107 protein-coding genes and 1 tRNA gene (2 of these 108 cut by a window edge) are annotated in these 112,858 nt (G+C 66.9%); 46 read left to right on the top strand and 62 right to left on the bottom strand.

Translation table 11 applies throughout. From position 1 onward, the window contains the following. The 3 genes from ACSC1S_RS02895 to ACSC1S_RS02885 form a co-directional block, all read left to right on the top strand. Window positions 1-360: the 3' portion of a DUF7261 family protein gene (locus ACSC1S_RS02895; protein WP_435363083.1), read on the top strand. Its footprint begins 183 nt before the window's first position; the window shows 360 of its 543 coding nt (coding positions 184-543); the start codon falls outside the window, past its left edge; it ends in the stop codon at window positions 358-360. A gap of 123 nt (window positions 361-483) precedes the next feature. Continuing rightward, the gene (locus tag ACSC1S_RS02890) at window positions 484-705 is read left to right on the top strand and encodes a hypothetical protein (RefSeq protein ID WP_435363082.1); all 222 of its coding nucleotides are present in this window, start codon (window positions 484-486) and stop codon (window positions 703-705) included. A 193-nt stretch (window positions 706-898) separates the two neighbouring features. Then, complete coding sequence (locus ACSC1S_RS02885; protein ID WP_435363081.1) at window positions 899-1,879, top strand: AAA family ATPase; 981 nt, start codon at window positions 899-901, stop codon at window positions 1,877-1,879. Window positions 1,880-1,920: 41 nt separating this feature from the next. On the opposite strand, the gene ACSC1S_RS02880 is transcribed toward ACSC1S_RS02885, so the two are convergent. From ACSC1S_RS02880 to ACSC1S_RS02865, 4 genes are read right to left on the bottom strand one after another with little or no spacing between them, the layout of a single operon-like run. Continuing rightward, window positions 1,921-2,637: a DUF7519 family protein gene (locus ACSC1S_RS02880; protein ID WP_435363080.1), complete on the bottom strand. Its 717-nt coding sequence runs from the start codon at window positions 2,635-2,637 to the stop codon at window positions 1,921-1,923. Continuing rightward, the gene (locus tag ACSC1S_RS02875) at window positions 2,634-3,908 is read right to left on the bottom strand and encodes a DUF58 domain-containing protein (protein WP_435363079.1); all 1,275 of its coding nucleotides are present in this window, start codon (window positions 3,906-3,908) and stop codon (window positions 2,634-2,636) included. The genes ACSC1S_RS02880 and ACSC1S_RS02875 overlap by 4 nt, the downstream gene beginning before the upstream one ends. Beyond that, window positions 3,905-4,513 (bottom strand): DUF7269 family protein, encoded by a 609-nt coding sequence (locus ACSC1S_RS02870; RefSeq protein WP_435363078.1) that lies wholly within the window; start codon window positions 4,511-4,513, stop codon window positions 3,905-3,907. Before ACSC1S_RS02870 ends, ACSC1S_RS02875 begins: the two co-directional genes overlap by 4 nt. Further along, window positions 4,510-5,370: a DUF4129 domain-containing protein gene (locus ACSC1S_RS02865; protein WP_435363077.1), complete on the bottom strand. Its 861-nt coding sequence runs from the start codon at window positions 5,368-5,370 to the stop codon at window positions 4,510-4,512. The genes ACSC1S_RS02870 and ACSC1S_RS02865 overlap by 4 nt, the downstream gene beginning before the upstream one ends. A 141-nt stretch (window positions 5,371-5,511) precedes the next feature. Here ACSC1S_RS02865 and ACSC1S_RS02860 point away from each other — a divergent pair, with 141 nt between their 5' ends. The 6 genes from ACSC1S_RS02860 (at window position 5,512) to ACSC1S_RS02835 (ending at window position 13,208) form a co-directional block, all read left to right on the top strand. After that, the gene (locus ACSC1S_RS02860; protein ID WP_435363076.1) at window positions 5,512-6,471 is read left to right on the top strand and encodes a polysaccharide deacetylase family protein; all 960 of its coding nucleotides are present in this window, start codon (window positions 5,512-5,514) and stop codon (window positions 6,469-6,471) included. Next, window positions 6,458-7,243 carry a formyltransferase family protein gene (locus ACSC1S_RS02855; protein WP_435317332.1) on the top strand — a complete coding sequence of 262 codons (786 nt, stop codon included), beginning with the start codon at window positions 6,458-6,460 and terminating at the stop codon, window positions 7,241-7,243. The genes ACSC1S_RS02860 and ACSC1S_RS02855 overlap by 14 nt, the downstream gene beginning before the upstream one ends. A 198-nt stretch (window positions 7,244-7,441) precedes the next feature. Continuing rightward, the gene (locus tag ACSC1S_RS02850) at window positions 7,442-9,547 is read left to right on the top strand and encodes a GAF domain-containing protein (protein WP_435363075.1); all 2,106 of its coding nucleotides are present in this window, start codon (window positions 7,442-7,444) and stop codon (window positions 9,545-9,547) included. A gap of 37 nt (window positions 9,548-9,584) precedes the next feature. Continuing rightward, complete coding sequence (locus ACSC1S_RS02845) at window positions 9,585-10,367, top strand: helix-turn-helix domain-containing protein (protein ID WP_435363074.1); 783 nt, start codon at window positions 9,585-9,587, stop codon at window positions 10,365-10,367. Window positions 10,368-10,456: 89 nt separating this feature from the next. Then, entirely contained in the window at window positions 10,457-11,443 is a 987-nt protein-coding gene (locus ACSC1S_RS02840; protein WP_435363073.1) for a glycosyltransferase family 2 protein, read from the top strand. 43 nt (window positions 11,444-11,486) lie between these two features. Then, entirely contained in the window at window positions 11,487-13,208 is a 1,722-nt protein-coding gene (locus ACSC1S_RS02835; protein WP_435363072.1) for an asparagine synthetase B family protein, read from the top strand. Between the two features lie 27 nt (window positions 13,209-13,235). Here ACSC1S_RS02835 and ACSC1S_RS02830 read toward each other — a convergent pair whose 3' ends face one another. From ACSC1S_RS02830 to ACSC1S_RS02810, 5 genes are all read right to left on the bottom strand, one after another. Further along, on the bottom strand, window positions 13,236-14,369 hold the full coding sequence (locus ACSC1S_RS02830) for a sugar-transfer associated ATP-grasp domain-containing protein (protein WP_435363071.1): 1,134 nt from the start codon (window positions 14,367-14,369) through the stop codon (window positions 13,236-13,238). Between the two features lie 281 nt (window positions 14,370-14,650). After that, on the bottom strand, window positions 14,651-15,565 hold the full coding sequence (locus tag ACSC1S_RS02825; protein WP_435363070.1) for a glycosyltransferase family 4 protein: 915 nt from the start codon (window positions 15,563-15,565) through the stop codon (window positions 14,651-14,653). After that, on the bottom strand, window positions 15,562-16,605 hold the full coding sequence (locus tag ACSC1S_RS02820; protein WP_435363069.1) for a DUF354 domain-containing protein: 1,044 nt from the start codon (window positions 16,603-16,605) through the stop codon (window positions 15,562-15,564). The genes ACSC1S_RS02825 and ACSC1S_RS02820 overlap by 4 nt, the downstream gene beginning before the upstream one ends. 2 nt (window positions 16,606-16,607) lie before the next feature. Then, complete coding sequence (locus ACSC1S_RS02815; RefSeq protein ID WP_435363068.1) at window positions 16,608-17,642, bottom strand: glycosyltransferase family 2 protein; 1,035 nt, start codon at window positions 17,640-17,642, stop codon at window positions 16,608-16,610. After that, complete coding sequence (locus tag ACSC1S_RS02810; protein ID WP_435363067.1) at window positions 17,642-18,091, bottom strand: hypothetical protein; 450 nt, start codon at window positions 18,089-18,091, stop codon at window positions 17,642-17,644. Before ACSC1S_RS02810 ends, ACSC1S_RS02815 begins: the two co-directional genes overlap by 1 nt. A gap of 304 nt (window positions 18,092-18,395) precedes the next feature. Between ACSC1S_RS02810 and ACSC1S_RS02805 the strand changes: the two genes are divergently transcribed. The 8 genes from ACSC1S_RS02805 to ACSC1S_RS02770 all read left to right on the top strand — a co-directional run bounded on the left by ACSC1S_RS02805 (window position 18,396) and on the right by ACSC1S_RS02770 (window position 29,339). Then, window positions 18,396-19,712, top strand: a complete 1,317-nt coding sequence (locus tag ACSC1S_RS02805; protein WP_435363066.1) for a nucleotide sugar dehydrogenase — start codon at window positions 18,396-18,398, stop codon at window positions 19,710-19,712. A gap of 233 nt (window positions 19,713-19,945) precedes the next feature. After that, window positions 19,946-20,545, top strand: coding sequence for a DUF7344 domain-containing protein (locus ACSC1S_RS02800; RefSeq protein ID WP_435363065.1), 600 nt, complete (start codon window positions 19,946-19,948; stop codon window positions 20,543-20,545). 66 nt (window positions 20,546-20,611) lie between these two features. Continuing rightward, window positions 20,612-22,087 (top strand): helix-turn-helix transcriptional regulator, encoded by a 1,476-nt coding sequence (locus ACSC1S_RS02795; protein WP_435363064.1) that lies wholly within the window; start codon window positions 20,612-20,614, stop codon window positions 22,085-22,087. A gap of 514 nt (window positions 22,088-22,601) precedes the next feature. After that, on the top strand, window positions 22,602-22,736 hold the full coding sequence (locus ACSC1S_RS02790) for a hypothetical protein (RefSeq protein ID WP_435317306.1): 135 nt from the start codon (window positions 22,602-22,604) through the stop codon (window positions 22,734-22,736). Next, complete coding sequence (gene glmS, locus ACSC1S_RS02785) at window positions 22,736-24,556, top strand: glutamine--fructose-6-phosphate transaminase (isomerizing) (RefSeq protein ID WP_435363063.1); 1,821 nt, start codon at window positions 22,736-22,738, stop codon at window positions 24,554-24,556. Before ACSC1S_RS02790 ends, glmS begins: the two co-directional genes overlap by 1 nt. Window positions 24,557-24,837: 281 nt before the next feature. Next, window positions 24,838-26,466, top strand: coding sequence for an alkaline phosphatase family protein (locus ACSC1S_RS02780; protein ID WP_435363062.1), 1,629 nt, complete (start codon window positions 24,838-24,840; stop codon window positions 26,464-26,466). 614 nt (window positions 26,467-27,080) lie between these two features. Next, window positions 27,081-27,938 (top strand): hypothetical protein, encoded by an 858-nt coding sequence (locus ACSC1S_RS02775; RefSeq protein WP_435363061.1) that lies wholly within the window; start codon window positions 27,081-27,083, stop codon window positions 27,936-27,938. Window positions 27,939-27,989: 51 nt separating this feature from the next. Beyond that, entirely contained in the window at window positions 27,990-29,339 is a 1,350-nt protein-coding gene (locus ACSC1S_RS02770) for a CapA family protein (protein WP_435363060.1), read from the top strand. A gap of 17 nt (window positions 29,340-29,356) precedes the next feature. Here the strand turns inward: ACSC1S_RS02770 and ACSC1S_RS02765 are convergent, their stop codons facing one another. The 5 genes from ACSC1S_RS02765 to glmM all read right to left on the bottom strand — a co-directional run bounded on the left by ACSC1S_RS02765 (window position 29,357) and on the right by glmM (window position 34,842). Further along, window positions 29,357-30,991, bottom strand: coding sequence for a lipopolysaccharide biosynthesis protein (locus ACSC1S_RS02765; RefSeq protein ID WP_435363059.1), 1,635 nt, complete (start codon window positions 30,989-30,991; stop codon window positions 29,357-29,359). A 91-nt stretch (window positions 30,992-31,082) separates the two neighbouring features. Beyond that, entirely contained in the window at window positions 31,083-32,264 is a 1,182-nt protein-coding gene (gene glmU, locus ACSC1S_RS02760) for a bifunctional sugar-1-phosphate nucleotidylyltransferase/acetyltransferase (RefSeq protein ID WP_435363058.1), read from the bottom strand. Between the two features lie 365 nt (window positions 32,265-32,629). After that, window positions 32,630-32,953, bottom strand: a complete 324-nt coding sequence (locus ACSC1S_RS02755) for an alpha/beta hydrolase family protein (protein ID WP_435363057.1) — start codon at window positions 32,951-32,953, stop codon at window positions 32,630-32,632. A gap of 9 nt (window positions 32,954-32,962) precedes the next feature. Next, complete coding sequence (locus tag ACSC1S_RS02750; protein WP_435363056.1) at window positions 32,963-33,424, bottom strand: hypothetical protein; 462 nt, start codon at window positions 33,422-33,424, stop codon at window positions 32,963-32,965. 74 nt (window positions 33,425-33,498) lie between these two features. Then, on the bottom strand, window positions 33,499-34,842 hold the full coding sequence (gene glmM, locus ACSC1S_RS02745; RefSeq protein ID WP_435363055.1) for a phosphoglucosamine mutase: 1,344 nt from the start codon (window positions 34,840-34,842) through the stop codon (window positions 33,499-33,501). Between the two features lie 217 nt (window positions 34,843-35,059). Between glmM and ACSC1S_RS02740 the strand changes: the two genes are divergently transcribed. Next, on the top strand, window positions 35,060-35,350 hold the full coding sequence (locus ACSC1S_RS02740) for a PadR family transcriptional regulator (RefSeq protein WP_435363054.1): 291 nt from the start codon (window positions 35,060-35,062) through the stop codon (window positions 35,348-35,350). 164 nt (window positions 35,351-35,514) lie between these two features. Here ACSC1S_RS02740 and ACSC1S_RS02735 read toward each other — a convergent pair whose 3' ends face one another. Further along, window positions 35,515-35,724 carry a hypothetical protein gene (locus ACSC1S_RS02735; RefSeq protein WP_435363053.1) on the bottom strand — a complete coding sequence of 70 codons (210 nt, stop codon included), beginning with the start codon at window positions 35,722-35,724 and terminating at the stop codon, window positions 35,515-35,517. A gap of 180 nt (window positions 35,725-35,904) precedes the next feature. On the opposite strand from ACSC1S_RS02735, the gene ACSC1S_RS02730 reads away from it, so the two are divergent. Beyond that, window positions 35,905-36,828, top strand: a complete 924-nt coding sequence (locus ACSC1S_RS02730; protein ID WP_435363052.1) for a DUF8471 domain-containing protein — start codon at window positions 35,905-35,907, stop codon at window positions 36,826-36,828. Between the two features lie 93 nt (window positions 36,829-36,921). Then, a complete protein-coding gene (locus tag ACSC1S_RS02725) occupies window positions 36,922-37,500 on the top strand; it encodes a metal-dependent hydrolase (RefSeq protein ID WP_435363051.1) in 579 nt (192 codons plus the stop codon). 163 nt (window positions 37,501-37,663) lie between these two features. Here the strand turns inward: ACSC1S_RS02725 and ACSC1S_RS02720 are convergent, their stop codons facing one another. Next, window positions 37,664-38,890, bottom strand: a complete 1,227-nt coding sequence (locus ACSC1S_RS02720; protein WP_435363050.1) for a polysaccharide deacetylase family protein — start codon at window positions 38,888-38,890, stop codon at window positions 37,664-37,666. Between the two features lie 318 nt (window positions 38,891-39,208). Beyond that, window positions 39,209-41,086 (bottom strand): right-handed parallel beta-helix repeat-containing protein, encoded by a 1,878-nt coding sequence (locus ACSC1S_RS02715; protein WP_435363049.1) that lies wholly within the window; start codon window positions 41,084-41,086, stop codon window positions 39,209-39,211. Window positions 41,087-41,292: 206 nt separating this feature from the next. On the opposite strand from ACSC1S_RS02715, the gene ACSC1S_RS02710 reads away from it, so the two are divergent. After that, the gene (locus ACSC1S_RS02710) at window positions 41,293-43,347 is read left to right on the top strand and encodes a hypothetical protein (protein ID WP_435363048.1); all 2,055 of its coding nucleotides are present in this window, start codon (window positions 41,293-41,295) and stop codon (window positions 43,345-43,347) included. Here ACSC1S_RS02710 and ACSC1S_RS02705 read toward each other — a convergent pair. The 6 genes from ACSC1S_RS02705 to ACSC1S_RS02680 all read right to left on the bottom strand — a co-directional run bounded on the left by ACSC1S_RS02705 (window position 43,334) and on the right by ACSC1S_RS02680 (window position 51,898). Next, the gene (locus ACSC1S_RS02705) at window positions 43,334-44,938 is read right to left on the bottom strand and encodes a hypothetical protein (RefSeq protein WP_435363047.1); all 1,605 of its coding nucleotides are present in this window, start codon (window positions 44,936-44,938) and stop codon (window positions 43,334-43,336) included. The two genes, ACSC1S_RS02710 and ACSC1S_RS02705, sit on opposite strands and share 14 nt — an antisense overlap. A 201-nt stretch (window positions 44,939-45,139) precedes the next feature. Then, window positions 45,140-47,104: a hypothetical protein gene (locus tag ACSC1S_RS02700; RefSeq protein WP_435363046.1), complete on the bottom strand. Its 1,965-nt coding sequence runs from the start codon at window positions 47,102-47,104 to the stop codon at window positions 45,140-45,142. A gap of 183 nt (window positions 47,105-47,287) precedes the next feature. Next, window positions 47,288-49,198 (bottom strand): right-handed parallel beta-helix repeat-containing protein, encoded by a 1,911-nt coding sequence (locus ACSC1S_RS02695; protein WP_435363045.1) that lies wholly within the window; start codon window positions 49,196-49,198, stop codon window positions 47,288-47,290. A 340-nt stretch (window positions 49,199-49,538) separates the two neighbouring features. After that, a complete protein-coding gene (locus tag ACSC1S_RS02690) occupies window positions 49,539-50,015 on the bottom strand; it encodes a helix-turn-helix transcriptional regulator (RefSeq protein ID WP_435363044.1) in 477 nt (158 codons plus the stop codon). 65 nt (window positions 50,016-50,080) lie between these two features. Then, on the bottom strand, window positions 50,081-50,677 hold the full coding sequence (locus ACSC1S_RS02685) for a DUF7344 domain-containing protein (protein WP_435363043.1): 597 nt from the start codon (window positions 50,675-50,677) through the stop codon (window positions 50,081-50,083). Between the two features lie 327 nt (window positions 50,678-51,004). After that, window positions 51,005-51,898 (bottom strand): mechanosensitive ion channel family protein, encoded by an 894-nt coding sequence (locus ACSC1S_RS02680; RefSeq protein WP_435363042.1) that lies wholly within the window; start codon window positions 51,896-51,898, stop codon window positions 51,005-51,007. Window positions 51,899-52,089: 191 nt separating this feature from the next. Here ACSC1S_RS02680 and ACSC1S_RS02675 point away from each other — a divergent pair, with 191 nt between their 5' ends. Continuing rightward, window positions 52,090-52,923 carry a universal stress protein gene (locus ACSC1S_RS02675; protein WP_435363041.1) on the top strand — a complete coding sequence of 278 codons (834 nt, stop codon included), beginning with the start codon at window positions 52,090-52,092 and terminating at the stop codon, window positions 52,921-52,923. Between the two features lie 9 nt (window positions 52,924-52,932). On the opposite strand, the gene ACSC1S_RS02670 is transcribed toward ACSC1S_RS02675, so the two are convergent. Together ACSC1S_RS02670 and ACSC1S_RS02665 are read right to left on the bottom strand one after the other, a co-directional pair. Next, the gene (locus tag ACSC1S_RS02670) at window positions 52,933-53,595 is read right to left on the bottom strand and encodes an AIM24 family protein (RefSeq protein WP_435317275.1); all 663 of its coding nucleotides are present in this window, start codon (window positions 53,593-53,595) and stop codon (window positions 52,933-52,935) included. 113 nt (window positions 53,596-53,708) lie between these two features. Further along, a complete protein-coding gene (locus tag ACSC1S_RS02665; RefSeq protein ID WP_435363040.1) occupies window positions 53,709-54,413 on the bottom strand; it encodes a helix-turn-helix domain-containing protein in 705 nt (234 codons plus the stop codon). Between the two features lie 403 nt (window positions 54,414-54,816). Between ACSC1S_RS02665 and ACSC1S_RS02660 the strand changes: the two genes are divergently transcribed. Next, a complete protein-coding gene (locus ACSC1S_RS02660) occupies window positions 54,817-55,395 on the top strand; it encodes a cupin domain-containing protein (protein ID WP_435363039.1) in 579 nt (192 codons plus the stop codon). A gap of 93 nt (window positions 55,396-55,488) precedes the next feature. Then, complete coding sequence (locus ACSC1S_RS02655; protein ID WP_261650254.1) at window positions 55,489-55,671, top strand: hypothetical protein; 183 nt, start codon at window positions 55,489-55,491, stop codon at window positions 55,669-55,671. 25 nt (window positions 55,672-55,696) lie between these two features. Here the strand turns inward: ACSC1S_RS02655 and ACSC1S_RS02650 are convergent, their stop codons facing one another. After that, window positions 55,697-57,337, bottom strand: coding sequence for a bacterio-opsin activator domain-containing protein (locus tag ACSC1S_RS02650; protein ID WP_435363038.1), 1,641 nt, complete (start codon window positions 57,335-57,337; stop codon window positions 55,697-55,699). Between the two features lie 215 nt (window positions 57,338-57,552). Here ACSC1S_RS02650 and ACSC1S_RS02645 point away from each other — a divergent pair, with 215 nt between their 5' ends. Beyond that, window positions 57,553-58,944 carry an Hvo_1808 family surface protein gene (locus ACSC1S_RS02645; protein WP_435363037.1) on the top strand — a complete coding sequence of 464 codons (1,392 nt, stop codon included), beginning with the start codon at window positions 57,553-57,555 and terminating at the stop codon, window positions 58,942-58,944. 171 nt (window positions 58,945-59,115) lie between these two features. Further along, window positions 59,116-60,495 carry a PQQ-dependent sugar dehydrogenase gene (locus ACSC1S_RS02640; protein ID WP_435363036.1) on the top strand — a complete coding sequence of 460 codons (1,380 nt, stop codon included), beginning with the start codon at window positions 59,116-59,118 and terminating at the stop codon, window positions 60,493-60,495. A gap of 42 nt (window positions 60,496-60,537) precedes the next feature. Here the strand turns inward: ACSC1S_RS02640 and ACSC1S_RS02635 are convergent, their stop codons facing one another. The 11 genes from ACSC1S_RS02635 to ACSC1S_RS02585 form a co-directional block, all read right to left on the bottom strand. After that, window positions 60,538-61,080 (bottom strand): DUF8054 family protein, encoded by a 543-nt coding sequence (locus tag ACSC1S_RS02635; RefSeq protein ID WP_435317268.1) that lies wholly within the window; start codon window positions 61,078-61,080, stop codon window positions 60,538-60,540. Next, complete coding sequence (locus ACSC1S_RS02630) at window positions 61,077-61,850, bottom strand: nucleotide-binding protein (RefSeq protein WP_435364577.1); 774 nt, start codon at window positions 61,848-61,850, stop codon at window positions 61,077-61,079. Before ACSC1S_RS02630 ends, ACSC1S_RS02635 begins: the two co-directional genes overlap by 4 nt. Before the next feature lie 498 nt (window positions 61,851-62,348). Next, the gene (locus tag ACSC1S_RS02625) at window positions 62,349-63,878 is read right to left on the bottom strand and encodes a cobyric acid synthase (protein WP_435363035.1); all 1,530 of its coding nucleotides are present in this window, start codon (window positions 63,876-63,878) and stop codon (window positions 62,349-62,351) included. Then, the gene (locus ACSC1S_RS02620) at window positions 63,875-64,579 is read right to left on the bottom strand and encodes an adenosylcobinamide amidohydrolase (protein ID WP_435363034.1); all 705 of its coding nucleotides are present in this window, start codon (window positions 64,577-64,579) and stop codon (window positions 63,875-63,877) included. Before ACSC1S_RS02620 ends, ACSC1S_RS02625 begins: the two co-directional genes overlap by 4 nt. Then, on the bottom strand, window positions 64,579-65,592 hold the full coding sequence (locus ACSC1S_RS02615) for a threonine-phosphate decarboxylase (protein ID WP_435363033.1): 1,014 nt from the start codon (window positions 65,590-65,592) through the stop codon (window positions 64,579-64,581). The genes ACSC1S_RS02620 and ACSC1S_RS02615 overlap by 1 nt, the downstream gene beginning before the upstream one ends. Further along, window positions 65,582-66,589, bottom strand: coding sequence for a nicotinate-nucleotide--dimethylbenzimidazole phosphoribosyltransferase (locus ACSC1S_RS02610; protein ID WP_435363032.1), 1,008 nt, complete (start codon window positions 66,587-66,589; stop codon window positions 65,582-65,584). The genes ACSC1S_RS02615 and ACSC1S_RS02610 overlap by 11 nt, the downstream gene beginning before the upstream one ends. Next, window positions 66,580-67,131, bottom strand: a complete 552-nt coding sequence (locus ACSC1S_RS02605; RefSeq protein ID WP_435364576.1) for an NTP transferase domain-containing protein — start codon at window positions 67,129-67,131, stop codon at window positions 66,580-66,582. The genes ACSC1S_RS02610 and ACSC1S_RS02605 overlap by 10 nt, the downstream gene beginning before the upstream one ends. After that, complete coding sequence (cobS, locus tag ACSC1S_RS02600) at window positions 67,131-67,916, bottom strand: adenosylcobinamide-GDP ribazoletransferase (RefSeq protein ID WP_435363031.1); 786 nt, start codon at window positions 67,914-67,916, stop codon at window positions 67,131-67,133. The genes ACSC1S_RS02605 and cobS overlap by 1 nt, the downstream gene beginning before the upstream one ends. Continuing rightward, window positions 67,907-68,809, bottom strand: a complete 903-nt coding sequence (gene cbiB, locus ACSC1S_RS02595) for an adenosylcobinamide-phosphate synthase CbiB (protein ID WP_435364575.1) — start codon at window positions 68,807-68,809, stop codon at window positions 67,907-67,909. Before cbiB ends, cobS begins: the two co-directional genes overlap by 10 nt. Then, on the bottom strand, window positions 68,806-69,429 hold the full coding sequence (locus ACSC1S_RS02590) for an HAD family hydrolase (protein WP_435363030.1): 624 nt from the start codon (window positions 69,427-69,429) through the stop codon (window positions 68,806-68,808). Before ACSC1S_RS02590 ends, cbiB begins: the two co-directional genes overlap by 4 nt. A gap of 186 nt (window positions 69,430-69,615) precedes the next feature. After that, window positions 69,616-69,689: transfer RNA gene (locus ACSC1S_RS02585), tRNA-Tyr, on the bottom strand. Between the two features lie 167 nt (window positions 69,690-69,856). On the opposite strand from ACSC1S_RS02585, the gene ACSC1S_RS02580 reads away from it, so the two are divergent. From ACSC1S_RS02580 to ftsZ, 3 genes are all read left to right on the top strand, one after another. Further along, the gene (locus tag ACSC1S_RS02580; RefSeq protein ID WP_435363029.1) at window positions 69,857-70,456 is read left to right on the top strand and encodes a double zinc ribbon domain-containing protein; all 600 of its coding nucleotides are present in this window, start codon (window positions 69,857-69,859) and stop codon (window positions 70,454-70,456) included. A gap of 197 nt (window positions 70,457-70,653) precedes the next feature. Further along, window positions 70,654-70,836, top strand: coding sequence for a transcriptional regulator CdrS (gene cdrS, locus ACSC1S_RS02575; protein ID WP_261650227.1), 183 nt, complete (start codon window positions 70,654-70,656; stop codon window positions 70,834-70,836). Window positions 70,837-70,838: 2 nt separating this feature from the next. Next, window positions 70,839-72,047 (top strand): cell division protein FtsZ, encoded by a 1,209-nt coding sequence (gene ftsZ, locus ACSC1S_RS02570; protein ID WP_435363028.1) that lies wholly within the window; start codon window positions 70,839-70,841, stop codon window positions 72,045-72,047. A 143-nt stretch (window positions 72,048-72,190) separates the two neighbouring features. On the opposite strand, the gene ACSC1S_RS02565 is transcribed toward ftsZ, so the two are convergent. The 4 genes from ACSC1S_RS02565 to ACSC1S_RS02550 form a co-directional block, all read right to left on the bottom strand. Then, on the bottom strand, window positions 72,191-72,784 hold the full coding sequence (locus tag ACSC1S_RS02565; RefSeq protein ID WP_435363027.1) for a hypothetical protein: 594 nt from the start codon (window positions 72,782-72,784) through the stop codon (window positions 72,191-72,193). 81 nt (window positions 72,785-72,865) lie between these two features. Next, window positions 72,866-73,141, bottom strand: a complete 276-nt coding sequence (locus ACSC1S_RS02560; protein ID WP_435363026.1) for an NUDIX domain-containing protein — start codon at window positions 73,139-73,141, stop codon at window positions 72,866-72,868. A 55-nt stretch (window positions 73,142-73,196) separates the two neighbouring features. Next, the gene (gene ncsA / locus ACSC1S_RS02555; protein ID WP_435317252.1) at window positions 73,197-74,174 is read right to left on the bottom strand and encodes a tRNA 2-thiolation protein NcsA; all 978 of its coding nucleotides are present in this window, start codon (window positions 74,172-74,174) and stop codon (window positions 73,197-73,199) included. A 59-nt stretch (window positions 74,175-74,233) separates the two neighbouring features. Continuing rightward, on the bottom strand, window positions 74,234-74,938 hold the full coding sequence (locus tag ACSC1S_RS02550; protein ID WP_435363025.1) for an alpha/beta fold hydrolase: 705 nt from the start codon (window positions 74,936-74,938) through the stop codon (window positions 74,234-74,236). A 116-nt stretch (window positions 74,939-75,054) separates the two neighbouring features. Between ACSC1S_RS02550 and ACSC1S_RS02545 the strand changes: the two genes are divergently transcribed. The 6 genes from ACSC1S_RS02545 (at window position 75,055) to ACSC1S_RS02520 (ending at window position 79,788) form a co-directional block, all read left to right on the top strand. Further along, window positions 75,055-75,519 (top strand): lamin tail domain-containing protein, encoded by a 465-nt coding sequence (locus tag ACSC1S_RS02545; RefSeq protein WP_435363024.1) that lies wholly within the window; start codon window positions 75,055-75,057, stop codon window positions 75,517-75,519. A 178-nt stretch (window positions 75,520-75,697) separates the two neighbouring features. Beyond that, window positions 75,698-77,740, top strand: a complete 2,043-nt coding sequence (locus ACSC1S_RS02540) for a histidine kinase N-terminal 7TM domain-containing protein (protein ID WP_435363023.1) — start codon at window positions 75,698-75,700, stop codon at window positions 77,738-77,740. A 95-nt stretch (window positions 77,741-77,835) separates the two neighbouring features. Beyond that, complete coding sequence (locus tag ACSC1S_RS02535; protein ID WP_435363022.1) at window positions 77,836-78,303, top strand: DUF4442 domain-containing protein; 468 nt, start codon at window positions 77,836-77,838, stop codon at window positions 78,301-78,303. Window positions 78,304-78,369: 66 nt separating this feature from the next. After that, window positions 78,370-79,020, top strand: coding sequence for a DUF7095 family protein (locus tag ACSC1S_RS02530; protein WP_435317247.1), 651 nt, complete (start codon window positions 78,370-78,372; stop codon window positions 79,018-79,020). A 77-nt stretch (window positions 79,021-79,097) separates the two neighbouring features. Then, complete coding sequence (locus ACSC1S_RS02525) at window positions 79,098-79,301, top strand: hypothetical protein (protein ID WP_435363021.1); 204 nt, start codon at window positions 79,098-79,100, stop codon at window positions 79,299-79,301. Between the two features lie 79 nt (window positions 79,302-79,380). Beyond that, window positions 79,381-79,788 carry a thioredoxin family protein gene (locus ACSC1S_RS02520; RefSeq protein ID WP_435363020.1) on the top strand — a complete coding sequence of 136 codons (408 nt, stop codon included), beginning with the start codon at window positions 79,381-79,383 and terminating at the stop codon, window positions 79,786-79,788. A 152-nt stretch (window positions 79,789-79,940) separates the two neighbouring features. On the opposite strand, the gene ACSC1S_RS02515 is transcribed toward ACSC1S_RS02520, so the two are convergent. The 9 genes from ACSC1S_RS02515 to ACSC1S_RS02475 all read right to left on the bottom strand — a co-directional run bounded on the left by ACSC1S_RS02515 (window position 79,941) and on the right by ACSC1S_RS02475 (window position 87,663). Then, the gene (locus ACSC1S_RS02515) at window positions 79,941-81,020 is read right to left on the bottom strand and encodes an aminopeptidase (RefSeq protein ID WP_435363019.1); all 1,080 of its coding nucleotides are present in this window, start codon (window positions 81,018-81,020) and stop codon (window positions 79,941-79,943) included. Between the two features lie 120 nt (window positions 81,021-81,140). Next, a complete protein-coding gene (locus tag ACSC1S_RS02510; protein ID WP_435363018.1) occupies window positions 81,141-82,220 on the bottom strand; it encodes an aminopeptidase in 1,080 nt (359 codons plus the stop codon). Window positions 82,221-82,408: 188 nt separating this feature from the next. Continuing rightward, window positions 82,409-83,500, bottom strand: coding sequence for an aminopeptidase (locus tag ACSC1S_RS02505; protein ID WP_435363017.1), 1,092 nt, complete (start codon window positions 83,498-83,500; stop codon window positions 82,409-82,411). Window positions 83,501-83,554: 54 nt separating this feature from the next. After that, window positions 83,555-84,421 carry a DUF7351 domain-containing protein gene (locus ACSC1S_RS02500; protein WP_435363016.1) on the bottom strand — a complete coding sequence of 289 codons (867 nt, stop codon included), beginning with the start codon at window positions 84,419-84,421 and terminating at the stop codon, window positions 83,555-83,557. Window positions 84,422-84,469: 48 nt separating this feature from the next. Continuing rightward, window positions 84,470-84,643 carry a hypothetical protein gene (locus tag ACSC1S_RS02495; RefSeq protein ID WP_435363015.1) on the bottom strand — a complete coding sequence of 58 codons (174 nt, stop codon included), beginning with the start codon at window positions 84,641-84,643 and terminating at the stop codon, window positions 84,470-84,472. Window positions 84,644-84,694: 51 nt separating this feature from the next. Continuing rightward, on the bottom strand, window positions 84,695-85,486 hold the full coding sequence (locus tag ACSC1S_RS02490; protein ID WP_435363014.1) for a class I SAM-dependent methyltransferase: 792 nt from the start codon (window positions 85,484-85,486) through the stop codon (window positions 84,695-84,697). 225 nt (window positions 85,487-85,711) lie between these two features. After that, entirely contained in the window at window positions 85,712-86,551 is an 840-nt protein-coding gene (locus ACSC1S_RS02485) for a deoxyribonuclease IV (RefSeq protein ID WP_435317238.1), read from the bottom strand. A 71-nt stretch (window positions 86,552-86,622) separates the two neighbouring features. Then, a complete protein-coding gene (locus ACSC1S_RS02480; RefSeq protein ID WP_435363013.1) occupies window positions 86,623-86,814 on the bottom strand; it encodes a hypothetical protein in 192 nt (63 codons plus the stop codon). A 42-nt stretch (window positions 86,815-86,856) separates the two neighbouring features. After that, window positions 86,857-87,663 (bottom strand): lipoate--protein ligase family protein, encoded by an 807-nt coding sequence (locus tag ACSC1S_RS02475; RefSeq protein WP_435363012.1) that lies wholly within the window; start codon window positions 87,661-87,663, stop codon window positions 86,857-86,859. 94 nt (window positions 87,664-87,757) lie between these two features. On the opposite strand from ACSC1S_RS02475, the gene ACSC1S_RS02470 reads away from it, so the two are divergent. The 3 genes from ACSC1S_RS02470 to ACSC1S_RS02460 all read left to right on the top strand — a co-directional run bounded on the left by ACSC1S_RS02470 (window position 87,758) and on the right by ACSC1S_RS02460 (window position 90,144). Then, a complete protein-coding gene (locus ACSC1S_RS02470; protein WP_435363011.1) occupies window positions 87,758-88,186 on the top strand; it encodes a methylated-DNA--[protein]-cysteine S-methyltransferase in 429 nt (142 codons plus the stop codon). A 65-nt stretch (window positions 88,187-88,251) separates the two neighbouring features. After that, window positions 88,252-88,980, top strand: a complete 729-nt coding sequence (locus ACSC1S_RS02465; protein ID WP_435363010.1) for a helix-turn-helix domain-containing protein — start codon at window positions 88,252-88,254, stop codon at window positions 88,978-88,980. Between the two features lie 408 nt (window positions 88,981-89,388). Continuing rightward, complete coding sequence (locus tag ACSC1S_RS02460) at window positions 89,389-90,144, top strand: aspartate/glutamate racemase family protein (protein ID WP_435363009.1); 756 nt, start codon at window positions 89,389-89,391, stop codon at window positions 90,142-90,144. Between the two features lie 45 nt (window positions 90,145-90,189). On the opposite strand, the gene ACSC1S_RS02455 is transcribed toward ACSC1S_RS02460, so the two are convergent. From ACSC1S_RS02455 to ACSC1S_RS02420, 8 genes are read right to left on the bottom strand one after another with little or no spacing between them, the layout of a single operon-like run. Further along, a complete protein-coding gene (locus ACSC1S_RS02455) occupies window positions 90,190-92,190 on the bottom strand; it encodes a beta-galactosidase (protein WP_435363008.1) in 2,001 nt (666 codons plus the stop codon). Next, window positions 92,187-94,388: an alpha-galactosidase gene (locus ACSC1S_RS02450; protein WP_435363007.1), complete on the bottom strand. Its 2,202-nt coding sequence runs from the start codon at window positions 94,386-94,388 to the stop codon at window positions 92,187-92,189. The genes ACSC1S_RS02455 and ACSC1S_RS02450 overlap by 4 nt, the downstream gene beginning before the upstream one ends. Continuing rightward, window positions 94,385-95,206 (bottom strand): SDR family NAD(P)-dependent oxidoreductase, encoded by an 822-nt coding sequence (locus ACSC1S_RS02445; protein WP_435363006.1) that lies wholly within the window; start codon window positions 95,204-95,206, stop codon window positions 94,385-94,387. Before ACSC1S_RS02445 ends, ACSC1S_RS02450 begins: the two co-directional genes overlap by 4 nt. Window position 95,207: 1 nt before the next feature. Beyond that, complete coding sequence (dgoD, locus tag ACSC1S_RS02440; protein ID WP_435317230.1) at window positions 95,208-96,356, bottom strand: galactonate dehydratase; 1,149 nt, start codon at window positions 96,354-96,356, stop codon at window positions 95,208-95,210. Next, complete coding sequence (locus ACSC1S_RS02435; protein ID WP_435363005.1) at window positions 96,357-97,490, bottom strand: ABC transporter ATP-binding protein; 1,134 nt, start codon at window positions 97,488-97,490, stop codon at window positions 96,357-96,359. A 2-nt stretch (window positions 97,491-97,492) separates the two neighbouring features. After that, a complete protein-coding gene (locus ACSC1S_RS02430; protein ID WP_435317228.1) occupies window positions 97,493-98,440 on the bottom strand; it encodes a carbohydrate ABC transporter permease in 948 nt (315 codons plus the stop codon). Further along, window positions 98,433-99,452, bottom strand: a complete 1,020-nt coding sequence (locus ACSC1S_RS02425; protein WP_261650194.1) for a carbohydrate ABC transporter permease — start codon at window positions 99,450-99,452, stop codon at window positions 98,433-98,435. The genes ACSC1S_RS02430 and ACSC1S_RS02425 overlap by 8 nt, the downstream gene beginning before the upstream one ends. A gap of 16 nt (window positions 99,453-99,468) precedes the next feature. Beyond that, window positions 99,469-100,848, bottom strand: a complete 1,380-nt coding sequence (locus tag ACSC1S_RS02420; RefSeq protein WP_435363004.1) for an ABC transporter substrate-binding protein — start codon at window positions 100,846-100,848, stop codon at window positions 99,469-99,471. Window positions 100,849-101,180: 332 nt separating this feature from the next. Between ACSC1S_RS02420 and ACSC1S_RS02415 the strand changes: the two genes are divergently transcribed. Further along, the gene (locus ACSC1S_RS02415) at window positions 101,181-101,927 is read left to right on the top strand and encodes an IclR family transcriptional regulator (protein ID WP_435363003.1); all 747 of its coding nucleotides are present in this window, start codon (window positions 101,181-101,183) and stop codon (window positions 101,925-101,927) included. 116 nt (window positions 101,928-102,043) lie between these two features. Here ACSC1S_RS02415 and ACSC1S_RS02410 read toward each other — a convergent pair whose 3' ends face one another. Further along, entirely contained in the window at window positions 102,044-102,256 is a 213-nt protein-coding gene (locus ACSC1S_RS02410; protein ID WP_435363002.1) for a hypothetical protein, read from the bottom strand. 271 nt (window positions 102,257-102,527) lie between these two features. Here ACSC1S_RS02410 and ACSC1S_RS02405 point away from each other — a divergent pair, with 271 nt between their 5' ends. Then, a complete protein-coding gene (locus ACSC1S_RS02405) occupies window positions 102,528-103,733 on the top strand; it encodes a CBS domain-containing protein (RefSeq protein ID WP_435363001.1) in 1,206 nt (401 codons plus the stop codon). Between the two features lie 421 nt (window positions 103,734-104,154). On the opposite strand, the gene ACSC1S_RS02400 is transcribed toward ACSC1S_RS02405, so the two are convergent. Continuing rightward, complete coding sequence (locus tag ACSC1S_RS02400; protein WP_435363000.1) at window positions 104,155-104,583, bottom strand: DUF7539 family protein; 429 nt, start codon at window positions 104,581-104,583, stop codon at window positions 104,155-104,157. A 241-nt stretch (window positions 104,584-104,824) separates the two neighbouring features. Here ACSC1S_RS02400 and ACSC1S_RS02395 point away from each other — a divergent pair, with 241 nt between their 5' ends. From ACSC1S_RS02395 to ACSC1S_RS02375, 5 genes are all read left to right on the top strand, one after another. Further along, the gene (locus ACSC1S_RS02395) at window positions 104,825-105,013 is read left to right on the top strand and encodes a hypothetical protein (protein WP_435362999.1); all 189 of its coding nucleotides are present in this window, start codon (window positions 104,825-104,827) and stop codon (window positions 105,011-105,013) included. Between the two features lie 89 nt (window positions 105,014-105,102). Beyond that, the gene (locus ACSC1S_RS02390) at window positions 105,103-106,011 is read left to right on the top strand and encodes an RIO1 family regulatory kinase/ATPase domain-containing protein (RefSeq protein ID WP_261650184.1); all 909 of its coding nucleotides are present in this window, start codon (window positions 105,103-105,105) and stop codon (window positions 106,009-106,011) included. A gap of 348 nt (window positions 106,012-106,359) precedes the next feature. Continuing rightward, window positions 106,360-107,595, top strand: coding sequence for a trans-sulfuration enzyme family protein (locus tag ACSC1S_RS02385; protein ID WP_435362998.1), 1,236 nt, complete (start codon window positions 106,360-106,362; stop codon window positions 107,593-107,595). Between the two features lie 47 nt (window positions 107,596-107,642). Continuing rightward, window positions 107,643-108,902: an MFS transporter gene (locus tag ACSC1S_RS02380; protein ID WP_435362997.1), complete on the top strand. Its 1,260-nt coding sequence runs from the start codon at window positions 107,643-107,645 to the stop codon at window positions 108,900-108,902. Between the two features lie 50 nt (window positions 108,903-108,952). Next, the gene (locus tag ACSC1S_RS02375; RefSeq protein ID WP_435362996.1) at window positions 108,953-110,365 is read left to right on the top strand and encodes an aryl-sulfate sulfotransferase; all 1,413 of its coding nucleotides are present in this window, start codon (window positions 108,953-108,955) and stop codon (window positions 110,363-110,365) included. Here ACSC1S_RS02375 and ACSC1S_RS02370 read toward each other — a convergent pair. Beyond that, window positions 110,362-110,943: a DJ-1/PfpI family protein gene (locus ACSC1S_RS02370; RefSeq protein WP_435362995.1), complete on the bottom strand. Its 582-nt coding sequence runs from the start codon at window positions 110,941-110,943 to the stop codon at window positions 110,362-110,364. The genes ACSC1S_RS02375 and ACSC1S_RS02370 overlap by 4 nt on opposite strands. A gap of 52 nt (window positions 110,944-110,995) precedes the next feature. Here ACSC1S_RS02370 and ACSC1S_RS02365 point away from each other — a divergent pair, with 52 nt between their 5' ends. Then, window positions 110,996-112,018 (top strand): deoxyhypusine synthase, encoded by a 1,023-nt coding sequence (locus tag ACSC1S_RS02365; RefSeq protein WP_435362994.1) that lies wholly within the window; start codon window positions 110,996-110,998, stop codon window positions 112,016-112,018. A 7-nt stretch (window positions 112,019-112,025) separates the two neighbouring features. Here ACSC1S_RS02365 and pdhA read toward each other — a convergent pair whose 3' ends face one another. Next, window positions 112,026-112,858: the 3' portion of a pyruvate dehydrogenase (acetyl-transferring) E1 component subunit alpha gene (pdhA, locus tag ACSC1S_RS02360; RefSeq protein ID WP_435362993.1), read on the bottom strand. Its footprint extends 271 nt past the window's final position; 833 of the gene's 1,104 nt are visible here — the last part of the coding sequence; the start codon falls outside the window, past its right edge; its stop codon occupies window positions 112,026-112,028.

The following is a 112,858-nucleotide window of genomic DNA, read 5'->3' as shown; positions in this document are numbered from 1 at the left end:
GTCCACGAGGCTGGCAGCGACGCGACCGGGCGACCGTGGGCAGCGCGCGACGCCGCGGTGGCGCAGGTCCGGAGCGGTCTGGACCCCAGCTTCGCGACGCTCGAGTCCTCGCAGGTCGCCCAGGGCATCGCCTACGAGGTCGCGTACAACCGGACGACCGCGCAGGCGTGGGCCGCCTCCGAGTGCCCGCGCGGGCCACGGCGACAGTTCGGGGACTGCGAGGCATCGGACGGGGTCGTCGTCCAGGAGCGGGCTGGCGAGACCACGGTGCTCGCGGTCGCAGTGGACCTGACCGTCACGACACGCGAGGGGGTTTCGGCGGTGACGGTCGTGGTTCCGGTGGTCAGTGGTGAACGATGACCTGTCGACCACTCTCCCATCGACGTGCTACCCTCGACGTCCAGTCGAATACCCGGACAGGCGCTGCATCCAGCAGTACCTCTATGTGGGTTCGACCTGAATACGCGACCAAGAACTGCGCCCATGGAAGGTGAGGAGACGCCGATACCCCCGTATGCCGAGGACTCACTCGACGTCCTCGCCGATGTCATCCCGGACGACCAGCCCGGAATCCACGAGTCCGACGCCCGCGAGGCGCTCGTCGACGAGGGGTTCACACGGGCGGACGCCGTCGACGCGCTCGAACTGCTGGAGATGCGTGGCTACGTCTACCGGGTCGACAGCGAGGTACGGATTACCGACTGAGTCTCGCCCGTTCTCGCACTCGCGCCGCCCACTGCCGAGGCGTTCCTGTCACGGCCGGCCCTCACCGCCCCCACCGGGACGGGGCTTATCTCGGTGCTAACCGCTCGGCCCGGCCGTGGGACGGTTCACCGACGACCCCCGCGACCGTCATAGGCGTCGCATAATAAGAAGGGGCCGCGGGCAACCGGCGGGTATGAACGTCGACGAAACCGGCCGTCTCGCGGAGGACGTGCTCGCGGAGGTGTCGCGTGCCGTCATCGCCGACCGGACCGTTCTCGAAACGATTCTCACCGGCATCGTCTCGCGCGGCCACGTCCTTCTCGAGGACGTGCCGGGGACCGGAAAGACACTGACTGCGCGGAGTTTCACCGCCGCGCTCGGGCTCTCGTTCTCTCGCGTCCAGTTCACGCCCGACCTCCTGCCGGCGGACGTGACCGGGACCTACGTGTACAACGAGCGGACGGGCGATTTCGATTTCAACAAGGGGCCGCTGTTCGCGAACATCGTCCTCGCCGACGAGATCAACCGCGCGTCGCCGAAGACGCAGGCGGCGCTGCTGGAGGCGATGGAGGAGAAACAGGTGACCGTCGACGGGGAGACGTGGCAGCTGCCGGACCCGTTCTTCGTCATCGCGACGCAGAACCCCGTCGAACAGGGCGAGGGGACGTTCCCGCTCCCGGAGGCACAGCAGGACCGCTTCCTCGTGAAGACGAGTCTGGGCTACCCCGAGACCGAGGGCGGCGTCGAGATGCTCATGCGCCGGGGGGAACGCGACGAACAGCAGCCACAGGCCCAGCAGGCCGTCGCGACCGAGGACCTCCAGGCGATGCAGGCGGTGCCGGAGCGCGTCGACGTCACCGAGGACCTCGCCCACTACATCACGGAGGTCGTCGAGGCGACGCGAGAGGACCGCCGGGTGACCGTCGGCGTCTCCCCGCGCGGGGCGGTCCGGCTGTACGAGATGGCCCGGTCGTGGGCGGCGCTCTCGGGTCGGTCCTACGTGATACCGGACGACGTGAAGGACGTCGCCCATCCGGTGCTCGACCACCGGCTCGTGCTCACGCCGGACGCGCGGGTGAACGACGTGACGAAACGTGCGGTTGTCGAGGATGTGCTCGACGAGGTGCCGGTGCCGCGGGTGAACCGTGAGCCAGCACCGTCTGCGCGGCCCTGAGTCTGCGTCTCCGTTTCTGCAAAGCGATCTTCGCCGGGTCCTCACTCGTGCAGCGCCGCGGTCAGCACCACGACCGCGACCAGCAGGAACGCGAACTGCGTGAGTGGGAGTCCGGGGGTGCCGAGGCCCTGCGCGACGCGGCCGAGACCGACCGTGATGGCCCCGACGACGAGCGTTCCGAATAGGTGGACGGACTCGACCGGCCACGTCGTCGGTTCCTGACCGAGCTGCTCGCCGACGTTGACCGCGGTCTCGCCCGCGTCCCAGGCGACGACCGCGGCGACCCCGGCGAGCAACAGTGAATCGAACGACGCCTGCTTGGTGACGCCCGCGACCAGCACGGCGAGGAAGACGAACCCGCTCCCGGCCTTGAGGAGCGTCCGGGTGCGCTTGCCCCGACCGGGTGCCAGCCCGATGGCGACGAGGAGTGCCCCGAGGAGTGCGGGTGCGACGGTGGCGAACACGGTCGCCCTGCCGACGCCCGTCCACGCGAACACGATTGCAGCCCCGACGAGGGGGACACCGAGGCTGGAGACGACGAAGCCGAGGAGTCGCGTCCAGCGCCAGGCGACCCAGAGGCCGAGGGTGAACAGCCCCACGCCCGCAGCGCCGAGGAGCATCGTCGAGTCGCGAGCCACGCCGAGCAGCGAGAGGCTGGCGAGCGCGGCGACCACCGCGACGACCGTACTCAGCATCGTCGGGCGGTAGGTCACCGAGACGGGTGTCGACGGCGCGGTCGTCGTCGTGTCCGTCGTCACGCTGGAACACCCCGGGAGTGCACACGTGCGCCCTGTGTCGCCAACGCAGCCTCGAGTGGTTCGTCGCTCCGCCACTCGCTGGTCGGGATGCCCGCACCGCGGAGGGTTCGAATCCGTGCCGCCCGCTGGACGCTCGCGAATCGCTGCCCGACCGTCTCGTCGTCCGTCACGTCGGGCGTGACGACGGTGACCGCGTGGCCGTACTCCTCGAGTCGCCGTGCCGTCTCGACGATGTCGTCGTCACACAGCGGCGAGAGCAACACGACCTGGGTGCGCTCGGTGAGCCGGTGGCGCAGGTCTGCGAGGAGTTCGGTCGTATCGGGGGTCTCGTCGGGTTCCTTCGAGGAGAACGCCTCGTGCGTCGTCAGCAGCCGCTGGATGCTGGCGCGGTGGGTCGGACCCATCCCGACCGGGTGCCAGACGAGGTCGTCGTAGAAGGCGGCGACACCGACCTGGTTGCGGTCGGCGGCGAACGCCCCCACGAGCTGTTCGGCCGCGGACGTACACAGGGCGACCGCGTGTGGCTGGTCGGGGCGCGCCCGGTACGCGGCGGGGCGAGCGTCGACCAGACAGACGACGCTCGCGGCCTGCTCGGTCCGGAACTCGGTCGTCGAGAGGTCGCCCGTCCGGGCGTACCGGTGCCAGTCGATGCGGTTCAGGGGGTCGCCGCGCTGGTACTCCCGGGTGCGATGGAACTCGACGCCGCTGCCACCGGTGTCGGAGACGACCTGCCCGCTCCGTGCGAGCGTCTGCGACCGGGCGGTCACGCCCTCGATTCCCTGCGTACAGTCGATCTCGGTCGAGGCGGCGACCGTCGTCTCGACCTCGTGTTCGCCGCTGAGGTCGCGCGAGACGACCGTCGCGGGGTCGAAGTGGTGTGTCCCGCGCTTGGCTTCGACGGTGTAGGAGAACGTCGTCGACCCGCCCGCGCGTAGGCTCGCACCGTGGCGGGCCATCCCGTCGGTCACGGTCAGCATCTCCGGGACGCCGTCGACCAGCCGGAGGTCCGGCAGTGGCCGGTCCCCGGTGTTGGTGACCGTGACGGACACCTCGACCGGGTCGCCGTGGTCCGGGTCCTCGTCGCTCAGGGCCCGCTCGATGGCGAGGGACGGCTCGGGTGGGGCCGTGAGTCGCGGGTACGCCGCGTAGACGACGCCGAGGAGCGACACCAGGAGCACGTCGGGCCGGTTCGCGACGACGCCGATCGTCATCGCCACGAGCGAGATGGCGACGACGCCGCGCCACCGACGGGTGGTCCGGGTCTGGCTCATCGCGACCGCCCCTCGGTGTCCGCGTGGTCGACGATGGTCCGGGCGGTCCGTCTGGCCCGGGACTGGAAGAGCGAGTTACCGCGCGCGAGGGCTCGCAGCCGGGCCGTGAGCGAGCTGTCGGGTGACCCGTCGCGCTCCATCGCGAGGAAGTCGGCGACCGTTTCGTCGTCGGTCCACGACCCGTCGTCGACCCGTTCGGCCGCCTCGTGGCGGCTCGCCCCCGACGTGTGTGCGACCACGTCGACGGCGGTTCCGCGGAGTTCCTCGCGAACCGCCTCGCGCCGGTCCGCTGTGACGTAGGGGACCACGAGGAACCGGTCTTCGAGTGTCTCGTCGAACCGCGTCCCCGGCGCTGGCATCGCGAGCGAGCGCTCCGGGGTCGGCATCGACGCCTGGTCGAGCGTGCTCGCCCGTGCAGAGAGCAACACCGGGATGGCGAGGAGGAACCCGAGCGCGGCGACCGCGGTCGCGACGAGGTAGTCGTTGCCGAGCAGTTCGAGCAGGGCGTCCGCGACGGGTGCGCCGAGGTCGGTCCCGACTGCGGTGATTCCGGCGACCAGTGCCAGCACGCCCAGCACGCCCGCGAGCAGCCGACGCCGGTTCATCGGTCGCCCCCGGTGTGCTGGCCGCCGTGGCGCGCACGGAAGCGTTCCAGCCCGTCCCTGGCCCGGCGGCGGCGGTCGTCGGTCACCGGCTCCTCGCCGTAGCGGACCTCCTCGAACGGTTCGGTGAGCGCCGCGATGGTCTCCTCGTCGACCCCCTCGTCCCGGGCGGCGTCGGCGCATTCTCGCGGTGCACAGGCCCGGGCGTCGCCCAGCCCGAGCGCCTCGACGAACTCGTACCAGGCCGCAGAGACCTGGTTCGTCGGGTCGGGACGGGTCGGTGGCTCGCTCGGCTCCTCGTCGACCACCGGGTCGATGAGGCCCCAGCGTTCCAGCCGCTCGCGAAGCATGTCACCGAGCCGGTCGCGGTGTCGAATCCCGAGGGCGACCAGTCCGAGCGCGAGTATCGCCGGGACGAGCACCCGGAGCAGGTCGAGCAGTGTCGCCAGCAACGCGAGGAGTTTGTCGAGCAAACTCTGGGGTGGCGTGCCGGGGCCACCCGCCTGCTCCTCACCGGCTCCCAGACCGGTGTCCTGGCCCTGGTCCGCCGAGTCGGACCCACCGGACCGGTCGCCAGCCCCGCTGTCCGCCCCGGTGCGCTCGCCGTCGCCACTGCCGGCGGTCGTCTGGTCCCCGTCGCCGGGTTCCGCGGACGACGGCGTGTCCGGTGTCCCTTCAGACTGTACCTGCGACTTGAGGCTCACTGCGTTGTCGGTGCCGATGGGAATCCCGGTCTCGTCGAGGTCGATGACCTCGTCCGGGTCCGTCGTCACCGACGACTCCAGCGACGTCGCCGCCGTGCTGATGGCGAAGACACAGCACAGCGCGACGCCGATGGTCAGGAGTGACTCCCAGTTCATGTGGTTCGTTGCAATCCGAAGCCACGTGCGGGGATTATTATGGGCAGAGTAAGCCAGGCTACGCGGCTGATAACGAAACCACTGGGACGCCAAGGAACGAGTGATGACCAACACGAATCGACACGGCCGGGTGAGCTCGCGATGAGCATCGTCACCCTGAGCCTCGAAATCGAACTCGGCTGGGGCGTCCACGACATCGACGAGTACGAGCGCATCAGCGAGGACCGCCAGTGCGAGTCCCGCTACCTCCGTCGCCTGCTCTCACACTGCGACGACGTCGACATCCCCTTCAGCTTCGACGTCGTCGGGCACCTGTTCCACGCCGCCTGCAGTGGCGAACACCGCAGCCCCCACGAGGACGGCTGGTTCGACGAGGACCCCGGGACGGACTGGCAGACGGACCCGCTGTTCTACGCTCCGGACCTGGTCGCGGACATCCGCGACGCCGACACCGACCACGAGATCTGTACCCACTCGTACTCCCACGTCTCCTGTGACGAGGCGAGCGACGAGGCGATTCGCTGGGACCTCGAACAGGCACAGCAGGTTCAGGAGCACGTCCTGGGTGAGCGAACCGTCTCGTTCGTCCCGCCGAAGCACGAGCAGCCGCCGACACATGCGCTCCGCGACGCCGGTATCGAGATCATCCGGATGCACCGCAACGATGGCGTCTCGAAGCCACGGAAGTACAAGCGGCTCGTCGCGGGACCGCACCCGGAGTTCTCGCCCCCCGTCACCATCGAGGACGACGTCGTCGTCACCTACTGCACGGAGTACCCGTCGCTGACCTCGGCGCTGTTGCCCTCGGGTCGCCGGGACACCCATCCCGCCTTCAAGTACCTCCCCTTCGACACCGCCAAGCGCCAGCAGCTCCACCGCCGCTACCTCCGACAGACCGCCGAGCAGGCGCTGGAGACCGACACGCCGGTCCACCTGTGGGCGCACCTGTACGACCTCTCGAACGAGGCGCAGTTCCTCGCGTTGCGGGACTTCCTCACCGACCTCGCGGCACTGGAGGCACAGACGGACCTGGAGGTCCTGACGATGGCCGAACTGAACGACCGCGTCAGAGCGGAACGACAGGCCCATGTCGTCGTCTGAGCAGCCCCGCGCCGGCGTGTTGCTGAGTGGCGAGACGGTCCCGCGCTGGATGGCTCGCGCGCTCCAGCTCGTGGAGGTGGAGACGAACGCGACCATCAGCCGACTCGTCATCGACGACAGCACGACCGAGCGCGGTCCCGTCGACACGGTCCAGCGCCTCGTCGACCTCCGCGAGTGGGCACCGTTCGCCGCCGCCATCTCGCTCCGGTCGGACCCGTACTTCGCGGAGTCCATCCCCATCGACGAGATTCCGGCGCTGACCGACGCGAAGCGGACGTACTGCGAACCGGTGGACACGCCCGGGTTCGGCCAGGAACTCCCCGACAGTGCCGTCGCCGACCTCGAACCGCTCGACGTCGCCATCCGGTTCGGGTTCGGCATCCTCGTCGGCGACGCGCTGACCGCGCCCACGAAGGGTGTCCTCAGCTACCACCACGGCGACCTCACCGAGTACCGCGGGCAGCCCGCCGGCTTCTGGGAGTTCATCCACGACGAATCCTCCGCGGGAATCACGGTCCAGCGCATCACCGACGAGCTGGACGCGGGCGAGATATTCGCGTACGAGGAGGTCGACATCGACGACGCGGACACCTGGCGCGACGTGAGACGCCGACTCTACACCACCTCCGAGCCGATGCTCGCGCGGGCGACGCGCAAACTCCTCTGGGGCGACGACCCCCGCGAACCGGACGAACTCGGCGACCTCTACACGCTCCCGAAGGGCAAACCGGTGCTCTCCTACGCGGTCAAGACCGCGAAGGGGTACCTCTGAGTTCTCGCACCGACGCTCTCGACTCGACGCTCGGTTCAACCGCCGCGTCGCCCAAGAACGACCGTTTATCCGACGGGTAAACCGCCATATCTGGCGGATAATAAGGACAGTTTCTCTCGAACCATCGACCGATATGGCCACTACAAGCTTCACCTGTGCCGACTCCGACACCCGGTCCGTAACCGGGGTGACCCGACCGTGAGCCGGGACGCCGCCGTCAGGTCCCGGTCGAGCACGCCGTGTTTCCTGCTCGTCGGGAGCGAGGGTCGTCTCGAACCAGCGCTGCAGACGCTCACCGAGAACTTCGACGACCCGACCCTGCTGACCCACCCGTCGGTCGACCCGGGGTCGGACTGGTCGGACGTCGCCTTCGACGTCGACTGCATCGTCGTCGACGCCGAGAGCAGCGGGACGCGGCCGGGCGCGGCCATCGAGACGCTCTCTTCGGAGTTCGACGACACGCTACTGTACGCCGTGCTCGACGAGGAGGGGCCGTTGACCGTCGAGGAGGCGCTGTCGTACGGCGCGACCGACGTGGCCTGGCACGACGTGACCGGGTACGAGGTGTTCGCCTCCCGGCTCCGCGGGGCCATCGAGGAGGACGCGACCCACCGCTTCAGCTCCGCCACCAGGCAGGCAGCCGAGCACGTCGCCGCGGGCAGCCTCGGCGACGTGTTGAACGGCGGGACGCCGCTCGAGGTGAGTCGCCGACTCGTCGAGACCGCGACCGACCTGCTGGGAGACGCGACCGTCGAACTGTACCTCCACGACCAGCGGACGGAGACGCTCCAGTTGACCGCCTTCTCCAGTGGGCCACGGACCGGGAAGCCGCCGTCCTCGTACGCGCTCGGCGAGGGGTCCGCCGTCGCCAGGGCCTACCTGACGGAGGAGACGCTCATCCGTGACCCCGACGACGGGTTCATCGACGAGGGAGACGACGGTCGGAGCGTGGTCGTCCCGGCCTGCGGAATCGGTGTCCTCGTCGCGACCGAGCAGGGGTTCGACGTGCGAACCATCGAGACGGCGAGACTGGTGGCTTCGCTGGGGGAGCTCGCGTTCGGCTGGCACACCAACCCGCCGTCGGCCGAGTCGACCCAACCCGCTGAGCGTTTCGGTCACGCCGACGGCCTGACGGACCTCGCCGACAGGGTACGGTCCATCGAGCACGAACTCGTCCGGACCGAGTCCCGGGAGGCCGTCGAGCAGAACCTCTGTGAACGGCTGAACGGGTTCGAGGACGTGACCCTCGCGTGGGTCGGCGAGACCGAGACGCGGACCGACACCATCGCGCCCCGGTCGTGGGCCGGCGACAGCGAGTACATCGAGACGGTCTCCATCGACGGGGTCGACGAGGACACCGCGACCGGCACACCGGCTGCCCGGACCGCCGCCTCCGGGACCGTCACCGAGATCGCCGGGCTCGACGAGGGTGCCGCCGACGCGGACGCCGCGTGGCGGACCGCCGCCCGGGAGTGCGGCCACGGTTCCGTCCTCAGCGTTCCCCTGACGTTCGACGGCATGACGTACGGCGTGGTGACCGTCTTCGGGACCGATGCCGACACGTTCGACGGCGTCGTGGGCACGCTGGTCCGCGAACTCGCGACGACCGCGGCGTACGCCATCGACACGATGGTGTGCCGCGAGCGCCCGCTGACCGACCACCGCCTGCGACTCGACTGCCTGGCCCGGTCCGCGACAACCCTCCTCCCGCGCCTGATTCGGGAGCTTCCACCCGCCCTCGAGCTCGAGTCCCTCTTCGACACGCAGCAGGGGACTCGCGCGTTCTTCGACGTCCCCGAGGAGCACGTCGACGCCTTCGAGCGCATCCTCGTTGACGACCCCGACGTGGCGTCGTTCAGCTGGATCGGCGGACAGGCCGGGGTGTGTCACCTCGTGGTGGACGACCCGATACTGGCGACCGTCGCTGCCGCGGACGGGAACGTCCACAGGCTGGAGGACCGGGACGATGCCGTCCAGTTCACGGTCGAGGTGCCGGCCGGGACCGACGTCGACGACCTCCTGTCCTCGCTCGACGTGGGCGGCGACGACGTCGAACTGCTGACCCGTCGCCGGACCGCGGACTCGGTTCGAACCGCCGAGGGGGCCCGCTCCGACGTCGAACGTCGGCTCTCGGACCGCGAACTCGGCCTCCTCCGGCTCGCCCACGAGGCCGGCTACTTCGACTGGCCACGCGAGACGAGCAGTGCAGACCTCGTCGACCTCGCGGGTGGCTCCCAGTCCGCGGTCAGCAAACAGATTCGCGCCGGACAGGCGACGGTCATGGACGTGTTGTTCGACGGATGACGGGGACGAACCGACGTGAGCGCCACGGGGGTGACCCATGAGCTCAGAGGACACCACCGAAGAGCCGGCGTGTGAGTGGCGCGAGAGGCCGTTCATCGTCGACCTGGCCGAGGAGGACGCCGAGCCGGTGCCACGACTGGTCGACACCGACTCCTCGGCCCTCATCGCCGAGGTGCACCTGGTCAATCCGGACCTCCTGTTGAGCCACTGCATCGCCACCGTCCCCGGCGTGACCATCAGGCCGGAGTACCAGACGGTCCTCGACTGCGAGGTCAAGATCTTCTTCTTCACCGTGACCGGCGACGAGTACGACGAATTCGAGGCGGCGCTGGTCGAGGACCCCACCGTCGCGGACCCGACGCTCGTCTCCGAGAAGGACACCTACCGGGTGTACCGGGTGCGGCTCCTCCCGAACACCCAGCCGATCACCCCCGCGACAGCCAAGCTCGACATCCGGGTCGTCGACGCCAAGAGCAGCGACGGCGGCTGGCTCGTCCGGCTCGAGGTTCCGAACCGCGAGGCGCTCTTGCGCTTCCGGGACTTCTGTGACGACGAGGACGTCAACTTCTCCATCCGGCGGCTCTACACCGATACGTTCGCCGAAGACGCGTTCCTCGGGCTGACCGAGACCCAGCTGACCACGCTCCGGACCGCGTTCGACACCGGGTACTTCGACGTGCCCCGGCGCATCTCCCAGCAGCAACTCGCCGACCTGCTCGGCATCTCCACCTCCGGCGTCTCACAGCGCCTTCGGAGTGCCCTAAGCCAGCTCATCGAGCACACCGTCGCGGAGGAGCACACCGTCCCGGAGGAGGACTGAACACCCGCGGGGGCGGGACGGAGCGGAGAGAACGTCCCGCTGGCTTAACCGGTCGATAACAAACAGCCCCCGTACCGAAGGGCGAGTGAATGCCGAAAGTCAGCGTCATCATCCCCACGTACAACCGAGCCGACACCGTCCGGCGGGCCATCGATAGCGTCCTCGCACAGACGATGTCCGACCTGGAGTGTCTGGTCGTCGACGACGCGTCGACCGACGACACACAGGCTGTGCTGGACGAGTACGACGACTCCCGGCTCCGAACGTTCCGCCACGACACGAACCGGGGTGGGAACGCCGCCCGGAACACCGGGCTGGCGAACGCCGACGGGGAGTACGTCGCCCTCCTCGACTCCGACGACGAGTGGAAACCCGAGAAGCTCGAGCACCAGCTCGACAGGCTCGACGCCGAGTCCGACGACTGGGTCGCCGCGTACTGCGACTGGGAGTACGACCTCGACGAGTCAGGCGAGAGCTGGAAGCGAACGGTCGCGGCCCTCCTCGACCGGTTCGACCGGGACTATCCCACCGAAGGCGGGGCCGGCGACATGGTCCGCGAGATCCTCTCCGACAACCTCCACACGGGGGCGGGTTCGACGCTGCTCGTCGAGACGGCCGTCGCCCGCGACGTCGGCGGCTTCGACGAGGACCTCGACCGGTTCCAGGACACCGAGTTCGCCCTCCGGGTCGTGAAGGCGGGCAAGCTCGCACACGTCGCCGAACCCCTGATGGTCCGCCACGACACCGGGAGTCCCTCCGCCGAGACCTACCGGGACGCGAACGAGGAACTCCTCTCGAAGTACGACGAGGAGGTCGCCGCTATCGAGGCCGACGGGCGCGACATCCGCGGCCAGCGCAACCTCTTCGTCGCGAAGCACTTCCTCGCGGAGGGTCGCCCGGTCGGCAGCCTGCGCCACCTCCGGCGGGCGTCCGTCGACGGCCACGAGGTTCCCGGAGTGCTCGCATCGGCGGCCCGTGGCCTGAACCGCCGCAAGCGGAGTGTCGCCATCGCCCTGACGCTGGTGCTGGCCGTGACGCTCGGCTACACACTGACGAGAGGCACCGACAGTGCGTGAACCCAATCCCACCATGTTCGGCCACGGAGAACCGGGCCGTGCGATGGACCAGCCCACGGGGCGCACCGTCTCGCACTCGAACGACAAGGAGCTGTTCGGCGTCTTCGGTGACCGCGACCAGTTCGACGCGAACACCGGCGACCGGCGCTTCGACGCGATACTCGACGGTGAGGGCGTGACCGTCGGGGTCAGAAGCCCCGGCCTCGGTATCCCGAACCGCACCTCGGTCGCCGACACGGCGGACGGAATCTGCGCCGTCTGGGGCGAGGCCTTCACCCCCGGTGGACAGTCACAGCCGTCCGCGTCGTGGCTCCTCGAGGCGTACGCCGACCGCGGCGTCGACGCCCTCGGCGACCTCAACGGGTCGTACCTCGCGGTCGTCGAGCACGACGACGAGGCCATCGTCGCGACCGACCCCGTCCGGTCGTGGGCCTGTTACTACACCGACGACCCCGGGACGCGGGTGTTCGGGACCGACGCGACGGCGGTCGCCCAGACCATGGTCGACCCGACCCGGAACCGACAGGCCGTCGGTGAGTTCCTCCACCTCGGGGTGACCCTCGGCGAGAAGACCGCCCTCGAAGGTCTCCAGCGAGCCCCCGTGGACTCGTACGTCACCGCGACGGGCGTCGAAGCGCTCGACCGGTTCGTCCACGACCCACAGGAGTTCGACTACGTGGACGAACTCGCCGACCGGCTCGAACGAGCGATGGAACGCCGGTCGCACTACCCCGGAACCAAGGGCATGATGCTCTCTGCCGGCTACGACTCCCGGCTCCTGCTCTCCCAGATTCCCGACATCGAGGTCGCCTACACCGTCGGCCACCCACAGGCACAGGAGACCCAGGGTGCGCGTGCCCTCGCGGCCCAGTACGACACGGAGCACGTCGCCTTCGAGCCGTCCCGACGCTACCTCGAACCGACCGACGAGAAGATCCAGTACACCCAGGGGGTCAAGGAGTCGCTCCACATCCATCACGCCGGGTACGACGACGACATCGAGGTGGATACGATGTACCACGGCCTGCTGTGTGACACCTTCCTCACCGGGCACTTCCTGAAACAGGACTACGTCCACGGGTTCGGGAAACGGCTCCCGCTGCCGCGTCTCGACCCGGACCCCGACCCGGTCGAGGCCCTGCTCGACAAGTTCGGCTACGTGGAGGCTGGCTCCGACGCCCTGGCCGAACACGTCGGCATCGTCGACGACCCGCATCGCTTCGTCCGCGACGCCGTCCAGCGCGAGGTCGAGAAGGTCGCCGACCGCGCCGACGACATCCAGAACGTCATCGACGTCGCCGGCATCGGCAACCAGCCGTCCATCCCGTTCCGCCGCCACCTGTTCGACAACTACCTCGAGTCCTTCTTCGTCCTCGACACCGAGCTCATCGACTGGCACCTCTCGACCCCGCCGGAACACCGCAACACGCAGACGTTCCTCGACGCGTGTCGCCAGCTCGACTCGAACATCCTCGACACCCGCCCCCCGGACCGGCCCCACGACTCCGTCGTGTTCAACGAGGTCGAGGGGTTCCTGCGGCGACAGCTGCCGCTGGTCACCTCCTTCGAGTCGGCGTGGCCGGACCGCCACGACATCTTCGAGAAACACGACATGGACCAGCACCTGTTCCCGAACGCGTCACACCTCCACGAACTGCCGGTGCGCCACAAGCTCCGGGTCTCCGACGTCGTCGACTGGACGGCGATGGCGACCGGGACCGAACACGCCGGGCCGCACTGGCTTTCCCGGCCAGAGACCGTCTGAGCGCCGCCATTCTCCCGTCTGTCGCGGTCAGCAGACGCCGTGTGTCTCGTAGAACCGCCTGACCCGTTCGTCGGTCAGCAGCGGCTCGTGAACCTGCAACAGGTCCACGTCAGTGTAGTTGTTCGCCTCGATGACGGCGAACTCGCCCGGCGCGCTGACGACGATGTCCCACGCGATGTAGGGGATGTAGGAGAGTTCGTCCGCCATCGTCAGCAACTCGTCGTGGATGTCCGCCCAGCCGGGGACGGTGACGCCGGCGATCTGTGTCTCGGTGTCGGGGTGGACCTCCCGACGGCCATCCCAGCCGAACTTCGGGGCCCGGGCCGCGGGACTCAACTGGCCGGTGTCGGGGTCGAGCTGTGCAGAGAGCCCGCCCGCCGACCAGTTGTCGACGGGCGCGGACTCGTCGGTCCCGATGCGATGGACGGCGGTCGCGAGGAACGGCTCGCCGGCCTGCTGGTCGTACATCGTCAGCGCCCGGATGGTGTTCGGCGAGTCGGGATAGAGCGTGTAGGCGTAGTCGTCCATCCCGACGAGTTCGGTGACGAGGTAATCCGAGAGCGAGTCGACGCGTCGCTCGAACGACTGTCGACTGACGGGGTCACCGTCGACGCGGACGCCTTCTTCCATCGCCTGACAGAGGAGGACGTTGTTCCCCCCGCCACCCGAGGTCCACTTCAGGACGAGGTTCCCCTCGCGCTGGAGTCGTTCGAGGACGACCGACCCGGCGTTCCGGCCGTCGACGCCGCGGGTCGCCACCTGGTCGGTGCCGCCGTCGCTGCGGCCGAACCGGGCAGTCGCCGGTTCGGGGGCCGCCCCCGTGAGGTGATGGAACTGCCCGTCACGAACCAGCCCGTACAGCTCCGGGCGATGCTCGTCGAACGGTTCCAGCAGTCGGTGGAACAGGAGCTTGTTGTCGAGCGCGAGGCTCCAGCGCCCGTTGATCCGTTTGGTCTGGACGTAGCGGCTGTAGTCGTCGAGGTAGGCATCCCGACCGTGGGTCTCGAAGTCGTAGAGGGTCGCCGCCTGGCTCTGGAACCCGTCGCGCCAGAGGTCGAGCTTCTCGCCGGGCGAGAGCCCGTGGTCGCCGTCGTCGCGGAGTTCGTCCATGGCAAGCGACATGACCTGGTTCGTCGTGATGTAGGCGTCTCTGACGTTCACTGCAGCTCACCTCCGGACGAGGCGCTCCGTGCGCGTCGCGAGCGGCCGGCGTGTCGGCTGGGGGTCGATTCCTGGCGGGTCGCAGTCACCAACGGTCGGTCGTGGGTCGACGAAAGAGGGGACGACATGGTCGTGCCGTACCGGTGCGTGACAGATGAAACGCGGTGACGCTCCCGGCCGATGTCTGTCGGTTGTTGGTCGTTTACGCCGCTTAACTGTACGCTAACCGATGTGGGACGGTCCCCTGGTCGACCGACCGACACCTGCGATAGAAAATGTCCTCAGGCGAGCGCCGACTCGTACACCGAGACGAGTCGGTCGGCCATCTCCTCGTGACTCACGAGTTCCTCGGACTGCCGCCCGTCCGAGCGCGCACCGGTGGCCGCGACCTGCTCGACGGCCGCGGTCAGGTCCGGGTCGGCGTCCGAGACGGTGCAGTGCTCGACGTCGCCGACCACGTCACGGACGAAGCCGACGTCGGTCGAGACGACCGGCAGGTTACACGCCGCGGCCTCCTTCACCGTCATCGGCCCGCTCTCGCGGGTCGACGTGAGCAACAGCAGGTCGCTGGCGTTCATGTAGTACGGCATCTCGGCGTAGTTCACGCCGGAGAGCGACCGCAGGGTCACGTCGGCGTCCGCCCGCTCGACCACGCGGCGGGCCCGGTCGAAGTCCTTCTCCGCCCGGCTGGTCTCGTACGGGAACAGTGCGACCGTCTCGTCCTGCGACCAGCCCACGTGCTTGCGCGCCTCGGCCCGTGGGATGGGCCGGAACTGGTCGGTGTCGACCCCGAACGGGACGTGGGTGTAGTCGGTGGAAAGCTGGGGTGCCATGGCCTGGCTCGGCAGCACGACCTCGTCGGCGAGGCGTGCGCTGTACTGGCTCAGGGCCCGGAGCCACGTCATGTCACTCATGAGGTCCGTGCCCCAGAGCGTGAGCACGACCGGATGGCGGAACTGGGCGACCGCGTACGGCCCGACCAGCCCGTAGTTCGCGTGGACGAGGTCGTAGTCGTCGATGGCCTCCCGGGCCACCTTCGGCGCGAACTTCAGGTAGTCCGAGACCGACCGCGGCTCGTCCGGCGAGTACGTCCCCGGCACCGCCAGGGTCGTACACTCGATACCACGGTCTTCCAGCGTCTCGACCTGCGTCTCGAAGAACGTCCGCGTCGAGGTGATGAGCTGGAGGACCCTCATGCCGTGACCGGGGCAGGTTCGCGCGAGGTCACCTGGTTCACGATCACGTCGGTCGCGTCCACCTTGTCCGCGAGCAGGTTCTGGCGACGACGCTGCCAGCGCGCGGGCTGGTACTCTTCGAGGATGTACTCCGCCTTGCGAAGTGCCTCGCTGTGGCGGTTCTTGGTGTCGAAGTTGTAGAGCAGGCCGTACTCCTGTTCGAGCTCCTGCGTGTAGCCCATGGTGAGCGTGTTCACGTACACGGCAGGGGTTCCGAGGACCGCGCTCTCGGCCGCGGTCGTCGCCCCCTCGCCGACGAAGAGGTCGGCGTAGTACAGCAGGTCGTGCATGCGCTCGGGCGCGACCGTCATGCGGCGGTCCTCCAGGTGGGCGGGGAGCGGTTTCTCGGAGGTGAACAGCACCGTCGCGCCGGTCGCCTCCAGGCGGTCGAACACCTCGGTGACGTTGTCGAACCCGCCCTCGCCGAGGTCGTGTGAGGCCCCCCAGCCGTTGAACCGGCCGACGACGAACGTGTCGTCCGGGTCGAGACCCACCTCGTCGAGGACCGACGGGTCGGGCTCGAACCGGTCCGGGTGGAGGTACGCCAGTTCGTGGTATCCGGGATAGCGTCGCTGTGTCCCGCCCGGGTCGCCGTCGTAGCAGTCCGGCAGACAGAGCTGGTCCGCGAACGGGTACGCAAGCGACGTGATGAGCTTTGCGTGCTCGGTGTCGTAGAAGATTACGCTGCGCGCGCCGACGAGCTTCGCGACGTGCGAGGCCGCGACGCCGCCGATGGCGGTGATGACGTCCGGGTCTATCTTCCAGGCGCGGGCGAGCAGCTTCGCCTCGTACGTCGCCTGCACGAACGCGAGCGACGCGAGCCCCTCCGACTCGTCGGCGAGGACCTCGTAGTCGATACCGTAGGCGTCGAGCAGTTCCAGGTTCACGCCCATCCGGCGGGCGAAGACGTGGACCTCGTGGCCCTGGGCCTCCAGCTCCTGGATGGCGTGCTTGAAGAAGTGGACGTGTCCAGGGTGCTGGATGGTGACGATGACTCGCATCGTCACTCACCTCCCTCGCGCTGGTTCTCGCGACGGTCGAGCACCATCCCCATCAGCACGAGGAAGGCCCCCTGCATCGTCAACAGCAGCGACCCGTCGTCGTCGCCCCGGAACAGCTGCCGGGCGATTCCGGCCAGCACCGCCACCACGCCGAGGCCGTAGAACAGCGACAGCGGGTGGAAGTTCCGGGCCAGGTAGCGCTCCTTCAGTCGCCACAGGAACCCGTGCAAGAGCGCGAACGAGGTCTGTGGGACGAAGCCGGTCAGCGAGATGGAGCTCTCCTCGTCGCCGTACTCTGCTTCCATCGGCACGTCCACGACGTGGAGTTGCTCGACGTTGAGGTGGACGAGGATGTCGTTGGTGTACTGGTGGTCGTCGCCGAGCGCCTCCAGGTCCAGCGCGCACAGCGCCTCGTGGGAGATTGCCGTGTACCCGTTCTGTGAGTCCATGATGCCCCAGTAGCCGCTCGCGATCTTCGTGAGGACCGAGAGCAGCCAGTTGCCGACCAGCCGGAACGTCGGCATCGACTCGCGGTACTCGCTGTCGGCCAGCCGGTTCCCCTTCGCGTAGGCCGCCTCGCCGGTCGCGACCGGTTCGACGAGGTCGTCCATCTGGTCGGGGTCCATCTGGCCGTCGGCATCCAGAGTCACGGTCACGTCCATCTGCTCCTCGCGTGCGCGCCTGAAGCCGGTCTTGAGCGCGCCGCCGGCCCCCTGGTTCTCCTCGTGCCGGATGGGGACGATGTCGGGCGGCACGGTCCCGCCGTCGGTGACCGACTGCACGGCGTTCTCGACACGGGTGTCGCTCGCGCCGTCCGGGGTGTCCGTCGCGTCCTCCGAGGTGTTCTCGTCCCCGGAAGCCGCGTCGACAGTCTCGGAGACGGCGCGGCAGATCTCGTCCCAGGTGCCGTCGGTCGACCGGTCGTCGATGGCGTAGACCCGGTCGACGAACCGCGGGATGGACGTGAGGACGTCGGCGACGTGGTCCTCCTCGTTGTACGCCGGAACGACGACCGCGACGGTTGCGTTCCGGTACATCAGAGCCCCCGGTAGGTGACGGTGATCGCCCCCTGTTCGATGACCAGTGCCGGGTCGACGGTGCCCGTGACGTCGATGAGGAGCTGGTCCGAGACCTCGTCGGAGAGCAGGTCCTTAAGCGAGAGCCCGTCGATGGTGTTCAACGGTCTGAACACGACGATGGCGTCGTAACAGTCGGTCGGGGGGCCGGGTTGTTCGCCCAGCGAGTCCACGGCGGTGTCTGCCGAGAGCCCCATGACCGCTACGCCGTGGGACTGGAGCTTCACTATGGTCTCCTGGGCGACGTCGCTCTGGATGCCGACGGCCAGGACGTGTGGGTCGTCCACCCGCCGACGGTCCTTGAGCGCGTCGAGGAGCATCGACACGATATGGTCACTCGCCGATTCGTCGAACCGCGTCGGGACGTTCGGGACCTCCGACACGGGGTCGTCGCGTACAGTTGGAGTCATGGTTGGGTACCTCCGCGAGGGTGTGGTGGGGTCACCAGTTCTGGACTGGTCTCGTTCGTACACCCGGGGACTACCCGCATTATTATAGCCTGGATAAGGCCGAATGAGGCCGCTTCACGCCGAATTACAACCGATGGGACGGTTCGCGACTCGATTACCGCGCGGCTAAGCCGAGCTATTGCGGTCTATAACGAAGGAGACCCCGTACGGTTGGTTTTGTACAGATGCGAGTCGCATACGATCATAGAACCGGCGAGTCGACGGACGCAGCGAGACGGACACAGCCACCACGGGGTGACCAGCGGTGAGCCAGACAGTCGCGCCACAGGACGCACGGACCGAGTCGGTCTGTATCGTCGGCCTGGGCTACGTCGGGCTGCCACTGGCCCTGACGTTCGCCGAGGAAGGCCGGCCCGTCGTGGGCTACGACGTCCAGACGGAGAAGGTCGAGTCGCTCGCGAGCGGGACCGACCCGACCGGCGAACTCGGCGACGAGCGTATCGCCGACAGCGAGGCCACGTTCACCGACGACCCCGGGTCCATCGCCCGCGCGGACGTGGTCGTCCTGACCGTCCCGACCCCGGTCGACGAGGTCGGAACGCCGGACCTCTCGTACATCGAGAGTGCCGGCGAGACCGTCGGCGAGCACATGTCCGAAGACACGATCGTCGTGCTCGAATCCACGGTGTATCCCGGTGCGACCGAGAGCGTCCTCGTGCCCGCACTCGAGTCGACCTCCGGGTTCACCGTGGGCGAGGAGTTCGAGGTCGGCTACTCCCCCGAGCGCGTCTCGCCGGGCAACAGCAAGCGCGGCCTGCGAGACGTCACGAAGATCGTGAGCGGCCGGACCGACGCCGTCTGCGAGCGGGTCGCGGACGTGTACGAGTCCATCGTGGACGCCGGCGTCTATCGCGCGCCGGACATCGAGACCGCGGAGGCCGCGAAGGCCATCGAGAACGTCCAGCGCGACGTCAACATCGCCCTGGTGAACGAGCTCGCCATCGCGTGTGACCACCTCGACCTCGACACGCAGGCGGTGCTCGACGCCGCGGGGACGAAGTGGAACTTCCACGACGAGTACCGCCCCGGCCTCGTCGGCGGTCACTGCATCCCGGTGGACCCCCACCTGTTCTCCTACCAGTCCGAACGCGAGGGGTTCGTCCCGGAACTCATCATGCAGGCCCGCGAGATCAACGAGTACGTCCCGTCCCACGTCGCGGAGCTGGTCCGCCGGGCGATGAACGACACCGGGACGGTCCCGCGCGAGAGCCGCGTGCTGGTCCTCGGCGTGGCCTACAAGCCCAACGTCGGCGACATCCGGACCTCCGAGGTGGGCGCCATCATCGCCGACCTCGAGGAGTACGGCGTCGACATGGTCGCCTACGACCCGCACGCCGATTCGGACGCTATCAGGGAGAACTTCGACGTGCCCGTCACGACCGACCTGTCGTTCGAGGCGTTCGACGGCGTCCTCGTCGGGACGGGCCACGACGAGTTCGCGGACATCGACGTCGACGAGATGGCAGAGGCGCTCACCGGAGATGGGTTCGTGGTCGACGTACCTGGTGTGTTAGCACGCGCCAAAGACCCTACGGTCGATGTAACATACCGGAACCTGTAGAACGGTCCAGATTGGTTCCGTCTTAAGCCGAATCGGGACGCCGTTTGTTCAGAACGATTACCATTAGCCGCCCGAAGACTCCACACACCTGTTAGCGCCCCTCTGTACAGATTTCGGACAGTTGCATTCAGTTTCACCCCTTGGAAACAGTCCGGAACAGACTAATCCTAAGAAAACTGTCGGGACGGAAGTCTACGTTTATTATCGGTGTGCCGAATGTATCGGTCGAGACAATGAGTGCCGCAGCAAACGACAGCGAACACGAAAACGAGGTCCCCGACGAGCTCCTGAGTGACGAGGACGACGAGTTCACCAAGGACGATATGTTCCATCTGCTCCAGAACCGCCGGCGGCGGAGCGTCCTTCGCTACCTGCAGGATACCGACGGGCCCGTCCGCATGCGTGACATCGCAGAGCAGGTCGCCGCGTGGGAGCACGACACGACGGTACAGCGCCTCACATCGAAAGAGCGTCAGCGCGTCTACATCGCCCTCTATCAGTCCCATCTCCCCGCGCTCGACAACGAAGGCGTGATCGACTACAACCAGGACCGCGGCATCGTCGAACGTCGCCCGCTCGCCGAGGAACTGATGCCGTACCTCGACAACCCCACCGGGACGGAGGAGGCCCCGGCGGAGACGGACACCGACCGCGACTGGGCGTCCTACTACCTGGCCGCGACCGGGGTCGCCGCGATGCTGTTCCTCGGAACCCAGCTCGAACTCGTCGGCCTGTCGAGCGAGCTGCTGGCGGTCGGGATGCTGGCGCTGTTCGGCTCCCTCTCGGGTGCGAACGCGTTCTCTGCACGCCAGTCAACCGCGGGAAGTGACTGAGTCGCCCCCTGTCGACGGAGACGCATACGACCATGGCCCTGACATATTCACGCGACGACTGGAGCGATGAGTAGACGAACGACACTCTATCGGCTGGTAGCATGCTTGCTGGTCGTCGGGGCCGTCGCCGTCTCCCCCGTACAGGCTGGCACAGCACCCGCGGCCGACACGAGCATCCAGAACGTCGGTCTCTCCGGCCCCGCCGTCGTCGATTACAACGGTAGCGGCGACCGGGTCTTCCTCTGGCAGGACGCCGAACAGACCGTCACGGTCAAGCTGCAGTCCGACACCACGGACGATGCCGGCCAGCCACTGGAGGTGTGTCTCAGACAGGCCCGGTCGAACACCTCCGATTCGACGTCCGATGACACCGCCGCTGGCGAGCCCATCACGGGGCCGTGTGTGGAGACGACGGTCACCGAGAACGGCTCGACGGTGACGCTCACTGCCGACCAGTGGCCGTTCAACGGCACCGGGAAACAGCGCGTCACGGTCACCGTCGCGAACGAGACGACCGTGCTCGACGAGAGTTCGGTACAGGTGTTCGTTCTCTCGAAAAGCGGCGACGTCGACGGTGATGGGCTGACCAACATCGCCGAACTGGAACACGGGACGAACCTCACCGCGGTCGACACGGACGGCGACACCCTGGAGGACGGTCCCGAGGTCAACGAGTACGGGACCGACCCCCTGAACCCCGACTCCGACGACGACGGCGCGCGTGACGCACAGGAGATATCGGCCGGCACCGACCCCACGACGGCCGACACCGACGGTGACAACCTCACCGACGGCTTCGAACTCGAGCACGGACTCGACCCGACCGCAGCCGACACCGACGGTGACAACCTCACGGACGCCGCCGAGCGGAACCTCGGGACCAACCCCCGGAAGAAGGACACCGACGGTGACGGCATCTCCGACTACGACGAACTCAAGTGGGGGAGCGACCCCACCGCCGCCGACACCGACGGCGACGGCCTCGGTGACGCCCGCGAATACGAACTCGGCACCGATCCGACGGCCGCCGACACCGACGGCGACCTCCTGAGCGACGAGACCGAAGCCGACATCGGGTCGAACCCGACCAGCATCATCTCACCCCTCGCGTACATCGGTCTCCTGGTGCTGGTGGTCGTGTTCGTCCGGCTCGTCTACACCGGGCGCATCGACCCCGCAGCTGTCCCCGGGAGGCTGGAACGCTACGTCGGTCGTGACGACGACTCGCCCGACCCCGGCGTCGAGCCTCCGGCGGTCGGGCGGGGGCCGCCCGGCCCGCCCGACGCTGACACCATCGGCCCGAACCCCACCTCGGCCCCCGTCCTCACGGACGAGGAGAAGGTCTGCCAGATCCTCCGCGAGAACGGCGGGCGGCTCCAGCAGAAGGAGATCATCGAACAGACCGACTGGTCGAAGTCGAAGGTGAGTCGGCTCCTCTCCAGGATGGAGAGCGAGGACGAGATTCGCAAGATAAGCGTCGGTCGGGAGAACCTCATCACCCTCCCGGAAGACCAGCCCGAGAGCTCCAAACCCTTCTTCTGACGTCTCCGGCACCCTCTGGTTGGCAGTCCGGCCGAAGCCGCTAGTAGTCTCTTCGACCGCGGTCACGGCGTCGTATCTGCTGCGCACCGACAGTGGCGGCAACAGCCAGCCAGACCGCTCCCCCGTCACTCGGGGACGAACAGCCAGGACACTCTCGCTGTCTGGATTGTCCCGGTCGACGCCCTCCCCGTATCTCCCGTACTGTTTCACGACCGCGGCAACCACGCCTGACGGCCCCGCCGTGACGTAGAATCCGGCTGTGCCACCATGCGAGCGGGGACGCCAGTCGGTTCTCGGTCCGAAGCCGCCTCGGCCGAGGCCAGCCGCTCGGTGAATCGAGTGAACGATGTGAACGACGCCGTGTCAGTCCCGCGTCTGACGCTGCAATATCAGGCCGGTGCTTACCGCCGTACTAACAACTCGCTTAACCGGTCTATAGTAAACCTCCGGGGTTGTGTAGGCTGGAATCGTCCCCGCGACCCTATCGTGGCTCTGGCGGGAAACCACTCGAACCATGATCGAAAATACAGACACCGAACCGACCCCTCGCACCGACAGCGAGGCCGACGCGAACCGTTCCGAACCGCTCTGGAGCCGCCGGGTGTACCAGCCAGTCCTGGTCGACGACCCGACCGAGGTGAGCCACTGATGTGTGGCATCATCGCGTGTGTCGGTACCAGTCGGTCCGTGGACCGACTCATCACCGGCCTCGAGAACCTCGAATACCGAGGCTACGACTCGGCCGGCGTCGCCATCCAGAACGGGTCCGGTGTGGAGGTCCACAAGCGCTCGGGGCGCGTCTCCGACCTGAAAGAGGAGATCCCGCTGCAAAAGCCCGCAGATATGGGTATCGGACACACCCGCTGGAGCACGCATGGCCCGCCGACCGACGAGAACGCGCATCCGCATACCCCCGCGGGTGAGAACGTGGCGGTGGTCCACAACGGCATCATCGAGAACTACAGCGAGCTTCGCGCCGACCTCGAAGCCAGGGGCCACGAGTTCACGAGCGACACCGACACCGAGGTCATCCCCCACCTCGTCGACGAGCACCTCGAGAAGACCGACGACCCCGAGGTCGCGTTCCGGAAGAGCGTCCAGCAGCTCGAGGGAAGCTACGCCATCGCCGCCATCTTCGACGGGCACGATTCCATCTTCGCGGCCCGGCAGGGGTCGCCGCTGGTCGTCGGCGTCGACGACGACGCCTACTACCTCGCGAGCGACGTCCCGGCGTTCCTGGACTACACGGACGACGTGATGTACCTCGAAGACGGCGACGTCGTCGTCGTCAAGGACGGCGACCTGTCGCTGACGAACATCGACGGTTCGCCCGTCACGCGCGAGGTCCAGACCGTCGACTGGGACCCCAGCGAGACCGGGAAGGGCGTCTACGACCACTACATGCTCAAGGAGATCAACCACCAGCCGACGGCCCTGTCGAACACCATCCAGGGCCGTGCGGACCCCGAGAACGAGGAGGTCGTCCTCGAGGACTTCCCGCCGGGGTCGTTCACCGACATCGGCGACGTCCACTTCGTCGCCTGCGGGACCTCCTACCACGCGGCGATGTACGGTGCCACGATGCTGAGCAACGGTGGCATCACGGCCAACGCCTATCGCGCCAGCGAGTACGGGCTCCAGAGGGACATCATCGACGAGGACACGCTCGTCATCGCGGTCACCCAGAGCGGCGAGACGGCCGACACCCTCAGCGCGCTCCGCCAGGCACAGGAGAAGGGCGCGTCCGTCCTCACCGTGACAAACGTCGTCGGCTCGACGGCAGCCCGCGAGTCCGACGAGACGATGTTCATTCGAGCCGGCCCCGAGATCGGCGTCGCCGCGACGAAGACCTTCTCCTCGCAGGTCGTCTCGCTCGCCCTGCTGAGTCAGCGCATCCTCGAGGACGTCCCTGACGCGTCCCCCCGCGACAACATGGGCGAGTTCCTCGCGTCGCTGCAGGACCTCCCCAAGCACATCGAGCAGGTGCTCGACTTCTCGGCCGCCAAGCAGCTGGCCAAGCGCTACAGCGACCACAACGCGTACTTCTTCATCGGGCGCAGTATCGCGAACGCGGTCGCGATGGAGGGCGCGTTGAAGTTCAAGGAGATCACCTACGAGCACGCGGAGGGCTTCGCGGCGGGCGAACTGAAACACGGGCCACTCGCACTCATCACCGACCGGACGCCCGTCTTCGCGGTGTTCACCGGCGACGAGGAACAGGACCGCAAGACGCTCAACAACGCGAAGGAGGCCCAGACCCGCGGCGCGCCCATCGTCTCGGTCGCACCGGCGGACCACCCCTCCCTGGAGTTCGCCGACGCGCACCTACAGGTGCCGTCCTCGGAGCCGGAGTGGGTCGGCCTGCTCGCCAACGTCCAGCTCCAGCTCCTCTCGTACTACGCGGCCGAGGACCTGAGCCGCCCCATCGACAAGCCGCGCAACCTCGCGAAGAGCGTTACCGTCGAATAACCAGCCCGGATGGACTCGGTCGGTCGTCGATTTCGACGCCCCCCGGGCAACGGACGACTACCGACCGATGGTCGATGATGGTCGTTCCGGCAAGACCCCACCAGTCCCGCCGATTTCGGCGCTTAGGCCGATTGTATCGATACCGGGACGGTTCCTTACGTATCCGATAATAAAATGGATTTCTCCCGAAGGCACACACATGAACCGACGACAAGTACCGACACGAAGAGACGACGGCGCACGAGTAGTCGGCGAACCGATGACAGGATCGGAGGCCACCGATGAGTGATGATGGCCTCGACGTTCTGCTGATCGGTATCGACGCGGGCTGTCTGCCGGTGTTCGACCGGCTCGCGGAGACGGACACGATTCCGACGCTGGAGCGATTGAACGAGGACGGTGCGGTGGGACCCCTCGAGTCCCAGATTCCGCCGTGGACCCCCAGCGCCTGGCCCTCGATGTACTCCGGCGTCAACCCCGGGAAGCACGGCGTGTTCGGCTTCGTCTCCTACGACGGCTACGACTGGCACGTCAGCAGTGCCGACCACATCGACGAGCTCACCCTCTGGGAGATCCTCGACGAACACGGCATGAGCAGCGTCGTGGTGAACGCACCGGTCACGCACCCGCCGGCTGATATCGACGGTGCCATCGTGCCCGGCTTCATCGGGCCGGAGGACCCGACCTGCCACCCCCAGGGCACCCTCGAGGAGGTCCGCGACGAGCTCGGTGAGTACCGCGTGTATCCCAACTACTCTCGCGGCGACACCGACTACACGGAGGCCGAGAAGATGGAGGAGTACCGCAGTCTGGTCCGGATGCGCGGCGAGGCGTTCCGCTATCTCGCCGACGAGCACGAGCCCGACTTCGGCTTCGTCCAGTTCCAGAAGACCGACACCGTGTTCCACGAGTTCGGCGGCGACTGGGAGAAGATCCGGACTGTGTACGACGAGACGGACAGGCAGGTCCGGAAGATCATCGAGGAACACGACCCAGACACCGTGTTCGTGGCGAGCGACCACGGCATGGGCAAGTACGAGGGCTACGAGTTCCGCGTCAACGACTACCTCGACGACGAGGGCTTCGTCGAGGTCACGAACGGCGGCAAGGGCATGCCGTCGTGGAACCCCATCCGGAACGAGCTGCGCGAGGGCAAGGACGTCGACTCCTGGGAGCCGGGTCTCATCGAGAAGATGGCCTCCGGCGCGGCCAAGATGGGTCTCACCGCGAGCCGCATCCGGCAGGCGCTCGAGACGGTCAACCTCGACGAGGTCGCGATGCGATACGCCCCCGAGGACGTGGCCCGCACCGGGAACAAGCAGGTCGACTTCCCCAACTCCATCGCGTACCTGCGCTCGCGAACCGAACTCGGCGTCCGCCTCAACGTCGAGGGGCGCGAGCCAGAGGGCATCGTTCCCCCCGACGAATACGACGACGTGCGCGCCGAGGTCATCGAGTCGCTGCGGTCGGTGACCGACCCCGACGGCAACCCCGTCTTCGACGAGGTCGCGCCACGGGAGCAGTACTTCGACGGCAAGTACACCGAGGACGCCGTCGACATCGTCACCATCCCGCGGAACTTCGACTACTTCCTCTCGGACCAGATCCGCGGCGAGTACTTCGCCGACCCGACGGAGACGTTCAACCACAAACTCGACGGCATCATCACCGCATGGGGCGACGGCATCGACGCCGATGCCGACCTCTCTGCCGCCCACCTGTTCGACGTCGCGCCGACCATCCTGTCGGCGCTCGGCGTCCCGTACAACGAACGCATGGACGGCGACGTGTTGCCGGTCGTCGAGGACGTCGGCGGGCATGCGTACCGCTCCGCCGAGACGCAGGACGACCGGGACTCACCCGAGGCGGCGGTCGAGAACCGCCTGAGCGACCTCGGCTACCTCGAGTGACGAGCAGGCGTCACTGACAGACCGCCCGCGCAGCTACCGCACCCATCCTGACGGAGTTCTGTTCTCGCACCCTCACTCACCGGTCCCGCAATCGTCCGCCTGCTCGTGACAGGCGACAGTCCCCCCACAGCCATAGACCTCGGTTCCGCCATTCCCGAACCGGGACACCGTTCTCCAGAGCTGTAGCTACCGCCGTGCTGTGGGGTCGTGTCGAGCGTCGTTTGCAGTTGGCCATCTACTACCGGCGTCATCGTGAGTTCGTACACCGGGTCACCGTCACGGTGAACTCCCGGGTCGCGCCGTAGTCGCTCTCGACGACGAGTCGATACTCCCACCGGTCTTCGACCGCCGGAGCGGACACGGTGGCGTCGCCTCTCCGGAGAGGCCGCTGCAGCCAGCGAGGAGAGCCACGAGAAGGACGGCCAGGAGGGATCTATCCAGTATCACTGGGTCAGGGCGGCTCCGGGAAACTACCAGCCAGAAGACTGTGAAGAGTGACACTGCACGCATCTCGAGACGTATCGCAGGCTCCTGTTCGCGCTACGGGGATTCGACTGCGATGGAGAACAGCAGCAGGGTGTCAGAAGAACCAGCCGACGTCGATTACCGTCGAGATGAGCGACGTCGAATCGTCCGTCGTGGTGGTCGAGGTGGAGGTCGTGGTCGACGTAGAAGTCGTGGTCGACGTGGATGTCGAGGTGGTGGTAGTCGTCTGCGTGGTGGTCGACGTGGGCGTGGTGGTCGACGTCGATGTCGACGTGGAGGTTGAGGTCGACGTAGTCGTCTGCGTCGCCGTCGGTTCCGACGTGGTGGTACTCGTCTGCGTCGCCGTCGGTTCCGACGTGGTGGTAGTCGTCTGCGTCGCCGTCGGCTCCGACGTGGTGGTACTCGTCTGCGTCGCCGTCGGTTCCGACGTGGTGGTACTCGTCTGCGTCGCCGTCGGTTCCGACGTGGTGGTACTCGTCTGCGTCGCGGTCGGTTCCGACGTGGTGGTAGTCGTCTGTGTCGCGGTCGGTTCCGACGTGGTGGTAGTCGTCTGCGTCGTCGTCGGCTCCGACGTGGTCGTGGTCGTTGCCCCCGAGGTGGTCGTCTGCGTCGAGGACTGCGTCGCGGTCTCAGAATCCGTCTCGCCAGCCGTCGCCGTCTGCGTGCTCGTCGCAGTCGACTCCGGACTCGTCTCTGGCTGGCTGGTCGGCGCGTCAGTTCCTGCGCCTCTATCGCCATCGAGGACCCCGAGCGGACCAGCCGGGATGGCCGCAACGGCAACGCCGACGAAGAGGAACAGGATACCGAGGAGGGCGAGGCTCCGCTGGGACGATGTCATCCGTACACACCTCCGCAACCGGGCGGTCGCAGCCCGTGGATCCGTGGCGTGTTCGTGGGCGGTACGTCTCGTCTGGACGGGCTATGTCGGCACACAGATGTCTCGACTCAGCCTCCGTACGCCCGGAACATTGTTATCGACACGCTAAGGACCGGGACGGTCGTCGGGTGTTTTTTCGCCCGCAACACACCGGTCTAGCATGAAGACTCGGGACTGGCGAGACGCGACCGATGAGTCGCCGGCGCGGGACCGTATCGAACTCGCAGACGAATCGGCGGGGGAGACGTGGTCGCTCTTTGCCGCCGGCGACGTGAAGTACCGCGACCGGTCGGCGAGGGACGCACCCGTCGCCCAGCCGCTCAGCTCCCAGATCCGTGCTGCCGACCTCTCGATGGTCAACCTCGAAGCACCGGTCGCCGGTGCCGGCGAACCGCTCTCGAAGTCGGGGCCGACCCTGACCGTCGACCCGGACGTTCCGGACGTGCTCCGGGCGGCCGGCTTCGACGTGGCGACGCTGGCGAACAACCACCTGATGGACTACGGCGAGGACGGTCTCCGGGCCACGATGGACACCTGCGACAGGGTCGGGCTGGAGACCTGTGGCGCTGGCGAGAGCGAGTCAGCGGCGATGATGCCGGCCCGGTTCGACGTCGACGGGACCTCGGTCGCCGTGTTCAGTCTCTGCGAGCGCGAGTTCGGTATCGCCAACGGCGACGAGCCCGGCACCGCCTGGCTCGGTGACGACGGGGCACTCGACCGTGTCGCTGCCGCCGAAGCCGACGTGACCATCGTCGCGGCCCACGGTGGGGTGGAGTACGTGCCACTCCCGCCGCTGCACCGGCAGGAGCGCCTCCGCGAGTTCGTCGACGCCGGCGCGGACCTGGTCGTCGGTCACCACCCGCACGTCCCCCAGGGCTGGGAGGTGTACGACGACGTGCCGATATTCTACAGCCTCGGCAACTTCCTGTTCCCGATGCCCGAGCGCCCGAAGACCCAGTGGGGGCTCGCCATCGAGGTCGAGTTCGCCGGCGACGAACTCGTGGGCATCGACCTCATCCCCACGGAGACCGTCGACGAGACGGTCGACAAGGCAGGGACACGTGTCGACCCGGGCGACCGGCTCGCGTACCTGAACCACGTCGCCGACCTGACCGCGGACCGGGAGACGCTTCGTGCGCACTGGCAGGAGGTCTGCGTGGCGGTCTTCCGCCAGCGCTACACCCGCTGGCTGCGGACGGCCCTGGCCGGCGACCTCGTCTCGCAGCTCCGTCGCCCGGAACAGCACTTCAGCGCCGACGGCATCTGGGAGCCCGACGAACGCGAGTCGCAGATGCTCGCGCTGTTGAACCTCCTGCGCAACCGGTCCCACCGGTCACTGATGCAGACGGCGATCGAAGTCGAGACGGACAAGCGCGAAGACCACCGAACCGAGTCCGTCCGCGAGCACGTCCCGCAACTGCTCGAGGAGACCGAGGACGAGCCGATATACGACCGGCGGTCGCCGGTCCAGGAGACCCTTTCTGCGCTCATCGAGCGCGTGACGAGCTGACCGTTTCCCCGCGTCGCTCAGACTCCCGCAGCACCGGACAGCACCGCCGCCGCGGACGCGATGAGTACGATACCCGCGAGGACGAGTATCTGCTCCATCCGGTCGCTCACGTCTGGAGCCTTCTGCTTGATCGGTGAGTTTCCGTTCAACCGGCCCGCGAGGTTGCTCGCCGCCTCACCGATGGGGCCTGGCAGCGACGAGAGGAAGTCGAGCACCTCGTCGATATCGACCGCGCCGGTCACCACCGCGGCCACTGCGTAGACGACGAACCCGACGACGGGGACGACCACGAGAGCCAGGATGTCGTTGGGAATCAGCCGCGGCAGGAAGTAGATGGGTACCGCCGCGATGCCCGCGGTCAGGCCGACACGAACCAGTCGAAGGTCCTCGAGCGGGTCGTAGCCGAGGTCGCGGGCGGCGACCGCGTTGAACAGCGGCAGCGAGCCGTAGCCGATGGTCGTGGCGACGGCCGCGCCGACCATCCCGTACGCCGGGATGAGGTTCAGGTTCAGCGCGAAGTTCAGCGTCGCGGACGCCCAGGTCGCCGCGATGAGCACCTTCACGTCGCCCTTCGCGTGACTGATTGCCAGTAGCGGCCGGGCGACCGCGAACGCGACGGTCCCGGGCAACAGCAACAGCAGCGGGGTGACCGCGGGCGTCATCTTCTCGCCGAGGTACAGCGGGACGAACGAGGAGGCCAGTGCGGCCATACCGAGGGCCAGCAACAGGGTCAACAGCAGGACGTACCGGGTGGTCCGCGAGGCGAGGTCGGTGATGCGGTCGGTCTTGCCCTGCTCCCACAGGTCAGAGGTGGACTGTATCATCACGCCCTGGACCGACTGGGGGAGTATCCAGAGGAACTGCACCAGCACGAGCGCCGCCTTGTAGTAGCCGACCAGCTCGCTGTTCTTGAACGACCCCAGCATCAGCACGTCGATGTGGTACAGCGAGGTGAGCAAGAAGACGTACGCGATGGTGAGGTGGTTGAAGTTGAACAGGTCCGAGCGGGGGAACTGCGAGGGCGTCGTGTCCACGATGGTGTCGAGCGACAGTCGACTCCGCACCACGGCCAGCCCGACACCGACCGCCACGAGGCTGGCGAGTATCTGGGCGACGATGAGGCCGGGGACCCCGAACTCCAGCGCGGCGAGCGTCACGCCGCCGATGCCGAAGACGACCCGGTAGAGGACCGTCAACGGCTCGGAGACGTGTTCGAGCTTGAGCCCCATCAGCGTCCGCCGGATGTACTCGCGGTACTGGACCGCCAGCGCCATCGCGCCGAGCAGGTAGAAGTACGGCTCGAACGTCTCGCCCCAGACCATCGCGACGAGGCCGGTGTAGGAGGCGACCGCGAACCCGATGGCGGTGAGCACCGCCAGCAGGGTCGCGAGTCGGAAGTAGTAGCCGAAGACGTGGTCCTTCCAGCGATGCATCGAGCGTTCCTCGGCGATGTACTTCTTCACGCCGCTGTTCGTCCCCGAGCTCATGAAGATGGTGAGCAGGGCGAACACCGACATGATGGTCGCGTACTCGCCGTAGGTGCCGACGCCGAGGAAGTGGATGAGTAGCGGTGTCACTGCGGCGGTCACGAGGAGGCCGACGAGTCGGCTCCCGATAGTGGACAGGAACGCGGTGACGATGTTACGACTCATGTGTTGGAGTGCCGGTGTCGGTGCCCGGGGTCGGGCTGCTGGGCTGGTTCCCGGTAGGGGGCCGGTTCGTGATGGAGGGCCGGGACATCACTTACCGGTCGCGCGTGACGGTCTCGCCTGGTTCGGTCGTCGCCCCGGTCGAGAGCGTGACGCCGGCGTTCAGGCTCGTGTCGATGGCGGTCTTCACGCCGTCGCCGACCACGACGCCGAACTTCCGCCGGCCGGTCGAGACGCGGTCGCCCTTGACCGTGTGCCGGACGGGTTCGTCGTCGTGGCGCAGGTTGGCGACGGTCGTCCCCGCGCCGAAGTTCACGTCGCGCCCGAGGACGCTGTCACCGACATAGGAGAGGTGGGCAACGCTGGAGCGCTTCCCGACCACGCTGTTTTTCACCTCGACGGCGTTGCCGACCGTCGCACCCTCGTCGATGAGCGTGGCACCGCGGACGTAGGCGTTGGGCCCGACCGTCGCCCCGGAGCGCACGAGGACCGGCCCCTCGATGACGACCCCGGGCTTGATGGTCGCGCCCTCCTCGACGACGACGGTACCCTCGAGGTGTGCGTCGTCGCTGACCTCGCCCTCGATGCGCGAGTCCAGCTCTGCGAGGTACGTCTCGTTCGCTTCGAGCAGCTCCCACGGCCGCCCCACGTCGAGCCAGCGGTCGACCTCGACGGGTGTGACCGAGAACTGCTCGATGACGCGTTCGAGCACGTCGGTGATCTCGTGTTCGCCGCGCTCGCTCTCGCCGACGTCGAGCCAGTCGCGGGCAGCCTCGGGGAAGACGTACGCGCCCGCGTTGACGAGGTTACCGGGTGGGTCGTCCGGTTTCTCGACGACCCCTGTCACGGTCCCGTCCTCGGTGTCGAGGACGCCGTAGGCCGACGGGTCGTCGGCCCGGTACGAGAGCACGCTCGGCCGTCGCTCGAACAGCTCGGCGATGCTCTCCGTGTCGAAACAGTTGTCGCCGTTCAGGACGGCGAAGGGGCCGTCGATGTACTCTGCGGCGGCGGCGACCGCGTGTGCGGTCCCGCGCTGTTCCTCCTGGACCGCGTAGCGGATCGGTGTCCCCTTGTACTCGTCGCCGAAGTACTCTCGGACCGCCTCGCCCTCGTACCCGACAACGACGAGGAGCTCGTCCGCGCCGGCATCGACCGCTGCCTCGACGGTTCGCTCGACGAGTGGCCCGTCAGCCGTGGGGACCATCGGCTTGGGCACGTTGTCCGAGAGTGGGCGAATCCGCGTTCCTTTGCCAGCTGCGAGAATGACTGCTTGCATCGTTCACGCATTCGCAAGAGTACCCTTTTGTTATCGATGCGTTAAGCGATGGCCACGCTCTGCTGGGACGATACGGCAAAAATTGGATACGAGAAGATGGATGGTTGGGGTGCCCGCCACATCGCGGATCGGTCGTCCGGTGGGGGGATGGACGCGTGCACGTCGGGAGGTGGGCAACTCCCGGTTCACGAGGGGCGATGTGGGTTGATGGGCGACGACTAGTGAGGGCTTTCACCTCGCCAGTGTCTGCCACCGGCAGTTGTGTGAAGGACCCGGTATCGCATTACTACGAGCTGCATAACGCGGCCGTCCCACGTCCCAGTCGAGATTAATTCCACCGTAAGCGCCGAACAGTGGTCAGCTCATCAGGCATCGCCGCAGGCCGTCGTGACGAACTCGTCGAGCGTCTGGCGCAGCCGGTCACCGTGCTCGCTCTCGAAGAGCCCCTGTCCATGGGCCGCCCCATCGTAGGTCACGAGTTCCTTCGGTTCCGCCGCGCCCTCGTGGATGTCCGTCGCGGTCCGGACGAACCGGTCCTCGTCGCCGTCGCTGACGACCACGAGCAGGCGCGCGTCGAGAGACCCCGCGGCGTCGCTGCCGCCAGCGGGCGAGAGTACCGCGACCGCATCGACCGCCAGCTCGGCTGCAGCGGCCTCGACGACCGCTTCGCCGCCGGAGCTCGCGCCCACGAGCACGAGCTACTGGATACCGTGTGCCGACTGGAGGTACTGGACCGCGCCCCTGACCGCCGCGGTCTTTCGCTCACCCTCGTCGATGGTGAGCACGCGGTGGCCGGCAGCCGCGAATCGCTCTCGCTGTGGCCGCCAGCTCTCGCGGTCCAGGTTAATCTGTGGAACGAAGACGACGCCGCAGTCCCCGCGGCCCGCGAGCGTCCCGGTCACCGTCGTGCCCGCCGGCGACTCGAACTCGACGGTGTGGGGTTCCGTCGTCGTTTCGGCCCCGTCTTTCTGTCTCTCGCCGGTTCCTGACGTTTCCGTGCCGCTCTGCCCCGTCGTGTCGTCGGGGGTCGCGGTGCCGGTGGCGTCGGTCGTGGCTGGCTGGTCGTCCGTCGAACTCCCACTGGAGCAGCCCGCGAGGCTGGTCACGGTGACCGCCCCGAGCGTGGTGAGGAAGCGTCGTCTGTGTTGGTCGCCGGTCATACACCGGCCTACGCGGGGACCCCAGTTTACTAGCGAGACGGTAAACGTGCCCCGACGGGCGTCCGGCCGAAGAATCAGTCCTGGCTCGTCGTCGCGGCCGTCGCGCTCGTCGCGTCCGTGACCAGTTGGCGGGCGTACTCGAACAGGTCGTCGGCCCGCTCGTCGCTCCGCGCTTCCGCCGTGATGCGGACGAGCGGCTGGGTGCCGCTGGGGCGGACGAGGAACCAGCCGTCGTCGGTGTCGACACGGATCCCGTCGAGGTCGTTCACCGTCTCGTACTCCACACGGATGGCCGACTCGACCTCACGCATGGCGGCCCCCTTCTCGGGCGTCTCGATGCTGTCACGGCGGATGGGGTAGGTGTCCACCGAGTCGACGAGCGCGCCGAGCGAGTCGTTCCGGGCGACGAGTTCGACGAGTTTGCACGCGGCCAGCGGGCCATCGGGACACAGGGTTTCGTCGGGCCAGATCCACGCCCCGCTGGGTTCGCCGCCGAAGGTGACGGCGGGGTCGGTGGCGGCCTCGGCGACGAACACGTCCCCGACCTTCGTGTGTTCGACCGTCGCACCCAGGGGGGAGACCGCATCGTCGACGGCGAGGCTGGTGTCGAGTGGGACAGCGATTCGTTCGCCCTCGCCGACGGCCTCCCGGGCAAACAGTGCCAGGAGGACGTCGCCCGCGACGAACTCGCCGTCCTCGGTGACGGCCATCATCCGGTCGGCGTCGCCGTCGTGGGCGATGCCGAGGTCGGCCGCCGTCTCCGCGACGAGTCGCGTCAGGCTCTCGCAGTTCTCCGCCGTCGGCTCGCTGGGTCGGCCGGGGAACCGGCCGTCGGGCTGCCCGTTGAGCGTCTGGACGTCACAGCCGAGGTCGTGGAGGACCGACGCGGTGAGCCCGCCGGGACCGTTCCCGGCGTCGACGACGACCGAGAGCTCGTGGTCGATGCTGACGGCGTCGCGGAGGGCGCGCTCGTGTGCAGCGACAGCCGTCTCGTCCCGTTCGCTGTCGCCAACGCCCGCCCAGTCGGCCACGTCGACGTCGTCCTCGCGGACCCGCCGGGTTATCTCCTCGCGCTGGTCGGTGTCGAACGCCTGCCCAGATGGGTTCCAGAGCTTGATGCCGTTGTCCTGCGGTGGGTTGTGCGACGCAGTGATGACCACGCCCGCGTCCGCGTCGTGACGAGCGATGGACCGTGCTACCGTCGGTGTCGCCGCGAGTCCGACGTCGACGACGTTCGCCCCGCACTCGCGGAGGCCCGCGACGACCGCCTGCTGGAGCGGTTCACCGCTCTCGCGGGCGTCACGGCCGACGACCACACGTTCGTAGCCAGCAGAGGCGACTGCGCGCCCGACAGAGAGCGCGAGGTCACACGTCACTTCCGTCCCGAACTCACCGCGAATCCCGCTGGTACCGAACATGCCGGAGGGGACGGACGGGCCCGTGATAAATATAGGAGCCATAAGCGACGAGACAGTACGAGTCGCCGCTCGAACGCCGGATTCGCGCCCCAGCATGCCAGAATTATACAGTGTCAAAACACGACATGGTGGAAAGTTGCGCGGATTATCGATGGTGTAGGTTCGGCAACGGCCGAGCGGGTATTTGTGTAGGTGGTCGGAACAGGGTGGTAGAGACATGAGGACAGACCTGACCGGATTCCAACACAACCTGCTCGTCGTGCTGACCAAGATGGACGAGCCGAGTGGTCGAGACCTGAAACAAGAGATCGAGGACTCCCTCGACACGTCGCTCCCACACGGCCGTCTCTACCGGAATCTGGACACACTCGTCGAGAAAGGACTGGTCGAGAAGGGCTGCATCGACGGCCGGACCAACTTCTACGAGATATCCGGGGAGGGTGTAGAGGCGATTCGGGAACGCTTCCGATGGGAACGCGAACACATCGAACCCGAGCTGACGTCGTGAGGCCCCCGGTGCACGAAGCTGACGAGCAGTAGTTCGGTGTGTGGGCCGGATTGGTCTCCGGCGACTGGACGAACGACCCGGTTTTCTCACAGACGATAGCGCGACGCGTCTCGCGCGTCGCACCGCGTGCAGCAACCGACGGCATGTGCGCGACGCTGCCTCGCCTATTCGTCGAATTCTTCGGCAGACGCGTCCGGGACGTGCTCGAACGGGGCCATCGACCCGAGCTCGTCCGCACCGACCGCGTCGAACACCTGGTCGAGGTCGACACCGTTCTCGGCAGCAGCGTCGAGTATCATGACCAGCGAGACGCGCAGGTCGTCCCTGGTCGTGGTTCCGGCGAGTGCCGCCGAGACGACATCGTGCTCTCCCATGTCTGGCTGTCCCGGCTCCCGCCTTGTAAGTGTGTCACTCCGTTCCAGACGTTGCCCGCAGAAAACGGTTTACACCCCGATTAAGCCCTGGTATGCCCGGCCTCGCACCCGACCATCCCACGTCGTCCCTCCCCCTTACTCGACCGGTAATAAACACGCCCGGGCCAGTACGCACACACAATGAGTCGCACGAAACTGTGGTTCCTGGATGCCTTCGTCGTCCTCGCCCTTACCGCGGTCGGGGCGTTCTCGATCTACCTGAACGTCCCGGTCGCCCGGCTCCTCGCGACCGCCCTGTTCGTCCTCTTCCTGCCCGGATACACCATCACGGTCGTGCTGTTCCCCCGGGGACGGACGGACCGACCGCCGGAAGGTGGCGGGCTGCTCGGGGCGGAACGCTTCGGGCTCACGGTCGCACTGAGCATCTCCATCGTCGCACTGGTCGCCCTCGTGGCGAACTTCACCCCCTGGGGAATCACGCTCCTCCCCATCCTCGTCGGAGTGGCCGGACTCACCGGCTTCTTCGCCGTCCTGAGCCTCTTCCGGCGCTGGCGAGTGCCAGCCGCCGACCGCTACGCGCCGTCGGTCTCCATCAGGTCGGTCCTGTTCACGAAGACGGAGAGCGCGTTCCGCGACGGGGGCTCCCCGACCGCGGTCTACAACGTGGCGCTCGTGCTGAGCGTGCTCGTGGCGCTCGGGAGCGTCGGGTTCGCGGTCGCCTACGGCCCCACCGACAGCGGGTTCACCGAGTTCGCCGTGGACACGGAGGGCCAGAGCGTCCAGGAGGCCGCGGTGCTCCAGAGCGACGAGAACCCGACCCTCCTCGTCGAGAACCACGAGGGGAGCGAGCAGGAGTACACGATGGTCACGACCGTCCAGCGGGTCAGCGAGAACGCCGATGGAGCCGTCGTCGTCGAGGCCCAGCGTGAACTCGCACGCACGACCCTCACCGCCGCGAACGGCGAGCGCGTCAGCGAGACGGTGAGCGTCTCGCCGCCGAGCGATGAGAACGTTCGCGTCGTCTTCATGCTCTACAGGGGCGACGCGCCCGACGACCCCTCCCGGGAAACCGCGTACCGGGTGGTCACCCTCCGGACCACGTGAGGCGGTCGCGTTCGACCGACACACCAGCACCGTCGCCCGGGGACGGTCATCGACGACCCGGCTGCCGACAGCAGACCAAGAGAACATTCATCGATGTGGCCATGGGAACACCTCGCGTTCGGATACGTACTGTACTCGCTCTCCGTCCGTTTCACGACGGGGGCTGCACCACGCGGTGACGCGGTCGCCGTGGTCGGATTCGCGACGCTGCTGCCCGACCTCGTCGACAAGCCGCTCTCGTGGACGTTCGACATCACCGCGACCGGCTACTCGGTCGCTCACTCCGTCTTCGCCGCACCCGTCTTGCTCGCCGCCGTGTCGCTCCTCTCCCGCCGGGTCGACCGACCCCACCTGTTCGGGGCGTTCGCCGTCGGCTACGGCTCGCACCTCCTCGGCGACGTCGTCTACCCGGCCATCCGCGGTGACGGGTTCTGGGTCCACGCCGTACTCTGGCCCGTCCTCGAGCGCGAGGGGGCACCCACCAGCGGCATCGTCGCCAACGCCTCGCGCTACTTCATGCGATTCCTCCACGAGCTGCTCACCGGCGGGCTCTCCGGTGTCCTGCTGTTCGAGCTGGGTCTGGTGGCCGCCGTGGGCGTCCTGTGGGTCATCGATGGCTTCCCGGTCGCGACCGACCTCTACCGCGCAGTGGCCGGTCGTCGGCGCGACTGACGGCACACAGGTGACTCGCTCGATGCCGGGGTCGGGCCCCGGTGCGTCGCTATCGATGCGGACGACCGTTACTGTCGACGAATCACGACGAAAAGAGACGACACCGCGACCGAATCACGCGTGAGAGAACCGCGCCGAAACGAACCAACAACCGACCTGTGGGTTACCACCCGTCTTCTGGCTTGAACTTGTTGGGGATCTGTGAGAGGGTGATCGGTTCGACGTTGCTGTTGTCGAGGTAGGAGACGAAGTCCTCGAACTGGTCGCCCGTGACGTCCAGTTCGCCTTTGCGGTCGATACCGTGGAAGGTGATGACCTCGAGGTCGTTGTAGAGGTGCGCCAGGTCGACCATCGACTTCGCCTGCTCGATGTGTCGGCCGTCACCACGCGAGATGGTCATCGGGTCGGTGATGTACCCGGAGGCCGCGTTCCGGGTGCTGAAGAACCCGAAGCCCATCTCGTAGTGCTTGCTGACGAAGTCCGTGATCTGCTCGTTGTAGAGACCGTACGGGTAGGTGAAGCTCTTGGCACCCTTCTCGAAACCGTGGTCGAGGAGCCAATCCTTCGAGCCGACGACCTCCCGTTCGGCCTGCAGCCGCGAGGCGTTGAGCATGTTGGCGTGGCTCGCCGTCTGCGAGGCGAACTCCCAGCCCGCCGCCTTCATCTCCTCGATCTGCTTCATGTTGAGGAACCCGTCGTCGCCGACGTGGTTCGTGACGAGGGCGGAGGTCGCCGGGATGTCGTACTGCTTCAGCGTCTGGAAGGCCTTCGTGTAGTCCGAGCGCTGCGCGTCGTCGAACACGAGCGCGACGTAGCCCTTGTCGGGGGAGGGGACCTTTCGGAGGTCGTCGATGCGGATCTTCCCGCCGCTCCCGGCACCCTTGACGCGGATGCGGATCTTGGTGATGTTCTTCAGGTTGGGCAGCCCCGTGACCCCGGTCGCGCCGAGGTCGAGCCGCTGCCAGAACCCGCCCGTGGACGAGCGGATGGACTCGGCGTACTGCACCGAGTTCTGGTTGTTGCCGTTGAGGAGGGTTACCTGCAAGACGGCGTGATTGCTGGCGTCGAGGTTGATAGCCACGGAGAGGTTCGACCCGCCGACGCCGGTCTCGATCTCACGCTCGATGACGGGCTCGCCGTCCTGCCGCGTGATGACGGCCGACTGGCTCCCCTTGTAGGAGCCTTCCTTCATCGCGGTGAGCTTCCCGTTCTTGACGGTCCACGTGGAGAGGTCCTCGAAGTCGTCGACGACGTCTTCGGGTTTCTCACCTTGCCCGTCGGAGTCAGTCGTGTCCGTCCGCTCGCGGGCGGTGGCGGTCCCGGTCGGCGTGGCCGACGAGGAACTGGTCGTGTTGGTCGTTCCTGTCGTGTTCTGTTCGCCAGTGTTCATACACCCTGCGAGTCCGGTCACTGCACTCAAACCGAGGGCCTTCAGGGTTCGGCGTCTCGTTCTGTCTTCGACCATCGATTCGGTGTAGACCTGACACCCGTAATATTATAGTCAAGATAAGGGGTGAGGGACGGTTTCTCGGCGTCTGGAGCGTCAACACGACACATGGGGCGGTTCGAGCCCGAGACGTGAACGGTTGCGAGACGGTATCGAAACCCGTCAAATCGGGCGGACCGCCCGGTTCGGTGAGCGGCGAATCCGCCGTTCGAAACGGTCCTTACAGGTGAATTAATCGCGGGATAGTCGCGAAACGAGCCCTCAGATGCGGTTGCTGATCCAGCGGAGCAGGTGGCCGGTGTCCCAGTTCGCACCCGCGAGGTCGCCCTCGAACTCGATCTGTGGGACGTACTCGAGGTCGGCGTCGGCCGCGTCGGCCCGCGACTCGAAGAGTTCGTCGGCGTACTCGTCGTCCGCGGCGAGAAGCGGAATCCAGCCGTAGACGTCCTCGACCCCGGCGGTCTGCAGGAGGTCGCTGGCCGCGGACCAGGACTGCCAGTCGAACTCGCTCTGGTGCTCGAAGAGGTACTCGAACGCCTCCCAGTAGTTCTGCCAGTCCTTGTCCCAGGCACCGAGGGCGAGCTGTGCGAGGTGTTCCTCGCCCTCGACGGAGTTGAGGTAGTGGTCGTCGGGATAGGCGATGGAACGGAACTCCACGTTGAGATGGCCGGGTTCGACGAACTCCTCGAGGATGGCGGGGAGGTTGTCGAACGCGAACTCTCGCGTGTTCGGGTAGACGAAGTCCCCGTAGACGGTCAGCGTCGGGTTGTCGGCGTCGGTCCCCATCGTCGGGTACGGCAGCCGGCTGGCGTTCGGCGGAATCGGGGCGTCCGCGAGGCCGCTGGACCGGTCGTCACCGCTGCTGCCACCGCCGTCACCGAAGTCGGGGAGCGGGCACGAGTCACCGGTCGTGAGGCCGGAGACCTCCGCGTCGCCGACGAACTCCTCCCCGCTGACCGTGATGTTCGTGTCCCGGATGTCGTTCGCCGTCGTGTCCTGGAACCAGATGCCGTCCGGGCCCTCCCAGTCGATACAGCACTGTTTCACGTTGACGTCGTCTCGCTTGCCGAGGACGGCCGGGTAGTAGTCGCCGCCGCCGGTGATGGCGGTCCCGACGATATCGTGGTCGAGGTCCTGTGCGTCCGGGGCGTCGTCGACGAACACGCCGGGTGACGTTCGCGTGCCGCCGGACTTGTTGGCCGTGTAGTCCGCACCGATGTGGATTCGCGAGTCCTTCACCACGAAGTGGCCACCGTCTTCGGCACAGACCACGCCACCGCTTCCGCGACCGCCGGTCATCGAGATATCACAGTTCGAGACGGTGACGGGGCCGAGTCCGTCGGAGATACGCACGCCGGTGCAGGGGTCGTCACCCGAGGGGTCGTCGACCACGATGTCGGCCTCGTTGACGTAGCTCCCCGCACTCCCGAGTCGGACCTGTGCCCGGTCGTTGTTCTTGAACACGCCACCTTCGACCTGGACCGCGCCGTTCGACCACGACGCGTACAGCCCGTTGTTCCCGTAGTCCTCCACGCGACAGTCACGGAACGTCGTCGTCCCATCGCCATCCACCCAGATGCCGACGGGGCCGACGGGGTCGCTCCCGTCCGGGAGCTGGAGGTTCTCGACGACCGTCTCGCTCCAGTCGTGGTACGTCCGGAAGCCGAAGGCCGTATTGTGGCCGTCCTGTGACCCCTTCTTCACCACGTTCCTGACGACGAGCCCGTCGTGACTGCCGAACTCGACCGACGGGTCGACTCCGTCTGCGGTGTGGTCCAGGGTGAAGTTCTCGAAGACGAGGTCGCGCGTACTGGACCCGGCGATCCAGTAGTCGTCACCGTGGTTCTCGTCGGCCACGAGCGTCACGTCGTCGCCGACACCACGCAGTGCGAGGTTAGCGCGACCGTAGAGATTGAGCTGGTTTATCTTGTACCGACCGTTCGGGAACTCGATGAGGGTATCGTCGTCCTCGACCGCCCCGAACACGTCGTCTATCGGTTCCTCTCCCGTCGGGTCCGCCCCTGCCTCGACGATGTCGACCACGTTCCCGTAGTCGTCATCGTTGGCAGCGACAGTGCCAGAGATCGCGGTCCCGCCAGCGACCCCACCGAGAAGTGTCAGAACCGTTCGTCGATCCACGCTCCCATTGTTCGTCATCCGCTTAGACATCACCCCAACAGACATCGGGTATCGTACTTCAATCCGCGAGGCCGTTGCGTTCGTTGCGGCATTTGCACCATTTGTGACCGTTCGAGACTGTTTCGGAGCGCGTAAACCACCGGTTCAGCCGGTCTCCGGCCTTAATCGGCTGATAACAATGAGGGCACGTCCTGTTGGGCCAGACAATGAGTACGCCGTCTGTGGGGAGTCGAGTCGCCGATTGGATACACGACCGCCCGTTCGACCGCGACGTCGCGATCATCGGGTTGCTGCTCGCAGTCTTGCTGTTCCCGCTCCGCTTCGTCCTCTCGCACCTGTTCGCCGAGACGCTCCCGCTGGTGCTGGCGACGGCCTGCATCCTCTACCTCTTCGCGTGGCGAGCGTCGAAGAACACCCACGGTCGCAGGAGCGGGCTCGGCCACAGTCTGCCGACGCTCCCGACACCGGTCGCCAGACTCACACCAGCCGTGACCTTCCTCGGTATCGCCGTGGCGCTCGTCGTCGCCACGCTGTCCGGCGAGCGCTCACCGGTGTTCCACGCCGTCACCGCGCTCGGCGCGGTCTCGGTGTTCCTCCAGGTGTTCTTCGCGGCCGACGAGGACCTCGTGCCCGGCCTGGTGCTCGTCCAGGTGCTCGCGCTCGCGGCCGCGATCCGGTTCACCGCCCACTTCACGAGTGCCGGGTTCATCGGCATCGACATCTGGACGCACATCACCAAGCTCGCGGTCGACCTCCGCGAGACGGGCAGTCTCTCGGTCATGCGCGAGCACGCGTCCCGCGGCGCGAAGTACTACGCGTCACCCCTGTACCACCTGCTGGTGGTCGCGACCTCGCTCATGGCCGGGACGGCGCTCGAGTCCGCGCTCTACCTCTCGATGGGTGCGGCGATGGTGTTGACGCTGCCACTGGTCTACGTGGCCGGGCGGTCGTTCGTCCCTGTCCGCTGGGCGCTCGCCGCCACGGCTCTGTTCGCCTTCAGCGACCACGTCATCAAGTGGAGCATCCACCTCGTCCCGACGAGTCTCGGGGTCATCCTGTTCGTCGCCGGCTTCTACTACTTCATCCGGGTGTTGAACGACCGCGACCCGCGGGACATGGGCCTGCTGGTGTTCTTCATCGTCGGCCTGAGCCTGTCCCACCAGGTGTCGGCGTTCATCATGCTGGTGACCATCGGCACCGCGACCGTGGTCCAGTACTTCGTCACCAGCGACCTGCTCTATCCCGACGTGAGCACCCGCGAGCTCTCCGGGCTTCTCGTGTTCCAGACCGGGCTGCTCACGCTCGTCTGGAGCCTGACGCCGTACCGCGGTGAGACGTTCACAGAGGTGATGATCGCGAAGCTCCGCTCGACGCTGGTGGAGTCCGCCGGGCTGTTCAACCTGCAGTCGACGCCCGGTTCGGGTGGTGGGAGCATCGGCGAGCAGACGCCCTCCATCGTCGACCAGTTCATCCCGTACATCGACGTGCTCGGGTTCATGCTCCTGCTCGGCATCACCGTCCTCGGCTGTCTGTACGCGCTCAAGAGCGACCGGACCTCGCTGGCGCGACTGTTGCTCATCTTCGTCGTGACGGTGATGATCCTGTTCGCGCTGTTCTTGCCCATCATGGGTGTCGGGCTGTTCCTGCCCGGGCGCTGGTTCGCGTTCATGTACCTCCCGATGGCCATCCTCGGCGCACTCGGGCTTGGCTACGCCGCGAAGAACCTGAACCCGAAGGTCGCCACGATGGTGTTCCTGTTGTTCGCGGTGGGCTACCCGGGCGCGATGTTCGTCTCGACCGACGCGACGCTCGACGCGCCGGTGTTCGACAGCGACCAGCCCCGTTTCGGCTACAACCAGGCCGAACTCACGGGGATGCGGAGCACCGGCAACATGGTCTCGGGTGACCAGCCGGTGTATACCGACTCGCCCTACACCGAGGTGTACCGCAGAACGGAGGTGAACGAACGGGCGACGATGCTGTTCGTGAACCCGAACACCAGCGAGACGATCAACGACGTGGTGGTGTACCGTGACTACCACACCGAGGGTGCGCCCATCTTCCGCGTCGGCGACCGGTCCGGGCTGATACCCGTCCAGAAGCACGACGTCTGTGGCCCGGAGCGAAGCATGCTGTACGCGAACGGTGAGGTGACGATGTGTGTCGGGGAAGACCCCGACGCCAACGACGGTGGCGGCGAGAATCAGAACAGCGTCGACGCGCCATCGTCGACCGCGCAGGTCCGCCTCACCCGTCGATGACGAAGTAGCCGACCGTCTCGGCGGGGTGACCGGTCTCGGCGTCGCCGCTCGTCTCCTCCTGCAGGAACGCCTTCACACGCGACCCCGAGAGGTCCTCGTATCGGACGGTGACGGGGTTCCACCCCGCGTAGGTCGTCGGCGCGGCGAGGAACACCGGGTTCTCGTAGGAGCCGGCGAAGTCGATCCATCGCCACTCCTCGTCCATGCGTCTCGTGCCGACCTCGTAGTTGCGACCGTTCAGGGTCCCACGACCCTCTTCGAGCGCCACCCAGCCCACGCGCTCTTGCTCGGACCACGAGAGGTCACGGCCACCTTCCTCGGTGTGGAGCCGCACGTCGAAGCCGTAGCGGGTGACGTTGCGGACGCGAGCGATGACCGGGGTGTCGTGCCAGTCACTCTGGGGTGCGGCCAGGACGACCGGCGTCGCCTCGAACGGTTCTTCGAACTCGACGTACTCCCAGGACGTGCCGACGTTCTGGCGACTCGCCTGGATGCGCTTCCCGTCGTCGGACCGGGTGACGGTGTTCGCGGGGAACGCCAGCACGCCCGCGGACTCCTGGTAGTGGCGGTCGTTCAGGTAGGCCCATTCCTCGATGCGGCCCGTCGCGCCGTTGCTGTCGTCGTCGGTGATGCGCGGGTGTGCCGGGTCCGGCCCGGCGTACGAGAGCGAGGGGGCGACGATGACCGGGTACGAGAGCGACCGGTCGAACTCGAACGACTGCCAGTAGTCGTCGAAGGTGTGGGTTCCGGCGTGGAAGTCGACCGTCGAGCGCGTGGACGTCTCCGGGGTCCCGCGGACGTGGCCGTACTGGGCCATCACGTGCTCGACGGTGAACAGGTGCCACTGGGTCTGCTCGTCGAGGGGCATCTTCTCGGTCGTCTCGCAGATGAAGCCGGGGCGGTCGAGCATGCCCGCGACCCGGTGCATGAGCATCGGGTTGTCGGCGTCGAGCGTGTTGCCCATCCGGTAGGCTACGTCGCCCGAGAGCCCGAAGCGGTCGTTGAGGGCGGCGACCGTCTGCTCACCGTACGACCGCGCCGGGTCGGTCCAGGTCGGGAACAGTGCCTGGCCGACGCCGCCGTCGCCGGACTCGTAGATGCCACGCGAGCTGTGGAGGTCGAACATCCAGTCGGGGTCGACGGCCTCGACGACGTTCCAGATGTTACGGGCGAGCGACGAGAGGCAGGTACCGCCGGTCGGCGGGAACTGTCGGTTGAGGTCGTTGTCGTAGGGACGGAGGTCCCGGGCGATGGCGTCGACGTTCGCGCGGGGCATGACGACGAGTTTGCCCGTCGTGACGGACCACTCGGCGATCTGGTCGGCCGCGAGGTAGCCGGATTTCTCGTCGCCGTGGATGCCGCCCACGACCATCGTGGTCGGGCCGGAGACTCCGGAGTCGTACTCGTAGACGGTCGTCTCGTAGTAGGTCCCTTCGAGGATGTCGTAGGACGTTCGGGTGGGACCAGACGAAGCGCTCGCCGAGGCCGCCGAGGTACCGAGGAAGGCCGCACCGATGCCGAGCGCTGCTGTGCCACGCAGGAAGTTCCGCCGCGAGAGAAGGTCAGGGGAGGTGGAATTCGTCTGTTTCATCGACTACAGCTACTGCGGGGAATCCCATCGCTTCGATACTTCAGCAGGACAGCGTTTAAGTGGCCCCGGGGACGGGCGGAACAAAGATGGTAACATGGCACACGGAACGCTCCGCGAGACGCACACCACCACCGGGCTCACGGTGGCGAGGCCCGTTTCGGCCCCTGCTCAGCTGCTCAGACGCGCCGTTTCGGCTCCCGCTCAGACGCGCCGGTCCAGCCACCCCAGGAGCTTGTCGGTGTCCCAGTTCGCCCCGGCCAGTTCGCCGTTCAGGACGAGCTGTGGGACGTACATGATACCGTCCTCGGCGGCCTGTACCCGTGACGCGTACACCTCGTCGTCGTACTCGCCGTCGGTGACGAGCGAGGGGATCCAGCCGTAGACGCGCTCGACACCCGCGTCCTGGAGCATCGAGGACGCCTCGTCCCAGGTCTGCCAGGAGAGCTGGCCCTGGTTCGCGAACAGGTACTCGAAGACGCCCCAGTAGTTCTCCCAGTTGTTGACGTCCCAGACGCCGACAGCCAGCTTGGCGAGTCGCTCCTCACCCTCGACGCTGTTGAGGTAGTGGCCGTCGGGGTAGGCGACGGACCGGAACTCGACGTTCAGGCGACCGGTGACGACGAACTCGTCGATGATGTGCCGGAGGTTGCCGAAGACGAACTCCCTCGTGTTCGGGTAGACGAAGTTCCCGTACACTCGCAGGGTCGGGTTCTCGGACGAGGTGCCCATCGTCGGGTACGTCAGGCGGCTCGCGTTCGCCGGGAGCGGCACCTCGTCGAGGGGGACGTGCGCGTCGATGCTCGAGTCCGGAATCGGCTCGACGCCGGCGGGGACCGGGCAGGTGCCGCCCGTCGCGATGTTGTCGAGGGTAACGTTCCCCTTGGAGAGCTCGCCGGGGACGTTGACCGTCGAGTCCGTGACGGTGGTCGGGTCGCCGAGGTCGGCGGGGAGGTGGTCGCTGTTCCAGGTCTCGAAGCCCGAGCGGTCCGTCCCCGTCTGCTGGAGACAGCAGTTCCGGAAGGTGTTGTTGCCACGCTTCAGGAGGACGACGGGATACTCGCCGTCCGCCTCGCCGCTACCGGTGATGGAGACGTTCTCGAAGAGGCGCTCACCGCCGCCACCCGACTGCGTCAGGTCGGTCGCTTCGTCGGCGAACACCGCGGGGGCCGTGTGGTCGCTCCAGTACATCCAGTAGTCCTCACCGACGTGGATGCGGGTGTCACGGACGGTGACGGAGCCGCCGTCGAACGCGGTGACGATGCCACCGAAGCCGCGGCCCCGGAGCAGCTTGATGTCGCAGTTCTCGACGGTCACCGGTCCCGGGTTGTCCGAGATGCGGATACCGCGGTAGTTGGGCGTCCAGTCCGTCCGGGAGCTGTCCGGGCTGGTGTCGACGACGATCTCGGCGTCTTTGACGTAGCTCCCGGGTGCACCGAGCCTGACCTGGGTCCGGTCGTTGTTCTTGAACACGCCGCCTTCGACGCCGATGGGGCCGGTGCCGGTCGAGGCGTACAGCCCGTTGTTGCCGAAGCCTTCTATCTCGCAGTTCCGGAAGACAAGCTTGCCGGTGGAGGCGGTGTAGACGCCGACCGGCGCGACCGGGATGGAGCCGTCGCGCATGACGAGGTTCTCGACGAGGCCGGAGCCGGTGGTGTCGTGGATGTAGAAGCCGAACGCGGTGTTGTCGGTGTCGTGGTAGCCGACCTTCGTGACGTTCCGGACGAGGAGCCCGTCGTAGCAGCCAAAGGAGATGATGGGGCCGCAGTCGGTCGCGGTGTTGTCGATGGTGAAGTTCTCGAAGGTGAAGTTCCGCATGTGCCAGCCGGTGAGCCAGTAGTCGCGGTTGTAGTCCGGACTCGGCACCAGGACGACGTTCTCGCCGGTGCCGCGCAATGTGAAGTTCTCGCGCCCGTACATGTTGAAGTCCTGGATCTGGTACCGGCCATCGGGGAACTCCAGGACGGCATCGTCGTGTTCGAGGCGGCCGAGGACCGGGTCGATGGGTTCCTGACCTGTCGGGTCGGCACCCTCTTCGACCACGTTGTAGACGGTCGGCTCCGTCGCGGTCGCGCTGGTACTGGACCGTGTGGCTGCGCCCGTCCCCGTGAGGGAAACACTAGCGATGCCGGTGACGGCCGCGGCACGGAGATAGTCGCGACGGCTCATCGCAGTCGGTCGTTCGGAAGTGCGGGGAGAATCTGTCATGTCGTCTCGAAGAACAGTACGGTCACCGGGAGCAAACCTCGATGGCTTCAAACGGACACATTTTATATATACGTGTCACAGTCACCCACACAGCCCGCGACCGATTTCGGGGGTGGGTCAACCGTGGCCATCGAGTGTCGAGGGCTACGACTGGAAGGTGACGGTGTCGCTGCCACTGCCGTCGGTGCTGGCCGTCACCGTGTACGAGCTGCCCTGGCCCTTGTGGAAGTCGAAGACGTCGGACGGACTCGTCTCGGTCTGGCCGCTCCCGGGGGTCGTGTCGGTCCAACTCTTCGTCTCGCCCGTGTCGTCCCGCGTCACGGTCAGTTCGACGAACGCCGCGTTCTCCGCGGAGTACTCGACGCGCAGTTGCGCGTGGGGGTTCCTCGTGTTCTCGTTCCAGACCCGACCGATGCTGACGGTGGGGTCGACGGTGCCCCCGCTGTTGTCCTCGACGGTCAACGCGTTGGTCTGTGCGGTCGTCGTGTTCGCGCCGGCTGACGCGTCGGTCGCCGTCACGGGGATGGTGGCGCTCTCACCGACCAAGACCGTGACCGAACTCGTCGCGCCGACGACGAACTCGCCGGTGTAGGTCCCGCTCCCGTCGTCGACCATGTCGAGGGAGCCTGGCCCGCCGAAGGAACTCGCGTCGGCTACGACCGACCCAACCCCACTGGCGTCCGAGACGGTCGCTTCGAGCCTGACCGTATCACCGGCATCGACGGCGAAGTCACCGGTCGTCCCGTCGTCGTCGACCGTGTCGGTCGCGGTCGGGCCAGCATCGAACGTCGGCCCGGCGCTGTCCCCGAGCCCGCTGGGGAGCGGACAGGTGCCTTCGGTCGTGATGTTGGAGAGTTCGACGCTCCCGCGGGCGACCTCGCCGGGCACGTCGACCGTCGAATCCGCGACGTAGGTCGGGTCCGGGAGAGTGGCGAGTTCCAGCGTCTGGTGGTCCCAGGTCTCGAAGCCAGCGCGGTCGATGCCCGTCTGGTGGAGACAGCAGTTCCGGAAGGTGCTGTTGCCCCGGAACAGCAGGACGACCGGGTACTCGCCGTCGGCCTGCCCGTCACCGGTGATGGAGACGTTCTCGAACAGGCGCTCACCACCCTGGCCGGACTGCTCCCAGTCCGAGGGGTAGTCGACGAAGACGGCGGGACCGGTGTGGTCGCTCCAGTACATCAGGTACTCGTCGGAGACGTAGATGCGGGTGTCCCGGACGGTGAGGGAGCCGCCGTCGAACGCGTTGACGATGGCACCGAAGCCACGACCGCGAAGCAGCTTGATGTCACAGTTCTCGACGAGGACCGGGCCCGGGTTGTCGGAGACGCGGATGCCGCGGTAGTTGTGTGTCCACCCGTCGACCGAACTGTCCGGGTCGGTGTCGACGATGATCTCGGCGTCTTTGACGTAGCTCCCGGGCCCACCGAGTCGGACCTGCGTCCGGTCGTTGTTCCTGAAGATGCCACCTTCGACGCAGACGGGGCCCGACCCGGTCGAGGCGTACAGCCCGTTGTTCCCGAACCCCGCTATCTGGCAGTTTCGGACGGTCAGCTTCCCGGTCGTGTCCGTGTAGAACCCCACCGGTTTGACCGGGATACTCCCGTCGTTCATCACCAGGTTCTCGACGAGCCCGCTCCCGGTCGATTCGTAGATCCGGCAACCGAACGCGGTGCTGTCGGTGTCGTGGTAGCCGAGTTTCGTGACGTTCCTGACGACGAGTCCGTCGTAGCAGCCGAAGGAGAGTTCGGGGCCAACGTTCTCGGCGGTGTGGTCGAGGACGAAGTTCTCGAAGGTGACGTTCCGCATCGAGTGGCCGGCGATCCACCACTCCCGGTAGTAATCGTCGGTCGGGACGAGGACAACGTCGTCGCTCAGCCCGCGCATGGTGAAGTTCTCCAGGTAGCTGAGCTTCAGCCGGTACAGGGCGTAGCGACCCGAGGGGAACTCGAGCGTGACGTTGTTGCCCTTGAGTCGGTTCAGGACGTCGTCGACCGGTTCGGTTCCGGTCGGGTCCGCACCTTCGTCGACGACGTTGTAGACGGTCTGTTCAGTCACGGTCGGAGCGACCGACGTTCGCCGGGCAGCGGCCGGGGCTGCGAATGTCACACCGCCGATTCCGGCGGCTGCGGCGTTTCTGAGATAGGTTCTGCGACTGGCGTTCGATTGGCGAGCTGGCATTTCGTGTCATAATAAATTGGTGTGCTGCGGTGAACCGTTGACAGCTTCAGAGATGCAGTCTTTATACCAGCCCGGGCAACCACTGCCACGGCTCGTCGTGATGGAGAACGCTCCCTGTCGGACCTGTAACACGCCGAGTACGGCTGCCTGGCAGGATCGCACAGCCGAAACGCGCTCCCGGGAGGCACCTGGACCGGAAACAGACCCCCGACCGTCGCTACGCCGCCTGCGTCTGGGCGTCGTGCTCGCTCTGCATGGTCCTCGTCGCCTCGAACTCGTAGTCCGACAGGGCGACGATCTTCTCGCGCCCGACCGTGACGCGCTGGATCTCACCCCTGGACTCCAGCGCCGACAGGTGTCGGCTGACCGTCGAGGACGAACAGCCCACCGCTTCGACGATGTCGGTCTGCCACATCCGTCCACCCTCGCGGTCGACGGCGACGAGGATCTCCTCGCTCGTGCACATGGGCGGTTCGGCTTCGGTAGTGACGACCTCGCTATCGGGACAGTCGTCCGACGACGGCTCCATCGTCGGGGTCGCTCCGGACTCGGTGCCGGAACTCGTGCCGACGACCGACCGGAGACGCGCGACGGTGTTCGTCGACCGATCTCTGACGCCGACCAGCATCGCGTGTGTCCAGAGGATGGCACAGTCGACGAGCGTTGCACCTTCGGAGGGCGGGGACTGACTCATTGGTAATAACTCTACTGGCCGAATGCAAAGTACGTGAACCCAACTATCTTAGGGTCGGGTCCGGCTCAGTGGGCCTGGGACTGCTGGGAGAGGAGGTCCCGGACGCGGGAGATGAGGTGGCCGCTGGCGACCGTGACGGTAGACACGGTAGAGCCCGCGTGCAAGAACAGTGGCGAGATGCGTAGCAGCTGGAAGAAGTGGACCGACCAGAACACGATGCCGAGACAGCCCGCGAGGAGGTAGTATCCGAGCCAGCCCCGCGACGTCGACGAGTCCGGGGAATCGCCGAGTTGCAGGTACGACACCAGCTGGTCGAAGTTGGGACCGAGCTCGATCCGCCCGCTCTCGCTGTCGTAGTCCACGACGTCGGCTTCGGCGAGTGCTGGCAGGTGCGACTGGTAGAGCGAGATGTACACCCGCTGTCGTTCGTCGGACGATACTTCGGCGACCGGCGTCTCCATCTCCATCGCCGCGACCTCGTCCGCGAGCGTCCCGAGGTCCGTCGTCTCTTCGAGGTCGTACAGCACACGAAGCGCTCTGCGACGTCTCGTGTTCGTCAACAGCTGGAATATTTCGTCGGACGTGAGTTCGGTCCGGTCGGTCGACGCGCCATCACCGTCTGTGGCTTCGAGCGCTGCTGTGCCACTGCTCTGTGAAGACATTGTTCACCAGAAGATCATGTGCTCTCAAAAACCATCAGCCAAGTCATTGGGTGTTCGACACGACCGACGCCGGTCGATGCCCCACGACCCGGACCATCCCACGAGACTGCGGCGGTTACGCCCGGCTTAATCGCTGCCTTGCGTCGGCCACCAGTCGCATTCGGGACAGTGCTCGATGCCGTTGACGAGTTTCGTCGGGGCGGTGCAGTGCGGACATGGTTGCGTCGTAAGTTGTGTGTTGGACATGAACGTACCGTCTGTTGAGGGGTGCTAATAGATACACCAGTCCATGGTCGGGCGGGGGTGGGCGGACCCGTCTCTGTCCGCTCAGAGCGCCTCTACGTCGGGCGCGGTCGAGGTGATACCGACCGAACCGGTGAGCTCCGAGTGCGGGTATGGCATGCTGATACCGTCCACATCGAAGCGCTCTTTCACCGCCTGGACGAGCTGGGCGCGGACGCCCGCAGCACTCGTCTCGCGTGGATTCACCCAGACGCGTCCGGAGAGGACGACAGCCGAATCACCGAGGTCAGCGACCGGGGCCGACGGTTCGGGGTCGAGGAGCACCCCGTCGATGGTGCGGGCGACCTCCGTGATGATGCGCTGTGCCTGTTCGATGTCGTCGTCGTAGCTGATGCCGAAGTCGTAGGAGACCCGTAGCGTGTCGTTGCCGACGGGGTTGACCAGCACCGCGTTGGCGAGCTGGCCGTTCGGGACGGTCACCATCTCGTTGGCGAAGGTGTCGAGCGTGGTCACCCGGAGGCTGATCTCGCGGACGACGCCCTCGTTGCCGTCCCAGGCGATCCAGTCACCGGTCTTGAAGGGCTCGTCCTTCAGGATGAACACCCCGGCGACGAAGTTCGAGACGAGGTCCTGGGTGGCGAACCCGATAGCGAGCACGAGTGCACCCGTGAGGGTCGCGAAGGCGACGAGAACGGTCCCGAACCCGGCGACGGTCGCGCCGAGGGCGAGCGCGCCGACGAGTGCGATGAGACCGGCGATACTGCTCCCGAGACCGACGATACCGGGTTTGAACCCGCGGGATTCGAGCGACCGCTCGGTCAGTCGGACGAGGACGTACTTGCCGACGACGTAGAGCACCGCGAACGCCACGAGGAAGATTGCGACGGTCGCCGCGACGTCGACGATTCCCGGGCCGTACTGGTCGACGAACGCATCCGGCGTCGTCGGGAACCCATCCGCTTGCAGTGGAACGACCATAGGACTACTATCACCGAGAGGATATTTGACTAATCGCCCGTGGGGACGGGGTGGGACGGCCCCACCAGAACCGTTCTGGGGGGAAGTGATAACGACGTATTATGTCGTGATGGGGAATCCAGCGGGGGACATCGCGTCCCTGCTCGTGGAAAGCCCTTAGGTAGCCCCCGACGTAGTGTACGCATTCACACATGTACGACGATATCCTCCTCCCCGTCGACGAGAGCACCGAGTCGACCGCAGTCGTCCACCACGCGGCCGAGATCGCCCACTGGGCCGACGCGACGGTCCGGGTGTTGAACGTGGCCGACACCGGCCGCGACAGCGTCACCGTCGTCGAGGCGGACGTCGTCGACACGCTGGTCCGGCAAGGCGACACCGTCGTCGCCGAGGTCGGGTCGACCCTCGATACCCTCGGGGTCGAGTACACGACCGACGTGGTCCAGGGCGACCCGGCTCCGACCATCGTCGAGTACGCCGAACGCTACGAGTACGACCTCATCGTGATGCCGACGCACGCCCGGCAGAGCCTCTCGCGCTACCTGCTCGGGAGTGTCACCGAGAAGGTCGTCCGGCTCTCGCCCGTGCCGGTCCTCACCGCCCGGATGCTCGAAGGGGACGACCTCGAGTTCCCGTACGAGTCCATCCTGCTCCCGACCGACGGGAGCGACACGGCACTCCGCGCCGCCGAGCACGGCCTCGACCTCGCGGCCGCCCTCGACGCGCAGGTTCACGTGCTCTCGGTCGTCGAGGACGAACGCGGGCCCGAGGAGGCGGCGACCGAGGCCATCGACGCCGTCGTCTCGGCGGCCGACGAACGTGGTGTCACAGCCATCCACCGGCACGTCGAGCACGGCAACCCGGACGAGCTCATCGAGTTGGTCGCCGACGCCCACGACGTGGACGCCGTCGTGATGGGGACGACCGGACGGCGCGGGGTCGACCGCGTCCTCATGGGGAGCGTCGCGGAGAAGACCGTCCGGTCGGTGTCGGTGCCCGTGATAACCGTCCGAAAAGAATCGTAATCGTCGGGCTTACTGCGCCGGCCCGACCTCCTCGTAGGGCTGGACGATGACGAAGCCGCCGGGCTCGCTGAAGTCGAGCTGGTACGTCTCGCCCGAGGACTTCCCGAGGAAGCCCTTGATGTTGCGGTCCGTCTTGACGCCCGGAGAGACGGCGCTGCTCCAGGCGACCGTCGCGTCCGGGTCCGTCGAGACCGGCGTCTCCAGCACCAGCGGCTCGCCGTGGGTCGTGATTGCGACGTCGCCCGGGCCCTTGAGGTAGACGTTGAACAGCCCGCCGGTGGTCACGCCGGCGATGCTGTCGATGGTCCGGATGTCCCACTCGACGCTGCTGTCGAACGCGAGCACGTCGTTGCCGTTCACGCTGATCTCCTCGCCGGGGTCGAGGCTGAGTATCTGGACCTTCTTGCCCTGGTCGGCGAGGTAGAGGTTGCCCCGGCCCGTCGCCTCCATCATGACCGAGCCCTCCCCCGTCGCAGCCTTCTTCAGCATTCCTGTCAGCCCGCCAGCAGACTTCCGCTCGAACGAGATGTCGCCCTCGTAGGCGACCATCGAGCCGGCTTTCGCCATGACGGTCCCGTCGAGGGTCACGTCGAGCAGTTTCGAGTTCTCGAGCTGGAATCCGTCTCCGCCCGACTTCGGTGCGTTCTCCCTGGTGAATTGTTCGAGATCCATGTCGGTCGTTCCGAGACGCGATGTCCGCGACTCTGATAGGAATACTCCGGACACCTATAAGTATCTTGAGTAGAATTGGAGCGCGGTCGTTCCACCGTCACCCCCGCCGCCCCTCACCGGATTTCGACCGGACGCTCGTCGTGGTCGTCCTCGAACTCGTCGGAGAAGAGGGTCTCCCGGAGCACCGTCCGCATCCCGCGCCGGAGTCGTTCGGAGGTCGCCTGGCTGGAGACGCCGAGCTCGCCGGCGACGTCTTCGAGCGTGCTCTGTCGCGGGACCTCGTAGTAGCCCGCCTTGACGCTCGCTTCGAGCGCCTCCCGCTGTGCCGGGGTAAGTTCCGCGAGGTTGGCCTCCGCTTCCCGGGTCCCCGTTTCTTGGTGCTCGCGGAGGATCCGCTGGACGGTCAGGGGGATGTCGTGGCGGTCGCAGTACGCGATGAACTCCTGGAACGTCTCCTCGTTGGCGACGGTCGCTCGAATCCGGGACTCGTCCGCCGTCGCCGTGTGTGCCTGGAAGAAGATGTCGTGGTCGACGACGAAGGGGTAGAGTGCCTGTTCCGCGGCCTCTTCGGTCATCGTCGTATGGTACAGGCGGTGGTCATCGAAGTCCGAGAGGATGCTGAACTCGCTGAGCGTCTCGTCGGCCACCATGCCCGCCTCGAACGCCTCGTAGTCGTCGCCGTACGCCGAGAAGACGAGGATGACGGTCAACCGGTCCTTGAGCCGGAGGTCGTGAATCTGGAAGGTCATCCCCGGCGCACGGCTTCGGGCTTCCCGTAGCATCGGTGATTTGACGGTGAACTCGACAAAGACACTCATTGTAAGATAGATATATGCAGAGAGTTGTAAAATCTTCCCAACATCTAGTCTCGATGGGCTTTTATTTTCAGGGAGTTTCCACCCGTCGTTCTAATTCTCTGAACACAGTTCGACAAGCGAGACGGACCGTTCAGACAAGAGAACGGCGATGGTGATTGTCGGTACCGGACATTGAATATTCGACACGAGTAAGCACGGACGTGTTCGGAATGAGAGTACTATCAGCAAAAGGAACAGGACAGGAGCCGGGATGGCACGGACGGGAGACACCCACACGGGGGACACATCCAGGCCATGTCAGTGTCCGATTCGAGAGGTGTTCTGGCGTGGGTGCATCGTCGCGAGCCGTCGAACCGTCCGTGCTCGGCACCGGGTTCGAGACCACCGAGGAGCTGAAACGCAGATGAACCACGTCGCGCTCGAGGGTGTGACCGACGACCGCATCGGCGACGAGAGCGAGCGGCGTCGCCTCACCGGACCACTCGGGACCACCGACCTCGCGCTCAGCCACTACCGTCTCGCCCCCGGCGACGGGTTCCCGGGTGGCCTCCACGCCCACACCGACCAGGCGGAGGTGTTCGTCGTCCTCGCCGGGGTCGCGACGTTCGAGACGCCCGACGCACCCGGCGGCGAGGTCACCGTGTCGGCGGGGGAGGCCATCCGGTTCGGCCCCGGTGAGTTCCAGAGCGGGTGGAACCGCGGCGACACCGACTGCGTCGCCCTCGCGCTGGGGGCCCCGCGGGACACCGAGGACACGCGGATACCGGTCGCGTGCCCGGACTGTGGCCACGGCGACCTGCGCCTCGACGTCGCTGGCGATACCCCGGCCCTGGTCTGTCCCGACTGCGACGCAGCGCACATCCCGGAGCCGTGTCCCACGTGCGGGGACGGCGAACTGCTCGCCCGGCTGGGCCCGGACGCGGAGCCGATCGCGGTCTGCGAGACGTGTGGGGACGAGTTCGCGACGCCACCCCTGGGGTGACCGAGACGCCCGTCGTCGGCACTGTCTCGTTCACTTTCACTTTCACTCCGCCCTTGGCTCACCCCTTTTACGTGGGGGTGTGACCAGCCAGGTATGTCACAGACGCACGAGACGCCGACGGACGAAGAGATTCGCAACGCCCTCTCGGCCGCCGAGCGCGCCATCGAGGCCGCGGACTACGACGGTGTCGAACGTGCCAGCCTCAGACTGCTCAGCCTCGCGCGCCGGGGACGCCGCGAGCACGTGACCGAGACGGCCGGGGCGACGGCGGACTGAACGGCGCAGCCCCCGGAACAGCCGGTCAGGACTGCTCCTCGAACAGTTCGCTCATCACCTTGCTGAGCCCCCCACGCAGATGCTCGTGGAACGTCGGCGCGGAGATGTCGAACGTGGCGGCGATGTCCCCGCCGTCGGCGTTCCGCGGCCACTCGAAGTAGCCCGCCCTGAACGACGCCTCGAGGATGGCGAGCTGGCGGTCGGTGAGCCGTGCTTCGAGCCGTTCCCAGTACGCGAGTGCGCTGTCGGACTCGCGCTCGACCCGCTTCTTCGCGCGCAGGTCGACCCGGTCGAACTCGGTCTGGAGCTGTGCGACGAGGTCGCCGATGTCCGCGGTCGAGGCGGTCTCGACGGTCAGGCCGTACCGGTCGCCGGTGACCGTCGCGGCCCGGTTCCCCGCACCGCGCTGGGCGACCCTGAGCAGCGGCGACCCGCCCGTCACCACGCAGGCGAACCGGCAGCGGCCGTCGTGTTCGCCCAGCACCGAGGCGTGTGTCACGTCCGGGTGGGTCTCCAGGGTGTCGACGACCGTCTCGGGCGACACGCCTTCCCCCTCGGCGTACAGCCGGAGTCCGTCCGCGGCGACGGTGCTCGCGGTGAGGACGAGTGGCTCGTCGGCCGCCCGCGAAACCGCGGCGAGGGGTGCGCGCTTCGCGTCGACGTCGACGCGAACCTCGGTCGCGAACTCGCCGTGGAGGAGTTGCCGGGACTCGACGGCGTTCATCGCGTAGCCGAGTGTGTTCCCGAGCACCGCGAACGCGTCGCGTTCGAGGTCGCCGAAGGCGTCGGGCCGGTCCGTGTGGACGACGAGGGCCCCGTACCGGGCACCCCGGTACGTGAGTGGCACCGCCGTGTAGGCCGTACAGCCCGCACCCATCGCCAGCTCCTGTACCGGGTCGGTCGCGACGCGCTCGACCAGCGGGCCCTGCCCGTCGAGCGCCTCGCCGACCGTCGTGCGCTCGATCATCGACGGGCCGAGGGCCGCCATCTCGTCGAGCAGCTCGTCGTCGCCCGCGCCGACCCGGGGTCGGATGCTCCCGTCGACACTGCGGTCGACGACCCACGCGAGCCGGCAGAACCTCGCGTTCGCGAGCTCCCGACAGACGATGCTCTCGAGGTCTTCGCGGCGCGAGACGTCCAGAAGCGACGCGATGACCTCCCGGACGAGCCGGCCGACGCGATTGACCTGTTCGAGCTGTCGGTTCCGGTGTTCGACCGCGGCCTCGGACTGCTTGCGCCCGGTGATGTCGAGGTGTAACACCAGCACGAACGTCTCGCCCGCGTGGTCGAACCGACTGGCTCGCATGACGAACCACCGCTTCGTCGTCGGGCTGTGACACGGGTACTCGAGCGAGTAGACGTCCCGCTCGTCCAGCAGCACCGCCTCGATGCCGGCCGCCGCGTCCGTCGCGTCGTCCGTCGAACTGTGGTTACAGACCGCGAGGTAGTTGGTGCCGACCATGCTGGGGTCGTCCTCGAAGCCGTTGTCTCGCGCGAACTCTCGCCAGGCGTCGTTGGTGTAGACGATGGAACCGTCGGTGTCCAGCACCGCGAACTGCGTCGGAATCGCGTCCAGCGTGGCAGCACCGAAGGAGCCACCACGGCCGTCATCCCCCGGCGTGGGCCCGATGGTGGTGTTCCCGTCTGTCGTGTTGGTATCGCTCATTGGTAGGGCTGACACGAGCCGTGGCGAGCCCGTGCTATCGAAGGTCATGCGATTTAGCGTTGAAACCCCTATAAGTCTACTCCCAAAACAGGTGACGAGGCTGTCACGCGGTCGCTAACCACTGGAGGGCTGCCGAGCCCTCGGCAGACCTGGTCGGGCTCGCGGTTACCTATCGCGCAGATAACCGTTTTAGCGCCTGCCGCCCTACTGTCCGCGTGAAGGCGAAGGCGATACAGACAGTCACGGTCGTTACCCTCGTCCTCCTCGCCGGCTGTTTCGGCTTCTTCGGGTCCGACGACGGGACCGGCGTGGGCGACGACACCGGGCCGTTCGCCGACCCCGCGACCGACCGCATCGGCTGGGAGAACGGCTACTGGTACAACGAATCGATAGACGTCGACCAGAGCGACGGCATCAGCGAGGCGGAACAGGAGGCGTTCCTCGCCCGCTCGATGGCCCGCGTCGAGGTCTTGCGCAACCTGGAGTTCAAAGAACCGGTGACCGTCTCGGTCATCACCCGGGACCAACAGCGCGCGAACTCGGCCAACGGGAGCACCGATAACGAGAGCAAGAACCGCTGGAACGACCAGGTGTGGGAGGCGCTGTTCATCTCCGACGAGCAGAAGAACATCGAGGACGAGTTCGGCTCGGTGACCGGCTCGGCCGTCCTCGGCTACTACGCCGCCGGGACGAACAAGGTCGTCATGGTCAGCGACGACCCCGACCGGCTGGTCATCAACAACGCGACGTTCGTCCACGAGCTCACCCACGCGCTCCAGGACCAGCACTTCGACATCAAGCGCGTCCAGAACCAGGCGAAGACCCAGGATCAGCAACTCGCCGCTAACGGCCTCATCGAGGGTGAAGCCGACTACATCGAGGCGCTGTACCTCGAACGCTGTACGAGCGGTGAGTGGTCCTGCGTGAAGACCCCGGGCACCCAGTCCAGCGGCGGCAGCAGCGACATGAACCTCGGCATCCTCGTCACCATCTTCCAGCCGTACTCCGACGGTCCGTGGTACGTCCACCAGCTGGTGCAGGACGGTGGCTGGGAGCGCGTGAACAAGCTGTGGGTGAACCCGCCCCAGACCTCCAGTGCGCTCATCCACCCGGGCCGCGAGTTCACCCCCGTGGAGGTGACCATCGAGGACCGGTCGCGCAACGGCTGGCAGACGTTCGAGCACGGCACGGACACCGTCGGTGAAGCGTCCATCTACTCGATGTTCTGGTACCAGTCCCGCCAGTACAACATCTCGACCATCAACACCTCGACGTTCTCGACCCCGTCGGGCATCTACGACCGGTTCGACTACCGGAGCCCGCCCTCTGCTGGCTGGGTCGGCGACGCCGTCTTGCCCTACCAGAACAGCGACGGCGAGTACGGCCACGTCTTCGTGACCGAATGGGCCACGCCCGCCGACGCGACCGAGTTCCGGCAGGCCTACCAGACCCTCCTCGCTGGCCACGGCGGCAGCGAGCAGTCACCGGGCGTCTGGGTCATCCCCGACGGCGGCTTCGCGGACGCTTTCCGCATCCACCAGGAGGGGACGACCGTCACCATCGTCAACGGGCCGACGGTCGACGACCTCGACGATATCCGGCCGTAGCGGCCCGCTGGCGACCCCGGGAGAGAACGCATCACAAGATACTTGGTTTCAATTTTCCAAAACGTCGGTACGTTCCGACGGCGTCGTTCGGACCGACCCGTCCGTCGGACCCTCTCCACACATGCTGTCGACGCACGACCCCCTCTCGTCCGCGGAACCGGGTGCCCACCCATGACCGACCGGTATCGCCGCCGAACCCTCCTGTCGCTTGCCGCCGCCACGATGGTCTCGGGGTGTCTCGGGGGCGAATCGACGGGAGAGTCCCGCACGTCGACCGAACCGCCCACGAAGACGACCGAGACACCGGTGGTCGAGCCCGACTACGACACCCGTCTCGGCCACGACATCGAATCGTGGTCGCGGTACGACCAAGCCTGGCGCGCCCCGACCGAGTCGCCGGAGATCGAGGTCGAACTGGAGACCCTCGTCACCGGTCTCGAGATCCCCTGGGACCTCTCGTTCGCCCCGAACGGTGACCTGTTCATCACCGAGCGTGTCGGCCGAGTGAACCGGTTCGCCGCCGGCGAACTCGAAGCGGTCGCCAGCCCCGACGACGCACTCGACGCCAAAGCGGTCGACCAGGGCAGCCGCGAGCGGAGCTGGTTCCTCGACGGTGGCGAGGGCGGGACCATGGGCACGACCGTCCATCCCTCGTACCCGGACGTCCCGCTGGTGTACGTCTACTACACGTACAGGCACGACCGGGAGTGGTACAACAAACTCGTGTACATCGACGTCTCGGCGGACGACCCTGCCACCCGCGTGAAGACGCTCATCGACGAGATTCCCGCGAACCGGTTCCACAACGGGGGTCGCATCGCCTTCGGGCCGGAGAACTACCTCTGGGTGACGGTCGGCGACGCCGGCCAGAAAGCACGAGCCCGCGACCCGTCGTTCCTCGGTGGGACGGTCCTTCGCCTGACGCCAGAGGGCGAGCCCGCCCCGGGGAACCCCGACCACGGCGGCGACCCGCGAGTGTTCACCGTTGGACACCGGAACCCGCAGTGCATCACGTGGCAGCCCGACGGGACACCGGTCATCACCGAACACGGGCCGGGCCCGGACGAGGTGAGCGTTCTCCACCCTGGCAACGACTACGGGTGGGCAGACGCCCGGGACCCGCCCGCCTACCGGACAACCGACGGGGTGACGCCGCCCGTCGCCAGCAGCCTCGGGAACACCTGGGCACCCGCTGGCGGCGTCTTCTACACCGCCGATGCCGTCCCGGCGTTCCGCAACCGGCTGGTGTTCGGGGCCCTCGGCAGCCAGCGCCTGAAGGTCGCGACGTTGACCCCGGCCGACGACGGTGACCCCACGGCCGACCTGCCGCCACTCGGCGAGACCGGCGTGCGCCACGACGGCGACTGGACCGACGGCTCCTGGGTCGCGACCACACACGACCTGCTCGTCGACGAGGTCGGCAGAATCCGCCACGTCGAGCAGGGTCCGGACGGCGCACTGTACCTCGTCACGTCGAACCGCGACGGTCGGGCGAGCGGGCCGTTCCCGACCGGCAACGACGACCGGTTGCTTCGACTCACGCCCGCCTGACCGGGCGCTGCCCATCGTCGCGGCAGCATCGCCACCCGACTCCTACTCGAGTACGTCCGCAAGTCCCCACTCCTCGGCCCGCCGGGCCGCCTCCTGCTCGGCCGCCTCCTGGATGGCGGCGATGCGCTCCTCGTCGGCGAGGAACGCCGCCAGCGGGTCCTCGTCCTCCTCGACCCGTTCCTCGCGACGGTCGGCGGGCGCTGCCTCGCGCGTCCTGGTCGCGAGGGCCGGGTCGGCCGCGAGGCGGTCCGCGGGCAATCCCGGTGGCACCCGCAGGCTGGTGGCCTCGTGGGCCGCATCGAGGGCACCGTCGTCGACGGCGTACAGTTCGACGCTGTAGGGGCCGGGGGCGGCGAGGTCCGCGAGCGCTTCGGCCCCGCCGCGGTCGGTCCCGACGTGGTACGCCAGCACCGGGACCCCCGATGCGAGAGTGATGACACCGCTCCCGTCGTCGCCGAGCAACAGCGCGTCCTGCGGCTCGAGGACGAGGTAGCCCGTGACCGCATCGTCGAGCGCGGCCGCGAGCGCGGTCGCTGGTGACTGGACGACGCGCGACCGGACGATGGTCCCACGCGGCAGTCTCACGGTGGCTGCGGGATGACGGCGCTGCGGAAGCGGTCGGCCACGGCTCCCGGTTCCTGGTCCCGTATCTCGATCCCGGCGGCGGCGTCGCGGAACGCCGTGGCGGCGGGACAGTCCGGGGCGTGTGCGAGCAGTGGTTCGCCCGCGTTCCGTGCAGCCCTGGCGGCGTCCGAGTCGGGAACGCTCGCGAGGACCGGGCCATCGAAGTAGCGCTCCGTCTGGTCGGTGATGCGGTCGACCGCCTCGGGGTCGTGGACGCGGTTGAACAGCACGCCCGCGCCGCCGGTCCCGTACGACCGGGCGTACTCCTGGACCTTCAGGCCGTCCGAGAGCGCCGGGATGGTGGGCTGGAGGACGACGACCATCCGGTCCGCGAGCACGACGGGGAGGACGGCACTGACGCTCCCGATGGCGGCCGGTGAGTCGAGCAAGAGCACGTCGGTGTCCGCGGCGAGGTCGGCGACCACGTCCCGGAGTCGGGTGGGGTCGGCCTGCCGGAAGTCCCCGAGCGAGGTCCCACAGGGGACGACCCGCATCCCGAACCGGTCGTAGGTCGCGTCGGCGACCGAGAGGTCCGCGTCGCCGAGCAGGAGGTCGTGGAGGGTCACGTCGGCGTCCTCGAGCCCGGTGTGAAAGAGGAGGTTCGCGAGGCCGGTGTCGGTGTCTACGACGGTCACGTCGTGCGCCTCGGCGAGCGCCATCCCCAGCGCGAGGGTCGCCGTCGTCTTGCCAGTCCCACCCTTCCCGCTGGCGACGGCGATTGCTTCGACCATTTGCTGGATGTAGCCGCGAGCACCGCAATAAGTATTCGCATTTACTCGGGTGAAAGAAATGTGGTTGGCGTCAGGTGTCGTCCGGCCGAACACCGCCGCCGTCTCCAGGGTCGTCGACCTGTCGTCCGCCTGGCCAACGCGGGAGACGCCGTCGAAGGCGAGCCCACCGGCACCGAAGAGTGCCACCGATTTCAGCACCGTTCGTCGACTACTGGTTGGGGGACCTGCATCACCCATGCGGGAAGCGTCCCGCTAATCGCCCACCAATAGACATCAATTACTAGATTGTTTCGTCACGGAACCGGGACTGTTTCACTCCCAACCGGTCTACCAGCACCCAGAAACGAACAATACGTCCGACGCCTCACCACCCCCAGGGTCCCAACCCATCGTCTCTGTTTCCTGACCACCGAAAGGGGGGAAAGAGACTGCGTGTGACTGGCGTCGACTGGTCAGGGCGAGTGCCCGTAACCATTCGAAGAACGGGTAGGGTAGCTCCTATAAGTTTCGGCCGTCAGATGACCTGTTACCAGTGGCTTCCGACGTGGGGAAAACCCCCGAGAGGTCGACGCTGTCGGCCACCAGCGCGGCGGCCCGGTCAGCGGAGTCCGTGACAGTCCCCTGGCCGGTGTCGCCGGGGTCGACACCCAGGCGTTCGAGGAACGCCCGCCGGGCGTTCCGGTTCTCGAACAGGCCGTGGAGGTACGTCCCGCACACGTCGTCGGTGGCGGCCCCGAGTGCGGCACTCGCGTCGCCGTCGACCGCGAAGGGCGTCATCACGTCCCCCGTCGCGACCGTCTCGCCGGCGTGAATCTCGTAGCCCGAGACCGGTCCCTCGGCACCCGCCAGTGGGCCGACGCCCGCGAGGTCGTACGTCGCGGGACGGACCTGCTTCTCGTGGTCGAAGCGGGTGACGACGGGCAAGCGGCCGACCCCGTCGATGGTTCGCTCGGTTCCGGTTCCCTCGACGTGGGCGTTCTCGATACACTCACCCAGCAGCTGGTAGCCGCCACAGAGGCCGACGATTGGACCCTCGAAGGCTCGCAATGCCTCGTCGAAGCCGGCCTCGCGGAGCGCCCGCAGGTCGTCGACCGTGTTCTTCGTCCCCGGGATGACCACGGCGTCGACGTCCGACAGCCCGTCGTCGAGCGGGAGGTAGACGACCCGGACACCGTGTTCACGGGCGAGTGGCTGCAGGTCGGTCGCGTTCGAGACGTGCGGGAGCCGTGGCACCCCGATGCGGACCGGGTCCGGATGGTCGTCCGCCCCGTCGACCCGGCGCTGGCCGACCGGCGGGAGCGCGACGCTGTCCTCCTCGGGGAGCCCGGGGTCGTCGTACGGAACCACGCCGAGCACCGGGACGCCGGTCCGGTCCTCGAACGCGTCGAGGCCGGGCTGAAGGATGTCGAGGTCGCCCCGGAACTTGGTGATGACCACGCCTGCGACCTGCTCGCGGATATCCTCGGGCACGAGTTCGAGCGTCCCCACCAGCGAGGCGAACACGCCGCCGCGCTCGATGTCGGCGACGAGTAGGATGTCCGCATCCGCGAACCGTGCGGTCTCGACGTTCGCGAGGTCGCGGTCGTGGAGGTTTATCTCGGCGATGCTACCCGCACCCTCCGCGAGAATCACGTCGTACTTCGCGGCCAGCCGGCGATACGCTCCCTCGGCCGCGCCCCGTGCCTCCTCCCAGTGCTCGGCGTAGTAGGAGCCGGCTTCGAAGTGCCCGACCGCCTGCCCGTCGATGACCAGCTGGGACTCGCCGTCGCCCCGGGGCTTGAGCAACACCGGGTTCACGTCGGTCGTCGGCTGGATTCTCGCGGACCGGGCCTGCACGTACTGCGAGACGCCGATCTCGCCCCACTCGCCGTCGGGCGTCGGGGCGACGTGGGCGTTGTTGCTCATGTTCTGGGCCTTGAACGGCGCGACCGACACGCCACGGTCCGCGAGCAGCCGGCAGAGACCGGCGACCACGGTCGACTTCCCGACGTGACTGGCGGTCCCGGCGACGAGCACGGTGTGGGTCACGGCTGGAACACCTCGGCCCGAACGTCGGTCGAGACGCCGTAGGGCGCGTCCTCGACACCCGACGGTGGGTCGGTCTCCGCGTATCGCGCAGTCAATGACGCGGCGATGGCGTCCCGGACACAGGCGCGGGCGGCCGCTCCGACCGGGGTGGCACTCCCCGAGAACTCGGCCGGGTCGCCATCGGGGTCCGCGGCGACCACCACCGCGTCAGAGGTCGTGCCGGGGACGCCGACCGCGTCGAGCAGGGTCGCGGCCTTCGCCTCGGCGGCGACCGCGACCAGGTTCGCCAGCGCGCCGGGCGCGAGATTACGGGTCGTGCCCACGACGACGTTGACGGTCCCGGCGACGAGTTCCCCGGTCGGAAGGCTCCCACCAGCGGGGTCCATCGGCAGCTCGGCCGGGTTCGAGACGCCCGCCGTCACGTAGGCTTCGACCGGGCCGCAGCGTGCGCCCCGGAGGTGTGCGAGGTCGACGCCGGTGAGCAGGACCGGTGAGTCCGGGACCATCCCCGGGTCGAACCCGGCAGCCGCCAGTCGGTCGGTCACGTACTCGTCGAGGTCGTCGCAGTGCCAGCCCTCTGGCACCGAAATCGTGTAGGCGGCGTCGGCCCGCGAGCGACCGCCCCGCCAGCCTGTCGAGAGCCAGGTGGTGTCGGGCCGGGCGAGCCGGAGAACGTCGTCGGCGCTCGTCGTCTCGAACATCAGTGTGCGACTCCGAGCGCTGCCAGTGCCTGGTCGGTCGCGTCGCGGTTCTTGACGGCGATTCTGACGTGTGAGTCGAGGGTCCGGAAGGTCCGGGCGTCCCGGAGGACCACGCCCGCCTCGCGCGCCCGGTCGAGCAGTGCGTCCACGTCGCGGTCGCGACAGTCGAGCAGCAGGAACGGGGCGTCGGACGGGGCCACGTCGAAGTGCGGTTCGAGCGCGTCTCGGAGTTTCGCTCGCTCCCGGGCGACCGTCTCGCGGGTCGAGGCGACGAACTGGGTCTGGCGGAGACAGTGTGCCCCGACGGCGGCCGCGGGCGTCCCGAGGTTCCAGGCGCGCCGGGCCGTGTCCAGCGCGTCGCGGTCCGCGCCGGTCGCGACGGCGTAGCCGGCCCGCAGCCCGGGAAGTCCGAACAGTTTGGTCAGGGAGCGGGCGACGATGACGCCGTCGTGGCCGGCCAGCGACGCCTGGTCGGTGTACCCCAGGAACGCCTCGTCGGCGAGCAGCGGGATTCCCGAATCGGCACACCGGTCCGCGAGGGCGACCAGGTCATCGCGGGATGGGCACTCCCCGGTCGGGTTGTTCGGGGTGCAGGCGATGACCATGGCGTGGTCGGCCGGGTCGGTCGCCAGCATCTCGTCGTGCTCGACGAACACCGGGTCGGCCCCCTGGAGGCGGACCTCGCGAGCGTACTCGCCGAAGCTGGGAGAGGGAACCACGACCGTCTCCCCGGGACTGACCGTCGTCTGGATGGCGAGCCGAATCGCGGCGAGCCCGCCCGGCGTCGGCACCACCTGCTCGGGACGGCAGCCGACGAAGGCTGCGGCCGCGGCCCGGAACTCGTCGTACCGGTCGTCGGGGTAGCGGTCCGCCTCGGCGAGCGCCGCGGTGTAGATGCACTCGGTGCCGGGTGGGGTCTCGGGGTTCGTGTTCGCGCTCAGGTCGAGCACGCTTCTATCAGTGGTCCCGCCGTGGGGCACCCGCTTGGCGTCGCGAACCGAGTCAGGGTGCATCCTCGCCTCCCGCCGGCTCGTCGACGACCGACGCGTACACCCGGGGAATCGCCTCGCGGACCGCCGGCAGTGCGTCGGCCCGGTCCGCCAGGGCGAGTGCGCCGCCGAGGCCGACGCCCTCCTTGGCCTCCCCGGCGACGTAGCGGGCCATGGCGACGTGCTCTCCGGACTCGAAGCCGGGGTCGGTCACGGTCAGGTCGAGGTCGAGCCGCCGGGCGGCGTCGGCCAGGTCGTCCACGTCGTCGGCCACGAAACTGGTCGTGGCGAGTTCCATCGACTGCTCGCCCCCGGCGTGTCTGACGAGCGCGCCGGCGGTCAGCAACTGGGTCCCGCCGCCCAGGGTGACGCGAGTCCCGGATTCGAGCGCGCCGAGGGCGAGCCCGGCGACGGTCGCGAGGACGGGGTCACCCATCCGCCGGACCGCCTCGCGCGGGTCACCGGCGCAGTCACCGGGTTCGAGCCCGGAGGCTGCCAGCCCCTCGCGGACGACCTCGCGCTTCTGTTCGAGCGGATTGTCCGGGAACGACGACGAGACGGTCGCGACCTCGCCGAGAGCCCGTAAGACACCGAGTGCGGTGGTCGTCCCGCCGGGGACGGTTTCGCCCACGACCACGTGCTCGTCGGGGAGTGCCCGGCCGAACTGGCGGGCCGCGGTGAACGCGCCGGGTGCAGTCGGGACGGGGTTCGCCTCACGGATGTCCGCGCCCGTTCTGGCTCCGACGGACACGGTCGGTGCGCCCGTGGGCTCTGCGAGCCCCGCGTCGACCACGGTCACGTCGAACCCGAGTTCCTCGCGGACCGCCCGGGTGAGGATGGCCGGCGTCGGACAGCCCGACGGACTCACCGGGACGACCGGCGCGCGGACCGGCTGGCCGTAGGTGAGGATCTCGGCGTCGGCACTCGGCGTATGACGCATCAGGTCGGGGTCCGCCCCGGCGGCGCTGATGCCCTCGATGCTGGCGGTCTCGGTCGACCCCGCACACAGGATCAGTCGCATAGTTCCTCCGCGAGGTCGGCGTCTGACTGGCGGTTCACGTTCACGGCGAGTCGGGCGTCGTAACTGGTATACATGGTCTCGGAATCGGTGTCGGCGACGACGTTCACACCCGTCGGGGCGTACCCGTCGAATTCGGTGTCACAGCTCGCGCCGAGGGCGCGCTTCAGTTCGGTCGGGACGACGACGGCCAGCGAGTCCCCCGCGAACCGGTCAAGCACGCGGTCGACCACGACCGGCGCGAGCAGGGGGAGGTCGGCGGCCACCGTCAGCACCGGCGCGTCGACGGTAGCGAGGGCGGCCTGCAGGTCGGCGACGTACCCGTCGCCAGGGGTCTGGACGAGGGAGAATGGTTGCCCCTCGATTGCAGCATTCGAGAGATGCGCTCGCGTCTCGGGGGCGTGCGGGGAGACGGCTGCGTGCACGGTCTCCACCCGGCTCCCGGCGAGTGCCGCCACCACCCGGTCGACCATCGGCGTCCCGGCGATGGGGTAGAGCGGTTTCTCCGTCTCGGAACCGAGGCGAGTTCCCCGGCCGCCGCACATCACGAGAGCGTCCACGCGATCACCCCCACGTGGAGTCCGGCCACCCGGGCGAACTCGTTGGTCGCGCCGAACACGTCCCCGCTGACCCCGCCGAGGCGGTCGTCGGCCCACGCCAGGGCGACGAGAGCGACGAGGATTCCGGCCCCGAGCGCGGCGAGCGTGACGACGGCGACCGGCTGCCAGTCCGGCGTCGGCACGCCGAGGAGGACGACTGGCGTCGCGAGGGCAATGCCGGATGCGGTCGTGCCGCGGCCGGCGTCGGCCATCAGTGCGCTCCCGAACCCCTCGTGGGCCGCCTCACCGAGACCGACGAGCAGGACCATCCCCGCTTTGGCACCGACCTCGCTGGCGACGACGACGGCGACCGCGCCCGCCAGAGGCAGACCAGCGACCGCGACCCCGCCCAGTGCGAGTCCGACGAGCACCAGCCCGACCGCGGCGAGCGCGCCCACCCCGGTCGTGGTGTCCTTCAGCACCTCACGGCGGTCGGCCGGCGAGCCGTGAACCACCGCGGCGTCACCGCAGTCGGCCACCCCGTCGAGGTGGTTGATGCCCGTCGCGAGGTACACCGCGAGCAGGTAGCCGAACCCGACGACTGTAGCCGGGAGCGCGAGCAAATTGCCCACGACGACCGGGAGCGCACAGAGCACGCCGACGAGGTAGCCCACGGGGACCATCGCGACGGGAGCCTGTCGGTAGGCGTCCCACGCCGCCTCGTCGTGACCTGCAGGCAGCCGCGTCAGGAACCCGAGCGCCCCCCGGAGCGCGGCGAGGCTCAGAGCCACGCGACCACCCCGGCGTAGAGCACGGCGACGAGCCCCGCCGACCCGACCACCTGAATCCCCCGCCGGGCTTTCTGTGGCGACGGCAGGTCCGCACCCGCGTTCAGGACGTACACGCCCGGCTTCTCCAGCCGGACGTCCAGGACCGCCGCGATGGCCCCCATCGGCCACCCGGAGTTCGGCGACGGGACCTCCGAGAGCCAGTACCGCGCCCGGAGGAGTGCTCGTGGCTGCCTGGCCGCCTGCACGATGAGAAGCGCCGAGAGCCGCGCCGGGAGCCACATCACCACGTCGTCGAGTCTGGCCGGAGCCCAGCCGACCGGCTTCGAGTGATAGCCCAGCATCGAATCGAGCGTGTTCACCGCCTTCACCCACACGGCCGCCGCGGCCGCGAACGGGAGTGCGACGGTTGTAAACAACGTAAACGCAAACAGCGGCGCGACGAAGCCGTCTGCCAGATTCTCCGCGACCGACTCGACCGCCGCACTCCTGAGTTGCCCCGCGGAGAGCTCGCTCGCGTCCCGCCCCGCCAGCGACAACAGTGCTTCGCGGGCTTCCGCCTCGTCGTCCTCCGACAATCGAACCACCCGAAGCCCCTCGCGCAACAGCATCCGCAGACTGGTCGTCAGGTACAGCGCGACCGCCGCCGCGCCAGCGCCGTACCAGGTGTCGTACTGCTCGACGAGAAAGACCAGCCCGCCCACCACACCTGCGGCCACCACCGGCAACACCAGGGTCGCCAGCGCCCCCACGAGCCGCGGGTGCGACCACTCCCGGTCGACCGACGCGACGAGTTTGCCGAACCACGCCACCGGGTGCGCCTCGGTCGGCGGCTCACCCGTGAGCACGTCGAGTGCGAAGCCGGCCCCGACCGCGGCCGCCGCCGCGACCGTCACCCGGACCACCCCAGTTCCACCGGGAGCGAGCCCAGGGGCGTCTCCGCGATGTCGACGAACCGGCCGCCTGCATCCGTGATGCCCCCGTCGGTCCCCGGGTCGTCCCCGACGTGGACGAGGGCTTCGACATCGCAGTCAAGCTGGCGCGCCACCGTCTCGAAGATGTGTGCGTCGGGCTTGCGCCAGCCACAGGCGACGCTGGTGACGATGGTGTCGAAGTCACCACGCCCCAGGTCCGACCGGACGAGCGTCCGCCCGACGAGCTCCGGCACCGCGCAGTTCGAGCAGAGCGCGACCGGTCCCTGTTCCCGTGCGGCCTCGACTGCTGCAACTGCACCCTCTCGGGTCCTGACCTCGGGGTCGAACGCCGAGACGACCGCCCGCCGCGGCGCGTTCCCCGGCGCGTCGACGCCGCGGCTCTGCAGGGCTGCCGAGACGTGCGCCGGCAAGGGGACTTCCGCGCCCGCGGGCGCGTCAATGTGGACCTCCCGGTACGCCGCGGCCCAGTCGTCGGGGACTGCGACATCGCGGTCTCGGAGTGCCTCAGCGACCGCTTCTGCTGGGTCTGCCGGACGGTCCACGTCCACGAGCGTCCCGAAGAGGTCGAACGAAACTGCCACTACCGTAGGACTAGCGCAACTTCACTTGAACATCGCGGTCGTGGGTGGGGCGGTCTACCCTCCCCGATGTTGAACACCGTGAGACATGCTCGCTTCGCTGCGCGTGACTCACGAGCTCAAATCGGCTCGGTAGAACGTGCTTCCCGCTCACGGTCTCACTTCGTTCGACGGTTCGCGGAAAAGCAGTCCGCCCTCCCCGATTTGAACGGGGGACAAGTCGATCTACAGTCGACTGCTCTACCAGTCTGAGCTAAGGGCGGGCGTACTTTCAGATAGACGCCGGATGCGACATAAGGGTTATTATCTGGTCCGGCCGCGACACATTGTAGCAGCCCACGAGCAGCAGAACAGAGCGTCAGACGTTCGTCAGACGAGGAGGGGTTACATTCAAGTGCTTGCTCTATAATGAGTTAGTCGGATTGCAGGTATGAGTAAGATTACCGTGCGTGCGGATGACGACCTGGTCGAGCGGCTGGAGGCCAGGGACGAGTCCAAGAGCCAACTCGTCCGCGACGCGCTGCGGGCCTATCTCGACGGCGATGCGTCCGAGGCCGTCGCGAGCGACGCGGCCGGTCAGGAGGAGCTGTCGGCCGAGAACCACGGGAGTCTGGACGACCTCGTTGCCTCGCGTGTGGACGCGCTGGTTGACGCGCGCGTGGACGAGGTTCTCGAACAGAAACTCGACGCGGCCATGGCGCAGCGCCGGCAGGACCTGAACCTCACCATCGCGCTCGACGGGGTGCAGGCTGCGGACGGTGCCAGCGTCGACGCGTCGGAGCAGGTGTCGGACACCAGTCCGGCCACGGCGGTCGGCGGTGTGTCCGACACCGCGGGTGACGTGACCGAAACGACCTGCGGGCAGTGCGGCGAGTCGGTCGACGGCGACCACGTGTACTGCCCGAACTGCGGCGAGAAGGCCGCACACCGGGCGTACTGCGAGTGTGGCGACGAGGTTCGGTCGGACTGGGCGTTCTGTCCGAGCTGCGGTCGCCGGACGCCGGCGGCGGACGTGCTTGACTCGACGTAGGACACGGTGAGGAATCGAAACCTGTTATCGGCGGTACCTTTATTACGTAAGACACAGTGCATACAGTCGCGTAAGACAAATTGTCTTACACGGGGCGGAATGGGAGTTTACGGGGCTCCCGTGGCCGTAATCGCCGTGTAAGACGATGCGCGTGCGAACTGCGCACATGCGTGACGTCTTACCAGGGGAATACAACCATGGAGCGTGTGACACTGCGAATACCGAAACAGCAGATAGAGGAGGTAGAACAGATGGTCGAGACGGGAGAGTTCCCGAATCGAAGCGAGGCCATTCGGTCGGCCGTTCGTGAGATGCTTAACGAACAACAGACCGAGCGCTCGGGTGCGGGCGAGAAACAGCGCACCTGGGCCAAGGTGTAACGATGCAGGATATCGTTCAAGACGCCCTCGAACACGAGGAACGCGAGAAACAGCAGAAACAGGACTTCGACGGCGACGAGTTCGGTGACCCCCGAATCGTCATCGTCGGGTGCGGTGGCGCGGGTAACAACACCGTCAACCGCCTGTACAACATCGGCGTCGATGGGGCCGACACGGTCGCCATCAACACCGACAAGCAGCACCTCAAGATGATCGAGGCCGACACGAAGATACTCGTCGGCAAATCCCTGACCAACGGGCTCGGTGCGGGTGGCGACCCCTCGATGGGTGAGCGCGCGACCGAGATGGCACAGGGCACGGTCAAGGAGGTCCTCGGCGACGCCGACCTCGTGTTCGTCACAGCGGGCATGGGTGGCGGGACGGGGACCGGTGCAGCGCCGGTCGTCTCCAAGATCGCCAAAGAACAGGGCGCTATCGTCGTCGGCATGGTGTCGACGCCGTTCAACGTCGAGCGTGCACGGACGGTCAAGGCCGAGGAAGGGCTGGAGAAGCTCCGCGAAGCCGCGGACTCCATCATCGTCCTCGACAACAACCGCCTGCTCGACTACGTCCCGAACCTGCCCATCGGCAAGGCGTTCTCGGTGATGGACCAGATCATCGCCGAGACGGTCAAAGGCATCTCCGAGACCATCACGCAGCCGAGCCTCATCAACCTCGACTACGCCGACATGACATCCATCATGAACCAGGGCGGCGTCGCGGTGATGCTGGTCGGCGAGACACAGGACAAGAACAAGACGCGGGAGGTCGTCAACGACGCGATGAACCACCCGCTGCTTGACGTGGACTACCGCGGTGCTTCGGGCGGACTCGTCCACATCACTGGCGGCCCCGACCTCACACTCAAGGAGGCCGAGGGTATCGCGAACAACATCACCGAGCGCCTCGAGGCGAGTGCGAACGTCATCTGGGGTGCCCGGATCCAGGAGAACTACAAGGGCAAGGTGCGCGTCATGGCCATCATGACGGGCGTCCAGAGCGCCCAGGTGCTCGGTCCGAGCACGCAGAAGCAGGCCGACCGGTCCCGGGAAGCCATCGACGGCGGTGGCTTCGACGCCAGCGAGGCGGACTTCGGCAACGCCAGCTCAGCCAGCTCAAACTCCTCGAGCAACCGGAGCTTCGGGAGCACGCGTGGCGACGGCGGACGCGACGAGGTCGAGCAGAACAACGGCCTCGACGTCATCCGCTGACGCAGACACAGTCGTACCAGTCGTCCCCCTGACCGGGGACACGATTCACCAACTACCCCCACCCGGGGGTTCTTCTCTCCACCGTTTTCACACCTGTAACCGCCGGTCTCGCTGTCTCTTCTCTCGTGACGCCGGTCTCGCGGTCAGATACCGGTCTCGCGTTCGATGGTCTCGACGAGCGGGCGGAAGTTCGGCGACTCGGTGAACGCCTCGGTCGCGATGCGGAAGACGTCGATGGTCGCCTGGCCGTCCGAGCCCTCGACCACGACAACCCAGTTTCCGCTCCCGGCTTCTGTCCACTCGCCGTCGACGTCCCGGACGAGCGACTCCCCGAGGTAGCTCCCGAGCGACTGGACGAGACCGTAGAGCGTGCGCGCCTCCGGGCCGCCATCCGCGTCGGGGTCGACACCGGCGAACGCGCCCGGATCCCAGTTCTCGGCGACGAGACTGTCGAGGTGGTCGAGCGAGTCGACACTGTAATCGAGCGGGTACTCGTGCCAGAAGTCGACGAACTCCTGGGCCTCGTACGCGAACGCCTCGGGCGGCTCCCGGGGCGGTTGTTCGGGCGCAGCGCCGGGTGCGTCGGGTAGGCCGAAGTCGTCGGCGTCGTCGGGGTCGGGTGCCGTCGCGTACATCCGGTCCGGGTCCGAGGCGGGGGTCGCCCGTTCCTCCGGCTCCGGCTCCCGGTCCGACGGCGGCGACCCGAACAGTTCCCGCAGGCTATCGAGGAGTCCCATGCGGGGAGGTACGACCGCCGTCGGAAAGCGGTTTCGGGGCACGAGCACGGGTGTCTTACCCGACCACGACTGTCGCGGCCGTCACTCCAGGAACCGTCTGACGTCGGCCTCGCGGTGGACCGCGACCTCCCAGTCCTCGCCCGACTCGACGCCGCCACCGGGGAGTATCCAGCCGTCGCTCCAGTCGTTCTGGATGAGGAGGAGTCGGCCGTCGTCGTCGGTGACCCCCACCACGACGCCGCCCTCGATGGTTCCGGCGCGGTCGCGGGCGGCCTCGAACTCCCCGGCTGGCAGGACGTGTATTCGCTCGACGTAGTCGACGGAACCGCGGTCGAGGAGGTCCTCGGGATAGCTCATCGGCGGTGCTACGCGGGTGGTCGACGAAGGAGGTGGGATTTCGGGGCGTCGACACTCAGACTGCGCCGAGCGCGTCGAGCAGCGAGCACTTCCGACAGCGGTCGCGGGTGGTCGTCGAGCCACACTCCTCGCACTCGGTCAGGTCGGCTTTCGAGCCGTCTCCGTCGTCGCGGTAGCGCTCGGCGACGATTCCTGCGACCTCCTCGTAGCCGGCCATGATGGAGTGACGGGTGCCGGGGTGGTTCTCCTCGAGGTCGAACAGCAGGCGCTGTATCTCGCCGCGGTAGGCTTCGCTGGAATGCGGGCACTCGGTGATGTGCGCCGGGAGGTCCTGCAGGTGGCAGTAGAGCGCGACCTCCTTCTCGGGCACGTCACGCAGCGGCTTGGCGCGGGGGACGAACTCGTCCTGGTCTTCCCTGTCGTCGAAGGTCCCGATACTCGCGTCGAAGTGCTTGGCGATCTGGGCGACGTCCCCCTCGAGGAAGTTCATCAGGGCGGTCTGGGCCTCGTCGTCGAGGTTGTGCCCCGTCAGCAGTTTGTCCGCGCCGAACTCGTCGGCGTACTTTTCGAGGAGGTCCCGCCGGAACACGCCGCAGTAGGCACAGGCAGCCATGTTCTCCGGGTCCTGCTCGACCACGTCGTCCATGCGGACGCCGAACTCCTCCTCGTAGGTGACGAGTTCGTGGCGCATCTCGAGGTCCGCGGCGAGTTCGACGCAGGCGTCGACGCTCTCGTCCCGGTAGCCCTCGATGCCCTCGTGGATGGTCAGCGCGATCATCTCGATGCGAGGGTCGGGGGCGAAGATGTCGTCCAGGATGTGGGTGAGCACCACGCTGTCCTTCCCGCCGGAGAGGCCGATGACCCACGTCTCGGGGTCCTCGGGCGTGGCGTGCTGTGGCACGAGTCCGTCCTCGCGAATCCGTCGGCGCACCCGCTTCTCGACGGATGCACAGAAGTGCGTCTCGCAGAGGTGTGCGCCGGAGTACGCGGCGTGCATCACCGCCTCGCGGTCGCACTTGGTGCACTCGGTCATCGCCCGTAGTTGCCGCCACGCCGGGATACGGGTTTCGTTGTCCAGTCTCGGGAGCTGTCTTACACCGCCTCGACTGCGGCCAGCCCGCCGTCGACCGCCGCGAGCACGTCGTCGACGTACGCCTCGCGGCGCTCGGAGGAGAACAGTTCGTGGCCGCCGTCGTACAGCACGACCTGCGATTCTGGGACCGCGTCCCCGATGGCGCGGGTGCTGACGACCTGGTCCCGCAGCGTGCAGAAGACGACCGCGTCGTCGTCGATCGGGGGCCGTTCCCGGTGGCCGCGGCGCGTCTCGCGGATGAACCGCGGCGAGACGTTCCCCGGGCCGTCTGCCAGTTGTGAGTCGGTCGCCAGCGACCCGATGGCTTCGCGGGTGCTGACGCCCGAGGGGATGAGCTTCCGTCGAACACCGAGTTTCGCGGCGGTGTCGAGGAGCCACGCCGGCGTGTCCGACGTGTAGCCCCACCACGGGCTGAGGTAGGTCGTCGTCTCGGCCCCGTCGAGGTAGGCCCCGATGAGTCCGCCCGTGCTGTGGCCGACCAGCCGATAGTCGTCGAGGTCGGCCACGAACTCCTTCGCGGGCCGGACCCACTCCCCGTAGAAGTCCGCTGGGAAGTCCGGAATCTGGAGCGTGTGGACGCGATAGCCGGCCCCCGCGAAACGCGATTCGAGCCACTGGACGTTGTCGTGGTGGAGTCGGTTCCCCCAGCCGAGTATCCAGACCAGGTCCTCGTCCCCATCCTCGTTCGTGACGCGGTGTTCCATATCCCGTCTGGATGGGTGCCGGGCGCATAAATCTCCGAGAACCGCGAGCATAGAACACCGAGTTGATTTTCCAGCGAGTCCGAAGCTATTCGGGGGTGGCGGGGATACGGGCGGGTATGCCGTCGTCCCGTTCGCGTCGCGACCTGCTCGCTGTATGCTCCGGTTCCCTCGCCGCCGCGAGCGCTGGCTGTCTGGAACGCATCAGGGGCGTCGTCGACCCGTCGCGGACGCGAACCCACCGGCCGACCGCCGAACTCCGGCTCACTATCGAGCGACCCGGTGACGCCGAAGAACGAGTCCTCGTCCACAACGACGGCGACGACATCGTCCAGTTACGGAGCTACACGCTCGACTTCGACGGACGCGGCACCTACCAGCTGGACACCATCCCACTCGAACCCGGCGGCGTCGTCGAGGTGAAGACGACCGGCGACGTCGACGGCGTGAAAGGCGGGAGCCCCCGACAGTTTCTGCGCGGCGCGAACTTCGACGAGCCACTCTGTCCCGGCGGTGGTGTCACGCTCCGCGGCCCACAGGGAACCCTCGTCACGCAGGTGGCCTGTCCCAACGCGACCACGTAACCGGGCAGGTCGTGGGGCCGCCGAGACGGCAAGAACATTGAAGTTTATAACCACCTTGCAGTACATAGCAAGCCCTGGTCCCGGTGCCGACGATGCTATGGAACGACGAACAGTCAGTCGACGACCCAACGACCAGCGCCAGCAGTCGGCAGGCAGTATCGCCCGGTGACACGTCGGCATGAGTCTGCAGCTGACGCCGTATCACCTGCCCCTTCTGTTCTCGGTGCTACTCTCGCTGGTCGTGGCGGGGCTGGCCATCAGGAACCGCGAGACGCCCGGGGGCCGGCCACTCGCCGTGTTCGCCCTCGCCGCCGGGGTGTGGACGGTCGCGGAGATCGGCAACCTCTCGGTGACGAGTACGGCCGACAAGGTGTTCTGGACGAACGTCGAGATAACCGTCTCGACCGTCGTGCCCGCGGCGTTCCTCCTCATCGCGCTCGAGTACACCGGTCGCCTCGACCGGCTGAACCGACCCTTCCTGGCGCTCCTCGCGGTCGAACCGCTCGTCCTGACCGCACTCGTCTGGACGAACGGGCACGGACACCGGCTGGTCCGGTCGGAGACGGGGCGGCGACTGGTCACCGACTCGTACTACATCATCACGGAGACGTTCGGCCCGGCCTTCTTCGGCCACGTCGTCTACTCGTACGCCCTCATCGCCGCGAGCCTCGTCCTCATCGCCCGGACCTCGGTCATCCACCGGGGCATCTACCTCCTCCAGAGCGCATCGTTCATCGCCGGGTGCCTCATCGTCCTCGTGGCGAACGTCGCGTACGTACTGGAGCTTACCCCGGACGGGCTCGACCCGACCAACGTGGCGTTCGTCGCCTGCTCGGGCGTGTTCCTGTTCGCGATTCGGAGCCAGCAACTGCTCGACGTGGTCCCAGCGACTCGCGAGTTCGCCCGGGACGAACTCGTCGCGAACCTGCCCGACGCCATCGTCGTCCTGAACGGGGCCGACCGGGTCGTCGACCTGAACCCGGTCGCCGAGGAGGTCTTCGAGGTCGAGAACGCCGACGTCATCGGCGAACCCGTCCGGTCGGTCGTCCCGGAGTTCACCACGATTCTGGACGAGGACCGCTCCGACCTCCGACTGACGCGCGACGGCCAGCAGCGCTACTACGACGCCCAGCAGTCACCGATCGACCGTGGCTTCGGGACGGTGACGGGCCGACTCGTCACCCTGCGGGACGTGACCGACCGGAAGCAGACCGAGGACCGCTACCAGACGCTCATCGACCGCTCGCTCGACCTCATCACCATCCTCGACGAATCGGGCGTCATCAAGTACGAGAGCCCGTCGATACGGCACGTCCTCGGGTACTCTCCCGACGAACTCATCGGGGAGAACGCGTTCGAGTACGTCCACCCCGACGACAGGGCGGAGACGCTCGACGTGTTCTACCAGGACCTCGTCGCCGAGGACCCCGGGGCCGAGGCCGCCACCGAGTTCCGGTTCGAGGACTGTGACGGGAACTACCGCTGGCTCAGCGCGCGGGCCCGCAACCTGAACGACGACCCCCGGATTGCCGGGTTCGTCGTCAACCTCAGGGAAGTGACCGACCGGAAGCGCCACGAGCAACAGCGCAACGTCATGCATCGCCTCCTCCGGCACAACCTGCGCAACGATATGACGGTCGTCCGCGGGTACGCGGACCTGCTCGCCGAGCGAGCCGACGGCGACGTCGACGAGTACGCGGCCGCTATCGACGAGCGACTGGAGAAGGTCGTCTCGCGAAGTGACAAGCTCAAACGCGTCACGACCCGGCTCGACTCGGGCGACAGCCGGTCGCTCGACCTCACGTCGGTCCTCGAGTGCGCCATCCAGTCCGGCCGCGAGCGACGCGACGACGCGACCATCACCACGGACATCTGTGCCCTGCCGCCGGTGCGCGCCAACGAGGCGATAGAGATCGCGTTCACCGAACTCGTCGAGAACCCGCTCGAACACGGCGGCGAGGAGCCGCGGGTCCACGTCGCAGCCGAGGCCGACGACGAGACGGTGACCGTCACGGTAAGCGACGACGGGCCGGGTATCCCGGACGCCGAACTCGAACCCCTCAGGAACGACCGCGAGACCGCCCTGAAACACGGCAGCGGTGTGGGTCTCTGGCTCGTCAGCTGGGTGGTGCAGTCACTGAGCGGCGACCTGGCGTTCGACGTGGACGACGGGACGACCGTCACGGTGGAGCTTCCGCGGGCGTCGACCCAGACGGCGTGACCGACAACCCGAGACGACGTGGGTCTCGTTCCACCCGAAACCACGCGACTCGCGTTCCACAGCAGTAAGGTAGCCGGCGGACGCTGTGCTTGCCAATGAGCGAGTCCTGGCGCACGCGACTGTTCCGCCTCGGGTTCAACGTCTGGCCCTCCTACCGCGGCACCGGTGGCCGGGTCCAGTACATCGCCGACGACTGGCAGGAGATACACATCCGGATTCCCCAGAGCTGGCGCACCCGCAACTACATGGGCACCATCTTCGGCGGGAGCATCTACGGGGCCTGTGACCCGATGTTCGCGATGATGCTCATCAAGGCGCTGCCCGGCAAGTACGTGGTCTGGGACAAGGCCGCCGAGGTCCGGTTCAAGAAACCCGGCACCGAGGACCTCTACGCCCGGTTCCGGATGCCGGACGAGGAACTCGACGCCATCCAGTCCGCCCTCGAAGAACAGGACTCGGTCGACCGGGAGTACACCGCCGACGTGGTCGCCGAAGACGGCACGGTCCACGCCACCGTCGAGAAGACGGTGCACGTCTCCACCGACGAGAGCAAGCTGGCCTGAGCCGACCGTCCCGGTTCCCGCCCCGAAGCGAGGACGTTTTTCCCTTCCGGTGGGTACGACAGGACGATGAGTCTCGAACGCGACGCGGCGCTCGACCGAGTCGAAGCCATCCTGGACGCGGTCGAGTCCGGCCCGCTGCCGGTCCCCGTCCGCGAGGTGTGGGTGTACGGCGACGTGGCCCTCGGTCTCGACCCGGTCGACCGTCTCGACGTCTACCTCACCAAGGACATCCTGCTGGGCGGCGACGCCTCTCGCGCCGACGAGTTCGAAGCCGAGTACGGCGTCAAAGGCGTCGGCCAGACCGTCCGCACCGAGTGGGCCGAGGAGTACCCGGAACACCTCCGGGCGAACGCGAACGGCCACGCCGCCCCGGAGAAGTGTCTCGCAGCGCACCTGCTCGAGGACGACGAACCGGTCCATCTGGAGGTGTGTAACGCCAGCTTCGAGGACAACGTCACCCAGCGGTTGGCGGGTGCGAAACGCCGCGAGGACTGGACGACCCTGCTCGACCCCCGCGGGGTCTGCCTGTGGGCCGAGGGACAGCGAAGTGAGGAGGCGATGCGCAAGCTCCGCGAGTCCGAACTCGCCCTGCCGACGCTCTCGCGAGCGCTCGGCATGCTCGGGCTGGAGGAAGAACAGGCGCAAGAAGCCGCGAAGGAGCTCCACGCGTGGCGCGACCAGCAGGAAGGCGCGACGGTCCGCGGCGACGTTGTCTGAGCCGGTACACGCGGGAGAATCCCCCGCTCCCAGTCCTGTCGATAAAGTATACCTGCGGGGCGGGAGAACCGCCGTCCATGGTCCCCACCTCAATCACCGACCGGTTCTCGGCTATCTCCCCCGTCTACGCCGTGACGCTCCCCATCATCGTCGCCCCCTGGGGCTACCTGTCCGGGTGGCTGTTCGGCACACACCTCGTCGGGTCCGACACCACGGCCGTCTGGCTGACGACCGTCCTGCTGACGGTCGCGGTCTTGCTCGTCGTGTCACTGCGGTCGTGAGAGCCGTGTCTCCCCACCCCAGTGCAGTCGTGTCAATAGAAACCATGGTTTTAATTCCGCCCATAGAGAATTTTGAACGATGTCCGAATCGCGCCCCTGGCCCGACGGCACGGTGACGCTGACGCCCGAGAACTTCGACGCCGTCGTCGGTTCGTATCCGACCACGCTCGTCTACATGTGGGCCGACGCCTGCGTGCCGTGCAAGGAGTTCAAACCCGAGCTGTCGGACCTGGCCGACGAGTGGCACGAGGAGGTGGCAATCGGGACGCTCGACACGGCCGCACACCCCGAACTGGCGAAACAGCACTGGAGCTTCACCGACCGGTTGCAGGGGAAGTTGAGCCGGACGTTCGACGGGCCGCTGCCGACGTTCTGTCTCTACGAGGGCGACGAAATGGTCGCCCAGACGACCGGCATCGACCGGGAGTACGCGCTCGATGGTCGGAAGAAAGAATACGTCCGCGAGTGGGTCGACGAGCAGCAGTAGCGAGAACGGGAATCCGTCCTAATTTTCGAACCTGTCTTCACGGCTCCCTTCGGTCGCCGTTCAGATACGAGGTTCTCGCTCCGCTCAGAACCTCGCTACTGCTCGCGGCTACGCCGCTCGCAATCGGAGACGCTCCCTGCGGTCGCGTCTCCCTACTCTTCGAACCAGAACTTCCCATCGCGCTGGATGACCTCGCCATCCACCTCGATGTACGAGTCCTGGCTCATGTCGACAATCATGTCCATGTGGACCGCCGAGTCGTTGAACTCTCCGCCCTCACCGACGGTCCCCTCGATGGCGCGGCCGATAGCGAGGTGGATAGTGTCGCCCATCTTCTCGTCGAACAGCATGTTGTAGGTGAACCGGTCGATATCGCGGTTCATGCCGATGCCGAGTTCGCCCAGGCGACGGGCACCGTCGTCCGTGTTGAGGACAGCCGCGAGCAGCTCCTCGTTCTTCTCGGCCTCGTACTCGACGACCTCGCCCTGCTCGAAGACGAGTCGGACACCCGTAACCTCGCGACCCTGGGCCATCAGCGGCTTGTCGAACAACACCTCACCCTCGACGCTGTCGGGGATGGGTGCAGTGAACACCTCACCGCCGGGGAGGTTGTTCTCACCGAAGTCGTTCTTCGTCAGGTTCCCACGGATGGACATCGTCAGATCCGTCGTGTCACCCGAGACGATGCGAACCTCGTCGGCGTCGTCGAGGCGGTCGACGACCTGCTGCTGGAGTTCGCGCTGTGCGCCCCAGTCCCGGTTGATGGCGCTCCAGACGAAGTCCTCGTAGGCGGGGGTGGACATCTCCGCCTTCTGGGCGTCGCCCGTGGCGGGGAACTGCGTGCCTACCCAGCGCTTCTCCATCATCGCGTCCTGAATCGGCTTGTTCAGCTTCGCGAGTGCCATGATCTTCTCGGGAGGGACATCGCTCGTCTCGTTCTTGTTCGAACTTCCACTGATGCCGATGAGGACGTCAGTCTCGTCCATGAGCGCCTGAAGGTGTTCCGGCAGGTCGAGTGTCTCCGGGTCGACCGCGAGGACGAATTCACGCATCGCCCGCGAGTCCTGTGTGAGCTGGACGGGGCGAGCACCGACCTCCCCCAGTTTCTTGAAAACGGCAGCGACGAGGTCGCTCGCCTCCGGGGGTGCAGCGACGATGACCTTGTCACCGGGCTGGATGTTCGTGGAGTGGTTGACGAGGATATCAGCGTGTTGTTCGATTCGTGGGTCCATACCAGACCGACGACTCGACCGGGATTAATGGTTCGCAGAACGACACTTCTGTCCGATAGTTGATATTGCGGCGAGTGCACACGGAACCAGAGACTGGTCCTCTGGGTGGCCGAGACGAGCCTACTGCTCGAACACGAACGTCCCGTCGCGCTGCACGACCTCGCCGTCGACCTCGATGTACGAATCCTCGCTCATGTCGACCAGCATATCGACGTGGACCATGCTCTCGTTGCACGGCTGGCCCTCCGGAACCACATCCTCTATCGCCGTTCCTAGCGCGAGGTGGATGGTGTCACCCATCTTCTCGTCGAACAGCATGTGGTTCGTCACCTGGTCGATGTCGCGATTCATCCCGATTCCAAGCTCACCGAGACGCTTTGCACCCTCGTCGGCGTCGAGGATGCTCGCCAGCGTCTCCTCGTTCTTCTCAGCCTCGAATTCGACCACCTCGCCCTCTTCGAACCGGAGCCACACCCCCGCTAGTTGCTTTCCGCGCTGGACGACCGGTACGTCGAAGCGTACCTCGCCCTCGACGGAGTCGGGGATAGGAACGGTGTAGACCTCCCCACCAGGAAGGTTTCGCTTCGCGTAGTCGTTCCCCGCGTCCATCCCATCGACCCGCATCGTGATGTCGGTCTCATCACCGGAAACGATGCGGACCTCCTCGGCAGGGTCGAGAAGTTCGACCAGTTGTTCCTGGAACGCTCGCTGTTCTTCCCAGTCCTTGTTCACGGCGTCGTAGACGAACTCCTCGTAGGCGGCCGTGCTCATCTCTGCCTCCTGGGCAGTCCCCGAAAGCGGGTGTATCGTCCCAACCCAGGGCGTGTCCATTCGCTCCTCGAAGACAGCGCGGTTCGCCTGACCCATCGCGTTCGAGATCTCGGGGTCCATCTCGCTCGACGCGCGCGTGTTCTCCATCCCCCACACCAGAACGACCTTGTCCGCGGCCTCGTAGGCGGCCAACCTGTGTTCCTTCAAAGACGCTGTACCGATATCGAGTTCTCCGAGGTACGCCTGCGAGGCGCGCGGACTGTCCCCGACTCGCATCGGAAGCGCGTTCCGCTCGCCGAGCAATTCGTACAGTGCCACGACGAACTCCTCGACCGCTGGCTTGGCTTCTACCAACACGTTCTCACCTGCCTGTACGTCGAGACAGTGGTCGACAACGATTTCGGCGTGTTTTCTGACACGAGGGTCCATGTGGGCAATCAACGCCCATGGACTGGAAAACCGTTCCGCGAAGCCCGTTTCTGTTTGCTTTCTGTCTGTTCTGTCGCTTCGGAGGGTTCCCCCGCTACTGCGCGCGACTCCGCCGCTCGCAATTCGGAGAGTCTCGCTCCCTGCGGTCGCCGTTCGGACTCGGAAACGCTCCCTGCGGTCGCGTCTCCCTACTCCTCGAACCCGTCCTCGAATCTAAAGGTCCCGTCGCGCTGCACGACCTCGCCGTCGACCTCGATGTAGGAGTCCTCGCTCATGTCGACGATCATGTCCATGTGCATCGCGCTCTCGTTGAGCGGCTGGCCGTCGGGGACGGTGTGGGCGATGGCCTTCCCGATGGCGAGGTGGATGGTGTCGCCCATCTTCTCGTCGAACAGCATGTTGTACGTGAACTCGTCGATGTCGCGGTTCATCCCGATGCCGAGTTCGCCCAGGCGACGGGCACCCTCGTCGGTGTTGAGCACCGCGGTCAGGACCTCCTCGTTCTTCTCGGCGCTGTGGTCGACGACCTCACCCTCCTCGAACTTCAGCCACACGTCGGTCATCTCGCGGCCCTGGGCCATCAGCGGCTTGTCGAACAGCACCTCGCCCTCCACGCTGTCGGGGACGGGTGCCGTGTACACCTCGCCGCCGGGCAGGTTGAGCTCGCCGAAGTCGTTGGCCGTGACCATCCCGTCGACGCTCATGCGGATGTCCGTCGTCTCGCCGGAGACGATGCGGACCTCGTCGGCCGGGTCGAGTATCTCGACCATGTTCTCCTGGAACTCGCGCTGGGCGTCCCAGTCCTTGTCGATGGCGTCGTAGACGAAGTCCTCGTACGCCGGGGTAGACATCTCCGCCTCCTGGGCGTTCCCGGACGCGGGGTACTGTGTGCCGACCCAGCGCTTGCCCATGCGCTCCTTGCCGATGGGCTGGTGGGCCGTCCCGAACGCGCTCATGGTCTCCGGCGGGACGTCGCTTCGCTCGTTCGTGTTCTCGTCACCGCGGATGATGATGACCACGTCCGTCTCCTCCATCTGGGCGAGGTCGTGCTCGGAGAGGTCGAAGTCGTCCGGGTCCGAGGCACGGAGGTAGGCACGGAGGGCGCGCCCGGACCGCATCGACAGCGACGGGCTCGCACCGATCTCGCCGAGTCGTTCGTAGACGGCGACCACGAGGTCCTCCGCGACCGGCGGGGCCATCACGAGGACGTTGTCGTCGGGTTCGACGCTGGTGGAGTGGTTGACGATGATATCGGCGTGGCGCTCGATTCGGGGATCCATACACCCACGTCTCACGGTGTGTAAAAAAGCGTTCCCAGAAGCAGCGTTCTGTATTCAGTCCGAGGTGTCGAAGCGCTCGGTCTCCACGACCGCCCCGTCGCCGTCGAGGGTCGCCCGGAACGTCTCACCGTTCTCCTGAATCTCCAGTCGGTAGCGTGCCGGGTCTTCGCCGACCTGCTCGGCAGGCGTCTGTATCACCGGCAACAGCCACGGATAGGTGTCATCCACGTCGATGCCGTGGTCCCGGTAGAACGTGGCGAGGTCCGGATGCTGGAGAAGACAGATGCCGAGTGATGCCTGCGACTGCCGACCACACAGGCGACAGGTCCAGTACATGGCGTGGAACGACACGCCGTTGGCCTCCTGATACCGAACCTCGCTCTCGACGTGGCCGTAACACTCGGGACAGATGCCACGGGTGTTCAACAGGACCCGGCTGTGCGTGAGGTCGACCGAGAACGCGAGCAACTCCTCGACAGTTCGCCCAGTCGCCGCGGCTGGTGGGACGGTCGTCCGATAGAGTTCGTGTCCCTCGTCACAGCGCGCAGTGACCCGGCCCGCGTCGAAGCGCGCAGCCATCGGCGCGTCACAGATGGGGCAGTCGTGGTCGAGTGCGACCGGGTCACGCGTCTCGCTCTCGTCGAGGGTGCCGGCGAGGATGGCCGAGGCGACCTGCTGGCCCGCGTAGTTCAGCTCGTAGCCGTCGTCGGTCTGCTCGACGAAGCGACCGCGGAGCTTCCCGAGGTGATAGTTGAAGCGCCCGGAGTCTTCGACGCCGACACGGTCGCGCAGTTCCGAGAACGAGCGTTCCGGGTCGTCGGGGGTCTCGCGCCGGGCAGCGACGAGTGCCTCCACGATGGCGACCCGGATCGGGTCGCTCAGCGCGTCGAACGCCTTCGAGCGGTCACGTTCCTCGTACACACTGAATCTTCCTCCGGAGCCGAAAAAAGGGTACCGTGAGTCCGCCACTCAGCGCATCTCGTCGAGACCGTGCCGCAGGTTGGACTGTATCCAGGCCGCTGTGTTTCGCGTGTCGTAGATGATGGTCTCCTCCCGCGAGATGTCGAACGCGCTATACACCGCGTCGTCCGGTCTGTCGGTGGTGACGTCCTGTTCCATGACGGTGGGTGGGGCAGGGAGCACACTGAGTGGCCCCCCTAACCGGTTCGGGTCGGCACACGAACCAGGGAGCCACTACGTCCGGCCGACGGTGACGAAGAAGGGGACGGTCTCGGTACGGCGGTACGCCTCGTCCTGCATCTGCTCGATGACGGCCCGACCCATCTCCCGCCAGGCCGCCCGGAGGTCGTCGTACTCGGCGTCCGACAGCGTCTTTCGAATCTCCCCCGCGTCGCTCGCGAGGCCGGCCCCGCTGGCCTTCCGGGTCGCGGCCTCCAGCGCCGCCTGGTCGTAGGGCGGGGCGACGCTCCGGGCGTGGTCGTACCGCCGCGTCCGAACGTCGGTGAGCCCCGCCGTGGTGAACAGGTCCCGGGCGTCGGCCCCCAGCGCGACGTTCGTGTCCACGCCCGCCAGATAGGCCTCGCGGGCTTTCGCCGCCAGCCGGGATTCGGTATCGACCGTCGACTCGACCGTCACGAGGCTGTTGTCCGGTTCGACGGCCGCGACCGCGTCCCGGGACACCCGGGCGAACTCGCGGACCGCGGCGGCCGGGTCGGGGAGGTTGATGAGCAGCGCCTGGCACACCACGAGGTCGAAGCTGTCGTCCGGGAACGGGAGTCGCGTCGCGTCGCCCGCCACCACGGGCCCGACCTCCCGGGCGTGGGCGAGCAATCCGGGGTCGGCGTCGAGACCGACGACCTCGCCATCGCTCTCCTCGGCGAGGACCGCCGTCAGCTTCCCCGTGCCACAGCCCACGTCAAGCACCCGCTCGCGAGTGTCGAGTTCGAGGGGGGCGAGGGCCTCACGGGAGTCCGCCCACATCCCTTCGCGGGTCGCATCGAGGTAGTCGGCGTCGAATCTGCGCACGCGACCGCTTGGAGAGGCGACGGCAAAAACGGGTCGGTGTCCGGGAATCCGACACCGCCTGGTTCACGCGACCGGCAGGAACGAGAGGCCGACCGCGGCGATGGCGAGCATGGAGGCGATTAGCAACAGGGTGGTTCTGAACGAGACCATACACACCGCTTCCACAGCCAGTACTAAAGTGGCTCTGCTGACTGAAAGAACGATTTCAGTCGTCTCTCCAACCGGTCAGTTGGCGACCTCGCGCAGCTCCTTGACGCGCTCGATGTTCCAGGCGAAGCCCTTGCCGTCCTCCGTCGGGGTCTCGAGGACGAGTGGGACGTCCCGAATCATCTCGTGGTTGATGAACGCGCGCATGCCGTCCTCGCCGATGTAGCCCTCGCCGATGAGCGCGTGTTCGTCCTTGTTGGTGCCGCACTCGTGCTTGGAATCGTTGAGGTGGACGCACTGGAGGTGCTCGATACCGACGACCTCGTCGAACGCCTGCATCGTCTCGTCGACCGCTTCGGGCGAGGAGAGGTCGTAGCCCGCGGCGAACATGTGGGCCGTGTCGAGACACACGTCGAGGTCCTGCTCGGACCGGTCGAGGACCTCGGCGAGGTGCTCGAAGTCGCCGCCCAACTTGGTCCCCGAACCCGCGTCGGACTCGATGAGGACGGTCACGCCCTCGGGGATGTCGAGTTCGTCGAGCGCGCTCGCCGCGTTGTCGAGGCCGCCCTCGACACCCGCGCCGGTGTGGGCACCGAGGTGGACGTTCACGTACGGGATGTCGAGCTTGGCGGCCGCATCGACCTCCTTCTGCATGGAGTCGATGGACTTCTCGCGCAGGCCGTCTTTCGGCGTACAGAGGTTGACCAGGTAGGAAGAGTGGATGACCCAGGGACCCACGTCGTTCTCGTCGGAGCGCTGGCGGAACTGCTCGGCTTCCTCGTCGCCGATGTTGGGGTCCTGCCACACCTGCGGGGAGTGGGTGAATATCTGCCCGCAGTTACCGCCGTCTTCGACCTGACTGTCGACCGCGTTGTACACACCGCCCGCGATGGACTCGTGGGCACCGACTCGTAGCATACCAGACGGCAAGGAGGGCGGGAGGAAAGGCGTATCGGACCGCGACGGTCACATCGGCGACGACGACGACGTTACTCCGACCCCATCTCGGGCGCGGCCACCGCGTCGTCGAGGCCGTCCTCTCTGGCTTCGTCGAAGTACGCCTCGTCCTCTTCGGTGGCCGCGTCGTGGCTCACGCGATCCTCCTGTTCGTCGACGAGTTCCGTCTCGCCGGTGACCTTCTGGAACAGTGCTGCCGCGTCGGGGGAACCTGATTTCGACATACCCGTGAGTATCGATGCCACGGTGTTGAGCACACGCCCTACCTAGCTAGGGTCGTCCCGCTCGCGGTTCCAGGTGTCGCTGCGGTACTTCGATTCCGCGAGGTCCGCGGCCCCGGCGAGTTCGTCCTCGGTCCACGACCCCTCGGCCGCCCCGGCCCAGTCCTGCAGGGTGTCTTCGAGCGTCGCAACGGCCTCCTCGCGGCCGATACCGGACTGCGCGTGGATGCTCGTCACCCGCTCCTCGAAGGTGTCGTGGGCCGGTTCGCCCGAGAAGACGCCGCAGTGCTTCTCGGTCGCGAGGTCGAACGAGAGCGAGCCGTGCTGGATGACGGCCTCGCGCTGGCGGTACTGGGCGTTCCCGGAGATCTTCTGGCCGCCCGCGAGCACGTCGTGGGCGGGGTGGATGTCCCGCAGGTAGCACGCCGGGCGGTGGATACTCTCGTATTTCTGGTCGGCGAAGGCCGCGTCGACACCCATGTTCGCGAAGGCGTCGAGGATGGGGTCACAGAGCAGCTCGTAACTCTCCATCAGGTCGCCCGGCAACTCGTCGGCGGGCGCGACGATGGAGTAGGAGATGTCGGCGTGGTAGTCGTGGTAGATGCCACCCCCGCCGGTCTGACGGCGCGTCACGTCGATTCCCGCCTGCTCGCAGAAGTCCCAGTCGACGCTCTCGGGGTCCTGGCCGTAGCCGAGCGAGAGACAGCTCGGCTCCCACTGGTACACCCGGATGGTCCGTATCCCGTCTTCGGTCGCCGACTTCGCGGCGATCTCGTCCAGTGCCATGTTGGTCGGGCCGTCTCGCGATTCCTCTCGGATGAGTCGCCACTCCCGTGCCGCGACGTCTGCCATGGGCCGGGGTTCGGCCCCGAGGGGCAAGGCGGTTGCGGGACGACGGCAACGCGAGGACAGCAGAGTTAGGTCGCTGGCGCGCCCACCCTCTCGTATGCAGCTGACCGTCCTCGGCGGCTCGTTCGACATCGACGAGACGCTCCTCGATGCCGAGCCCGAGACCGTCCGCGAGCAGGTCGCCGAATACGGCCGCGGCGAGCGCGAGACGTTCGATTTCGACGTGCGATTCCCCGGCACCTTCACCGGCGACGTGATGCGCGAGATGGCCGCGATTCCCCGCGGCGAGACCCGGACCTACGGCGACCTCGCCGCTGCCCTCGACTCCAGCCCGGTCGCGGTCGGGCAGGCCTGCGGGCGGAATCCCGTCCCAGTGATCGTCCCCTGCCACCGCGTCGTCGGCACGGACTGGCTCGGCGGCTTCTCCGGCGAGACCGAGGGCGACCGCGTCGACCTGAAGCGCCGCCTGCTGGAACACGAGGGCGCGATTCCGGGGCGACAGACGACGCTCGCTGACTCGTTCTGAGCCGCCTGCACCCCCCGCCAGTCGGACCCGGGAGATTCAATATCGCCGCCACGATTCTCCGTCACATGACCGGCGACACCGACGACCGCGAACTCCTCCGCGCCACGCTCGACGTCTGGCACCCCGACTGCTGGGGTATCGAATCCAGCGAGCAGACGGGCGCGAGCGTCGTCGGCCACGGCGCAGCCACCGACGGCCGGTTCGCGTTCGAACGCTGCACCATCTACGGCGACTCCTCGGAGCACCTCGCGCAGGCGGTCGACGTCGCCCACGAGTCCACCTTCATCACGGCAATCGACGACCTCGGCGACGGTCGACGCGCGACTCCCGATGCGCCCGCGATGGGCCGGGCCGCCCGCGACGTGTTCATCGAGTACGAGGCGACCGACGGCGTCGGCGCGGCGTTCGTCTCCCGCGGCTTCGTCCTCGACAGCCACTACGAGGTCCGGGGCGGCCGCGAGACGTGGAACCTGCTCGTCCGCACTACCCGCGACGAGTTCGGCCGCACCCTCGATTCGATTCGTGACGACCTCCACGCCGACATCACCCTCGACCGCCTCGCCCCTGCCACACAGGCCCCGCCGCCGGAGCGCCCCGATACCCACGCTGAGGCGCTCACCCCGCGCCAGCAGGAAGCCCTCGCGCTGGCCCGCCGCCGCGGCTACTACTCCTGGCCCCGCGAGGTCACCGCCCGCGAACTCGCGGGCGACCTGGGTGTCTCGAAGACGACCTTCCTCGAGCACCTCCGGCGGGCGGAGGCGACGTTGCTGGGACCCGACGAGCGCGTGGAGTGAGAGTCTTCCGAGGATGGGTTGCTGTGGCGCGCGCTGACGAGCGTGCCGAATAGCGCGGTTCGAAGCAACGCGAGAACCGCGAGCCAGTGAGGCCGCGAGTCAGTGTCGCGCGAGGGACGACCGGAGCGCAGCGGAGGGAGTCGGCTGGGGAGGGCGTGGTGCGTTGCTGAGGCGGTGGCGGTCATTGCCACCAGCGCGAGTCGTCGTATCGGTTCTCGAACCACCATTGTAGACGTCTCAGTACCACCGAATCAGGCGGTCATGGCCACCAGCGCGAGTCGTCGAAATCGCGGAGCAACCAACTCCCGACACGCGATATGAAACCGAACACCATCAGCATCGAACAGCGACCAGCAGACCCTCCCATGGGAGGGCGACCTTCACCCTGACCCACGACCACCAGTCCGTATGGCCGAGCCGAACACCCCCACCGCCGACAAGCCAGCCCTCCAGACGATCGGCATCCTCGGCGGCATGAGCAGCGAATCGACCGTCACCTACTACCAGCGCCTGAACTCGGGCGTCAACGAGGCCCTCGGCGGGCACCACTCCGCGCCGGTGCTCATCAACAGCGTCGACTTCGGCGTGGTCGAAGGCTGCATCCGTGATGGGCGGTGGGACGACGCGGGGGAGTACCTCGCCGAGCGAGCACGAGAACTCGAATCGGGTGGCGCGGACTTCGTCGTCATGGCGACGAACACGATGCACCGGGTCGCCCCCGCCATCACCGACGCGCTGTCGATTCCCTTCCACCACATCGTCGATGCGGCCGCCGACGCCGCCATCGACGACGGCCTCGACACCGTGGGGGTCCTCGGGACGAAACCCGTGACTCAAGAGCCGTTCTACCGCGAGCGCTTCGCCGAGAACGGACTCGACGTGGTGCTGCCCGACGCCGACGCGTGCCAGGTGCTGCACGACGTCATCTTCGACGAACTCACGAGAGGCGTCATCACGGACGAATCCCGCGAGGCGTACCTCGACAGCATGGACGACCTGGTGGACCGGGGCGCACAGGGAATCGTCCTCGGCTGTACGGAAATCGAGTTGCTCGTCTCGGACGACGACTTCTCGCGGGTGCCACTGCTCGATACGACCGAGTTGCACGTCCAGCGGGCGCTCGAACTGTGTCTGCCCGACGAAGTCGCGACGCCGACGCCCTGAGTTGGGCTCCGAACCTCGTTGCTGGCCCCGACGCCCTGAGCCGCCTCAGTCGTCGGCGATGCTGACGCCGAGTTCGTGTGCGCCCGCCTCGACCACGGCTACGTCGTAGCCGCCGATCTCGGCACTGCCGACGAGGAACGAGGCGTCCTCGGGCGCGCTAATCTGTACGTCTGCTGGGCCGAAGTTCGTGACCCAGGAGTAGCCGTCGCGTTCGGCGACCCGGACCGAGTCCGGGAGCCGGTGGGTGCGGGCGACGCCAGCCGCGTCGAGCACGTCCGAGACGAGTGCGTCGGCGAGGTCCGCCTCGGGCCAGACGCCGCAGAGGGTGACCTGGCCGTCGCCGCGCTCGGTGGTCGTCACCGCCGAATTGCCAGCGGCGGTTCCGCTGGTGAACTCACCGAGTGATTCGGCGTCCTCGGGGACGAGCCACTCGGCCCACGTCCGGTACTCGAAGGACTCGCCCCGGTACTGGAGTTCGGTCGGGACCTGCGATGGAAGGCTCTCGTGCTGGTCGACCGTCGCGCCCGCGAGGTCGGCCAGCGGGCCGGGTGCGGGCGCGTTGTGCAGCTTGTTGTAGGGGTCCTTCAGGCCGGTCCGGGGACCGAGCAGCAGGTGCCCGCCGGACTCGACGTACTCCGTCAGGTTCCCAGCGAGGTCCTCGTCGACGAGGTGCAGTGCCGGCGCAACCACCGCCTCGTAGCCCGAGAGGTCAGTCTCCGGGTGGACCACGTCGGCCTGCACGCCGTGGCGGCGTGCCGCGGCGTAGTAGGACCTGAGATGGGACCAGTAGTCCCAGTCGGGGCTGTGCGGTTGAATCTCGGTCGCCCAGAGGTTCTCGTAGTCGTGGAGGATGGCAACAGGCGCGTCCACCGGGTCGAGGTCGAACAGCTCCTCGGCGGTCTGGGCGGCATCGTGGTAGCCCCGGTCGGCCGAGCCGTCGGCCTTGCGAAGCCCGGCGTGGTACTGCTCCTGTCCCTCGCGGCAGCGCCGCCAGCGGAAGTAACAGACCGCGTCGGCACCGTGAGCCACCGCGTGGTGCGCCCACAGCCGCATCGCGCCCTCGCCCGGCTGCGGGGCGTAGGGCGGCCAGTTCACGTCGCCGGGTTGCTGTTCGAGCACCCAGAAGGGTTTCTGCTTGGCACCCCGGTAGATGTCGTGGTTCATGCTCACCTCGTCGGGGTCGCCCGCCCGCAGTTCGGGGACGGTGGCGTCGCCCTGGCGACGGTCCTGGACGAAGCCAGTGGGGTAGGAGTCCCAGCCGAGGAAGTCCAGGTCCGGAGCCAGCGAGTAGGCGTCGAGGCTGGCGAAGTCGCCCATGAAGTTGTGGGTGACGAACCAGTCGTCGTTGGCTTCGCGGATGAGGTCCGCATGAATCCGGTTGTACTCGACCACGCTGTCGTTCGCGAACCGGTAGTAGTCCAGCAGGCGCGAGGGGTGTCGTTCCGCGGGTGAGGGACGGGGCGGGTCGACCGCCGCGAAGGAGTCGTACTGCTGGCTCCAGAAGGTGTTGCCCCACGACTCGTTGAGGTCCGCGATGTCGTCGTACTTCTCGCGGAGCCAGTCGCGGAAAGCCACGGCGCAGTCGTCGCAGTAACACCGCACCGTCTCGTGGCAGCCGAACTCGTTGTCGGTCTGCCAGCCCGCGACGTGCGGGTTGTCGGCGTATCTGTCCACGAATTTCCGGACGATTCGCCGCGTCTCCTTCCTGTAGGTCTCGGAGTTGAAGCAGGTGAATCGCCGGCTGCCCCACTCGCGCAGAGTGCCGTCCTCGTCCGCCTGCAGGATGTCGGGGTGTTCGTCGACGAGCCACTTCGGGGGCGTGGCGGTCGGGGTGCAGAGCACGGCCTCCATGCCGTACTCACCGACGAGTTCGACTGCCTCGTCGAGCCACTCGAAGTCGAACTCGCCGCGTTCGGGCTCGACGCGGCCCCACGAGAACTCCGCCATGCGGACGTACTCGAGGCCGGCGTCGGCCATCTGTGCTACATCTCGTTCCCAGTTGTCGCTGGGCCAGTGTTCGGGGAAGTAACAGACGCCGATGCTCATGTGTTGGTAGTCGTAAATCGCAGTGCGTTCTCGCCGGGCGTGAGGGTGACTCGCGCCACGTCGGTGGTGCCGTCGTCGGGGCCGTCGGGTGCGCAGCCGTCGAGTCGCCAGTCCTGGGGGACGGCGACCACAGCAGACTGTGGCTGCTCGGCGTCGAGGGACACCGAGAGCGTCCCATCGTCCCACTCGATAGCCGCGACCTGCGAGGCGAGACCAGCCAGATGGTCGGTCCCGAGCAGGTGCGGTCGGTCACGGGCCGGTGTCAGGTGCACCAGCAGGCAGCCGTGAGCCGGGACCTCGCGCTCGACCGCGCCCGCGTGGACCTCCTCGCGGAAGGCGTCCCACGCCACCGAGTCGAGCAGGCCGTACTCCACAGGGTCGACCCGCAGCGTCTGCGGTTCGTCGCGCCAGTTGAAGACGGCCACGGCGCGGCCACCGTCGGCCGGTCGCTCCGCGACGATCCGGGTCGGAATCTCGGCCTCGCCGATGCCTTGCACCTGTCCAGTCTCGACCGGTGGGAGCGAACGCTCGACCAGTTCACGGCCGACGTCCGCGATCTCGGCGACGCGGTCGCTCACGAAGTTCGAGCCGCCGAGCAGTCCGACGGTGGCGGCGAAACTGCGACGCTCCGCCAGCGAGAGGTCGGTCGTCTCGCGGACGAGCTGGCAGTCGGGGTCGTTCACCCACCAGCGCCGGTGGGTCCACTGCCGGTTGAGGACGTTCCGAATCGCGTTCTCGTGAGCCGGTTCGCTCGCCGGGGTGTTCTCCCAGTGGGGTGCGGTGTCCGGGCCGACGCGCATCGCGTCGACCAGCCCGACGCTCGGGCCCTGTGGCGCGCCACAGCCGAGGATGAACGTTTCCTCTCCCACAGCCTCGCGGATGGTCGCCATCCCGCGGCGGTAGGCTTCAGCGCGGGTCGCACCGTCGTCGTACCGGTCGCCGTCGAGGGCGGCCGCGTAGAGGAAGTCGAGTTTCAGGTACGAGAAGCCCCAGTCCGCCACGATGGTCGTGAACGTGTCTTCGAGCCACGCCAGCACTTCGGGATGGGTCGTGTCGAGTCCATACATCGGGCCGTGACGAGCCCCGGCGTCGACCGGCTCACCGTCCTTGGTGAGCAACCACTCCGGGTGGGTCTGGGCGAGGTCGGAGTTCGCCTGCACGTAGAACGGGGCGAGCCAGAGTCCCGGGTCGTAGCCAGCCGCGTCCACGTCCGCCACGAGGCCGGCCATGTCGTCGAATCCCTCGGCAAGAGTCCGCCAGTCGCCGAAGGCGGTCTGGTAGCCGTCGTCGAGCTGGACGAGGTCGAGGGGGACACCCCACTCCGAGAGCGACTCGACGTTCTCGTGGACGGCCGCCTCGGTGACCTCGGTGAAGTAGTGGTACCACGAGCACCAGCCGGTGGGGACCCGGTCGGGGACACGCGACTCCATGCGTTCGGCGGTCGCGTCCGCAATGGATTCGATGGCGTCGGACACGTCGGCCGTCGCGTCGATGCGGAGGGTCGGGAGGGTGAGTCGCCGGGGGTCGTGGTCGGCGTCGTGACCTCGAACGACGGCCCCGTCGCCGGGGCACACCGCGTCGAGGCCGTGGATTCCCTCGTCGTCGCGGTCCACGTCGAACCGGGTGACGAACCGCGAGTGGTCGAGAAAGCCAAGCGTGCAGTCGGGCGACCCCTCGCCGCCGAGAAGGGCAGTGAGGTAGTTCGAGGTGTCCTCGGGTGCGCCCGGGTCGAGCATCATCGGGACGTTCTCGGCAGGTTCCTCGGGATAGGACTCGCCCACGGAAAGCGTTCCAGTGGGGGTCCACGACTGGTAGCCGTGGCGGTAGACGGCCGACTCGGGGCCGTACGCCGGCACGTCAGCGTCGGCCAGCATCCGGAGGTCGCCGAGTTCGGTTTCGCCTTCCAGTTGTACTGAAATCCGCACGTCGACGTGCCCATCGCCGGGCATCAGGTCGACCGTCGTCTGCCAGTCGTCGTCGTGGACGATGCGGGCACCGTCGTCCGAGTCGGGGACGGGGTCGACCGCGGCCCGGGAGCCGACTGCCGGGGCGACTGAATCGCCGAGTGCCAGCGACAGGGTCCCAGAGAGCAGTGACGTCGTCCCGTCGGAATCGTCCCGTTCAACGACGAGCCGCCGGACCGCCGGGTCGTAGGTGACGGTCGTCTCGCCACCGGTCACGTCCACGCCGGGGCTCATTCCGGCCCTCGCTCGCGGCGCTCGCCGTAGTCCGGGAGCATGTCGTCCTGCATCACCTGCGAGCGCCCGCCGTCGACCAGCACCGATTCGCCGGTCATGAAGGCGGCGTCGTCGCTGGCGAGGAAGGCGACCACACCCGCGATGTCCTCGGGTTTCCCCACCCGGCCGACCGGGTGAATCGAGTCGAGGTGCTCGCGGTACTCGGGGTCCATCTCGCCGGTGGTCCGGTCGATGGACACCCAGCCCGGGTTCACCGTATTGACCCGGACGTGGGGGCCGAAGTCGAGCGCCATCGCCCGCGTCATGCCGTTGATGCCCGCCTTCACCGCGTTGTACGGGAACATCTCGGGCATGGTGAGGAACGCGTGGTTCGAGGAGACGTTCACGATGGCCCCCTCGTCCATGTACTCGCGGGCGTGCTTGGCACAGAGCCAGTACGACCGGAAGTCAGTCTCGAGGACGAACTCCCAGTCGTCCATGCTCGCCTCGTCGGCCGCCGTGTTGGTCTCGACGCCCGCGTTGTTCACGAGCACGTCGAGGCCGTCGTACTCCTCGGCGGTCGCCTCGACCAGTGCCGCAATGTCGTCGGGGTCGCGCATGTCCGCCCGGACGAAGACGGCCTCGCCACCCTCGTCCTGGATCGCTTCGACGGTCGCTTCGCCGGCCTCGACCGTTCTCCCGGTGACGACCACGTTCGCGCCCTCGCGGGCGAAGCGTTTCGCGATGCCCTCGCCGATACCGCGGGTCGACCCCGTGACGAGGACCGTCTCGTTCGCGAACCGCGAGCCGCCGTCGGGCAGGGGTACGCCGAACGGCATCTTACCACTCCGCCACGCTGCCGTCCTCGTGACGCCAGACCGGGTTGTGCCAGTCGACGTCGCCGGACTTGGCGCGCACGTGCTGTTCGTCGATTTCGATACCGAGACCGGGGCCGTCGGGCAGGTCGACGTAGCCTTCGTTGTACTCGAAGACGGACGGGTCCGCGAGGTAGTCGAGCACGTCGCTGCCCTCGTTGTAGTGGATGTCGAGGCTCTGCTCCTGGATGAGTGTGTTCGGCGAGCAGGCGTCGACCTGGATACAGGAGGCGAGCGCGATGGGACCCAGCGGGCAGTGCGGGGCCATCGCCACGTCGTACGCCTCGGCCATGTCGGCGATCTTCTTGACCTCGGTGATGCCGCCGGCGTGGCTCACGTCGGGCTGGATGACGTCGACGGCACCCGACTCGAACACCTCCTTGAAGTCCCACCGGGAGAACATGCGCTCCCCCGTCGCGATGGGCGTCGTGGTGTGACAGGCGATTTCGGGCAGTGCGTCGTTGTGCTCGGGCAGGACCGGCTCCTCGATGAAGAACGGGTCGTGCGGTTCGAGCGCCTTCGCCAGCCGCTTCGCCATCGACTTCGAGACGCGACCGTGGAAGTCGACGCCGATGTCGACCTCCGGGCCGACGGCCTCTCTCACCGCCGAGATGCGGGCCACCGCATCGTTGACCGCGGCCGGGTTGTCCACCCGGCGCATCTCCGCCGTGGCGTTCATCTTCAGGGCGGTGAAGCCCTCCGAGACCTTCTCGGCTGCCGCCTCGGCGACGCCCTCGGGCCGGTCGCCGCCGACCCACTGGTAGACGCGGACGCGATTGCGCGCCGCGCCGCCCAGCAGTTCGTACACGGGCGCGCCGAACTGCTTTCCCTTGATGTCCCAGAGCGCCTGGTCGATGCCCGCGATTGCCGACATGAGGACCGGCCCGCCGCGGTAGAAGCCGCCGCGGTACATCGTCTGCCAGTGGTCCTCGATGGGGTTGGGGTCCTTGCCGAGCAGGTAGGTGTCGAGGAGTTCCTCGACCGCGGCCCGGACGGTGTGTGCCCGGCCTTCGACGACCGGTTCACCCCAGCCGACGGTCCCGTCGCTGGTCTCCAGCCGCAGGAACAGCCAGCGCGGCGGTACCTCGTACAGCTCGTAGTCGACGATGCGCATCTACCGACCACCCTCCGGGGCGTACTGCCCCACTTCGACGTCGGTCTCGTCGGTCTTCGTCTTCAGCGCGTCGCCCGTGCGCGGGTCGAACAGGTACAGCGCATCCTCGTCGAACTCGAGTGTCACCGTCTGGCCCGGGCTGGGCCGGAGCGCGCTCGCGATACGTGCCGTCAACTCGATGTCTGCCAGGGTCATGTACAGGAAGTTCTCGTTCCCCATCGGCTCCACGACCGACACCTCGGCGTCGGTCCCCTCCCCGTCGGTGAGCCGGAGGTCCTCCGGGCGGATTCCCACGCGGACCTCGTCGTAGCCGTCTACCCACGAGTCGTCCTCGAGCGTGTGTTTGAATCCACCGGGACCGCGCAGGGTCGACCCGTCCACCTCGGCGGTGAGCAGGTTGATGCTCGGCGACCCGATGAAGTCCGCGACGAACTCGTTCGTGGGCGAGCGATACACCTCCTCGGCGCTCCCGACCTGCTGGAGGACGCCGTCGTTCATGATGGCGATGCGGTCGCCCATCGCCATCGCCTCCGTCTGGTCGTGGGTGACGTACACCGTCGTCACGTCCAGGTCGTGCTGGAGCTCCTGCAGTTCGGTCCGCATCTGCGCGCGGAGCTTCGCGTCCAGGTTCGACAGCGGCTCGTCCATCAGGAACACCTCGGGCTCGCGGATGATCGCGCGCCCCAGGGCGACCCGCTGTTGCTGGCCGCCCGACAGTTCCTTCGGCTTCTTGTGCAACAGGTCGGAGATACCGAGCATCTCCGCGACCTGGTCGACCTTGCTCCGGATCTCCGCCGAGGACATCTCACTCGAGAGCTTCAGGCCGAAGCCGATGTTCTGACGGACGTTCATGTGCGGGTAGAGCGCGTAGTTCTGGAACACCATCGCGACGTCGCGGTCGCGGGCGCGCTTCCCACTCACCTCCGTCTCGTCGAAGTAGATCTTGCCGCTGGTCACGTCCTCCAGGCCGGCGATGGTTCGCAGCGTCGTCGTCTTGCCACAGCCGGACGGCCCGACCAGCACGAGGAACTCACCGTCCTGGATGGTGAGGTCCACGTCGTCGACGGCGACGATGGTGCCCTCTTCGTCGTTCTCGAACTCCTTGCGTACCGTATCGATATCTATTGTTGCCATGATTATTCTTTCACCGAACCGGCCAGGATGCCGCTCACGAAGTACTTCTGCAGGAACAGGAACAGCAGGAATATCGGGATGATAGAGAGCCCTGCTGCCACCATGATCTGGTCGTAGTAGACGCGCTGTGCGCCGACGAGGCCGCTGATGGCCACCGGGATGGTGTACTTCTCCTGTCCGAGGATGACCAGCGGGAACAGGAACAGGTTCCACTGGAACAGGAACAGGATGATAGAGAGTGCCGCCAGCGATGACTTCATCGTCGGGAGTGCGATGCGGTAGAACAGCTGGAACTCCGTCGCGCCGTCCATGCGCGCGGACTCCAGCAGTGCGTCCGGGATGGAGCGCATGTTCTGGCGCATCAGGAAGATGCCGAGGGGGTTCGCCGCCCACGGCAGGATGATGGCCCAGTAGGTGTTGGTCATGCCGATGCGCGACATCAGCAGGAACAGCGGGATGACCAGCAACTGGATGGGCAGGATGAGCGTCGCCAGAATAGTGTAGAAGATCGGCTCCTTGTACTTGAACTCGTACTTCGCGAAGGCGAAGCCGCCCATCGAGCAGATGACCAGCGACAGCAGCGTGTACACCACGCCGATGAAGACGCTGTTCCCGATAGCCCCGAGGAAGCCGAGCTGGAACCCGTCGAAGCCGGGGATGAGCGTCACTCTGACCGGCGTCCCGCCGAGGGTGAACGTCAGGACGAACTCCTTGAGCTTCAGGAAGTATATCTGGCTCGTCCGTGCTTGCAGTGCGGCGAGGTTGCTGAAGAACTCGCCCCCGGGCAACAGGCTCGGTGCACTGCCCGCCGCGAGGAACGCCTCCTCCTTCAGGGTCGAGGCGACCACGATCCAGTACAGCGGGACGATGGTCACGACGACCGACACGAGCAGGAACAGGTACGTGACGACCTTCCAGGCGAAATCGCGCTGGGCTTCCTTCTCACTCATCACCATCACCACCGGCCTTGATCTGGACGACCGAGAGTATGCTGACGACGGCGATGAGCACCCACGTCAACGCACTCGCGTAGCCCAGCTGGAACTGTTTGAACGCCATCTGGTAGATGTACTGGACGATAGTCCGCGTGGCCTCCGCCGAGGCCCCGGCCTGGCTCACGATGAGCGGCTCGGAGAACAGCTTGAACGTGCCGATGGTCGAGGTGACGACCACGAACAACAGCACCGGCTTCAGCTGTGGCAGGGTCACGTATCTGAACTTCTCGATGCGGTTCGCGCCGTCTATCTCGGCGGCTTCGTACAGCTGTCGCGGGACGTTCTGCAGGCCCGCGAGCAGGATGATCATGTTGTAGCCGGTCCAGCGCCAGGTGACCGCCCCGACGATGGTCATGCGGGACCAGAAGTCGTTCTGGAACCACGGGATGGGGTCGATGCCGACCGTTCCCAGCATGAAGTTCACCAGCCCGGTCTCCTGCATCAGCAGGACGAACACGGTCGCGTACGCGACGAGGTTCGCCGACACCGGCAGCGCCAGCAGCGTACGGAACAGCCCGCGCGCCCTGACGAAGGCGGCGTCGAGTGCCACCGCGAGTGCGAGCGCGATGACGATCATGAGCGGGACCTGGACCACCAGGATGAACACCGTGTTGTACATCGCCTGGTGGAACTGCCCGTCGCTCAAGAGCCGCTCGTAGTTCGACAGACCGACGAACTTCAGGTCGGCGATGGCGGTCAGGGTGAACTGGTAGAATCCGAAGTCGAACGTGAGCAACGCGTCCCCACCCACGCTCTGGAACTCGAAGAACGAGAGGTAGAGCGTGTAAACGATGGGGAACGCGAGGAACACGCCGAACAGCACGAAGAAGGGCAGCAGGAAGAAGTAGGGCACTCCGGGGAGCTCCGGCAGCGTCCGCGTGAGCTGCTGGCGGCGCTTCCGGAACGCGTCTACGACGCTTTCCCGGCGAGATGCCTGCCGCTCGTCAACATTTGTTTCGAATGACATGAAAGGCGGTGCGGCGTTAGGCGAGGTCGCGACCGGTGCGGTCTGCGACCTGCTGTGCGGCCTTCTCGACTGCCTTCGTCGGGCTCACCTTGTCGTCCATCATGTCGCTGAAGTGCGTGTTGATGGCCTTGGTGACCTCGGGCGTGTCGACGCTGTAGCGGTACGACGGGATGTTCGGTGCGACCTCCGCGAACATACGTCCGGCGCGCTGGCCACCGAGGAACTCGTTCTTCGTGTCGAACTCGTCCGACTCGTAGGCCGGCTTGTAGGCCGGGAAGATGCCGAAGTTCTTGTACATCTTGATCTGCATCTCCTTCGAGGCGAGCGTGTACTGCATGTAGTCCCACGCGCGCCGGGCCTTCGGGTCGCTGACCTGGTCGGCGATGACGAGGTTCGAGCCACCCCAGTTCGTCGCGCGACCGCCACCGGACTCGTACGCCGGGGGCTTCATCACGCGCCAGTTGCCGGACGTGCTCGGGAGTTCGGCCTTGAGGGTGCCTTCCATCCACGCGCCACCGTTGAGGGAGGCGATGGTCCCGTCACCGAACGCCGAGAACCAGGCGCTCGACCACGAGGCCTTGCTGTCGGCGATGCCGGCGTCCTTGATGGCCTTGAGGTTCTGGGCCACGCGGACGCTGGTGTCGTTGTTGAACGCGACCTTCCCGTCCTTCGTGAACGGCTGCCCGCCGAGCTGGCGGTACTGCATGCGCCAGAGGCCGTCGTAGTCGTTCGACGGGAGGTTGATCATGTACTGACCGTCGGGCAGCTTCTTGCCCTCCTCGATGAACTGGTCCCACGTCTCGACCGTCGAGAGGTCGACGTCGTGTTCGGCGAGCACGTCTTCGCGGTAGAACGTTCCGACCGGGCCGATGTCCCACGGCATCGCGTACACGCCGCCGTCCTTCGTGAGCGGGCCCCACTTGCCGGAGACGAACTTGCTCTTGACGTCGTCGTCGAGCCACCCGGAGACGTCGCGCAGTCCGCCCGTATCGATCCAGGCGGCGGCGTCGACGCTCTCCATCATCGCCGCGGCGGGCGCACCGGAGCCCGCGAGCAGCTTCGACTTGAACTTGTCTTTCATGTCCGAGCGGCCGATCTGCGTGATGGAGACGTCGCCACCGTTGGCCGCCTCGTAGGGCTCGTCGGTGAGGTCGAGCGACTTGGCTGCAACGTCCCAGCCCCACGCTTCGATACTATCTGCCATGGCGGTGTCGCCGCCACCGCCGCCATTGGTGGTGTCGCCACCACCGCCACCGCCGCCGCCGCCACCGCCGCCGTTGGTGGTGTCGCCACCGCCACCGCCTGTGCTGACACAGCCCGCGAGTGCGAAGAGGCTGGCTGCGCCGGTTCCTTTCAAGACTGTCCGCCTGTCGATGGTGCGTTCCTTACCACTCATGCTGACCACTGTCATACAGCATGAAAAATAGAAACTTAATACTTTTGGTAAAATGTCGAGAGCTAAACTAAGTCCACGCTGTATGGCGATTCTCCACTAATATGTACCGTGAATACACCCACAAGTACCAGATATTTTATTGTTTCGTGGGTTCACCAACAGTGAACGAGGCAGTCAGGCAGGAGAACCCCGATACCCACGAATACGGGCCGTATAGCACCTGAAACCACGATATCCGCCCAGTCCGAGGAACGCATTCAACATCATTTATCACCGAGTTTCGTTCACCGACCGTGAACGGTTTTATGTGGGGAGGGTGTTTCATGAGACCCATGGGAGAGTATCCGGTGGGTGCAACCGCCACGACGTTCCGCGTCGTCGACGAACTCACGAGGGTCGAACGGGCAGGCGTCACCGAACTCGCCGACAGGCTCGACCTGTCGAAAGGCGGTGTCCACAACCATCTCCGGACGCTGGAGCAGCTGGGATACGTCGTCCGAGAGGACGGCGAGTACCGTCTCGGGTTCCGATTCCTCGACCTCGGCTCTCAGATACGCGCACGTGAGAGACTCTATCAGGTGGCCCGCCCCCACGTCGAACGGTTGGCCGAGTCCAGCGGGGAGACGGCAAGCCTCGTCGTCGAGGAGCAGGGCGAAGCCGTCTACGTGTTCAGTGCCGGCTCCGACGTGGACGACCCGATCCGAGACGGCGGCCGGGCCCCCCTGCACGCCTGCGCCGGGGGGAAGGCGATACTGGCCAACAAGCCGGAACGTGAGCGCGACGAACTCCTCGGCGACGAACTCGCGCCGCGGACAGAACGCACCACCACGGACCGGGACGACCTCGCCAGCCAGCTCCGGACTGCACGGGACCAGCGGCTGGCGTTCGACCGGGGCGAACTCCGCCCGGACCGTCGGGCCGTGGCCGCACCGATACTCACCGACGCGGACGTGGTGGTCGGTGCAGTGAGCGTCTCCGGTCCGACCGAACGGATGAGCGGGAAACGACTCGACGAGGACATGCCGGGGCTGGTCATCAGCTGTGCGAACAGCGTGACCGTCGAATTCGTATCGAGTTGAGCGTTTCGTTTACTATTAGTGAATAAGCTGTTTTAGAGTGTTCAGAGGCGTTATGGGGCACTTCTGACGAACCGAACTCGACTAGGATTCCGACCAGATAGCTACTCGGTTCACGATTAGTGAACATAAACCCGCATTCGCGGCGAAAGCCACGATATCATATTTCGCACATATATCCGGCCGAGCATTGCGTTCTCCGGGCAGCAGAACCCCGAGAACTCCGCGCCTCGCTGGTTCCCCACCACGAGGAACGTGTTCTCCGAGGAGTCGAGTCTCTCGGCCCCGACGCGCCACCGGACTCCCGGTGTCTCCGGGTCGTCGGTCTCCACCTGGGTCGTCGGTCACTACGCTGCCCCTGCACGGTGGTATCGCGACAGTTGCACACTCCAACCCGTCCCGACCGATGGCCGCCAGCCCGGACCGACCCGCGTCGGCGACGTCGTCCAGATGGGACACGGCGTTCTGGAACCGCCTCGGGCAGAGACTGGTCGCCCTTCAGCCATTTCTGCTGGCCTTTCGATAGTAATTATCTCTGTAGAGGGACAAAACAAGGAAGGTAGCTATAACCGTCTCGCACCCGTCGGGGTAACTAGTTCTAAGATGAATATCTCAGATATCCTTTCAACGAAGTTCACTGAATTCGACATTGGGACACCGCTGTCGAAGGTCGCCGGAGCGTTCGAGAACCAAGAGCTCGATTCGGTCATCGTCACAGACGGTGAGGAGTATCAGGGCGTCGTCAGCCGGCGACAACTGGCCTCGTCGTCGAACCAGCCCTCGGCGAAGGTCGGCTCACAGGTCCAGCACGTCCCGACCGTCGACCGCACCGAGGACGTCCGCGAGGTCGCTCGGCTCATGATCGGGAGCGACGCGAAAACGCTCCCGGTCCTGCGTGACGAACAGATCGTCGGCGTCGTGACTGCCGACGCCGTCCTGAAGGCGGTCCGCCCGTTCCTCGACGCCGTAACGGTCGAGGACGCCTACACGACGAAGCTCATCAGTGCGACTCCCGAGACCACGCTCGGGCAGGCACTCAACACCCTTCGCGAAGCACGTATCGCACACCTTCCAGTCGTCGACGAGGGCGACCTCGTCGGGATGGTGAGTCTGTACGACGTCATCGACTTCACCACTCGCGGCGGCCGGAAGGCCCACGGCGGAACGACGGGGGCCGGCGGTCGCGGGAGCCGCCGTGGTCAAACCGGTGGTGGCGGCTCACGCGGTGGGGATACCGAACGAATGCTCGACCTTCCCGTGCGAAACGTGATGTCCGACACGGTCGCAACGGTCCGACGAAACGCACCGCTCGACGACGTGGTCGAAACGATGTTCGACCGGGAGATCTCCTCGCTGGTCGTCATCGACGACGAGAGCAACGAACCGGTCGGAATCATCACGAAGACCGACGTCATCGAGGCACTCACCTGGGAACGCGACGACCGGCAAGCCGTTCAGGTGTTCGGTCTCGACCTGCTCGATGAGATGGACTACGACGACGTGGCCGCGCTCATCGAGGACATGTCGGCGAAGTACGGTAAGATGACCGTCATCAAGGCCAGCATCGAACTCGACGAGCACAAAGAGCAGAGCCGGGGGGTCCCGCTGGTGCTGGCACGGATTCGACTGGTCACCGACCGGGGGTACTTCACCGCCGACGGAGAGGGGTACGGCGCTGCACACGCACTCCGCGTCGCCGCGAACGCCGTCGAGCGACAGCTGCTGAAGGGGAAGACCTACCACAATGGGCAGAAGCACCGCGACGACGACGAGCAGGAGAAACTGTACGGTTGGTGGCTCGGCGCGTAACGGTCTCGCCCAGCACAGCGGTATCCGGGTGAATCCCTGCTGTCAGGAACGTGAGAGACGTGGGCGGTACCTTCCAGAACAGGTATGCGCTGATACGTGGGCCCAGCCTAGGTTACGGACGATGCCAACGTACCGCCACGGAACGAAGTCGTTTATCGACTTCATGAGTACCTATCTTCAGGACCACCCCAAACGCTGTCCGACGTGTGACAACCAGGCCCGTTCCCGGTCGGAATGGCGAGTCGAACGGCGCGACGAGGACGGTCTTCACTTCGTACACACCTGTCCAGTCTGTGGTACCGAAGAAGACGTATTTCTCGACCTCGCACCGGAACACGAGCGAACCAGGCAACGATGAGATAGCCCAGGCGTGTGTCCCCGAGCGCTGACCGGCCACACGAATCCGAATCGGGATGTCGTACTATCGCTGTTTCTCCCTCACGTACTCGTCGAGTTGCTCTTCGATGAGCGTCGAGACGCGCTCGCTGTACGTCCAGAGCGCTGCGTTGAGCCGCTCTTCGGCGTCGTCGTCGATACCGTCTGGGCCTCGGAGAACGGAGTCTTTCGTAATCTGTGGATGATACACACAGATGACGCCGATAGAGGCACTCGAACTCGACGTCCCAGCCGTGTGTATCCCGTACTGGTCGGTGCCCCAGACACCGTCACCTCCCTGTCGTTCCAGTGCGGAGTCGATGGCGTCGAGCAGCTGCAGGTCCTCGGGAGCGAGAAGTGGGTCGTCGCCCTCGAACAGTTCGGCGTACGCCTGTGTCCGGGCACTATTCGTCCAGTCGACCAGCTGCGCACGGGCTTCGATGACGAGCTGGCGCTCGTCCGGGAATTCGACCATATCGCTAGTAGGTCGTCTACACGAATCAGCGTTCGTACTGGACCCAGCCGATAGATTCCGAAGAGTTCGGCTGGTGCCCTGAACACCACCCGACGCAGGACGGGGAGGAAGGGAGGTTCGCACGTCACGATAGGCGACTCGCCAGACGGTCTGTAAACACGGTCGCCAGATCACTACTCCCTGTTCGCAACCGAGCGGTATCCAGCCGTCACGTTATGCTCGCTGCTCGCTAACACTCGGTATGGCGACAATCGTCTATCAGGGGGCAGACGAGATGGTGACGGAACACGTGGACGACGAGGACCTGAACTACCGTGAGGACCACTGGCAGATTCACCAGGGGAACGATAATTACGTCTACGTTCCTCGTGAGCGCGTCTACACGGTGACCATGACAGACCCACACTCGATACTCGACGAGGACCGATAGGCGGATTTCGTATCGCAAGATACGATTTATCCTATATATCGACGCCGACGCGCGGGGCTTTTACCGCCCGCCCGGCTACACCACCGCATATGGTACAGAACGTCGCCCCCATGATGCCCGACCTCGAAGCCGAGGACTTCTATCTACTCTCGGGCGTCGAGCAGGGGATGCGATTCTCCGAGTGGGTCCAGCGCGAGAAGATCCCGAAGTTCTCGAGACTCACCATCGAGAACGTCGACTATCGGCTGGACCGCTGTCTCGACCGCGGCCTGCTGGAGCGAAAGACCATCCAGTACGAGGGGTACAAGCTCACCTTCGAGGGGTACGACGCGCTCGCGCTGCACACCTTCGCCGAGCGAGACACCATCCAGGGCTTCGGCTCCTCCCTCGGCGTCGGCAAAGAGTCCGACGTGTTCGAGGTGCAGTCGTACAAACCGCTGGCGCTGAAGTACCACCGCGAGGGCTTCACCAACTTCCGCGAGGTGATGAAAGAGCGGGACTACACCAGCGACCGCGACCACGTCTCCTGGCTCTACACCGCGCGCAAGGCGGCCGAACGCGAGTACGAACGACTCGAAGAGCTCTATCCCGATGTCTCGGTCCCCCGCCCCATCGACCAGAACCGCCACGCCATCGTGATGGAGAAGATGGACGGAGTCGAGCTCTCGCGCGCGAAACTAGAATCCGAACAGGTCGTCGGTGTCCTCGACCTCGTGGTCCGGGAGATGGCGACCGCCTATCGAGAGGGGTTCGTCCACGCGGACATGAGCGAGTACAACGTCTTCGTCTCGGAGTCGGGGGTCACGGTGTTCGACTGGCCCCAGGCCGTCCCGACCGACCACGACAACGCCGACGAGTTCCTCGAGCGCGACCTGCGCAACATCGTCGGCTACTTCCGGCGTAAGTATCCCCAGGAGGTGCCCGACGTCGACGTGCCCGCCGTCGCCGACGCCATCACCGCCGGCGAGTTCGAGTCGGTCCGCCAGCACAGCGACTGAGCGCCCCGCTTCTGCCGTTTCGTGTCGCCAGCACCGGGAGCGATGCGACCGCGCTGCGACCTGTATAAACCAGTATGCGCGATATCAAATCGTCGTCTCGTGGGAGACCAACGCCACAGCAAGCGCTGGGCCGGAGCGACCGGTGTACCGGCGCGTGAAGGCCTGCAAACCCGGGGCCCAGCGCGTCACCAGCGACGAGGGAACCACCAAATCTGACAGTCGATGAACACACGCGGTGCGAGCATAGACACCACATAACAGGCCAGATACGCCCGAATAATAAACCAAATCGTGAAAATTACTAACAGATGAAAAGTTATTAGGCAAAACTGACCGTCATCGTCAACCATGAACGACGGGGAGCACCCAGGCCGTTTCGAGACGCTTGCAGTCAGCCACGGTGAGAAGCCCACACCCGGCGAACCCCAGGTCGGGGACGTGGTCTCGCCCATCCACCTCGCGTCCACCTTCGCACTGCCGGGGCTCGACACGAGCATGAGCCTCGAAGACATCGACCCGGACAACGGCGAGTTCGTCTACTCGCGGCTGTCCAACCCCACGCGCCACGCGCTCGAGAAGCGTCTCGGGGCGCTCGAAGGGGGGAAGCACGCCTTCGCGTTCTCCTCCGGGACGGCCGCCATCGCCTCGGTCGTCATGTCGGTCGTCCGCCCCGGCGACCACGTGGTCGCCTTCGACGACCTGTACGCGGGCACCCGCCGGATGTTCGAGGACCTCTTCACCTCGCGCCTGAACGTGGACGTCTCCTTTGTCGACGCCACCGAGACCGCGAACGTCGCCGACGCGATCACCGACGACACCACGATGGTCTGGATGGAGACGCCGACCAACCCGCGGATGAAGATGTGCGACATCGGGGCCATCGCTGAGCTGGCCGACGACGCGGACGCGGTGTTCGGTGTCGACAACACCTTCATGAGCCCGTACTTCCAGAGCCCGCTCGACCTCGGGGCCGACGTGGTCGCCCACAGCACCACGAAGTACCTCAACGGCCACTCGGACTCGGTGGGCGGTGCGGTCATCATGAACGACGACGAACTCGCCGACCAGCTCACCTTCATCCAGCAGATCGGCCTCGGTGACATGCTCTCCCCGTTCGACAGCTACCTCCTCATGCGCGGCATCAAGACGCTCCCCCTGCGCATGCGCCAGCACGAGGCGAACGCGACGGTCATCGCGGAGTACCTCGAGGACCACGACCTCGTCGAGAGCGTGTTCTACCCCGGCCTCGAGAGCCACCCGCAACACGACCTCGCGAACGAGCAGATGCACGGCTACGGCGGCGTCCTGAGCTTCGAACTGGCGGGTGACATCACCGACGCGAAGGCGTTCCTCGAATCCCTGGAGGAGTTCACGCTCGCGGTCTCGCTCGGGGGCGTCGAGTCCCTCATCGAACTCCCCGCGGGCATGACCCACGAACCGCTCCCGAAGGCAGAGCGCGAGGCCCTCGGCATCACCGACACGCTGGTCCGCGTCTCCGTCGGTATCGAGCACATCGACGACCTCATCGCCGACCTCGACCGCGGCTTCGACGTGCTCGCGGACCGGGTCGCCGTGACGGCCTGATTCACGAACCGGAATCGACTTGTTTCGGACTGCCGGAGCCTCGGGCAGTGACCGACGACTCTCGCTTCTACGCGCTCTACCTGACCCGTTTCGCGACCGGGTTCGGCCTCGTCACCCTGTCGACGCTGCTCCCGTTCTACATCAACATCTTCGACCCGTCGGGCCTGGTCGTCGGCCTGTTCATCTCGGGATTCACCATCGCCCAGACGGTGGCGGTCGTCCCCCTCGCGTGGGCCGGTGACCGCTACGACAAGCGTGACGTGTTGCTGTTCAGTCTGGTGGTCAGCCTCGTCGCCTACCTCGGGTTCGCGGCCATCTCGATATTCGACGGCGCGAGCCTGGAGTTCATCCTCGTCCGGGGGATACAGGGTATCGCCGTCACCGGGTCGGGCCTCATGTCGCTCTCGATGGTCGGCGAACTCGCCGCCCACGACGAGCGCGCGAACTACATCGGGAAGGCGAACGCGTGGCGCTTCGCGGCCGCCATCCTCGGAGGTATCGCTGCCGGAATTCTCTACGAGCAGTTCGGGTTCACGCCCATCTACGCCATCATCGTGGCGCTGATGGCCGTCGCGACCGTCGGCGTCTGGTACAGTCTCGAGCCCGACGACACCCGTATCGAGGGGTTCCCGTTCTCCGACCTCGCGCTCAACGACCGCATCCTCACCCTGACCGGCTTCCGAGCACAGTACGCCGTCGCGGTGACCCTCGTCCGGACGTGGGTTCCCATCTACGCCGGGGTCGCGGCGGCACAGGGTGGCCTCGGCTACACCGAAGCCGGTCTCGCCGTGGCCGTCGTCCTCACCTCCGAGAAGCTGACGAACATGCTGCTCCAGCCCTACACCGGCACGCTCTCGGACCGGTTCGGCCGGTCGCTGTTCGTGCTCGTCGGGGGGTCGATGTACGCCGCGGTCGCGGTACTCGTCCCGTTCTCACCCGCGGTTGGCACGGCGCTCGGACTGCCCGCCGTGTATCCCATCGTGGGCGAACTGTCCGCGGCCTTCCCGGTCCTCGTCGGGCTGAACATGCTGCTCGGGATTGCCGACTCCTTTCGCGAACCGGCGAGCATGGCGCTGTTCGCCGACGAGGGCACCGACGGCGCGGGGGTGGCGTCGAGCTTCGGCGTGCGCGAACTCGTCTGGCGGCCGGGCAGCGTCGGCGCGCCGATGCTCGGTGGCTTCCTGATGACCCAGGTCGGCATGCAGTGGGTGTTCTTCGTCGGCGGGGCCGCGGCGTTCACGGGCGTGCTCACCTTCTTCGGCTCCCTCTGGTACACCCAGGGTGCCGGGGCCATCACCGAGTGGTGAGCGATGCGGGGTTCGTAAGATACACTTAATCGCTCCCCTGAGTGGCGTTCGTGCGACAGCTCCCCGCCATCGACTCCCGGATTCTCCGTGCCCTCGTGGTCGTCCTCGTCCTCGCGCTCTTCGCCCCGGCGGTGGTCAGTGCGGTCACGTTCGACCCCGCCGACCAGCCCTCGCTCCAGCGCGGAACGGTGACCAGCACCGCCGACGACACGACGGTCGTGAGCGTCCAGGGGTTCACCTTCCGCGCCTCGACGAACGACAAGAAGCCCGCCCGTCTCGTGGCCGCCGGTGAACGCGGCCTCACGGAGTGGGTGTACAACAGCAGTGCAGGCAAGAACGCGTGGTTCTTCGACGTGGACCCGCTCCCGAACGGGAACCTGCTCGTCGTCTCACCCCGGGCGGGTGAGACGCTCATCTACGAGTTGAACCCGGAGACCCGCGAGCGCGTCTGGCAGGAGCGCTTCCCGTTCGAGGACACCCACGACGCGGACATGCTGAGCGAAGACGAACTCGTCATCTCGCACATGCGCGCTTGGGACGGCGAGAACGGAACGAGCGCCGACGAGATCGTCGTCTACAACCTGACGACCGACGAGGTGACCTGGCGGTGGCAGTACCGGGACCACTTCCCCGCGGACACCGACGGCGGGATGAACGCGGACTGGTCCCACAGCAACGACGTCGACGCCCTCGGTGACGGACGACTGCTGCTCTCGCCGCGGAACTTCGACCAGGCGGTCATCGTCGACATGGAGACGAAGAACATCACCATGCGCCTCGGCTCTGACGACGACCACTCCGTCCTGAACGAGCAGCACAACCCCGACTTCATGGTGAGCGACGACGGGACCCCGACGATGCTCGTCGCCGACTCGGGGAACAATCGCGTCGTCGAGTACGCCTACGAGGACGGCGAGTGGGTCCGCACCTGGACGATCGGCCAGAACACGCTCAACTGGCCACGTGACGCCGACCGGCTCCCGAACGGGAACACCCTCATCACGGACACCCTCAACCACCGCATCCTTGAGGTCACGCCCCAGGGAGAGGTCGTCTGGGAGTACTACGCGACGTGGGGGCCCTACGACGCCGAGCGACTCGGGACCGGCGACGAGTCGGTCCAGGAGGGGCCGACCATCCGCGACATGAACGCGAGTGGCACCTACTCCATCACGGGCAGCGCGAACCTCGTCGCGGGTGGCGGGGACAGCGTCACCTTCCGGACCTCGGTGCAGGCCGCCTTCGCGGGCACACCGCTGTCGGGGTACGCGACCGAGTTCGCCACGATGTGGGGCCACTACGCGCCGTGGATCAGCCCCATCTGGATGACCGGCTGGGAGATGTTCTCCTGCATCCTCGGCGCGCTCTTGCTCGTCGGGTGGATGGGGAGTGAACTATCGCTGGCCACGTACCGGGTCGCGACCAGTCGCCGGGAGCAGCCGGCCGAGTCGGTCGGCGATTAGACCCGCGGCTGGTACTCCATCTCGTCCGCGACCGCCTCGCCGATTCCCTCCTCGCAGTGCGTTCTGACCAGGTAGAGCGCGAGGTCCAGCCCGGCCGTCACCCCGCCCGCGGTCAGTACGTCGCCGTCGTCGACGATGCGGTCGTTGCGGACGTCGGCGAACACGGCGAGCTCCTCTTTCGCGCTGTGGTGGGTGGTCGCCGGCCGGTTGTTGAGGAGGCCCGCGGCGGCGAGCAGCATCGCGCCGGTACAGACGCTCGCGACGGTCGTCTCCTCGTGAATCTCTGCGAGCAGGTCGGGGATCTTCCCGGACTCGAACTCCCGGCGCGCACCGGGTTCGTCCGGGTCGGTGTTCCAGCCACCGCCGGGAACCAGGACGAGGTCCGCCTCGTACTCCTCGAGCCGCCCGTCGGGCGCGACCGTGAGGCCGTGACTGGCGGTGACCGTCGAGACCGGGTCGACCGTCCGCAGGGAGGCCTCCATCTCCCCGCCGAGGTCGCCGGCGGTCTGGAACACTTCGTAGGGGCCGACCGCGTCGAGTTCGTCGAACCCGTCGTACAGCAAGATAGCGATTCGCATACCCCCAGCTAAGAGTGTAAGCCTCTTATCGGTCCGGTTCGAGTATGCCCACATGAGCGACGACGACACCAAGAACAACGTCATCCCGGGCTCCGAGGAGGAGCTCGACACACCCGACGTGCGCGGCTACGATTACGCGGGCGAGTTCGACCTCGGCGAACTCCTCGAAGCCTACGCGACCACCGGCTTCCAGGCGACCCACCTCGCCGAGGCCGTCGACATCGTGAAACGGATGCGCGACGAGGGCGCGACCATCTACCTCACCTACACCTCGAACATCGTCTCTTCGGGGCTTCGCGAGACCGTCGCGTACCTCTGCCGCGAGGACCTCATCGACGTGATGATCACGACCTCCGGCTCCATCACGGAGGACGTCATCAAGACCGAGAAGCCGTTCAAGATGGGCGAGTGGGACGTCGACGAGGCCGCGATGCGCGAGCGTGGCATCAACCGGTTAGGCAACATCTTCGTCCCGTCGGACCGCTACGTCTGGCTGGAGGAGTACCTCAACGACTTCTTCGAGGACTTCTTCGCCGAGAAGAAGGTCCGTACGCCGGTCGAGTTCTCGCGCGAACTCGGGAAGACACTCGACGACGAGGACTCCATCCTGAAGAACGCCGCCGACAACGACATCCCCATCTTCTGTCCGGCGCTCACCGACGCCGAGGTCGGGAACTTCCTCTACTACTACAAGCAGGGCTACGACTCGGACATCGGCATCGAGATCCTCCAGGATTACGACGACCTCATCGAGGAGGGGCTGCTCGCGAACAAGACCGGCCTCATCGTCCTTGGTGGGGGCATCCCCAAGCATCACGCCATCATGACGAACCTGTTCCGCGGCGGCGCGGACTACGCGGTGTACGTCTCGACCGGTGTCGAGGGCGACGGCTCGCTCTCGGGTGCACCGCCGGACGAGGCCGTCTCGTGGGGGAAGATCAAAGAGGAGGTCACGAACCACGTCGAGGTCAAGGCCGAGGCGACGCTGGTCACGCCGCTACTCGTCGCGGAAGCCTTCCAGAACTACGAACCCGAACCGCAGGAAGAAGCCGAAGCGGTCGCGGACGACGACTGAGTCCGCTTCAGTCCTCCAGCAACGCGTCGTCACCGAACTCTTCTCTGAGCGATTCGAGGTACGCCTGCTGCTCGCGGAGCTTCTTCGGCTGGTCGGCGTACACGTGTTCGAAGATGTGTCGCGGGTCGGTCGTCGCCGCCTCGGCCTGCTCGACCGCCTCGTTCAGCCGGTCCTCGATGTCCTGTTCGATGGCGTCGACGTCCTCCTGGTCGAGCCGCCCGGTCTCGAGCATGAACCGCTCGAACCGCGGGACCGGGTCCATCTGTCGCCACTTCTCGGTGCGTTCCTCGTCGCGGTAGACCCCGGGGTCGTCGGAGGTCGAGTGTGCGCCGAGGCGGTACTGGAACGCCTCGATGAGCGTCGGCGCGGGCTCGTCGCCCGGGTTCTTCGCCTTCTGGACCGCGTCGCGGGTGACCTCGTAGACGGCGATGGGGTCCATCCCGTCGACCCGGACGCCCTCGAACCCGTAGGCGACGGCCTTCTGGGCGATGGTCGCGCTCTTGGTCTGGTTCTCGCGCGGCACCGAGATGGCCCACTGGTTGTTGTTACAGAAGAAGATGACCGGGGCGTCGAACACGCCCGCGAAGTTCAGCCCCTCGTGGAAGTCGCCTTCCGAGGTCGCGCCGTCGCCGAAGTGGACGAGTGCGGCACGGTTGTCGCCCTTCAGCTTCGCCCCCCACGCCAGCCCGGTGGCGAGGGGAATCTGCGTCGCGATGGGGTTCGTGACCGTGAACACGTTCCGCTCGCGCAGGGCGGCGTTGCCCGCCTCCGACCCCATCCAGTACTCGAGGTTCTTCGACATCGAGACGCCGCGGGCGAGCATCGCCCCGTTCTCCCGGT

The organism is Haloarchaeobius pelagicus, assembly GCF_051207375.1.
GTDB lineage: Archaea > Halobacteriota > Halobacteria > Halobacteriales > Natrialbaceae > Haloarchaeobius.
This window is presented reverse-complemented; position numbering and strand designations above follow the sequence as displayed.

Bases quoted from the DNA above. Each gene is read 5' to 3' on its own strand.
- ACSC1S_RS02385 (WP_435362998.1), top strand. From the start codon at position 106,360: ATGAACGACGGGGAGCACCCAGGCCGTTTCGAGACGCTTGCAGTCAGC.
- ACSC1S_RS02680 (WP_435363042.1), bottom strand. From the start codon at position 51,898: ATGGTCGTTCCACTGCAAGCGGATGGGTTCCCGACGACGCCGGATGCG.
- ACSC1S_RS02735 (WP_435363053.1), bottom strand. From the start codon at position 35,724: ATGGGAGAGCACGATGTCGTCTCGGCGGCACTCGCCGGAACCACGACC.
- ACSC1S_RS02540 (WP_435363023.1), top strand. From the start codon at position 75,698: ATGAGTCTGCAGCTGACGCCGTATCACCTGCCCCTTCTGTTCTCGGTG.
- ACSC1S_RS02550 (WP_435363025.1), bottom strand. From the start codon at position 74,938: ATGGAACACCGCGTCACGAACGAGGATGGGGACGAGGACCTGGTCTGG.
- ACSC1S_RS02710 (WP_435363048.1), top strand. From the start codon at position 41,293: ATGAGTACGCCGTCTGTGGGGAGTCGAGTCGCCGATTGGATACACGAC.
- ACSC1S_RS02465 (WP_435363010.1), top strand. From the start codon at position 88,252: ATGACCGGCGACACCGACGACCGCGAACTCCTCCGCGCCACGCTCGAC.
- ACSC1S_RS02690 (WP_435363044.1), bottom strand. From the start codon at position 50,015: ATGAGTCAGTCCCCGCCCTCCGAAGGTGCAACGCTCGTCGACTGTGCC.
- ACSC1S_RS02700 (WP_435363046.1), bottom strand. From the start codon at position 47,104: ATGAGCCGTCGCGACTATCTCCGTGCCGCGGCCGTCACCGGCATCGCT.
- ACSC1S_RS02835 (WP_435363072.1), top strand. From the start codon at position 11,487: ATGGACCAGCCCACGGGGCGCACCGTCTCGCACTCGAACGACAAGGAG.
- ACSC1S_RS02845 (WP_435363074.1), top strand. From the start codon at position 9,585: ATGAGCTCAGAGGACACCACCGAAGAGCCGGCGTGTGAGTGGCGCGAG.
- ACSC1S_RS02560 (WP_435363026.1), bottom strand. From the start codon at position 73,141: ATGAGCTATCCCGAGGACCTCCTCGACCGCGGTTCCGTCGACTACGTC.
- glmM (WP_435363055.1), bottom strand. From the start codon at position 34,842: ATGTTCGGTACCAGCGGGATTCGCGGTGAGTTCGGGACGGAAGTGACG.
- ACSC1S_RS02670 (WP_435317275.1), bottom strand. From the start codon at position 53,595: ATGGATCTCGAACAATTCACCAGGGAGAACGCACCGAAGTCGGGCGGA.
- ACSC1S_RS02525 (WP_435363021.1), top strand. From the start codon at position 79,098: ATGGTCCCCACCTCAATCACCGACCGGTTCTCGGCTATCTCCCCCGTC.
- ACSC1S_RS02725 (WP_435363051.1), top strand. From the start codon at position 36,922: ATGTGGCCATGGGAACACCTCGCGTTCGGATACGTACTGTACTCGCTC.
- ACSC1S_RS02720 (WP_435363050.1), bottom strand. From the start codon at position 38,890: ATGAACACTGGCGAACAGAACACGACAGGAACGACCAACACGACCAGT.
- ACSC1S_RS02870 (WP_435363078.1), bottom strand. From the start codon at position 4,513: ATGAACCGGCGTCGGCTGCTCGCGGGCGTGCTGGGCGTGCTGGCACTG.
- ACSC1S_RS02860 (WP_435363076.1), top strand. From the start codon at position 5,512: ATGAGCATCGTCACCCTGAGCCTCGAAATCGAACTCGGCTGGGGCGTC.
- ACSC1S_RS02800 (WP_435363065.1), top strand. From the start codon at position 19,946: ATGAGTGCCGCAGCAAACGACAGCGAACACGAAAACGAGGTCCCCGAC.
- ACSC1S_RS02520 (WP_435363020.1), top strand. From the start codon at position 79,381: ATGTCCGAATCGCGCCCCTGGCCCGACGGCACGGTGACGCTGACGCCC.
- ACSC1S_RS02705 (WP_435363047.1), bottom strand. From the start codon at position 44,938: ATGAAACAGACGAATTCCACCTCCCCTGACCTTCTCTCGCGGCGGAAC.
- ACSC1S_RS02460 (WP_435363009.1), top strand. From the start codon at position 89,389: ATGGCCGAGCCGAACACCCCCACCGCCGACAAGCCAGCCCTCCAGACG.
- ACSC1S_RS02890 (WP_435363082.1), top strand. From the start codon at position 484: ATGGAAGGTGAGGAGACGCCGATACCCCCGTATGCCGAGGACTCACTC.
- ACSC1S_RS02565 (WP_435363027.1), bottom strand. From the start codon at position 72,784: ATGGGACTCCTCGATAGCCTGCGGGAACTGTTCGGGTCGCCGCCGTCG.
- ACSC1S_RS02675 (WP_435363041.1), top strand. From the start codon at position 52,090: ATGTACGACGATATCCTCCTCCCCGTCGACGAGAGCACCGAGTCGACC.
- ACSC1S_RS02545 (WP_435363024.1), top strand. From the start codon at position 75,055: ATGCCGTCGTCCCGTTCGCGTCGCGACCTGCTCGCTGTATGCTCCGGT.
- ACSC1S_RS02405 (WP_435363001.1), top strand. From the start codon at position 102,528: ATGAATATCTCAGATATCCTTTCAACGAAGTTCACTGAATTCGACATT.
- ftsZ (WP_435363028.1), top strand. From the start codon at position 70,839: ATGCAGGATATCGTTCAAGACGCCCTCGAACACGAGGAACGCGAGAAA.
- ACSC1S_RS02740 (WP_435363054.1), top strand. From the start codon at position 35,060: ATGAGGACAGACCTGACCGGATTCCAACACAACCTGCTCGTCGTGCTG.
- ACSC1S_RS02530 (WP_435317247.1), top strand. From the start codon at position 78,370: ATGAGTCTCGAACGCGACGCGGCGCTCGACCGAGTCGAAGCCATCCTG.
- ACSC1S_RS02640 (WP_435363036.1), top strand. From the start codon at position 59,116: ATGACCGACCGGTATCGCCGCCGAACCCTCCTGTCGCTTGCCGCCGCC.
- ACSC1S_RS02875 (WP_435363079.1), bottom strand. From the start codon at position 3,908: ATGAGCCAGACCCGGACCACCCGTCGGTGGCGCGGCGTCGTCGCCATC.
- ACSC1S_RS02605 (WP_435364576.1), bottom strand. From the start codon at position 67,131: ATGTGCGGCGGCCGGGGAACTCGCCTCGGTTCCGAGACGGAGAAACCG.
- ACSC1S_RS02580 (WP_435363029.1), top strand. From the start codon at position 69,857: ATGAGTAAGATTACCGTGCGTGCGGATGACGACCTGGTCGAGCGGCTG.
- ncsA (WP_435317252.1), bottom strand. From the start codon at position 74,174: ATGACCGAGTGCACCAAGTGCGACCGCGAGGCGGTGATGCACGCCGCG.
- ACSC1S_RS02425 (WP_261650194.1), bottom strand. From the start codon at position 99,452: ATGTCATTCGAAACAAATGTTGACGAGCGGCAGGCATCTCGCCGGGAA.
- ACSC1S_RS02435 (WP_435363005.1), bottom strand. From the start codon at position 97,490: ATGGCAACAATAGATATCGATACGGTACGCAAGGAGTTCGAGAACGAC.
- ACSC1S_RS02455 (WP_435363008.1), bottom strand. From the start codon at position 92,190: ATGAGCATCGGCGTCTGTTACTTCCCCGAACACTGGCCCAGCGACAAC.
- ACSC1S_RS02515 (WP_435363019.1), bottom strand. From the start codon at position 81,020: ATGGACCCACGAATCGAACAACACGCTGATATCCTCGTCAACCACTCC.
- ACSC1S_RS02445 (WP_435363006.1), bottom strand. From the start codon at position 95,206: ATGCCGTTCGGCGTACCCCTGCCCGACGGCGGCTCGCGGTTCGCGAAC.
- ACSC1S_RS02665 (WP_435363040.1), bottom strand. From the start codon at position 54,413: ATGAGTGTCTTTGTCGAGTTCACCGTCAAATCACCGATGCTACGGGAA.
- ACSC1S_RS02450 (WP_435363007.1), bottom strand. From the start codon at position 94,388: ATGAGCCCCGGCGTGGACGTGACCGGTGGCGAGACGACCGTCACCTAC.
- ACSC1S_RS02480 (WP_435363013.1), bottom strand. From the start codon at position 86,814: ATGTCGAAATCAGGTTCCCCCGACGCGGCAGCACTGTTCCAGAAGGTC.
- ACSC1S_RS02810 (WP_435363067.1), bottom strand. From the start codon at position 18,091: ATGACTCCAACTGTACGCGACGACCCCGTGTCGGAGGTCCCGAACGTC.
- ACSC1S_RS02865 (WP_435363077.1), bottom strand. From the start codon at position 5,370: ATGAACTGGGAGTCACTCCTGACCATCGGCGTCGCGCTGTGCTGTGTC.
- ACSC1S_RS02535 (WP_435363022.1), top strand. From the start codon at position 77,836: ATGAGCGAGTCCTGGCGCACGCGACTGTTCCGCCTCGGGTTCAACGTC.
- ACSC1S_RS02630 (WP_435364577.1), bottom strand. From the start codon at position 61,850: ATGGTCGAAGCAATCGCCGTCGCCAGCGGGAAGGGTGGGACTGGCAAG.
- ACSC1S_RS02370 (WP_435362995.1), bottom strand. From the start codon at position 110,943: ATGCGAATCGCTATCTTGCTGTACGACGGGTTCGACGAACTCGACGCG.
- ACSC1S_RS02750 (WP_435363056.1), bottom strand. From the start codon at position 33,424: ATGACCGGCGACCAACACAGACGACGCTTCCTCACCACGCTCGGGGCG.
- ACSC1S_RS02820 (WP_435363069.1), bottom strand. From the start codon at position 16,605: ATGCGAGTCATCGTCACCATCCAGCACCCTGGACACGTCCACTTCTTC.
- ACSC1S_RS02505 (WP_435363017.1), bottom strand. From the start codon at position 83,500: ATGGATCCCCGAATCGAGCGCCACGCCGATATCATCGTCAACCACTCC.
- ACSC1S_RS02855 (WP_435317332.1), top strand. From the start codon at position 6,458: ATGTCGTCGTCTGAGCAGCCCCGCGCCGGCGTGTTGCTGAGTGGCGAG.
- dgoD (WP_435317230.1), bottom strand. From the start codon at position 96,356: ATGCGCATCGTCGACTACGAGCTGTACGAGGTACCGCCGCGCTGGCTG.
- glmS (WP_435363063.1), top strand. From the start codon at position 22,736: ATGTGTGGCATCATCGCGTGTGTCGGTACCAGTCGGTCCGTGGACCGA.
- ACSC1S_RS02885 (WP_435363081.1), top strand. From the start codon at position 899: ATGAACGTCGACGAAACCGGCCGTCTCGCGGAGGACGTGCTCGCGGAG.
- ACSC1S_RS02780 (WP_435363062.1), top strand. From the start codon at position 24,838: ATGAGTGATGATGGCCTCGACGTTCTGCTGATCGGTATCGACGCGGGC.
- ACSC1S_RS02485 (WP_435317238.1), bottom strand. From the start codon at position 86,551: ATGCTACGAGTCGGTGCCCACGAGTCCATCGCGGGCGGTGTGTACAAC.
- ACSC1S_RS02790 (WP_435317306.1), top strand. From the start codon at position 22,602: ATGATCGAAAATACAGACACCGAACCGACCCCTCGCACCGACAGCGAG.
- glmU (WP_435363058.1), bottom strand. From the start codon at position 32,264: ATGCAAGCAGTCATTCTCGCAGCTGGCAAAGGAACGCGGATTCGCCCA.
- ACSC1S_RS02365 (WP_435362994.1), top strand. From the start codon at position 110,996: ATGAGCGACGACGACACCAAGAACAACGTCATCCCGGGCTCCGAGGAG.
- ACSC1S_RS02685 (WP_435363043.1), bottom strand. From the start codon at position 50,677: ATGTCTTCACAGAGCAGTGGCACAGCAGCGCTCGAAGCCACAGACGGT.
- ACSC1S_RS02395 (WP_435362999.1), top strand. From the start codon at position 104,825: ATGGCGACAATCGTCTATCAGGGGGCAGACGAGATGGTGACGGAACAC.
- ACSC1S_RS02825 (WP_435363070.1), bottom strand. From the start codon at position 15,565: ATGAGGGTCCTCCAGCTCATCACCTCGACGCGGACGTTCTTCGAGACG.
- ACSC1S_RS02815 (WP_435363068.1), bottom strand. From the start codon at position 17,642: ATGTACCGGAACGCAACCGTCGCGGTCGTCGTTCCGGCGTACAACGAG.
- ACSC1S_RS02770 (WP_435363060.1), top strand. From the start codon at position 27,990: ATGAAGACTCGGGACTGGCGAGACGCGACCGATGAGTCGCCGGCGCGG.
- ACSC1S_RS02475 (WP_435363012.1), bottom strand. From the start codon at position 87,663: ATGGCAGACGTCGCGGCACGGGAGTGGCGACTCATCCGAGAGGAATCG.
- ACSC1S_RS02390 (WP_261650184.1), top strand. From the start codon at position 105,103: ATGGTACAGAACGTCGCCCCCATGATGCCCGACCTCGAAGCCGAGGAC.
- ACSC1S_RS02610 (WP_435363032.1), bottom strand. From the start codon at position 66,589: ATGCGACTGATCCTGTGTGCGGGGTCGACCGAGACCGCCAGCATCGAG.
- ACSC1S_RS02430 (WP_435317228.1), bottom strand. From the start codon at position 98,440: ATGAGTGAGAAGGAAGCCCAGCGCGATTTCGCCTGGAAGGTCGTCACG.
- ACSC1S_RS02420 (WP_435363004.1), bottom strand. From the start codon at position 100,848: ATGAGTGGTAAGGAACGCACCATCGACAGGCGGACAGTCTTGAAAGGA.
- ACSC1S_RS02765 (WP_435363059.1), bottom strand. From the start codon at position 30,991: ATGAGTCGTAACATCGTCACCGCGTTCCTGTCCACTATCGGGAGCCGA.
- ACSC1S_RS02470 (WP_435363011.1), top strand. From the start codon at position 87,758: ATGCAGCTGACCGTCCTCGGCGGCTCGTTCGACATCGACGAGACGCTC.
- ACSC1S_RS02510 (WP_435363018.1), bottom strand. From the start codon at position 82,220: ATGGACCCTCGTGTCAGAAAACACGCCGAAATCGTTGTCGACCACTGT.
- ACSC1S_RS02795 (WP_435363064.1), top strand. From the start codon at position 20,612: ATGAGTAGACGAACGACACTCTATCGGCTGGTAGCATGCTTGCTGGTC.
- ACSC1S_RS02650 (WP_435363038.1), bottom strand. From the start codon at position 57,337: ATGAGCGATACCAACACGACAGACGGGAACACCACCATCGGGCCCACG.
- ACSC1S_RS02730 (WP_435363052.1), top strand. From the start codon at position 35,905: ATGAGTCGCACGAAACTGTGGTTCCTGGATGCCTTCGTCGTCCTCGCC.
- ACSC1S_RS02615 (WP_435363033.1), bottom strand. From the start codon at position 65,592: ATGCACCCTGACTCGGTTCGCGACGCCAAGCGGGTGCCCCACGGCGGG.
- ACSC1S_RS02660 (WP_435363039.1), top strand. From the start codon at position 54,817: ATGAACCACGTCGCGCTCGAGGGTGTGACCGACGACCGCATCGGCGAC.
- ACSC1S_RS02620 (WP_435363034.1), bottom strand. From the start codon at position 64,579: ATGTTCGAGACGACGAGCGCCGACGACGTTCTCCGGCTCGCCCGGCCC.
- ACSC1S_RS02775 (WP_435363061.1), top strand. From the start codon at position 27,081: ATGAGCGACGTCGAATCGTCCGTCGTGGTGGTCGAGGTGGAGGTCGTG.
- ACSC1S_RS02415 (WP_435363003.1), top strand. From the start codon at position 101,181: ATGGGAGAGTATCCGGTGGGTGCAACCGCCACGACGTTCCGCGTCGTC.
- ACSC1S_RS02400 (WP_435363000.1), bottom strand. From the start codon at position 104,583: ATGGTCGAATTCCCGGACGAGCGCCAGCTCGTCATCGAAGCCCGTGCG.
- cdrS (WP_261650227.1), top strand. From the start codon at position 70,654: ATGGAGCGTGTGACACTGCGAATACCGAAACAGCAGATAGAGGAGGTA.
- ACSC1S_RS02840 (WP_435363073.1), top strand. From the start codon at position 10,457: ATGCCGAAAGTCAGCGTCATCATCCCCACGTACAACCGAGCCGACACC.
- ACSC1S_RS02655 (WP_261650254.1), top strand. From the start codon at position 55,489: ATGTCACAGACGCACGAGACGCCGACGGACGAAGAGATTCGCAACGCC.